The 112,811-nt window shown below is 51.6% G+C and carries 120 protein-coding genes, 2 tRNA genes, 1 other RNA gene and 1 riboswitch (1 of these 124 running past the window's edge); of the genes, 73 read left to right on the top strand and 50 right to left on the bottom strand.

Annotation, left to right across the window (positions count from 1 at the left end; genetic code table 11):
* The 3 genes in view from O4H49_RS12935 to O4H49_RS12925 are tightly spaced (at most 13 nt apart) and all read left to right on the top strand, a layout consistent with a single transcriptional unit that may run on beyond the window.
* On the top strand, positions 1–242 hold the final stretch of the coding sequence (locus O4H49_RS12935) for a phage tail tape measure protein (RefSeq protein WP_269423855.1). The gene continues 2,095 nt to the left of window position 1, outside the view; 242 of the gene's 2,337 nt are visible here — the last part of the coding sequence; its start codon lies beyond the left edge, outside the window; its stop codon occupies positions 240–242.
* Between the two features lie 13 nt (positions 243–255).
* Positions 256–672, top strand: a complete 417-nt coding sequence (locus tag O4H49_RS12930) for a phage tail protein (protein ID WP_269423854.1) — start codon at positions 256–258, stop codon at positions 670–672.
* Positions 669–1,646 carry a contractile injection system protein, VgrG/Pvc8 family gene (locus tag O4H49_RS12925; RefSeq protein WP_269423853.1) on the top strand — a complete coding sequence of 326 codons (978 nt, stop codon included), beginning with the start codon at positions 669–671 and terminating at the stop codon, positions 1,644–1,646. The genes O4H49_RS12930 and O4H49_RS12925 overlap by 4 nt, the downstream gene beginning before the upstream one ends.
* Positions 1,647–1,823: 177 nt before the next feature.
* Here O4H49_RS12925 and O4H49_RS12920 read toward each other — a convergent pair whose 3' ends face one another.
* Positions 1,824–2,102, bottom strand: coding sequence for a hypothetical protein (locus tag O4H49_RS12920; protein ID WP_269423852.1), 279 nt, complete (start codon positions 2,100–2,102; stop codon positions 1,824–1,826).
* On the bottom strand, positions 2,077–3,210 hold the full coding sequence (locus O4H49_RS12915; protein WP_269423851.1) for a helicase-related protein: 1,134 nt from the start codon (positions 3,208–3,210) through the stop codon (positions 2,077–2,079). The genes O4H49_RS12920 and O4H49_RS12915 overlap by 26 nt, the downstream gene beginning before the upstream one ends.
* 284 nt (positions 3,211–3,494) lie before the next feature.
* Here O4H49_RS12915 and O4H49_RS12910 point away from each other — a divergent pair, with 284 nt between their 5' ends.
* Positions 3,495–3,644 carry a hypothetical protein gene (locus O4H49_RS12910; RefSeq protein WP_269423850.1) on the top strand — a complete coding sequence of 50 codons (150 nt, stop codon included), beginning with the start codon at positions 3,495–3,497 and terminating at the stop codon, positions 3,642–3,644.
* A 19-nt stretch (positions 3,645–3,663) separates the two neighbouring features.
* On the opposite strand, the gene O4H49_RS12905 is transcribed toward O4H49_RS12910, so the two are convergent.
* From O4H49_RS12905 to O4H49_RS12890, 4 genes are all read right to left on the bottom strand, one after another.
* Positions 3,664–4,470 (bottom strand): DUF4875 domain-containing protein, encoded by an 807-nt coding sequence (locus tag O4H49_RS12905; protein ID WP_269423849.1) that lies wholly within the window; start codon positions 4,468–4,470, stop codon positions 3,664–3,666.
* Between the two features lie 70 nt (positions 4,471–4,540).
* Positions 4,541–5,122: an acyl-homoserine-lactone synthase gene (locus O4H49_RS12900; protein ID WP_269423848.1), complete on the bottom strand. Its 582-nt coding sequence runs from the start codon at positions 5,120–5,122 to the stop codon at positions 4,541–4,543.
* Between the two features lie 96 nt (positions 5,123–5,218).
* The gene (locus tag O4H49_RS12895; protein ID WP_269423847.1) at positions 5,219–5,923 is read right to left on the bottom strand and encodes a helix-turn-helix transcriptional regulator; all 705 of its coding nucleotides are present in this window, start codon (positions 5,921–5,923) and stop codon (positions 5,219–5,221) included.
* Positions 5,924–6,188: 265 nt separating this feature from the next.
* Entirely contained in the window at positions 6,189–6,659 is a 471-nt protein-coding gene (locus tag O4H49_RS12890; protein ID WP_269423846.1) for a helix-turn-helix domain-containing protein, read from the bottom strand.
* Positions 6,660–6,824: 165 nt separating this feature from the next.
* On the opposite strand from O4H49_RS12890, the gene O4H49_RS12885 reads away from it, so the two are divergent.
* Both O4H49_RS12885 and O4H49_RS20640 read left to right on the top strand, forming a co-directional pair.
* Complete coding sequence (locus O4H49_RS12885) at positions 6,825–7,091, top strand: helix-turn-helix domain-containing protein (RefSeq protein WP_269423845.1); 267 nt, start codon at positions 6,825–6,827, stop codon at positions 7,089–7,091.
* Positions 7,092–7,093: 2 nt separating this feature from the next.
* Entirely contained in the window at positions 7,094–7,396 is a 303-nt protein-coding gene (locus tag O4H49_RS20640; protein WP_419715227.1) for an ogr/Delta-like zinc finger family protein, read from the top strand.
* Between the two features lie 83 nt (positions 7,397–7,479).
* On the opposite strand, the gene O4H49_RS12880 is transcribed toward O4H49_RS20640, so the two are convergent.
* Positions 7,480–7,878 (bottom strand): type II toxin-antitoxin system HicB family antitoxin, encoded by a 399-nt coding sequence (locus O4H49_RS12880; protein ID WP_269423844.1) that lies wholly within the window; start codon positions 7,876–7,878, stop codon positions 7,480–7,482.
* Positions 7,879–7,923: 45 nt separating this feature from the next.
* The gene (locus tag O4H49_RS12875; RefSeq protein ID WP_269423843.1) at positions 7,924–8,112 is read right to left on the bottom strand and encodes a type II toxin-antitoxin system HicA family toxin; all 189 of its coding nucleotides are present in this window, start codon (positions 8,110–8,112) and stop codon (positions 7,924–7,926) included.
* 342 nt (positions 8,113–8,454) lie between these two features.
* On the opposite strand from O4H49_RS12875, the gene O4H49_RS12870 reads away from it, so the two are divergent.
* The 10 genes from O4H49_RS12870 to O4H49_RS12825 are packed head-to-tail and all read left to right on the top strand — an operon-like array spanning position 8,455 to position 14,929.
* Positions 8,455–8,772 (top strand): hypothetical protein, encoded by a 318-nt coding sequence (locus O4H49_RS12870; RefSeq protein ID WP_269423842.1) that lies wholly within the window; start codon positions 8,455–8,457, stop codon positions 8,770–8,772.
* A gap of 5 nt (positions 8,773–8,777) precedes the next feature.
* Positions 8,778–11,402 carry a toprim domain-containing protein gene (locus tag O4H49_RS12865; protein ID WP_269423841.1) on the top strand — a complete coding sequence of 875 codons (2,625 nt, stop codon included), beginning with the start codon at positions 8,778–8,780 and terminating at the stop codon, positions 11,400–11,402.
* Positions 11,399–11,662 carry a hypothetical protein gene (locus O4H49_RS12860; RefSeq protein WP_269423840.1) on the top strand — a complete coding sequence of 88 codons (264 nt, stop codon included), beginning with the start codon at positions 11,399–11,401 and terminating at the stop codon, positions 11,660–11,662. Before O4H49_RS12865 ends, O4H49_RS12860 begins: the two co-directional genes overlap by 4 nt.
* Positions 11,663–11,665: 3 nt before the next feature.
* Positions 11,666–11,797, top strand: a complete 132-nt coding sequence (locus O4H49_RS12855; RefSeq protein WP_269423839.1) for a hypothetical protein — start codon at positions 11,666–11,668, stop codon at positions 11,795–11,797.
* Positions 11,784–12,179 (top strand): hypothetical protein, encoded by a 396-nt coding sequence (locus O4H49_RS12850; protein WP_269423838.1) that lies wholly within the window; start codon positions 11,784–11,786, stop codon positions 12,177–12,179. The genes O4H49_RS12855 and O4H49_RS12850 overlap by 14 nt, the downstream gene beginning before the upstream one ends.
* On the top strand, positions 12,176–12,481 hold the full coding sequence (locus tag O4H49_RS12845) for a DUF4406 domain-containing protein (protein WP_269423837.1): 306 nt from the start codon (positions 12,176–12,178) through the stop codon (positions 12,479–12,481). Before O4H49_RS12850 ends, O4H49_RS12845 begins: the two co-directional genes overlap by 4 nt.
* The gene (locus O4H49_RS12840) at positions 12,474–12,995 is read left to right on the top strand and encodes a hypothetical protein (protein ID WP_269423836.1); all 522 of its coding nucleotides are present in this window, start codon (positions 12,474–12,476) and stop codon (positions 12,993–12,995) included. The genes O4H49_RS12845 and O4H49_RS12840 overlap by 8 nt, the downstream gene beginning before the upstream one ends.
* Positions 12,992–14,392: a DNA (cytosine-5-)-methyltransferase gene (dcm, locus tag O4H49_RS12835; protein WP_269423835.1), complete on the top strand. Its 1,401-nt coding sequence runs from the start codon at positions 12,992–12,994 to the stop codon at positions 14,390–14,392. Before O4H49_RS12840 ends, dcm begins: the two co-directional genes overlap by 4 nt.
* Complete coding sequence (locus O4H49_RS12830; RefSeq protein WP_269423834.1) at positions 14,389–14,661, top strand: hypothetical protein; 273 nt, start codon at positions 14,389–14,391, stop codon at positions 14,659–14,661. Before dcm ends, O4H49_RS12830 begins: the two co-directional genes overlap by 4 nt.
* Positions 14,654–14,929, top strand: a complete 276-nt coding sequence (locus O4H49_RS12825) for a hypothetical protein (protein ID WP_269423833.1) — start codon at positions 14,654–14,656, stop codon at positions 14,927–14,929. Before O4H49_RS12830 ends, O4H49_RS12825 begins: the two co-directional genes overlap by 8 nt.
* On the opposite strand, the gene O4H49_RS12820 is transcribed toward O4H49_RS12825, so the two are convergent.
* A complete protein-coding gene (locus O4H49_RS12820) occupies positions 14,901–15,884 on the bottom strand; it encodes a tyrosine-type recombinase/integrase (protein ID WP_269423832.1) in 984 nt (327 codons plus the stop codon). The two genes, O4H49_RS12825 and O4H49_RS12820, sit on opposite strands and share 29 nt — an antisense overlap.
* A 207-nt stretch (positions 15,885–16,091) precedes the next feature.
* Positions 16,092–16,176: transfer RNA gene (locus O4H49_RS12815), tRNA-Leu, on the bottom strand.
* Between the two features lie 454 nt (positions 16,177–16,630).
* On the opposite strand from O4H49_RS12815, the gene O4H49_RS12810 reads away from it, so the two are divergent.
* The 3 genes from O4H49_RS12810 (at position 16,631) to O4H49_RS12800 (ending at position 18,452) form a co-directional block, all read left to right on the top strand.
* Positions 16,631–17,134 (top strand): cold-shock protein, encoded by a 504-nt coding sequence (locus O4H49_RS12810; protein ID WP_269423831.1) that lies wholly within the window; start codon positions 16,631–16,633, stop codon positions 17,132–17,134.
* Between the two features lie 186 nt (positions 17,135–17,320).
* Positions 17,321–17,902, top strand: a complete 582-nt coding sequence (locus O4H49_RS12805) for a YqaA family protein (RefSeq protein WP_269423830.1) — start codon at positions 17,321–17,323, stop codon at positions 17,900–17,902.
* A 22-nt stretch (positions 17,903–17,924) separates the two neighbouring features.
* Positions 17,925–18,452 carry a disulfide bond formation protein B gene (locus tag O4H49_RS12800; RefSeq protein ID WP_269423829.1) on the top strand — a complete coding sequence of 176 codons (528 nt, stop codon included), beginning with the start codon at positions 17,925–17,927 and terminating at the stop codon, positions 18,450–18,452.
* Between the two features lie 49 nt (positions 18,453–18,501).
* Here O4H49_RS12800 and O4H49_RS12795 read toward each other — a convergent pair whose 3' ends face one another.
* From O4H49_RS12795 to O4H49_RS12785, 3 genes are all read right to left on the bottom strand, one after another.
* On the bottom strand, positions 18,502–19,083 hold the full coding sequence (locus tag O4H49_RS12795) for an HNH endonuclease (protein WP_269423828.1): 582 nt from the start codon (positions 19,081–19,083) through the stop codon (positions 18,502–18,504).
* Between the two features lie 405 nt (positions 19,084–19,488).
* Positions 19,489–20,160 carry an alpha/beta hydrolase gene (locus O4H49_RS12790; RefSeq protein ID WP_269423827.1) on the bottom strand — a complete coding sequence of 224 codons (672 nt, stop codon included), beginning with the start codon at positions 20,158–20,160 and terminating at the stop codon, positions 19,489–19,491.
* 112 nt (positions 20,161–20,272) lie between these two features.
* A complete protein-coding gene (locus O4H49_RS12785; RefSeq protein WP_269423826.1) occupies positions 20,273–20,902 on the bottom strand; it encodes a DNA-3-methyladenine glycosylase family protein in 630 nt (209 codons plus the stop codon).
* A 42-nt stretch (positions 20,903–20,944) separates the two neighbouring features.
* On the opposite strand from O4H49_RS12785, the gene gluQRS reads away from it, so the two are divergent.
* Positions 20,945–21,793 carry a tRNA glutamyl-Q(34) synthetase GluQRS gene (gluQRS, locus tag O4H49_RS12780; protein WP_269423825.1) on the top strand — a complete coding sequence of 283 codons (849 nt, stop codon included), beginning with the start codon at positions 20,945–20,947 and terminating at the stop codon, positions 21,791–21,793.
* Between the two features lie 32 nt (positions 21,794–21,825).
* On the opposite strand, the gene O4H49_RS12775 is transcribed toward gluQRS, so the two are convergent.
* Positions 21,826–23,484 carry an acyl-CoA dehydrogenase family protein gene (locus O4H49_RS12775; RefSeq protein ID WP_269423824.1) on the bottom strand — a complete coding sequence of 553 codons (1,659 nt, stop codon included), beginning with the start codon at positions 23,482–23,484 and terminating at the stop codon, positions 21,826–21,828.
* Positions 23,485–23,650: 166 nt separating this feature from the next.
* Positions 23,651–24,934 carry a crotonyl-CoA carboxylase/reductase gene (gene ccrA / locus O4H49_RS12770; RefSeq protein WP_269423823.1) on the bottom strand — a complete coding sequence of 428 codons (1,284 nt, stop codon included), beginning with the start codon at positions 24,932–24,934 and terminating at the stop codon, positions 23,651–23,653.
* 244 nt (positions 24,935–25,178) lie between these two features.
* Between ccrA and O4H49_RS12765 the strand changes: the two genes are divergently transcribed.
* The 9 genes from O4H49_RS12765 to O4H49_RS12725 all read left to right on the top strand — a co-directional run bounded on the left by O4H49_RS12765 (position 25,179) and on the right by O4H49_RS12725 (position 33,430).
* On the top strand, positions 25,179–27,179 hold the full coding sequence (locus O4H49_RS12765; RefSeq protein ID WP_269423822.1) for a protein meaA: 2,001 nt from the start codon (positions 25,179–25,181) through the stop codon (positions 27,177–27,179).
* Between the two features lie 138 nt (positions 27,180–27,317).
* Complete coding sequence (locus O4H49_RS12760; RefSeq protein WP_269423821.1) at positions 27,318–27,902, top strand: cytochrome b; 585 nt, start codon at positions 27,318–27,320, stop codon at positions 27,900–27,902.
* 28 nt (positions 27,903–27,930) lie between these two features.
* A complete protein-coding gene (locus O4H49_RS12755) occupies positions 27,931–28,515 on the top strand; it encodes a YceI family protein (protein WP_269423820.1) in 585 nt (194 codons plus the stop codon).
* 112 nt (positions 28,516–28,627) lie between these two features.
* Positions 28,628–29,476, top strand: coding sequence for an NUDIX hydrolase (locus O4H49_RS12750; protein WP_269424047.1), 849 nt, complete (start codon positions 28,628–28,630; stop codon positions 29,474–29,476).
* A 177-nt stretch (positions 29,477–29,653) separates the two neighbouring features.
* Positions 29,654–29,851, top strand: a complete 198-nt coding sequence (locus O4H49_RS12745) for a twin transmembrane helix small protein (protein WP_269423819.1) — start codon at positions 29,654–29,656, stop codon at positions 29,849–29,851.
* A gap of 140 nt (positions 29,852–29,991) precedes the next feature.
* The gene (locus O4H49_RS12740) at positions 29,992–30,567 is read left to right on the top strand and encodes a cob(I)yrinic acid a,c-diamide adenosyltransferase (protein WP_269423818.1); all 576 of its coding nucleotides are present in this window, start codon (positions 29,992–29,994) and stop codon (positions 30,565–30,567) included.
* Between the two features lie 160 nt (positions 30,568–30,727).
* Complete coding sequence (locus O4H49_RS12735; protein WP_269423817.1) at positions 30,728–31,477, top strand: electron transfer flavoprotein subunit beta/FixA family protein; 750 nt, start codon at positions 30,728–30,730, stop codon at positions 31,475–31,477.
* 2 nt (positions 31,478–31,479) lie between these two features.
* Positions 31,480–32,412, top strand: a complete 933-nt coding sequence (locus O4H49_RS12730; protein WP_269423816.1) for an FAD-binding protein — start codon at positions 31,480–31,482, stop codon at positions 32,410–32,412.
* 133 nt (positions 32,413–32,545) lie between these two features.
* The gene (locus O4H49_RS12725) at positions 32,546–33,430 is read left to right on the top strand and encodes a 3-hydroxybutyryl-CoA dehydrogenase (protein ID WP_269424046.1); all 885 of its coding nucleotides are present in this window, start codon (positions 32,546–32,548) and stop codon (positions 33,428–33,430) included.
* A 93-nt stretch (positions 33,431–33,523) separates the two neighbouring features.
* Here the strand turns inward: O4H49_RS12725 and O4H49_RS12720 are convergent, their stop codons facing one another.
* Positions 33,524–34,099: a TlpA disulfide reductase family protein gene (locus O4H49_RS12720; protein WP_269423815.1), complete on the bottom strand. Its 576-nt coding sequence runs from the start codon at positions 34,097–34,099 to the stop codon at positions 33,524–33,526.
* 48 nt (positions 34,100–34,147) lie between these two features.
* On the opposite strand from O4H49_RS12720, the gene argH reads away from it, so the two are divergent.
* The 4 genes from argH to O4H49_RS12700 all read left to right on the top strand — a co-directional run bounded on the left by argH (position 34,148) and on the right by O4H49_RS12700 (position 39,720).
* Positions 34,148–35,560 (top strand): argininosuccinate lyase, encoded by a 1,413-nt coding sequence (argH, locus tag O4H49_RS12715; protein ID WP_419715226.1) that lies wholly within the window; start codon positions 34,148–34,150, stop codon positions 35,558–35,560.
* Positions 35,557–35,823 carry a hypothetical protein gene (locus tag O4H49_RS12710; protein WP_269423814.1) on the top strand — a complete coding sequence of 89 codons (267 nt, stop codon included), beginning with the start codon at positions 35,557–35,559 and terminating at the stop codon, positions 35,821–35,823. The genes argH and O4H49_RS12710 overlap by 4 nt, the downstream gene beginning before the upstream one ends.
* A 1-nt stretch (position 35,824) precedes the next feature.
* Entirely contained in the window at positions 35,825–37,096 is a 1,272-nt protein-coding gene (gene lysA / locus O4H49_RS12705; protein ID WP_269423813.1) for a diaminopimelate decarboxylase, read from the top strand.
* A gap of 65 nt (positions 37,097–37,161) precedes the next feature.
* Complete coding sequence (locus O4H49_RS12700) at positions 37,162–39,720, top strand: DUF4175 domain-containing protein (RefSeq protein ID WP_269423812.1); 2,559 nt, start codon at positions 37,162–37,164, stop codon at positions 39,718–39,720.
* Between the two features lie 13 nt (positions 39,721–39,733).
* On the opposite strand, the gene O4H49_RS12695 is transcribed toward O4H49_RS12700, so the two are convergent.
* Both O4H49_RS12695 and O4H49_RS12690 read right to left on the bottom strand, forming a co-directional pair.
* The gene (locus tag O4H49_RS12695; RefSeq protein ID WP_269423811.1) at positions 39,734–40,114 is read right to left on the bottom strand and encodes a response regulator; all 381 of its coding nucleotides are present in this window, start codon (positions 40,112–40,114) and stop codon (positions 39,734–39,736) included.
* Between the two features lie 110 nt (positions 40,115–40,224).
* A complete protein-coding gene (locus tag O4H49_RS12690) occupies positions 40,225–41,031 on the bottom strand; it encodes a DUF3426 domain-containing protein (RefSeq protein ID WP_269423809.1) in 807 nt (268 codons plus the stop codon).
* Between the two features lie 197 nt (positions 41,032–41,228).
* Between O4H49_RS12690 and ftsE the strand changes: the two genes are divergently transcribed.
* Genes ftsE through O4H49_RS12665 form a run of 5 tightly spaced genes read left to right on the top strand, consistent with a single transcriptional unit; the run spans position 41,229 to position 44,451 of the window.
* Entirely contained in the window at positions 41,229–41,945 is a 717-nt protein-coding gene (gene ftsE, locus O4H49_RS12685) for a cell division ATP-binding protein FtsE (protein ID WP_269423808.1), read from the top strand.
* The gene (locus O4H49_RS12680) at positions 41,946–42,836 is read left to right on the top strand and encodes a cell division protein FtsX (RefSeq protein ID WP_269423807.1); all 891 of its coding nucleotides are present in this window, start codon (positions 41,946–41,948) and stop codon (positions 42,834–42,836) included.
* Positions 42,837–42,880: 44 nt separating this feature from the next.
* Entirely contained in the window at positions 42,881–43,510 is a 630-nt protein-coding gene (locus tag O4H49_RS12675) for a YdcF family protein (RefSeq protein ID WP_269423806.1), read from the top strand.
* A 4-nt stretch (positions 43,511–43,514) separates the two neighbouring features.
* A complete protein-coding gene (locus tag O4H49_RS12670; RefSeq protein WP_269423805.1) occupies positions 43,515–44,255 on the top strand; it encodes a lysophospholipid acyltransferase family protein in 741 nt (246 codons plus the stop codon).
* Positions 44,248–44,451 carry a hypothetical protein gene (locus O4H49_RS12665; RefSeq protein WP_269423804.1) on the top strand — a complete coding sequence of 68 codons (204 nt, stop codon included), beginning with the start codon at positions 44,248–44,250 and terminating at the stop codon, positions 44,449–44,451. Before O4H49_RS12670 ends, O4H49_RS12665 begins: the two co-directional genes overlap by 8 nt.
* Positions 44,452–44,463: 12 nt before the next feature.
* Here O4H49_RS12665 and O4H49_RS12660 read toward each other — a convergent pair whose 3' ends face one another.
* The gene (locus tag O4H49_RS12660; RefSeq protein WP_269423803.1) at positions 44,464–45,054 is read right to left on the bottom strand and encodes a gamma-glutamylcyclotransferase; all 591 of its coding nucleotides are present in this window, start codon (positions 45,052–45,054) and stop codon (positions 44,464–44,466) included.
* A 126-nt stretch (positions 45,055–45,180) separates the two neighbouring features.
* Here O4H49_RS12660 and O4H49_RS12655 point away from each other — a divergent pair, with 126 nt between their 5' ends.
* Positions 45,181–46,254 (top strand): DUF2125 domain-containing protein, encoded by a 1,074-nt coding sequence (locus tag O4H49_RS12655; protein WP_269423802.1) that lies wholly within the window; start codon positions 45,181–45,183, stop codon positions 46,252–46,254.
* 62 nt (positions 46,255–46,316) lie between these two features.
* Here O4H49_RS12655 and O4H49_RS12650 read toward each other — a convergent pair whose 3' ends face one another.
* The 3 genes from O4H49_RS12650 to O4H49_RS12640 are packed head-to-tail and all read right to left on the bottom strand — an operon-like array spanning position 46,317 to position 49,220.
* On the bottom strand, positions 46,317–47,258 hold the full coding sequence (locus tag O4H49_RS12650; protein WP_269423801.1) for a prephenate/arogenate dehydrogenase family protein: 942 nt from the start codon (positions 47,256–47,258) through the stop codon (positions 46,317–46,319).
* The gene (gene hisC, locus O4H49_RS12645; RefSeq protein ID WP_269423800.1) at positions 47,248–48,333 is read right to left on the bottom strand and encodes a histidinol-phosphate transaminase; all 1,086 of its coding nucleotides are present in this window, start codon (positions 48,331–48,333) and stop codon (positions 47,248–47,250) included. Before hisC ends, O4H49_RS12650 begins: the two co-directional genes overlap by 11 nt.
* 50 nt (positions 48,334–48,383) lie before the next feature.
* Positions 48,384–49,220 carry a chorismate mutase gene (locus O4H49_RS12640; RefSeq protein ID WP_269423799.1) on the bottom strand — a complete coding sequence of 279 codons (837 nt, stop codon included), beginning with the start codon at positions 49,218–49,220 and terminating at the stop codon, positions 48,384–48,386.
* A 313-nt stretch (positions 49,221–49,533) separates the two neighbouring features.
* Between O4H49_RS12640 and metX the strand changes: the two genes are divergently transcribed.
* Complete coding sequence (gene metX, locus O4H49_RS12635; protein ID WP_269423798.1) at positions 49,534–50,721, top strand: homoserine O-acetyltransferase MetX; 1,188 nt, start codon at positions 49,534–49,536, stop codon at positions 50,719–50,721.
* On the top strand, positions 50,718–51,326 hold the full coding sequence (metW, locus tag O4H49_RS12630) for a methionine biosynthesis protein MetW (protein ID WP_269423797.1): 609 nt from the start codon (positions 50,718–50,720) through the stop codon (positions 51,324–51,326). The genes metX and metW overlap by 4 nt, the downstream gene beginning before the upstream one ends.
* Positions 51,327–51,435: 109 nt before the next feature.
* On the opposite strand, the gene O4H49_RS12625 is transcribed toward metW, so the two are convergent.
* Positions 51,436–52,203: a class I SAM-dependent methyltransferase gene (locus O4H49_RS12625; protein ID WP_269423796.1), complete on the bottom strand. Its 768-nt coding sequence runs from the start codon at positions 52,201–52,203 to the stop codon at positions 51,436–51,438.
* 186 nt (positions 52,204–52,389) lie between these two features.
* Between O4H49_RS12625 and gloB the strand changes: the two genes are divergently transcribed.
* The 3 genes from gloB (at position 52,390) to O4H49_RS12610 (ending at position 54,343) form a co-directional block, all read left to right on the top strand.
* A complete protein-coding gene (gene gloB, locus O4H49_RS12620) occupies positions 52,390–53,157 on the top strand; it encodes a hydroxyacylglutathione hydrolase (RefSeq protein ID WP_269423795.1) in 768 nt (255 codons plus the stop codon).
* 71 nt (positions 53,158–53,228) lie between these two features.
* Positions 53,229–53,846, top strand: a complete 618-nt coding sequence (locus O4H49_RS12615) for a glutathione S-transferase N-terminal domain-containing protein (protein ID WP_269423794.1) — start codon at positions 53,229–53,231, stop codon at positions 53,844–53,846.
* Between the two features lie 74 nt (positions 53,847–53,920).
* Positions 53,921–54,343 (top strand): cupin domain-containing protein, encoded by a 423-nt coding sequence (locus tag O4H49_RS12610; protein ID WP_269423793.1) that lies wholly within the window; start codon positions 53,921–53,923, stop codon positions 54,341–54,343.
* Positions 54,344–54,385: 42 nt separating this feature from the next.
* Here the strand turns inward: O4H49_RS12610 and O4H49_RS12605 are convergent, their stop codons facing one another.
* From O4H49_RS12605 to O4H49_RS12585, 5 genes are all read right to left on the bottom strand, one after another.
* Complete coding sequence (locus tag O4H49_RS12605; protein ID WP_269423792.1) at positions 54,386–55,069, bottom strand: HAD family hydrolase; 684 nt, start codon at positions 55,067–55,069, stop codon at positions 54,386–54,388.
* Between the two features lie 182 nt (positions 55,070–55,251).
* A complete protein-coding gene (gene phbB, locus O4H49_RS12600) occupies positions 55,252–55,977 on the bottom strand; it encodes an acetoacetyl-CoA reductase (RefSeq protein ID WP_269423791.1) in 726 nt (241 codons plus the stop codon).
* Positions 55,978–56,171: 194 nt separating this feature from the next.
* Positions 56,172–57,347, bottom strand: coding sequence for an acetyl-CoA C-acetyltransferase (locus O4H49_RS12595; RefSeq protein WP_269423790.1), 1,176 nt, complete (start codon positions 57,345–57,347; stop codon positions 56,172–56,174).
* Positions 57,348–57,571: 224 nt separating this feature from the next.
* Positions 57,572–58,639, bottom strand: coding sequence for an alpha/beta fold hydrolase (locus O4H49_RS12590; RefSeq protein ID WP_269423789.1), 1,068 nt, complete (start codon positions 58,637–58,639; stop codon positions 57,572–57,574).
* 7 nt (positions 58,640–58,646) lie between these two features.
* On the bottom strand, positions 58,647–59,069 hold the full coding sequence (locus O4H49_RS12585; protein ID WP_269423788.1) for a hypothetical protein: 423 nt from the start codon (positions 59,067–59,069) through the stop codon (positions 58,647–58,649).
* A gap of 267 nt (positions 59,070–59,336) precedes the next feature.
* Between O4H49_RS12585 and phaR the strand changes: the two genes are divergently transcribed.
* Positions 59,337–59,939, top strand: a complete 603-nt coding sequence (gene phaR, locus O4H49_RS12580) for a polyhydroxyalkanoate synthesis repressor PhaR (protein WP_269423787.1) — start codon at positions 59,337–59,339, stop codon at positions 59,937–59,939.
* Positions 59,940–60,122: 183 nt separating this feature from the next.
* Here the strand turns inward: phaR and O4H49_RS12575 are convergent, their stop codons facing one another.
* The gene (locus tag O4H49_RS12575) at positions 60,123–61,865 is read right to left on the bottom strand and encodes a putative bifunctional diguanylate cyclase/phosphodiesterase (protein WP_269423786.1); all 1,743 of its coding nucleotides are present in this window, start codon (positions 61,863–61,865) and stop codon (positions 60,123–60,125) included.
* A 497-nt stretch (positions 61,866–62,362) separates the two neighbouring features.
* Here O4H49_RS12575 and O4H49_RS12570 point away from each other — a divergent pair, with 497 nt between their 5' ends.
* On the top strand, positions 62,363–62,761 hold the full coding sequence (locus O4H49_RS12570; protein ID WP_269423785.1) for a helix-turn-helix domain-containing protein: 399 nt from the start codon (positions 62,363–62,365) through the stop codon (positions 62,759–62,761).
* 45 nt (positions 62,762–62,806) lie between these two features.
* Here O4H49_RS12570 and rfbB read toward each other — a convergent pair whose 3' ends face one another.
* A complete protein-coding gene (rfbB, locus tag O4H49_RS12565; RefSeq protein WP_269423784.1) occupies positions 62,807–63,925 on the bottom strand; it encodes a dTDP-glucose 4,6-dehydratase in 1,119 nt (372 codons plus the stop codon).
* Between the two features lie 124 nt (positions 63,926–64,049).
* Complete coding sequence (locus O4H49_RS12560) at positions 64,050–64,496, bottom strand: response regulator (RefSeq protein ID WP_269423783.1); 447 nt, start codon at positions 64,494–64,496, stop codon at positions 64,050–64,052.
* A gap of 187 nt (positions 64,497–64,683) precedes the next feature.
* Positions 64,684–64,895: riboswitch (cobalamin riboswitch) on the top strand.
* Between the two features lie 175 nt (positions 64,896–65,070).
* Here O4H49_RS12560 and O4H49_RS12555 point away from each other — a divergent pair.
* Genes O4H49_RS12555 through O4H49_RS12545 form a run of 3 tightly spaced genes read left to right on the top strand, consistent with a single transcriptional unit; the run spans position 65,071 to position 67,882 of the window.
* Positions 65,071–65,874: an ABC transporter ATP-binding protein gene (locus O4H49_RS12555; protein WP_269423782.1), complete on the top strand. Its 804-nt coding sequence runs from the start codon at positions 65,071–65,073 to the stop codon at positions 65,872–65,874.
* The gene (locus tag O4H49_RS12550) at positions 65,861–66,823 is read left to right on the top strand and encodes an ABC transporter substrate-binding protein (RefSeq protein ID WP_269423781.1); all 963 of its coding nucleotides are present in this window, start codon (positions 65,861–65,863) and stop codon (positions 66,821–66,823) included. The genes O4H49_RS12555 and O4H49_RS12550 overlap by 14 nt, the downstream gene beginning before the upstream one ends.
* Positions 66,824–66,838: 15 nt before the next feature.
* A complete protein-coding gene (locus tag O4H49_RS12545) occupies positions 66,839–67,882 on the top strand; it encodes a FecCD family ABC transporter permease (protein ID WP_269423780.1) in 1,044 nt (347 codons plus the stop codon).
* A 229-nt stretch (positions 67,883–68,111) separates the two neighbouring features.
* On the opposite strand, the gene O4H49_RS12540 is transcribed toward O4H49_RS12545, so the two are convergent.
* Positions 68,112–68,188 (bottom strand) — tRNA-Arg (locus O4H49_RS12540).
* A gap of 290 nt (positions 68,189–68,478) precedes the next feature.
* Between O4H49_RS12540 and O4H49_RS12535 the strand changes: the two genes are divergently transcribed.
* On the top strand, positions 68,479–69,633 hold the full coding sequence (locus O4H49_RS12535) for a hypothetical protein (protein ID WP_269423779.1): 1,155 nt from the start codon (positions 68,479–68,481) through the stop codon (positions 69,631–69,633).
* Positions 69,634–69,709: 76 nt separating this feature from the next.
* Here the strand turns inward: O4H49_RS12535 and O4H49_RS12530 are convergent, their stop codons facing one another.
* On the bottom strand, positions 69,710–71,302 hold the full coding sequence (locus O4H49_RS12530; RefSeq protein ID WP_269423778.1) for a gamma-glutamyltransferase family protein: 1,593 nt from the start codon (positions 71,300–71,302) through the stop codon (positions 69,710–69,712).
* Positions 71,303–71,514: 212 nt separating this feature from the next.
* Between O4H49_RS12530 and O4H49_RS12525 the strand changes: the two genes are divergently transcribed.
* Positions 71,515–72,270, top strand: a complete 756-nt coding sequence (locus O4H49_RS12525; protein WP_269423777.1) for a TSUP family transporter — start codon at positions 71,515–71,517, stop codon at positions 72,268–72,270.
* Positions 72,271–72,391: 121 nt separating this feature from the next.
* Complete coding sequence (gene gpt, locus O4H49_RS12520) at positions 72,392–72,868, top strand: xanthine phosphoribosyltransferase (protein ID WP_269423776.1); 477 nt, start codon at positions 72,392–72,394, stop codon at positions 72,866–72,868.
* Positions 72,869–72,897: 29 nt separating this feature from the next.
* Here the strand turns inward: gpt and panC are convergent, their stop codons facing one another.
* Complete coding sequence (gene panC, locus O4H49_RS12515) at positions 72,898–73,755, bottom strand: pantoate--beta-alanine ligase (RefSeq protein ID WP_269423775.1); 858 nt, start codon at positions 73,753–73,755, stop codon at positions 72,898–72,900.
* 306 nt (positions 73,756–74,061) lie between these two features.
* Between panC and O4H49_RS12510 the strand changes: the two genes are divergently transcribed.
* Positions 74,062–75,267 carry a class I SAM-dependent rRNA methyltransferase gene (locus O4H49_RS12510; protein WP_269423774.1) on the top strand — a complete coding sequence of 402 codons (1,206 nt, stop codon included), beginning with the start codon at positions 74,062–74,064 and terminating at the stop codon, positions 75,265–75,267.
* Between the two features lie 103 nt (positions 75,268–75,370).
* On the top strand, positions 75,371–75,856 hold the full coding sequence (locus tag O4H49_RS12505; protein ID WP_269423773.1) for a GNAT family N-acetyltransferase: 486 nt from the start codon (positions 75,371–75,373) through the stop codon (positions 75,854–75,856).
* Here the strand turns inward: O4H49_RS12505 and O4H49_RS12500 are convergent.
* From O4H49_RS12500 to O4H49_RS12490, 3 genes are read right to left on the bottom strand one after another with little or no spacing between them, the layout of a single operon-like run.
* Positions 75,841–77,265, bottom strand: a complete 1,425-nt coding sequence (locus O4H49_RS12500) for a sensor histidine kinase (RefSeq protein ID WP_269423772.1) — start codon at positions 77,263–77,265, stop codon at positions 75,841–75,843. The two genes, O4H49_RS12505 and O4H49_RS12500, sit on opposite strands and share 16 nt — an antisense overlap.
* A gap of 33 nt (positions 77,266–77,298) precedes the next feature.
* Positions 77,299–78,714 (bottom strand): dihydrolipoyl dehydrogenase family protein, encoded by a 1,416-nt coding sequence (locus O4H49_RS12495; protein ID WP_269423771.1) that lies wholly within the window; start codon positions 78,712–78,714, stop codon positions 77,299–77,301.
* Positions 78,715–78,756: 42 nt separating this feature from the next.
* Complete coding sequence (locus tag O4H49_RS12490) at positions 78,757–79,491, bottom strand: TVP38/TMEM64 family protein (protein WP_269423770.1); 735 nt, start codon at positions 79,489–79,491, stop codon at positions 78,757–78,759.
* Between the two features lie 437 nt (positions 79,492–79,928).
* On the opposite strand from O4H49_RS12490, the gene rpmH reads away from it, so the two are divergent.
* The 6 genes from rpmH (at position 79,929) to argB (ending at position 84,473) form a co-directional block, all read left to right on the top strand.
* Entirely contained in the window at positions 79,929–80,063 is a 135-nt protein-coding gene (gene rpmH, locus O4H49_RS12485; RefSeq protein WP_083921781.1) for a 50S ribosomal protein L34, read from the top strand.
* A 4-nt stretch (positions 80,064–80,067) separates the two neighbouring features.
* Positions 80,068–80,478: a ribonuclease P protein component gene (gene rnpA, locus O4H49_RS12480; protein ID WP_269423769.1), complete on the top strand. Its 411-nt coding sequence runs from the start codon at positions 80,068–80,070 to the stop codon at positions 80,476–80,478.
* A 27-nt stretch (positions 80,479–80,505) separates the two neighbouring features.
* Positions 80,506–80,775 (top strand): membrane protein insertion efficiency factor YidD, encoded by a 270-nt coding sequence (yidD, locus tag O4H49_RS12475; RefSeq protein ID WP_269423768.1) that lies wholly within the window; start codon positions 80,506–80,508, stop codon positions 80,773–80,775.
* An 11-nt stretch (positions 80,776–80,786) separates the two neighbouring features.
* On the top strand, positions 80,787–82,577 hold the full coding sequence (yidC, locus tag O4H49_RS12470; protein ID WP_269423767.1) for a membrane protein insertase YidC: 1,791 nt from the start codon (positions 80,787–80,789) through the stop codon (positions 82,575–82,577).
* Positions 82,578–82,737: 160 nt separating this feature from the next.
* Positions 82,738–83,430, top strand: coding sequence for a ribosome biogenesis GTP-binding protein YihA/YsxC (yihA, locus tag O4H49_RS12465; RefSeq protein WP_269423766.1), 693 nt, complete (start codon positions 82,738–82,740; stop codon positions 83,428–83,430).
* A gap of 134 nt (positions 83,431–83,564) precedes the next feature.
* Entirely contained in the window at positions 83,565–84,473 is a 909-nt protein-coding gene (argB, locus tag O4H49_RS12460; protein ID WP_269423765.1) for an acetylglutamate kinase, read from the top strand.
* Between the two features lie 116 nt (positions 84,474–84,589).
* Here the strand turns inward: argB and O4H49_RS12455 are convergent, their stop codons facing one another.
* Both O4H49_RS12455 and O4H49_RS12450 read right to left on the bottom strand, forming a co-directional pair.
* Positions 84,590–85,834, bottom strand: a complete 1,245-nt coding sequence (locus tag O4H49_RS12455; RefSeq protein WP_269423764.1) for a DUF2336 domain-containing protein — start codon at positions 85,832–85,834, stop codon at positions 84,590–84,592.
* 35 nt (positions 85,835–85,869) lie between these two features.
* Positions 85,870–87,600, bottom strand: coding sequence for a sensor domain-containing diguanylate cyclase (locus O4H49_RS12450; RefSeq protein WP_269423763.1), 1,731 nt, complete (start codon positions 87,598–87,600; stop codon positions 85,870–85,872).
* A 403-nt stretch (positions 87,601–88,003) separates the two neighbouring features.
* Here O4H49_RS12450 and O4H49_RS12445 point away from each other — a divergent pair, with 403 nt between their 5' ends.
* The 4 genes from O4H49_RS12445 to O4H49_RS12430 all read left to right on the top strand — a co-directional run bounded on the left by O4H49_RS12445 (position 88,004) and on the right by O4H49_RS12430 (position 91,407).
* Positions 88,004–88,675 carry a pyrimidine 5'-nucleotidase gene (locus tag O4H49_RS12445; RefSeq protein ID WP_269423762.1) on the top strand — a complete coding sequence of 224 codons (672 nt, stop codon included), beginning with the start codon at positions 88,004–88,006 and terminating at the stop codon, positions 88,673–88,675.
* 137 nt (positions 88,676–88,812) lie between these two features.
* Entirely contained in the window at positions 88,813–89,655 is an 843-nt protein-coding gene (gene dapD, locus O4H49_RS12440; protein ID WP_269423761.1) for a 2,3,4,5-tetrahydropyridine-2,6-dicarboxylate N-succinyltransferase, read from the top strand.
* Between the two features lie 22 nt (positions 89,656–89,677).
* Positions 89,678–90,835 carry a succinyl-diaminopimelate desuccinylase gene (gene dapE / locus O4H49_RS12435; RefSeq protein ID WP_269423760.1) on the top strand — a complete coding sequence of 386 codons (1,158 nt, stop codon included), beginning with the start codon at positions 89,678–89,680 and terminating at the stop codon, positions 90,833–90,835.
* Positions 90,832–91,407: a hypothetical protein gene (locus tag O4H49_RS12430; RefSeq protein ID WP_269423759.1), complete on the top strand. Its 576-nt coding sequence runs from the start codon at positions 90,832–90,834 to the stop codon at positions 91,405–91,407. Before dapE ends, O4H49_RS12430 begins: the two co-directional genes overlap by 4 nt.
* An 18-nt stretch (positions 91,408–91,425) precedes the next feature.
* Here O4H49_RS12430 and truA read toward each other — a convergent pair whose 3' ends face one another.
* The 3 genes from truA to def all read right to left on the bottom strand — a co-directional run bounded on the left by truA (position 91,426) and on the right by def (position 93,801).
* Positions 91,426–92,223 carry a tRNA pseudouridine(38-40) synthase TruA gene (gene truA / locus O4H49_RS12425; protein ID WP_269423758.1) on the bottom strand — a complete coding sequence of 266 codons (798 nt, stop codon included), beginning with the start codon at positions 92,221–92,223 and terminating at the stop codon, positions 91,426–91,428.
* Positions 92,223–93,170, bottom strand: coding sequence for a methionyl-tRNA formyltransferase (fmt, locus tag O4H49_RS12420; RefSeq protein ID WP_269423757.1), 948 nt, complete (start codon positions 93,168–93,170; stop codon positions 92,223–92,225). Before fmt ends, truA begins: the two co-directional genes overlap by 1 nt.
* A 121-nt stretch (positions 93,171–93,291) precedes the next feature.
* Positions 93,292–93,801: a peptide deformylase gene (gene def / locus O4H49_RS12415; protein WP_269423756.1), complete on the bottom strand. Its 510-nt coding sequence runs from the start codon at positions 93,799–93,801 to the stop codon at positions 93,292–93,294.
* Positions 93,802–94,035: 234 nt separating this feature from the next.
* Between def and rmuC the strand changes: the two genes are divergently transcribed.
* Positions 94,036–95,553 carry a DNA recombination protein RmuC gene (gene rmuC / locus O4H49_RS12410; RefSeq protein WP_269423755.1) on the top strand — a complete coding sequence of 506 codons (1,518 nt, stop codon included), beginning with the start codon at positions 94,036–94,038 and terminating at the stop codon, positions 95,551–95,553.
* 84 nt (positions 95,554–95,637) lie between these two features.
* Here rmuC and O4H49_RS12405 read toward each other — a convergent pair whose 3' ends face one another.
* The 6 genes from O4H49_RS12405 to ffs all read right to left on the bottom strand — a co-directional run bounded on the left by O4H49_RS12405 (position 95,638) and on the right by ffs (position 100,945).
* The gene (locus O4H49_RS12405) at positions 95,638–97,083 is read right to left on the bottom strand and encodes a DUF4139 domain-containing protein (RefSeq protein WP_269423754.1); all 1,446 of its coding nucleotides are present in this window, start codon (positions 97,081–97,083) and stop codon (positions 95,638–95,640) included.
* 93 nt (positions 97,084–97,176) lie between these two features.
* Positions 97,177–97,635, bottom strand: a complete 459-nt coding sequence (locus tag O4H49_RS12400; protein ID WP_269423753.1) for a hypothetical protein — start codon at positions 97,633–97,635, stop codon at positions 97,177–97,179.
* 207 nt (positions 97,636–97,842) lie between these two features.
* A complete protein-coding gene (gene recR, locus O4H49_RS12395; RefSeq protein ID WP_269423752.1) occupies positions 97,843–98,439 on the bottom strand; it encodes a recombination mediator RecR in 597 nt (198 codons plus the stop codon).
* A 13-nt stretch (positions 98,440–98,452) separates the two neighbouring features.
* On the bottom strand, positions 98,453–98,776 hold the full coding sequence (locus O4H49_RS12390; protein ID WP_020590871.1) for a YbaB/EbfC family nucleoid-associated protein: 324 nt from the start codon (positions 98,774–98,776) through the stop codon (positions 98,453–98,455).
* A complete protein-coding gene (locus O4H49_RS12385) occupies positions 98,776–100,695 on the bottom strand; it encodes a DNA polymerase III subunit gamma/tau (protein ID WP_269423751.1) in 1,920 nt (639 codons plus the stop codon). The genes O4H49_RS12390 and O4H49_RS12385 overlap by 1 nt, the downstream gene beginning before the upstream one ends.
* Positions 100,696–100,847: 152 nt before the next feature.
* Positions 100,848–100,945, bottom strand: an RNA gene (gene ffs / locus O4H49_RS12380) — signal recognition particle sRNA small type.
* Positions 100,946–101,095: 150 nt separating this feature from the next.
* Here ffs and nudC point away from each other — a divergent pair.
* Positions 101,096–102,004 (top strand): NAD(+) diphosphatase, encoded by a 909-nt coding sequence (gene nudC, locus O4H49_RS12375; protein WP_269423750.1) that lies wholly within the window; start codon positions 101,096–101,098, stop codon positions 102,002–102,004.
* Between the two features lie 86 nt (positions 102,005–102,090).
* On the opposite strand, the gene O4H49_RS12370 is transcribed toward nudC, so the two are convergent.
* Both O4H49_RS12370 and O4H49_RS12365 read right to left on the bottom strand, forming a co-directional pair.
* A complete protein-coding gene (locus O4H49_RS12370; RefSeq protein WP_269423749.1) occupies positions 102,091–102,951 on the bottom strand; it encodes a prephenate dehydratase in 861 nt (286 codons plus the stop codon).
* Between the two features lie 105 nt (positions 102,952–103,056).
* Complete coding sequence (locus O4H49_RS12365) at positions 103,057–103,812, bottom strand: 3-deoxy-manno-octulosonate cytidylyltransferase (protein WP_269423748.1); 756 nt, start codon at positions 103,810–103,812, stop codon at positions 103,057–103,059.
* A 288-nt stretch (positions 103,813–104,100) separates the two neighbouring features.
* Here O4H49_RS12365 and O4H49_RS12360 point away from each other — a divergent pair, with 288 nt between their 5' ends.
* The 7 genes from O4H49_RS12360 (at position 104,101) to O4H49_RS12330 (ending at position 112,683) form a co-directional block, all read left to right on the top strand.
* Positions 104,101–104,643: a c-type cytochrome gene (locus O4H49_RS12360; RefSeq protein ID WP_269423747.1), complete on the top strand. Its 543-nt coding sequence runs from the start codon at positions 104,101–104,103 to the stop codon at positions 104,641–104,643.
* 110 nt (positions 104,644–104,753) lie between these two features.
* Complete coding sequence (hisN, locus tag O4H49_RS12355) at positions 104,754–105,551, top strand: histidinol-phosphatase (protein ID WP_269423746.1); 798 nt, start codon at positions 104,754–104,756, stop codon at positions 105,549–105,551.
* Between the two features lie 163 nt (positions 105,552–105,714).
* Positions 105,715–107,814, top strand: coding sequence for an extracellular solute-binding protein (locus O4H49_RS12350; RefSeq protein WP_269423745.1), 2,100 nt, complete (start codon positions 105,715–105,717; stop codon positions 107,812–107,814).
* 1 nt (position 107,815) lies between these two features.
* Positions 107,816–108,913, top strand: coding sequence for a microcin C ABC transporter permease YejB (locus O4H49_RS12345; protein ID WP_269423744.1), 1,098 nt, complete (start codon positions 107,816–107,818; stop codon positions 108,911–108,913).
* A gap of 2 nt (positions 108,914–108,915) precedes the next feature.
* Positions 108,916–109,983 (top strand): ABC transporter permease, encoded by a 1,068-nt coding sequence (locus O4H49_RS12340; RefSeq protein WP_269423743.1) that lies wholly within the window; start codon positions 108,916–108,918, stop codon positions 109,981–109,983.
* Positions 109,980–111,641: an ABC transporter ATP-binding protein gene (locus O4H49_RS12335; protein ID WP_269423742.1), complete on the top strand. Its 1,662-nt coding sequence runs from the start codon at positions 109,980–109,982 to the stop codon at positions 111,639–111,641. Before O4H49_RS12340 ends, O4H49_RS12335 begins: the two co-directional genes overlap by 4 nt.
* A 112-nt stretch (positions 111,642–111,753) precedes the next feature.
* Positions 111,754–112,683: a 2-hydroxyacid dehydrogenase gene (locus O4H49_RS12330; RefSeq protein ID WP_269423741.1), complete on the top strand. Its 930-nt coding sequence runs from the start codon at positions 111,754–111,756 to the stop codon at positions 112,681–112,683.
* The last annotated feature ends 128 nt before the right edge of the window (positions 112,684–112,811 follow it).

Raw genomic sequence — 112,811 nt, 5'->3', positions numbered from 1 at the left:
AAGAAGCCGGAGGAGGCAAGCCGCTGTCGACCAAAATCGCTGCGGCCACCATTGCCACCACAGCCGTGGCCACCCCGGCGATTGCAGGGCCGTCGCAGGTCCAGAACAATCAGAAGTATGAAATCGCGATCCACGCGCCCGCCGGGGCCGATAACCAGGCCATTGCCACCGCCGTCCGTCAGGAGATGGAGCGGATGAACGAGGAAGAAGCCGCCCGCCACAGGTCCAAGCTTCACGATTAAAGGAGCGATTTTTATGCTGATGTCCCTCGGCCTGTTTGTTTTCAGTCAGAATCAGGCGCCTTTGCAGAAAACCAGTCGCAGCAGCAAGGAAAACTGGAGTAAATCCGAGCGTTTTGGTGTCCGCCCGGCCACCCAGCACATCGGGCCCGGCGAAGATACCCTGCGCATTGACGGCATCATCGCCCCGGCCATCGCGGGCAGCCCGCGCAATCTCGATACCTTGCGGCGGATGATGGCGGAAGGCAAAGCCTGGATCCTGACTTCCGGTCGTGGCGATGTTCTCGGCATGTGGATTATTGAAGGGATCGACGAAACCCGAACCCATTTCACCAGTGATGGCCAACCCCGAAAGATCGAGTTCACGATCAGCCTGGAACGCTACGGCGAAGAGGATCCCGACCTCCTCGGTGAGCTGGAGGACAGTCTGTGAAACCGCTTTACCGCATTACCGCAGATCAACACGACATCACCGGCAAGATCAAAGACAACCTGGTCAACCTGACCCTGACCGACAAACGCAATCTCGAAGCCGATCAACTGGACATCAGCTTTACCGACCCGACAGGAAAATTCGCCCTGCCGCGCAAAGGTGTCAAGCTGCGCTGTTGGATCGGATTTCAACAGAGCGGTCTGGTGTACAAGGGCAGCTACACGGCAGATGAAATCAGCGAAACCGGGCCTCCGGATGTCATCACGATCCGCGCCCGGTCGGCCAACTTTACTGCCGGACTGAAACAGGAACGCGATCTGTCGTTTGATGGCCAGAGCCTGGGCCAGATTTTGGGCGCGATTGCCGGGGCCAACAATCTGGAACTGGCGATCGAGGACAAGCTTAAAAACACCGTGATCGATCATATTGACCAGACCGGGGAAAGCTGGGCCAACCTGATCACCCGGCTGGCGGGACAATACGATGCGCTGGCCACGATCAAGGATGACAAGCTGCTGTTTATTCCCGTTGGCCATAAAACCACGGTCGGCGGGATCACCCTGCCTGGCATCTCCCTGACCCGCGAAGGATCGGGCCGGCATTCATTCATGGACGCTGATCGCGAAAGCGAATTCACCGGGGTCAAAGCCCGCTGGCACGACCTGAACAGCGGGCAGAGCCGGGAGGAACTGGCCGGGGAAGAGGGATCAATCAAAACCCTGAAAAAGACCTTTCCGACACAGGCGGAAGCCGCAGCGGCGGCAAAGTCAAAATGGAATGAAATCGGGCGGGCCAAACGGACCATGCGCTTTTCCCGCAACCCCGGCTTGCCCGAACTGATCCCCAACCTGCCCGTGACCCTCTCCGGCTGGCGGGCTGAAATTAACGCGATCAAGTGGATCAGCGGCGACATCACCCACCGGATCGACAGCAGCGGATTGAGTACGGCGATTGATTTGGAAGAACGGGTCTGAGCCATATTCGCCCCAGACCGAATATGGTCCCTGGTTCGAGACAAAGTAAAAGCCCCGGCGGGCGAACCAACCGGGGCTATTGTCCCCACATCAGGTCGCGGCCTAATGCTTAACCTCTGCTGTGCCGAACACCTACAGAGGGGTTCCCTTTAATGTAGGGATGGAGACAATAAAAACTTAATCCTTGCTGTCATTTTTGCAAGGGTTATTTAATCGGTCGAGAAGGTTTTGCCGCAGCGTGTCGCTGTCCAGTTTCCCCTCGATCGCCATTTTCAATATCACAAACACAAGGATGCTTGGGCCGCTTGGCTCGAATTTACCCTTTTCCCACCGCATTATGGTCGTTCGGGCGTTGTCGGGCTTCAAGCCGATTATTGCGCCGAATTGCGACTGCGAAAGTCGAGGCAATCCAAGAAATTTGGCTGTTTCCTTACGCAGTTTTTCTACGTCTGTCATTAGAAAGAAACTCCCTCATGATAATTCTTTTTGCGCGTTTTCTCGCATTAAGAGTTCGCTCTTTATATTGTTCAAAATAATGGGCATCCGCCTCATCAAGCGGAGGAAGTATCCCATTTTTCTCGAGGGTAAGCAGGGTGTCAAATGAGTACTTATCCCAATCCACTCCGAATAATCCGCTGTCCCCGACATAAAATTCAGGAACCTCGTGCGGCAAATTATTGCACAAATAATCATAGGCCTCTTTGTGGCCGTTTTCGATCAACGGTTCAATTTTCCAAGAGATATCTTCTTCAAATTTTTCTTTTTGCAGTTTTTTTGTTTTTTTAACTTTACCAGCATAGACCTCAATACAATAAGTCAAACTATCGCTCTCATTATTGAACCCAGGTCGCCCCAGACGGCCTATTTTTTGAGCAAGTATCTCAGTTGTGTCCCACTGGTTTGCGATAATAAGAATATTTTGGGCCGGGAAGTTTAGCCCCTGGGCCAAAACATTTGTGCATTCAATCAGCGGAATTTCCCCGCGACTGAAAGCGATCTGGGCCTCAAGCCTCTGATCAATGGGTGTATCTGCCGTAACGGGATACCCTCCGTATTGTCCGCAGTTATCGGAGTATTTGTGAAATATGATCGACGGAACGCCCTGATCTTTTCTCTTCAAAAACTCACCAAATGAGATTTCTTTTTTCTGAAATGTCCGTATTGGCTTGATTTTCTCTATACTGAAACCGGGTAACTCCGTTTTGCGGAATGTCCGTGTCCCGGTGCATAAAAAAATATTGATTTCCGGGTTTTCATTGATTTTCTGATAAAGGCCAGGGCCTCTGTCTGGATCGGTCAGAAAATGACATTCATCAATAATGATTGAATCAACTTTCGGGGGTTGGCTCTCGAAAACGCCAAAAAAATTACCAGACTTTCGTCCCTTGATTTTTAACTCTCCGGTTGAAAGCGTATCCCCCGGTTGGGCATAGCGCATAAAGGTTTCATAAACCAACTGGCGGCAAGGGGCCAAATAGGCAAATGAGCCTTTTGATTTTGCTTTTTTCAGGGCTTGAAATGTTTTACCTGACCCGGTTGGGCCTTCATAAATGACTTTATCCATTTTACCATTCTCCCTTGGTAAGGTGAGGCCGTAGCCTCGTGTTGATAAATTAAATATGAGACTTTATGTCTCATTTGTCAATAGCGAACAGTGAAAAAATCACACTTGCCACAACCTTATTATGTTCTTATTTTGTTCTTATGTCATTCGCTCGATCATTGCCCAAAACCCCAGATAAGTATCCGATAAAAGTCATCCTGCATAATCCGGCTGGCCGGGCTGTGTTGTGTCAGTCGTTCCCGCATCATTCCGTTCCTGATTATGCTATTCACCAGGCATACAAGATGCTGGCTGATTATATCGCAGACGGTCACGAGGCCGGGTTGGTTACGGTCAGGGGCAGGGGTGCGATGCTGAATATTTATCAGAATTTCGGGGATCTGGAGCCGACGACCGAAGGGGCTTTTGATGGCCTGGGTTATACGGGGGATTGAGGGGGGGGATTGTGTCTCTTTAATCATTCTTGTATGGAAAATCTTCCGCGTGAATATAGGGCAAAGAGAAATCCTCTGGCGCGATGCCTCTTTTTTCTCCAAGGAAAGCCTTCAACGCCTCTTCATTCAACACCCCATCGGCATCAAGAAACTGGTTTCTGGCCCCAAACCAGTCAAGAATCAGGCTGCGTTCCTCGGCAGTGATTTCCTTGGGATAGGCTGCAACCTCCCAGACCGCAGTTTTGTCGGTACCGGAATAGGATGGGCCTTTTGGGGTGTAGTTCGCCCGGGCAACAACCCAGCCGTATCCTTTGGATACTTCGTCCAGCTCCAGAAATACCGATACCTGGTCACTCCCGGTTTGCTGTTGCAGATCCTTCGCCGCATGGATGACCGTTGCGGCGTATTCTTCAGCGGATCCGACCGGGGATGTGGCCACAATATAGGCCCGGTATCTTTTCATGGTCGCAATGCTGCTATCTGAAAGCTCCAGCACCTGGTAACTGGCGGCTTTGCCTTCGATCGATCGCGCAAGATCTGCCTGCTGCGATTTTCCAGAGGTATCAATCGAAAGAATCAGGACAACAAAGGAGAGAACAAACACCAGAACCGACAACAGACCCGGCCCCATGACCTTGCCCGGTATTTTATCATCATCGGCTTTGGTCAGCAGTCGGGATTTTATCCTGGCATAGACTGGCGGTAGCGGAATGATGCTAAGCAGGAAAAGAACAAATGCCGAAACAGGTATCCCGTTTGTCAACAAGGCAACAGCAACGAACCAGCACCAGATTGCAACCAGCCAGCCCAGAATTTTAATAAACATCTCAACTTCCCCCTTAAAAACTCAGCGGCGATCATGGTAGCTTTTGAATTTATAATTGCAATACTTTGAATTATGCAACCAAGTGCGATTGAAGGTAATCGACCGTCCGCGGGTCAACCAGAATATCAGCGGTCGCGGTTTTCTTCCCATCAATCAACCCCGCTTTTCCCTGGTGGATTTTCAGGCAAACCCCATTTCTAACCAGCACCCGGTTAAATATGGCCACTGGCATAAGGCCAAGATATTTTTCAATACCGTTTTCGAGCCCAAACTGTTGAATCGCGATGATCAGTTGGCACAGGGCACGGTTTCGGATGTCTGCTGCCAGGCTGTTATCAACGGCAATACGACTGGCCTCCCACACCTTTGGTTTTTTGGGCGGAGCGTAGGGCAGGAAATCAGGAAAAACCTCTTCGATCATATAGGGATGCACAGAGGAAATCAGACGACAACAGGCAAGGCATCGCCCTTGTTGTGAGATCAGAATATAGCTGGCGCGTGGGTTGTCGTACTGGTCCCACTCCAGACCGTCATGGTGCGGGACATCCCAGTTCTGCCGCCCAACGAAAGACTGGTAGCGGATGCGGTGATGCTGGAGCCACAGATCGCCGTTGAGGTGAATATTCTGCCAGTTCAGGATGTGAGAAATCATAAAAAAAACTCCGTTAATCAGATGACTAACGGAGAATATAGCTAACTTGGGGTAGAAAAAATTCAGGAAGGGTTGCTTTTCACGATACTGTCTGGCCTAGCCGATGGTCACGATGCCCTTTTGTACTGAACGGGAAATCAGTTCCGGGAGGTTTTTACAGCCCAGCTGCTGCCGGGCATCTTTAAGCATCCACTCTACACCAGAGGTGGATCTCCCAATAATGGTCCCGATCTCCGCATTACGTTTGCCCAGCATGGACAATTGAATTGCCTGGATCTGTTTGTCGGAAAAATTCACTGGTACATGGCGGATTTTCCGAACAGACAGATAGCAGCGGAAAAAATGACCTGCGGCAATTTCCAGAACATTGATCAGACTTTCCCCAATATCAAAGACTTCTGAAGACATGATCGAAAGAACATAACAACCGTCAAAGGTACGAAGGGGGATAGCTATCCCGTTCTTCAGCCCATAATGTTCCGCTTCAGCGAAAAAGTCCGGTTGATACTGACGGAGGTTATCCCATTTCAGGTAGCGTTGCACATAAGGCGTCGCCAGAATGACCGGATCAATGTCGAAATACTCCCGCTCGAAATAATGCTGGATCCATTTTTCTGGCAGGTTCATGGCAATCGCTGGCCCGTGGTCTTCCATCAGGGATTTTTTATCACCGTAAAGATTACCGAAGGCGTAGAGATTGAAGCCCAGCTTACCGAGAAAACTCTCGAGTGCCCGACACAAATCGTCTACATCATTGATCCGGTTACATTCTAACGTGAACTTTTCTAGATCGCTCCACATGATAACCCCAAGTTGCATTACTTTTATATTTCGCCTTGCTCACTATGGAAAACCATAGTAAACAGATTATCTCGCTTGCTCTTTATAACAGTTTTTCATGTTTTGGTGGTAAGAATGGACAATAAAAGAACCCTTCACAGCCTGGTCAAAGAGGCCTTTGCAAAAGACGAAACCGGACAAAGGAAAATTCCGGTCGACAATGTCTTCCTACAGGCGCTCCTGATCCTCTGTGTATTCTCTTTTTCAAGTCTGTCCCTCATCACCATTATCTTTCTCGCGCGGCCAGGCGGATGATATTGGCCATGGAATCAACATCCATGGTCCCTTCGCCATTTTGCTCCACCACATAATCGTGCAAAGCAATGACCAGTTCTGCAAAACGGTCCGGACTGACCATCTCGAGATCTTCTTCTCGCATAATCATGATCAATGACTTCAAGACCGACTGGACAACTGATCTGTCCAGGTTATCAGGCTGTTTGTCAAAATCGGCATAGATCACATTGTCTGATGATCTTTTCGCATCACCACAAAGCCAGCCCAACCCGACCCCTCCGAGATCCGCCAGAGCCGAAAGCCCTTCAACCGGAACCTTGACCGTCCCACGGCACCACTTGTTGAGCTGTTCAACCGTGACGCCTGCGGCAAGAGCAGCAGCAGATTTGCTGGGAAAGCGCTCGACAACTGTCTGAATGCGTTTGCCCAGTTCTGTCCGGTATTTTTCAGGATCCAGCATCAATAGTTCCCTGCGGGTGGCTTATTAAAGTTTCGATACCTTGAAACATTTTATAGGCCATGTCGAGTGGTAAATGTCGATTTTAATCGATATTTACCTTGCAATAGCGATTTTAATCGATATTAATTATTCAACACCTCGATTTTAATCGACATTGGATTGACAATGATTTTTGACTGGCCAGCCAATAAAATCCGCTCGGAACTGATGCTCCGGGGCATCAACCTGTCGGATATTGATCGGGAAAGCGGGATGGGTCCGGGGTCTGCCAGCAAGGCTTTGAAGACGCCTTGGGCCAGAATGCAGGACCATATTGCTGCCCGCCTTAATCTCGCCCCACAGGCCATCTGGCCCAGCCGCTATGACAGCAGGGGCGCGCCGATCGACAATCGGGGACGTGCAAAATCCGGACTGGCCAGAGTAGGAAGCTGAACATGCAGCTGCAGAGAGATTTTTTCTGTTCAGGCGGGAAAACACCGGAAGAACCATCCCAGCCAGATAGACAGTTCAAAAGTTATTATTTCGGGCACTACCCGAAAATGATGTGCCCGCACTGCAAGGGGGCCTGTCTGGGAATAAAGACCGAACAGCAGACAGACCTGGTTCGCGAAATCACCTATTTCTGCAGTACCAGGGAATGCGGTCACATCTTTGTCGCACAGCTCACCCCGATCCGGACGATCCACAGATCAAAGATCCCAGATCCGGAAATAAGACTGCCGAACTATTCCGATTAACATCCGGTCCATCCGGCAGCACCAGTCAACACTTAAACCAGGGGGAAATAATGCTCGCACAACAAATCCATCAGGAATGTCTGTTACCTGATCGTCTGGGACAAAAACGCTCTCGCCGCGTCGGTAAGAAACTTGCTGCGGTTACTCGACACCGCATCAATGGCTTCAAGCACCGCTTCATCGATCGTGACCTGCACCCGTTTCGCACGGCTGGGCAAAATAACCGAAACCAGCGTGACCATGTAGGATCCTTGCAGAGTGTCCCTGGAGAGGTCTTCAACCTGCGAAGCCCTGGGAACATCCGCTTTGGCCTTGACCAGCTCTTCGACCATAAGATCAGCAGCTTCATGGGCGTTAATCAGGACCTCTTCAATAGTCCTGCCCGATGCGTAGCAGCCATCCAGATCAGGAATGATGATGTTGTAATCGCTATCGACATCCTTGTGCATCACCGCGGGATACAGTCTTTTCTGTTCAATCATGTTCTTTCGTTCCATCTGTTGAGTGAGGGAGAGCTGAAGCCCCGCTTAGCGGAGCTTCAGACCTGTTTTTCTTTCCATATCCCTGAGCAATCCGGTTCCAAGTTTGCTTTTGGGATGGGGAAGAATGACGATACCTTTGCCGGGATGTTTGAAAATATGGTGACTTCCTTTTACCCGGCTGAGGGTCCAGCCATTCTGTTCAAGTACCCTTTTGACTTCTTTGCTTGTGGTCATGTCTCCCTCACCGCTTCAATACACATTATTATACATACTTATTCTCACCCCGCAATAGATAATATGTATAATGATACACACTTATATTTCTTGACGGCAGCAAAAAACACGCGTAATGTCGGAACTGTTCAAACGGGGTTAGCGTCTCATTTGATCAATATATCCAGTAGGCGTCCGCACGCCACGAGAGCGTGTTTTTTGTTGCCTCTTATGGCCGGACGTACGAGGGGATCTTCGGATCCGCTCCCTCCTACTGGGGAGTACGCTAACCTTGTCCGTCCGGTCACCAGCCTGTTAGCGTGGGCAGTGATCGGGTTAACCCGATCAGTAGGAGGCAGTAAAATGCCCTATGAAAAAGCACACCCTGAATCCCCCTATACGGTAAAAGAAAAGCAGCTCACCAGCCTCGAGAACGAGATACTGGAAATCGCCGTCTGCGGCGAAGCACTATACCTGGTTAAATCCTCTGTCTCAGACATGGTCGACAGCGGCAAGGTCGATATGGACAAATTGTCCGCGGCCTCGTTCTCCATGGGGATTTTCCAGAAGGTCATCACAAAATCAGTGCGCGAATGTAATCGCCAGATTGATGACTTCAGGGTCAACCCCAAGCCCGGCACCCCGAAAAAGACAATCGATAACAAATCCAAACAGGGATAAATCCCATGTCGATACCCAACGACGTGCGGCAGGACGTGATCAAACGTCTTGCCCGCGACTATAAATTCAAGGTAGTCGGCGACTGGTTCCGGGGCGGTGTCTGCCCCGGATGCGGCAAGAAGGAATTCTTTGCCCATGCCAAGGAACCCTGGACCGTAAAATGTGGCCGCGAGAATAACTGTGGCTGGTCATCGAACGTTAAGGAACTTTACCCTGACGCCTTCGCAAACTTTAACGAGCGGTACCAACCGACGGAAAAAGACCCCGACGCAACCGCCAACGCCTATATGCAGTTCTCCAGGGGCTTTCCTCTGGAGAAAACACGGGGCTGGTGGCGACAGGGAAAATACTGGAACCCGAACGCGATCGGAAAATACAAGGGAACTGCCACAGTAAAGTTCGACATCGATCGCGCCAACAGCATTTCGATGGAACGTTTTATCGAGGTTCTCAAGATCCGAGACCCTGAAGACGGGGTCGTCAAACCTCAAAAAGCGCATTTTTCCGGAAAATTCCGGGGAATGGCATGGATGCCACCCGGGGTCGAACTCGATAAGATCGGCGAGCTGTGGCTGGTCGAAGGCTGTATCGATGCCATTGCTCTAAACCTGAAAGGCATCCGGGCAGCAGCTATACTGGCCTGCACCAATTATCCCGAGGAATTTCTCAAATTGGTCCCTCTATCGGTCAAGCTGGTCTGGGCTCTGGATGGAGATAAGGCAGGAAAAAAATACATCCTTCGCCATGCAAAAAAAGCCACAGAAGCCGGCTACTGCTGTGAAGCCGCGATCATTCCTCCAAAAGGTAAGGAAAAGCTCGACTGGAATGATGCCTATCAGTTGGGTTGGCTTGATGAAAAGGGCCGGATAACCGGATTTAAATATCACGGCGAACTGCTTATGGCCAAAAGCCCCTTCGAAAAGGCCATGATTATCTGGGCCAGAATGGGCGTGAACCATTTTGCCGTTGATTTCGGGATGAAATATTACTGGTTTGCCCTGGACCTGGAGAAGTTCAACAAGGCCAGGGACACGATGGATGAAGAAGAAGCCGCCCGGCAATCCGGCTCTATCAGCCAGATCGCCAACTGTCACTTTGAATTCCTCTACTTCCTCAAAAGTCGTTTTACTGATGAAAGCTGGTACTACGCGAAGGTCCAGTTCCCGCATAAAAACACTGTCGTCAAAGACACCTTTTCTGGTGGGCAGGTCGCGGCATCGGCAGAGTTTAAAAAACGCCTTCTATCAATCGCAGCTGGAGCCCTGTTTACCGGAAAAGGCAACCAGTTGGACTGGATTATTAATCGACATCTCAGCAACATCAAAACTGTCGAGACGGTTGATTTCCTTGGCTACGCCAAAGAATACGGGGCCTATATCTTTGACCAGGTCGCGATAGCCGATGGCAAAGAGTACCCGATCAATGACGAAGATTTTTTTGAAATCGGCAAGCATTCGATCAAGACCATGAACAAGTCGGTCCATATCACGATCGGAAACAGGGAAGATTACAAACCAGAGTGGAAAGACAATCTCTGGAACGCCTTTGGACCAGAAGGTTTTGCCGCATTGACCTTCTTTTTCGGCAGTCTCTTTGCCGAACAGATCCGCGCAATTCAAAAATCCTATCCCTTTCTGGAGGTGGTTGGGGCAGCTGGCGCAGGTAAATCGACACTGATCGAGTTTCTATGGAAACTGCTGGGCCGCGACGACTTTGAAGGATTTGACCCAAATAAGGAAACCGTCGCGGCCCGGGCCCGTAAGTTCTCCCAGGGAGCAAACATTCCGGTCAGTCTGATTGAATCGGATCGCGAAGATAAATCCAAGGTCCGGCAGTTCGATTGGGATGAACTGAAAACCGCCTATAACGGACGATCGCACCGTGGACGCGGAGTCAAGAACTCCGGGAATGATACCGACGACCAACCCTTCAGGGGATCGATCGTTATAACCCAGAACAACGCAGTTAATGCATCAGAAGCGATCATGTCCCGCATTGTGCATTTTTACTTCACCACCGAGACCCAGACCAAAGACAGTTATCGAGCTGCCAAGGAACTTGAAAGTACAGAGGTCAAGCATGTGAATTACTTTATTCGTATGGCTTGCCTGGCAGAAAAAAGCATTCTGGCCACCGTGAAAGAGAAAGCCCCGGCCTATGAACAGCAGCTATCGACTATTAGCGAAATCAAATCGAACAGGATCGCAAAAAACCATTCCCAGATGATGGCCCTGGTCGATGCCTTGGCACCATTGATCGGCCTGACCGATGACCAACATGATGCAGTCATTTCCTGTTTTACCAATGCCGCGATCAAACGTCAGGCCGCACTGGCCGCAGATCACCCGATCGTCGCCGATTTCTGGGAAGTCGTTGAATATCTGCAGCAGGACGGAACAGATCTCAATCATTCCCGGAACGATAAAACCGAAATCGCCATCAACCTGAATGACTTTGTCCGCTGGGCCAATATCAAACAGCAGACCGTCCCGCCTATTCAGGACCTTAAAAAACATCTGAAACAGAGCCAGTCGCGCAAGTTCAAGGACGTCAAGGTCGTCAATTCAGGGCTTGAACAGAACAAATCGATCCGCTGCTGGATTTTTGAAACCGAGGGGAAACAATCATGAGCAACATAAAACTACCTCCCTATTCAGAAGCCGCTCACCACGGCGCACATGTAAAAAAATCCAGCATGGCCATGCTCATTACCTACAACGCCACCACTGGGCAGTTTGATTATAGCTGCTATGGCGCGAACGAGCGTTTCCGCTGCATTGCCGGTCTGCTGGCCGAAGCAAGCAGTAAAGCGGTGCGCAATCTGCCGCCGCCCGATGCTGAAGTGCTTTTCAAAACCCTTTCTTCTGAAATCGACCAGGGAGGTCTGTGAGCCATGAAGCCCTTATCACCGATTTTGTTATCCGCACTGGAAAGCGTGACCCTTCTTGAGAAACGCCTTTCCGAAACCACTCAAAAGCCAGCCCGCCACAAATCAACCCGGGAGGTCAACAATGCCAGCCTTTAATTTCCAGAAACGTTTCGCCACCCAGATCACTTCAGGAACAAAACTCAGCACCATCCGCGCTGAACGTAAGGACAAACGCAGCCCCGCAGCCGTGGGTGATGAAGTGACCCTTTATACAGGTATGAGGACCAAGAACTGCAACAAGCTTGCGAAGGCCCGTATATCGGCTGTCAGAACCTTTATGATCACCAACCGGCGCAACAACGACGGTTTTGATTTCACCGGATATCTGGACGGCATGCCTCTGTCCGAAACTTCCCTTCATCAACTAGCAATCGCCGATGGCTTTGAAAACGCCCAGGAGATGATCGAGTTTTTCGACAAAACCTACAGCATCCCATTCGCCGGCTGGCACATCTCCTGGGAGGGTCTGGACAAATGAGAGTTTATATCGCTGGTCCAATTACGGACATGCCCGACCAGAACCGCGATGCTTTTCTGCAGGAAGAATACCGCCAGACACAGCAAGGCCACGCGGTCATGAACCCCGCTCGCTTACCCGTCGGCTTTGAAGAAAGCCACTACATGGATATCTGCCTGGCCATGGTCCGTTCCTGCGAACGCATTGTCATGCTGCCTGGATGGGAAAATTCCGCCGGAGCTATCGTAGAATCTCTACTTGCCGGAAAACTGGGGCTCGAAGTAGTGCCAAGCGAATTATTTACGGAGAAGGGCCATGACTAGTCACCTCACCGACAAACGTCGTCGGCAGAATGCCTTTTTGCCTTTTATGCTTGAGCAGGTCATTTCCCTTATCCTGGTCGACAGCGAAGAAGGTTTGAAAAACCCTCTACACCAGGAGGAACTGAGCGAACTTAAAAGAGCGGTTCCCATGCTGAAATCAGCACTGGCGCAGGTCAAGGCTGAGCGAATGATCTGGGTTGAATGCCCCAGATTAAAGCGCAGTCTGCGCAACGACTATATGGAGCTGTTCCAGACGCCCCTGAGAAAACGCCTGACCGGCTATGGCTTCCTCGTCATCATCTATATCTGCCACCAGCTGGTGCAAGAAGGGGCAGACCTTTCCGACAACATCATCGACGCGGTCAACACCCTGACACCCTTGGCCGAAAATGGCAGTAACGCCAAGATGATTGATGGAATGAAGGATTCAGCCTGGCGTATGGCCAGAAAGCTGATCACCAACCTCCGCCGCCGAGACTACCTCTTCATCCAAAACGTAGGAGTAGCAGCATGATGCAGCTTTTCACATACGGCTCTGTCTGCTCAGGAATTGAGGCGGCATCGATCGCTTGGGAACCGCTTGGATGGAAACCGGCTTTCTTTTCCGAAATCGATAAATTCCCTCGCGCCGTTCTCAAGCATCACTGGCCAAAAGTGCCACTGCATGGCGACTTCACAACAATTCGAGGCGATGAATATGGACCAATTGACCTTCTTGTCGGGGGGACACCATGCCAGTCCTTCTCCATTGCGGGACTCAGAGGCGGAATGGACGATCAACGCGGCAACTTATCGCTTGAATTTCTTCGCCTTCTTGAACGAACAGGGGCCCGCTGGATGGTCTGGGAGAACGTCCCCGGCGTCTTGTCTTCCAAGGGCGGACGGGACTTTGGTTCCTTCCTCGGGGCGTTACGCGAACTCGGGTTTCAGTACGCATACAGGGTGCTTGACGCTCAGTACTTCGGAGTACCACAGCGCCGCCGCCGTGTGTTCGTTGTCGCGTATTCTGGAACAGACGCCCATCCAGCAGAAGTACTATTTGAGCGCCACAGCCTGTGCGGGCATCCTCCGCCGGGCAGAAAAGAGGGGCAAGAAATTGCCGGAACGCTTGAGGCAAGCCTTGGGCGCAGTCGCGGTGCAGGAACATCACCCGGATCAATAGTACAAGGAAACCACTGGGAAGACGGGCCACATCCAACCCTAAATCAGAGCAATAATGTCGGCGGTATCGGTATGAGCAACCAGGAACTATTCTCGCAGGGTGGTGCGGGGCTGGTTGAGGCATTCGGGGGGGGAAATTGTTCAGGTCCGATCGATGTGGCGGCAACCCTCACGGCAAAAGGGTGCAGGCAGGATTTTGAAGTAGAGACTTTTGTTGCTTGCCATTCATCAGGTCACGGGAAGTACAGCGAAGGCTTTGGCACTATCCGCGCAAGTGGCGGTGATTGCGGGTTAGGCAGTGAGAATTTACTGGCCTTCTCCTGCAAAGATGACGGCAGGGATGTTGTTGAGGGCATATCGCCAACGCTACGGTCGATGAATAGCGTAACCGGCCATCAAAACGGAGGTGGTCAGGTTGCTGTTGCTTTCGCCCAAAATTCACGCGATGAGCTCAGAGAAATGCCTTATTCTGGAGCGCTATCCGCTACGCCTGGAATGAAGCAGACAAGTTATGTCCGTGAAGGCATGACAGTCCGACGCCTTACCCCGCTTGAGTGCGAGAGGCTTCAAGGCATCCCAGATAATCACACGCGTATTCCATGGAGAAACAAGCCGGCTGAGGACTGCCCCGACGGTCCCAGATACAAGTCGATCGGCAATTCAATGGCTAGGCCTGTTATGCGGTGGATTGGTCAGAGAATTAAGGCGGTTGAGGCGAGGATTCTGTACAGCCGGGAGGCAGCAGAATGACAGAATGGTCGCTATCCGCCTCACAAGTTATCGACCAAGTTCATCAAACTTTACCAGATGATATCGATTACAAATCAAGGGTTAAAGCTGTCGATTCGGCTTATCCATTTGGAGAAAGAAAACACTGGCCTTACAAGGCTTGGCTGGCGGCAAGAAAACGCTATCTCCGTCCTTATAAGCCACCCAAGGAAGTCAAACACCTCTCGCCCCTTGAAAGGATGATTGAAAGGGCGCTGCAGAATAATGCCGGAGTTGATAACCATGAGTGAAGAAATTCTCATCGGCATTCTAGAAGAACTTAGGAAACAAAACCGGACTAGTCGGGAAATCTGGGATCTGGAGGATATAGCGGATTATCTGAAACTGGCTGTCAATTCCGTTGCGCGTCGTGTCGTTACTATCGAAGGATTTCCGATTCCTGTACAACTGCCCACCTCAGAAAAAGGTGGGCATAAACGGTGGTATGCGAATGAGGTGAAACAGTGGGTACGAAGGTTCAAAGGAACAATCAGCCAAGGCGCTGCGCGATCTCACTAGCCGTAGGATTATAATAAATCATCAGCGACCGGGGATCTTTATGGCCAACCATACGCGCCAAATCCAGCACATCAATTTTTCTAGCCAACCTGGTCAAAGCTTCATGTCTGGTGTCATGGAATTTCAAATCAAAAATTTTACATTTCTCATTGATTATCCGTCGAAACATTGTGGCCGCCGCAACCTGACTGCCTTTAAAAACTTTATTATCCTCGGTTGGCAAAAACAGCGTAAGCAGCTCAACAGCTGCCGTAGATAAAGGCACGTCTCTTTTAGTGCCGTTCTTTGTATCAGGAAGGTGAACGTATCTTCCCTCAAGAAAAACATTATCCCATGTTAATCCCCAGATCTCGCCTTGCCGCATCGCGGTTTCAATGGCTAACAAAAAGGCGATCGCCAGCCTCTGACGGGAGGTTTTAGGTTTTTCCCCTTCTTTATAATCTAGTGCTCGAAGGATTATTGCGATCTCCTGATCAGACAATCGCCGATCTCTTGGAGGTGGTTCTTTCGGGAGTTCTGCATCGCGACAGGGATTTTTCTCTATCCATTTCCAACGTTTTCTTGCGGCCTCCATTACAGAACCGATGAGATGGAATTCCCGATGGATGGAGCCAGCAGATAGTGTCTTTGCGGATTCCTTTATCCAGTCATTGATATCCTCGGTCGACAGTTGCAGGAGTGAAATATCGGCCAGACCAGATCTTTTTAGTTTTTGAAGACGTATATCTTCCCAACGAGCCCCTTTTTTGGTTGGAGAGATTTCTTTCGCATAACGATCGAATGCGTCGGAGGCTGTTTTTCCCTGGACCAGTCCTGTTTGTCGTCCAAAATCCTGCTCTTTTTCAACTGCCCAAGCTTGAGCCTCAAGTTTAGTCAAAAATGTCTTAGAAGCGTAGCGGCCTTTAATCCGAACCTCTGCCACCCATTTTTTTTCACGTTTTTTAAAAGTGGCCATACGGTTCCAACATCCAATTTAGTCGTAAATTAGTCGTAAATTTTGATCATGAATGCCATAAAACGCCATGTTTCGTCCAGATCAAAGCCTTAACCTCAGAAGAGATTAACACACTCAAAATTACATAAACCTCTTAGAACCATAAGGATTTCGGGCATAAAAAAAGAGGCCTGAGCAAAATGCATCGACCTCTTGTTTTATACGAGTTGGTGCCCCCGGCCTGACTCGAACAGGCACATCCGAAGATACGAGATTTTGAGTCACGCGCGTCTACCAATTCCGCCACGGGGGCTCTCGTGGATGCGCATATTACTTATGCCAGCGCCTTTGGCAAGCCTCCTTTACAAAAATAAATCCTGCCTGCTACTCCCGAAGACAAATCGCGCCGGAACCATGTCATTCGGACAACACAATAGCTTCATCCTTTTCTTCTCACCATATCAAACATTCCCCTGCCCCCACCATCAGAGAAGGCCGTATTTCACACGTCAAACCTGCATTTTTGCCTTATTTCGCAAATTTTAGTAAAGTGTCACTGGAACTTAACCCTTAATTAAGGGTATGATCTGTTCCAACGGCCAGGTTCTGGGGGGAAGCTTTTCAACGTTCTGGCCGATCAAAGAAGAACATCTCCCTCCAAGCTTGCGAGACATCCTCCCGGTGATTTTCCGGGAAGCCCTGCAGCAGACAGGGATGGATAGCTGGCAGGTTCAACAGAGAGGTCAGTCCGGGAGTAACCGTGCGCCATGTTGGAAACCAGTACACTCGACCAGGCAGAAAATGAACTGCCTGACATTCAGGCCCGCGTCAAATGGTTCAACGCCACCAAGGGCTTCGGCTTTGTCCAGGCGGGGGAAGACCTGCCTGATGCATTTCTCCACATTTCCGTTCTTGAGCGGGCAGGCCACAGATCTCTGCCAGAAGGGGCCGAGCTTGTGTGCGATCTGACCAACGGAGACAAAGGCCTGCAGGTCAAACATATTCACCGGGTCGAATCCCTGCCCGAACCGCCACCACCTCCGGGCAGTGAAAGTGGGTTGCCGACCATTGATGGTGTGGTCAAGTTTTTCAATGCTGACAAGGGCTATGGCTTTGTCGCCCCTGATGACGGCAGCCGGGATATTTTTATCTCCGCCCGTATTCTGGAAAGATCCGGCATCTTCCGCATCGCCCAGAATCAGCGAATCAGAATGGAAATTGAAGATGGAGACAAGGGGCCACTGGCGACACTGGCCCAGTTGATCGAATAATCCAGCTTATCCCCTCCTTGGGAATTATTGACCTTTTCTCTCCTGTCCTTAGCCCCTAAAGATCTGTGGTGGCCCGATTTTCTTGGCAAACTTTCTGACGTCTGACTGAAATCGCGTCAATCTGCCTTGACGGATCAGTCCTGCTCCTGTTTGCTTCGCCACCAGATCAACAAAAGGAAGCTCCCTGTGTTTCGCAGCCTCTATAACTGGACCATGGGGCTTGCAGCGCACCCTCATGCTCTGCTTGCCCTCGCCTTTATCGCCTTCATCGAAAGCTCGGTCTTCCCCATTCCCCCGGACATTCTGATCATCCCCATGGTACTTGCTGCCCGGGATCAGGCCTGGAAAATTGCGCTGGTCGCGACCATTGCCTCTGTTCTCGGCGGGATGCTGGGATATGGTATCGGCGCTTTTCTGTTTGATTCTGTCGGTCAGCCGATTATCGAATTTTACGGAAAGGCAGATTATATCGAGAGTTTCCGCACAAAATACCACGAGTGGGGTGCCTGGATTGTTTTCATCGCTGGCGTGACACCTTTCCCCTACAAGGTCATCACGATTGCCTCCGGTTTCTTCGAACTGAATTTCGGCGTCTTCTCTGTCGCTTCTTTCGGTGCCCGCGGTGCGCGTTTCTTCCTCGTCGCCGGACTGTTGTGGTATTTCGGTCAGCCGATCCGGATTTTTATCGAAAAGTACCTCAATATTCTCGCCACACTTTTTTGCATACTTCTGGTCGGGGGCTTCATTGCCCTCAAGTACCTGCTCTGACAGAAACCCTGGGGGAAAGACCATGTCAAAATTCACACAGCACCTGTTTGAGATCCGCAGTGGCTGGATGGCACTTGTAACCATCCTTTCCAGCGCGTCTATGCTTGCAGGTGCTTTGGCGTTTGAATATATCGGCGGTCTTTCTCCCTGTGTTCTTTGTATGTACCAGCGCTGGGTCTATGTCTGCGCGGCCGCGATGGGCTTGTTTGCCTGGCTGTTGCGTAAAAACCCCTTCCTCGCCCGCCTGTTTATCGGCCTTGCCAGCCTTTCTTTCTTTGTTGAATCAGCCGTTGCCGCCTTTCATACCGGGGTTGAGCAGCAATGGTGGGAAGGCAGCAGCGAATGTCAGGGCGATGCAATTGACCTTTCACTCTCGACTGAAGAATTGATGGCCCAGTTGCTCGACAAACCAGTTGCCCGCTGCGATCAGATCCCCTGGGATCTTTTTGGCATATCCATGGCGGGTTACAACGTGATGATTGCTTTTGCACTGGCCGTAATCTGTTTACTTGCCCTCAAAAGCCCCTCGAGTTCCCAACGACAAAACTGACATCAGAAGAGGCTTCGCCCTTCACGATCCAGAACGCAATGCTGCCTGCCTAATGAAGCAGTGACACACCACTTTCACCTTCCAGCTCGGTATCCCAGTAGAGAAAATCTCGCCAGCTCTGGTGCAGATAATTTGGGGGGAAAGCACGTCCCTTGATATTCAGTTCATGAACCGTGGGGCAACAGGGCCAGGACTGCAGGCTCATCCGTGCCTGTCCGGGAGAACGACCGCCCTTGGCCAGGTTACAACACTGGCAGGCTGTAACGATATTTTCCCAGGATGTGCCACCACCCTGACAACGCGGCACCACATGATCAAATGTCAACAATTCAGATGCCTGTTTCACGCCACAATACTGACAGGTAAAGGAATCCCGCAAAAAAACGTTAAAACGGGTAAAGGCTGGACGACGATCCAGCTGCACATAATCTTTCAGCGCGACGACAGAGGGCAAACGCATCTGAAAAGACGGCGAATGAACCTCGCTATCGTATTCTGAAACGATCTGGACCCGGTCAAGGAACACAGCCTTGATCGTATCCTGCCATGACAGCAAAGAAAGAGGAAAATAACTGAGCGGTCGAAAGTCTGCATTAAGGACTAACGCCGGATTGGCAGAAAAGGAAACCACGTCTTTCCTCCGCAGGATTACCAAACACACCTAGGGAATCATCAAAAACTTGGGCCTGTCGATGCCGCCTGCCAAATTGTCCAAACAAACCGTACTTGCGACAACCTGAAACCAGCATCTATTTAAAAATACTGCATATTTCGAATACATACAACATTTTGTATGCACGTAACAAAAGAAACACAAAATTCAGATTCCACTGTCACACCACGGTCATCGCTTCTTCATAAAGCCTGCCCCGGGAAAACCGGCCCCGCGTGATCAGCAAAAGCAGTCGCGTCCCCACAGCAGATTTTTTTTCAGAAGGAATGTAAAGAAAGGGCCGCAACAGAAAAAACCTGACCGCCCCTTGAGCGGGCAGGTCAGGGAATCAGCCTGACAGATCTGTCTGACAAATGTGCGCGTCTATTCCGGGGTGCTATAGCCCAGAACCTCAAGGGCAAAACCCACCCCCATGGAAATTCCGTTTTCGTCAATTCCATGCCCCAGTTCAGAGATCATCTGCTGATAAACGGGTACCTTGTGCTCCTGCAGCGCTTTCACCGCAGAAGGCAGGGCTTGAGACGGCACAACCTCGTCCTTGTCGCCATGGATCGCCAGAACAGGGCAAGGGCTTGTCATCTCTGTCTTGAGCAGATCAGACGAAACCAGCATCCCCGAATAGGCCATTATTCCGGCAAAAGCCTCTTTGCGGCGCAGCCCGACATGATAGGCCATCATCGCCCCCTGGGAAAAGCCCATCAGCAAAACCCGCTCAGCAGGGAGTTTGTAATGCGCCATTTGCTGGTCGATGAAAGCATCAACAATTGGTGCCGCAGCTTTTATTCCGATCAGGATCTGGTCGGGATCCCGGCTCATCAGACTAAACCACTGCCGCCCCATCGGGGCCATATCGCAGGTCTGATGGGCATCAGGAGAAACAATCGCTGCAGAAGGAAGAGCCTGGGCAAAAAAAGGCGCAAGACCAATCAGGTCCTGCCCGTTTGCTCCGAGACCATGTAGCATAATGATTAATTCTTTGGCCGGTCCGCCCGAGCTTGGCTCGTGCCTTGGGCCCGTTAAAACTACCTCTGACATTTCATGCCCCCCATGAATAACACTATACTTTTACACGAATTTTTGCCCGAGGTCACGAATTTAACAAAAATGGTTAATAAATATCTGTCAGCAGATATTTACACACTGCCTCTTAGGCAATTCCGGCATGGCGATAATAGTGCCAGAGGAACCTTGCCCCGGCACTGCGATAGGGACGCCAGAGCTCAGAAAGCTGGTACATTTCAGCAGGTCCTGGCCGTTGTCTCAGCCCCTTGAGATGTTTCATTGCCTCCTGCAAGGCGAGATCAGCTGCCGGCATGACATCGGGGCGGCGCAATGCAAAGAGCAAATAGATCTCGCAGGTCCAGCGCCCAATCCCCTTTACGGCAATAAGATGATCGATCACCGCCTCATCATCCATCCCCGGCAATAGATCCAGTTGAAGCTTTCCGCTGAGAACATCTTCGGCAAGTCCGCGGGCATAACGTTGCTTGGGCCGACTGAGGCCTGCGGCTTTCATTCCCTCGTCATCCAGTTTCAGAATCTCTTGTGGGGTGATCACGCCAACCTGTTCCAGCAAGCGCCCGAGAATGGCACGGGCAGACTGGACTGAAACCTGTTGCGAGATGATCATCCGGATTAACCCGTCAAAACCTGCTTCCTGGGAGCGCTCTGGTGGCAAACCATGTTCCGCGAAAGCTCGGGCAATATCCGGGTCGAGGCTGGAAAGAGCTTCCAACGCAGGGCGCAGGTTCTCGTCTGGAATTTTTCTATCACTCACAACTGGACTTCTTCCCCCTGGTCATTGCACATTTGTCAGACCATGATCCGATCTGAAACACCCACCTACCGCTTTGCCCCTTCCCCCACTGGTTATCTCCATCTGGGGCACGCCTACTCTGCGCTCTTCAGCTGGCAGAAAACGCTTACAGAGTCTGCCCGTTTCTTGCTCCGCATCGAAGATATCGACACCACGCGCTGTCGCAAGATTTTTGAGCAGGCGCTCTATGAAGACCTCTCCTGGTTGGGGCTGGAATGGGAGCAACCCGTGCGGCGTCAATCTGAACATTTGCCAGAGTATCAGAGCGCGCTGGACAAGCTGACACAAAGAGGACTGATCTACCCCTGTTTTTGCACCCGCAAGGATATCGCAGAGGAAATAGGACAGTCCGGCAACGCCCCTCATGGTCCGGACGGTGTTATCTATCCCGGGATTTGCAAACACCTGACCCGAAGCGAGCAGAAAGATCGACAGGACAGCGGGGCGTCCTATGCCCTGCGTCTGCATATGGATCGGGCTCTGGCACAATCCGGCACCTTATACTGGGAGGATCTCGCTGCGGGAGAGATTCGTGCCACTCCAGAAATTTTCGGGGATGTCGTCCTTGCCCGCAAGGATATTGCCACGAGCTATCACCTTTCGGTTACGCTGGATGATGCGCTACAGGGCATAACCTGTGTCACCCGCGGCATGGATCTTTTTCATGCAACCCATATTCACCGCCTGCTGCAAGCTTTATTCGATCTGCCTGTGCCCCGGTGGCACCATCACGAACTGGTCAGGGATGATCAGGGCATCCGGCTCGCCAAACGCCACAACGCCCTGGCAATCCGCAGCCTTCGCGAAGAAGGCAAGACCCCTGAAGATATTCTCAATATGATTGGCCTGTAAGACTAGCCCGAAACACTAGCCCCGAAAAAAGGTCAGTTGCGTCCGGATAACAATCCCCGGGCAATCACCTGGGCCTGGATTTCTGCAGCGCCCTCAAAGATATTGAGGATACGGGCATCACAAAGAACCCGACTGATCTTGTACTCCTGGGCATAGCCATTGCCACCGTGGATCTGCAAAGCGTTATCCGCATTGGACCAGGCGACTCTTGCCCCAAGCAGTTTTGCCATGCCAGCTTCGATATCGCAGCGGCGATCGGAATCTTTTTCCCGGGCTGCTGCATAGGTCAACTGACGGGCAATCATGGTTTCCACCGCCATCCAGACCAGCTTGCCGAACACCCGTGGAAAACTGTACAGCGGCTTACCGAACTGAATGCGCTCGCGGGCGTACTGCATGCCGAGTTCCATGGCACATTGCGCCACCCCCACCGCCCGTGCCGCGGTCTGGATCCTTGCTGATTCAAAGGTCGCCATCAGTTGCTTAAAGCCTTGCCCCTCTTCACCTCCCAGGAGATTATCACCGCGAACCTCGAAATTATCGAAACCAAGCTCGTATTCTTTCATACCGCGATACCCGAGAACCTTGATCTCTCCACCACTCATACCCGCTGCCGGAAAAGGGTTTTCCTCATTCCCCCGAGGTTTTTCGGCAATAAACATCGACAACCCCTTATACCCGGGTTCGTCCGGGTTCGTCCGGGCCAGCAAGGTCATAATGTCACTACGCGCTGCATGGGTAATCCAGGTCTTGTTGCCTGTGACGCGATAACAATCTCCTTCGCGTACGGCCCGGGTTTTAAGCGAGCCAAGATCAGACCCCGTGTTTGGCTCGGTAAAAACGGCTGTCGGCAAGATTTCGCCCGATGATATACGCGGCAACCAGGATTTTTTTTGCGCTTCGGTTCCACCCAGACGAATCAATTCAGCGGCAATTTCAGACCGCGTACCCAGTGATCCCAGACCGATATACCCGCGAGAAAGTTCTTCTGTTACAACACACATCGCCAGCTTGCCCATTCCAAGCCCGCCATATTCTTCAGGAACGGTGAGGCCAAAGATGCCAAGTTCTGCCAGTTGTTCAACCACCTCAATAGGTATCAGTTCATCCCTGAGGTGCCAGCCATGAGCCGCATCCTGATAATCATCAGCAATCTTGTGAAACTGCCCACGGATCATCTCCAGCGTCTCATCGCCCAGGCCTGAGGCCCCGAAATCACCCGTTTCAAGGCTGCCTGTCAGATATTCTGACAGCGCCTTGCGGTTTTCTGCAGTATTTCCCTCGGCAATCAGAACCCTGACCGCCTCACTCTCGAATACCGCTACCTGTTCGGCGGAAAGCCCCATATCAACCGGGCGTAGGATCTCCACCTGGCTGATGGCTATCCCTCCCCTGATCTGCGAGAGATACTCGCCAAAGGCGATTTTCAGCAACAGGGATTCAAGCTGACGAAATCCCCCATCCTCGTCCAGCTTCCGCGCCCAATCCAGCAATGTATCAAGCGCGGCAACATACGTCGCCATCCAGGCCAGTCCGTGAGCCGCAAACTGCTGTTCTTCCAGCAATTCCGTACTGATGCGCCCCTCCTGCTTGACCAGATGGGCAACAGACTGCTTTGCCTCTTCCAGCAAAACGGTGGCAGCAGCAACAGACTTCTCGCAGCGCGAGAACAGCAGCGGATCATGGGACATTGTGGTGGACCTTTAACACGCATCGTAAGGAAATTCAGGTACAGTGACAGCGTAGGTTCCGACAGGGAGCGTCCTTACAACAGCAGGTTACAAGTACGGCTTTGCGACTACCCGGGCGCTACATAACCACGGGCAGAAGCAATCCCTGTCGGCAACTGGAGAAGACCTAGCCTTCGACCACGTCTTCCAACGTACGCAAACCGGGGCGTTTTGATTGAACCAGCACGGCCATATTCCCGGGTTTATGTTGATTATTCAGCATTTTGGTATGCGCACGCGGAATATCATCCCAGGAGAATACCTCAGACATACAGGGGTCAAGACGCTGCTCGATTACCAGCTGGTTTGCCTGTGATGCCTGCTTCAGATTGGCGAAGTGGCTCCCCTGGATCCGCTTTTGTCGCATCCAGACAAAACGGGCGTCAAAAGTGAGGTTAAAGCCGGTTGTCCCGGCACAAAAAACCACCATGCCTCCCCGTTTGACAATGTTACAGCTGACCGGGAAGGTTTGTTCCCCTGGATGCTCAAAGACAAAATCAACATCATTGCCCTTGCCGGTGATATCCCAGATCGCCTTGCCGAACTTGCGGACTTCTTTCATGTAGTCCTTGTATCCCTCGACATCATTGACTTCAGGCAACCGCCCCCAACAGTCAAAATCACGACGATTGATCACGCCCTTGGCGCCAAGGGAAAGAACAAAATCACGTTTGGTCTCATCAGAGATCACCCCGATGGCGTTGGCACCTGCCGTGGCAATCAACTGAATTGCCATGGAGCCAAGACCACCTGAAGCCCCCCAGACCAGAACATTATGCCCCGGACGAAGGATATGCGGGCGATGACCAAAGAGCATGCGATAAGCTGTTGCCAGGGTCAGGGTGTAACAGGCGGATTCTTCCCAGGTCAGGTGACGGGGACGATGCATGAGCTGCTGGGACTGGACTCTTGTAAATTGGGCAAAAGAACCATCTGGCGTTTCATAACCCCATATACGCTGGGAGGGGGAAAACATGGGGTCACCGCCATTACACTCCTCATCGTCTCCGTCATCCTGATTACAGTGAACCACAACCTCATCACCCACTTTCCAGCGGGTAACCTTGGCACCAACCGCCCAGACAATCCCGGATGCGTCTGATCCGGCGATATGGTAGGGCTCTTTGTGAACATCAAATACGGAAATCGGCTTGCCCAACCCGGCCCAGACGCCGTTGTAATTAACGCCTGCCGCCATGACCAGAACCAGAACCTCGTTGGTTTCCAACGTGGGAACATCAACCACCTCGACCTGCATGGCCTTTTCCGGTTCGCCCTGACGTTCCCGCCGGATGGCCCAGGCATACATCTGTTTCGGCACATGCCCCATAGGTGGGATTTCACCCACTTCATAGAGATCTTTTTTTTCCTGATGGACAGTAAGGTCCACTACTTTTGCTGTATCAGTCATCTTTAGCCTCATCCCCGTTCCAGCCGCCTTGTGACGGTCTTTAGATTTCTTCGGATGGCGGTAGGTCTGTCGCCGCTTGAAAACAAGCTTAATCGCGACTTATTTTTTTTGCAATGCACAATTGTTATAATTTTGCTATAGATTAATAAATAAAGAAACTTTATGTCTACATATAGCATTAATGTAGTCTATAACGATAAATTCAGGAAAAAATCCTGATAAAGACAGAACAGGAAAAACGACAATGAACGCAAGTGCAGCAAAAACTGAATCCCGCGACAAACCCTGGCTTTTCCGTACCTATGCCGGGCATTCGACTGCTGCCGCCTCCAATGCGCTCTACAAGACAAATCTGGCCAAGGGGCAGACAGGATTGTCCGTCGCTTTTGACCTGCCAACCCAAACCGGATACGACTCCGACCACCCTCTTTCCAAGGGGGAAGTCGGCAAGGTCGGGGTACCAGTATCCCACCTCGGCGACATGGAAACGCTCTTTGCCCAGATCCCTCTGGATCAAATGAATACCTCCATGACCATCAACGCCACCGCACCCTGGTTACTGGCGCTTTATATTGCCTGTGCCGAAAAACAGGGACTGTCACGCGACAGCCTTTCCGGCACAACCCAGAACGACCTGATCAAGGAATACCTTTCACGCGGCACCTACATTTTCCCGCCGCGACAGTCCATGCGTCTGATCACTGACATAATTGCCTTTACCTACACCCAGATCCCCAAATGGAATCCGATGAATGTCTGCTCCTATCACCTCCAGGAAGCAGGTGCGACACCGGTACAGGAACTCGCCTATGCTCTGGCTACTGCAATAGCTGTCCTCGATTCGCTCAAGGAAGCCGGGCAGGTTCCCGACAGGGACTTCGCCCGGGTTGTCGGGCGCATCTCCTTTTTCGTGAATGCCGGCGTTCGCTTTGTTACCGAGCTCTGTAAGATGCGGGCGTTCACCCGTCTTTGGGACGAGATCTGCCGGGAACGCTATGGCGTTGAAGAGGAAAAATACCGCCGCTTCCGTTATGGCGTCCAGGTCAACTCACTAGGCCTGACCGAACAGCAACCGGAAAACAACGTTTACCGAATTCTTCTTGAAATGATGGCTGTTGTCCTCTCCAAAGATGCCCGGGCGCGTGCCGTACAGCTTCCTGCCTGGAACGAAGCCATGGGCCTGCCCCGGGCCTGGGACCAGCAGTGGTCTCTGCGGCTTCAGCAGATCGTCGCCTTCGAAACCGACCTGCTGGAATATGGCGATATCTTCAACGGCTCGGTCGTGATTGAAGCCAAGGTCGAAGAGCTGATGCAGGAAGCGCGCGAAGAACTTGCCCGAATCGAAGAAATGGGCGGTGCGGTTGCAGCAGTCGAAAGCTCGTACATGAAAGGCAAACTGGTAGAATCCGCAGCCAAAAGGTTTCGGGATATCGAAAGCGGTGACTTGACCGTTATCGGCGTCAACAAACATACAGAAACCGAACAATCCCCCCTCACCAGTGGCGGGGACGGCGGCTATATGAAAATTGACAGTCAGGCCGAGGCTGAACAAATCTCCCGCTTGAACGAATGGCGCGAAAAACGGAATCATGATCAGGTCACAAAAACCCTCCAGGATCTTCAGACCGCAGCCCGCGAGGGCAAAAACATCATGGAGTGCTCAATAGCCTGTGCCCATGCTGGCGTTACAACCGGTGAATGGGGCCAAGCGCTCAGAGAAATTTTTGGGGAATACCGGGCGCCCACGGGCGTTGGTCGAGCCAGCGCCACCAGTAATGACATCAACTCGCTCAAGGAAGTTCGCAAAAAGCTTGATCTGGTCTCAACGAAACTTGGTCGCCGCGCCAAGATCCTTGTTGGCAAACCTGGACTGGATGGTCATTCCAACGGCGCAGAGCAAATCGCTGTGCGCGCACGTGATGCTGGTTTTGAAGTCGTCTATGAAGGCATCCGCCTCACACCAGCCCAGATAGTCAATGCCGCACTGGAAGAAGATGTTCATATTGTCGGCCTTTCAATCCTGTCCGGATCTCACGGACCTCTGGTTACAGAAGTCATTTCCCGCCTCAAGGACGCCGGGTTATCGAACATCCCTGTTGTCGTGGGCGGCATCATCCCGCCTGAAGATGCGGCAACCCTTTTGAAAGCGGGCGTCGCAGCCGTCTATACGCCCAAAGACTTTGACCTGACATCAATCCTTGCTGATATCGTGAACATTCTCGACACAACATCTGCCCCCCCCTAACGCAGAAACCTGCCTTCTGATTATTTCCTCTCGGTAAACATTCTCATCACCCATTTGTGACTACTGATTGCCGAAAACATTTCCTATCTCTCAACTACAGAGCTATAGCGAGCAGTGTTTTTGCCAACAGGCCCGAGAATGGCCGAAACCAGCGGATTTGTTCAGATGCAGTACAAAAATAATGCAGAACGATATGGAGCCGTCGCCAAGTCACTGCATTGGTCCATGGCCTTTCTCATCATCGCCCTGATTATTCTCGGGGTCTGGATGGGGGGACTGCCACTCGGCCTTGACAAAGTCTGGTACTACAATTTGCACAAGTCGCTCGGATTGATCGTCATGGCCCTGGCTCTGATCAGATTGACCTGGCGGTTTTTGTCCCCCCCACCGCCTCCCTTGCCTGGACAACCCTACCTGGAGAAGGTTGCTGCCCATGCCGTACACCTTGCTCTTTACGCAGCCTTCATCCTTCAACCCCTGATCGGCATTGTCCATTCCGGGGCAAGCGGCTATCCCATTGTGTTTTTTAATTACTACAGCCTGCCAAATGTGGTCGAGGCCAACAAAGAACTTGCAGATCTTCTGGCCGCTTCCCATTTCTATGTCGGCTGGGGTATTGCAGCACTGGTTCTTCTTCATGCCGGCGCAGCGCTCAAGCATCATTTTCTAGACAAAGACACAATCCTGCTTCGCATGATGCCTTTTGGCAAACCGCGCAGTTGAACCCGACAATTTTTGAATCGAACCCGTTATGAGATTTCTATTTCGCGTTATTTTTTCAGTCGCTCTCCTGGTATTCGGCATCATGTTCCTGGGCCGCTCACACGCCGAGGCCGCCCCGCTTTGGTCTTTGAAGAATGATCAGAGCAAGGTTGGCTTTGTTGCAAAACAATCCGGCGCGGAGATCCCCGGTGTATTTGAACAGTATCAGGCAGAAATCGCCTTCCACCCCCAAGAGCTTTCGAACAGTCATATCCGTGTTGAAATCGCAACCGAATCGGTCAACACCCAGTCCGGAGATCGGGACAAACTTATTCGCTCGAATGCCTTTTTTGACACTGCGGCACACCCAAAAGCGATCTTTGAAGCCACGACTTTCGAACAGCTATCCCCCGATAGCTTTATTGCCCACGGCTCCCTGACCATGCGGGGTGTCACCAAAGAGATCGACCTGCCTTTTCAGGCCTCGGTTGAGGGCGATGAATTACGGGCTCAAGGCGAAGCAGAAGTCTCAAGACTGGATTATGGCATCGGCAACGGCCAATGGCTTGACACAGCGGTTATTGGCGAAATGGTCCGCATCACCTTTGTTATTGAGGGTGTCGCAACCAAATAAAGCCTGTACCAAATTCATGCCTGTACCAAAATTCATGATTGTGACAGACGCACTTCCAACGCACTATGGCTCCTGAATTGAATCAGCCTTCAGGGAGTTTCTTGTGGCCTTTATGGATCGTGTACGCAGTTGCCATACCTGGCAGCCGGAAAAATATCGCCCCTTCCTGATCGGCGCAGAAATCTTCGGCCATGTGACACACGAATTTGCCCAGGCACTCGCCGCCTTCCCCAAAGTGTTTGTCGTAACCGAACAGCAGGTCAGCCTTTGCTCCAGCTTGAAGAGCTTTGCAGAACGAAGCGAAAAAGTTGAAGAAGCTATTCAACAGTTGGTCGCGGATGGCACCATCTCCCGTTGGCGGGGTGAATACTATCCAGTAACCAATGATTGGGGGCAGTCCCCGATTATGAAAATGGACCGCGGCGCTGCTGGATATTTTGGCATCCGCGGATACGGCGTTCACGTCAACGGCCTAGTGCACACCGCTGAGGGATTAAAAATCTGGGTCGGGAAACGTTCGCTCGATAAACCCAACGCTCCCGGCAAGCTGGATCACATTGTCGCTGGAGGGCAGCCTTTCGGGCTTGGTGTTTACGAAAATCTTGTCAAAGAAGCCGCAGAGGAAGCAGATATTCCCGAGGCCCTCGTGCAAAAAGCGAAACCGGCGGGGATCGTCTCCTATCGCTGTGCCCGTGAAGACGGCTTGCGAAATGATATCCTCTTTGTTTATGACCTCTGCCTGCCTGAAGATTTCACCCCCCGAAACACCGATGGAGAAGTCGAAGAATTTTATCTCTGGCCGCTGGAACAGGTCATTGACCGCATCAAAAGCGGTGATGACTTCAAATTCAACGTCAGTCTAGTCCTTATCCACTTCCTTATTCGCCAGGGTTACATAACGCCGGATGATGATCCGGATTACTGTGCCCTGGTCAAGGGTATGCAGCGCCAAAGCTCCTGAACACCTCTTCCAGCACCCTCTGCTCTCAAAGGTGCAGGAAGAACAAAGCCCCCTTGCAGAAAAAATCCGGTTTTTGGGTTTTCTCAACCGCATCTTTGCGTAATGATGCAATGCACAATTTCTTAGAATGACATCATCACCACACAGAAACACCCAGCGCTGCGAGACAGTAAAAACATGGAAGTCTTTCTCAACATACTCATCGTTCTATCACTCGCAGCCGTCCTGATCATTCTCTTCACCGGCCTTTTCACGATGGCCAAAGGAGGGGATTTCAACAAAAACAATGCCAACCGCTTTATGCGCTACCGGGTGATTGCCCAGGGCATCGCTTTAGTGGTGCTCGTCCTCGCATTGTTAGCCAAAGGCAGTTGACCCAAGGAATATGGCGGATTTGTTCAATTCATCAAAAGCCAGTCGCAACGGTGATATCCTGAACAAAGATCTATAGGCTATGTTGTGATTTCATCTTGCAGAAGGCCTGAACCAGCCCTGCAGTACGGAGCCAGACCATAATGGTACAGTTGACACGAATATATACACGTGGCGGGGACAAGGGGAAAACGTCTCTTGGCTCCGGGAAGCGTGTCTTTAAACATGATCTGCGTGTCGAGGCCTATGGTACTGTGGACGAAACCAACGCGATTGTTGGTCTGGTACGCCTTCACACTGCAAACCCTGCTGATGCCCCGATTGATGCAATGCTTTCACGCATTCAGAATGACCTCTTTGATCTGGGCGCTGATCTCTGCTGCCCTGAAGAAAAAGATCCAGCCTACCCTCCTCTGCGGATTACCGCCGAACAGGTAACAAGGCTTGAACAGGAAATCGACCAGATCAACGCCGATCTGGCACCGCTAAAATCGTTTATCCTGCCTGGTGGTTCCGCTGCGGCAGCTTATCTGCATCAGGCGCGCACCGTGGCACGTCGTGCCGAGCGACTGGTATCCGCCCTGATACAGGAAGAAGAAATCAACCCCGAAGGCCTGAAGTATATCAATCGGCTTTCGGACCTGTTTTTCGTTCTGGCCCGCCATGTCAATGACAACGGTGCCAGAGATGTGCTCTGGGTACCCGGAGCGAACAGATGATCCGCCCCGAAAACTCTCCGGAAAAACTCGGTAGGCGGTCATTGACAGTGTATGCCGGCGGGCCTAAGGTTCCCGGCGACTGGCTGTAAGAGAGCAGAAATTTGATGGAAAAATCCACAGATCTGCTTAGGGAAAGCGTGATAATTAAGGATACTTCTCTATGAAAGTACTCGTCCCGATCAAACGTGTCATTGACGCGAACGTACAGGTTCGGGTTAAGTCGGACCAGACTGGCGTTGAACTTACTAACGTCAAGATGGCGATGAACCCGTTCTGCGAGATTGCGGTTGAACAGGCTGTGCGTCTGAAAGAAGCTGGTATTGCCAGCGAAGTTATTGTCGTTTCCGCCGGGCCTGCTCAGGCTCAGGAAACTCTCCGTACAGGTCTGGCCATGGGTGCAGACCGCGGCATTCACATCCAGAGTGACGAAGACCTGCAGCCCTTGGCTATTGCCAAGTTGCTCAAGGCTGTCGTTGCCAAGGAAGATCCTGGTCTTGTTATTCTTGGCAAGCAGGCAATTGATGGCGACAACAACCAGACTGGCCAGATGCTCTCTGCATTGCTGGGCTGGTCTCAGGGTGCTTTCATTTCTGCCATGGAAAAAGACGGCGATCTACTCAAAATCACCCGTGAGGTTGACGGCGGCCTTCAGAAGGTCAGTGTCAAGCTTCCATCCGTTCTGACTGTTGATCTTCGCCTGAATGAGCCCCGTTACGCTTCTCTGCCGAATATCATGAAAGCCAAGAAAAAGCCGATTGATGCAACAAGCCCTGCCGATCTCGGTGTAGAAGTTGCTCCACGTGTCAAAACGCTGAAAGTAACCGAACCGCCTGCGCGTGCTGCTGGTGTTATTGTTGGCTCCGTTGCCGAGCTGGTCGACAAACTGAAGAACGAAGCAAAGGTGATCTGACGATGTCTATTCTTGTTATCGCCGAACACGACAATACGACGATCAAATCTGCAACCCTGAACACCGTTACCGCTGCCTCACAGCTGGGCGGAGATGTTCATGTTCTGGTTGCTGGCTCCGGCTGCGCCGATGCAGGTGCTGCTGCTGCCAAGATCGCCGGTGTTTCCAAGGTTCTTGTTTCCGATGCCCCTGAATATGCCCAGGATGTCGCCGAAAACATCGCGCCGCTTATTGTAAAACTGGCTTCAGGTTACAGCCACATTCTTGCACCAGCGACAACCTACGGAAAAAACATTCTGCCGCGCGCATCAGCCTTGCTTGATGTCCAGCAGATCTCAGAAATTTCCGCCATTGAAAGCGCGGACACTTTTGTTCGCCCGATCTATGCAGGCAATGCACTTGCAACCGTCCAGTCCAGTGATGCAATCAAACTGATCACAGTTCGGGGTACCGCTTTCGAAGCTGCTGCAGAAGAAGGCGGTTCCGCTGCGGTTGAAGCAGTCGAAGCAACCGGTGACGCCGGACTTTCGACCTTCCTAGGCCAGGAGCTGACCAAATCCGAACGTCCTGAGCTTACCAGCGCAGGCGTAGTGATCTCTGGTGGCCGCGGCATGCAGAATGGTGAAAACTTTGCCATGCTGGAACGTGTTGCAGACAAGCTTGGTGCCGCCGTTGGCGCCTCTCGGGCAGCTGTCGATGCTGGGTATGTCCCCAACGATTATCAGGTCGGTCAGACCGGTAAGGTTGTGGCGCCTGATCTCTACATTGCAGTCGGGATTTCCGGAGCGATCCAGCATCTTGCCGGGATGAAGGACTCAAAAGTTATCGTGGCCATCAACAAGGATCAGGAAGCACCGATCTTCCAGGTAGCGGACTACGGTCTGGTTGCTGATCTTTTTGATGCCATCCCCGAGCTTGAAAAAGAACTCGGCTAGGGAGATTCCCGTCCGGATCCTCTAATCCGGACGGTTTCAATCGCTCTAAAGCAATATCCTGCGGCAAGACGGTATCATCTGTGATAGCGTCTTGTTTCGGGAAGCAGACGTGGCAGGAAGGCCCATGACGAGTATGACAATTCAGGAAATCAAAACAGTCGGCATCATCGGCGCAGGCCAGATGGGTAGCGGAATTGCGCATGTTTGCGCCCTTGCCGGCTATGATGTTCACATGGTCGATATCAGCCAGGAACAGCTGACCAGCGCCCTGAGTATCATCAAAAAGAATATGCAGCGTCAGGCCTCGAAAGGGAAAATCGCCAAAAGCGAGATGGAAGCCGCACTGCCCCGGATCCGGAATTCCGTTGAAATGGAAAGTCTGGCCCAGTGCGATGTCGTCATCGAAGCTGCCACTGAGAATGAAGAAATCAAAAAAGATATCTTCCGCAAGGTTTGCCCTTTGCTCAAACCAGAAGCCATTCTCTGTTCCAACACCTCTTCCATTTCCATTACCCGCCTGGCTGCGGTTACAAAACGCCCCGGCCAGTTTATGGGTATGCACTTTATGAATCCGGTGCCGGTGATGCAGCTGGTCGAACTTATTCGCGGTATCGCAACCGAAGAACCGACCTATCAGCTGATCAAGGACATGACAGCAAAACTTGGAAAAACCTCGGCATCTTCCGAAGATTTTCCGGCTTTTATCGTCAACAGAATCCTTCTGCCCATGATCAACGAAGCTGTTTATACGCTTTACGAGGGTGTCGGCACCGTTGATTCCATCGACACAGCAATGCGTCTGGGCGCCAACCATCCTATGGGCCCCCTGGAACTTGCCGATTTCATTGGTCTGGATACCTGTCTCGCCATTATGCACGTCCTCTACGACGGCCTGGCCGATACCAAGTATCGCCCCTGCCCGCTACTGGTCAAATATGTCGAAGCTGGCTGGGTTGGCAAAAAAGCCGGCCGGGGCTTCTATGATTATGGTGGCGAGGTTCCTGTCCCCACGCGGTAATCTGACAAACGACCAAACACTGTTAAAAAGCCCGATGATCTTCTCGATCTCGGGCTTTTTTATACAGCAGGAGCAGCTTGCTCCAGGCGGCAGCTATTTTGTATAAAAGGCGATAAGTTTTTTCACCTCCGGTGCAGACCACTCAAAGGGTCCAATCAAAGCTCCGACGATCAATCCCTCTTTATCAATCAGATAGGTTGATGGCAAGCCCCGCACCCCGAAAGCACGGGAAACCCGTCCCTTTACGTCCACATAGGGAGGCAGATTTTTCAGGTTGTTGTCATTCAAAAATGGGAGAACCTGTTTAAGCCCGCCTCGGTCTTCAGACAGCGTTACAACCCGGAAATCATCACTGCCAAGCTCTGCTTGCAGTTTATCAAGATCGGGCATCTCCTTGATGCAGGGAGGGCACCAGGTTGCCCAAAAATTCAAAAGTAAAACCTGCCCCTCAAAATCCTTCAGAGAACGAAGATTTCCTTCTTCATCCTCAAAGCTTTCGATCGGCACTGGCACAGGCGGATCGAACAGAGTAAAGTTCCCCTCGAGTCGCCCCTCAAGAGGGGGTTTGTCGGAATTTTCGGCGGTTGCTTCTGTTATCTGCAGAAAGAAAACAGCTAAAAAGAGCCCGATAGAAACAAAAAACACACGATAGGCATAAGCCAAAGTCATAATATAAAATCCATAAGTCGCACGCCCAAGAAGACGAAAGAGAACACCGTGTCAAATACCAAAACAGCCAGTGAAACCACAGCCAACGCCATGTGGGGCGGCCGCTTTACCGTAGGCCCCGCAGAAGTTATGGAAAAAATAAATGCTTCCATCGACTTTGACAAACGTATGGCCGCACAGGATATTGCGGGCTCTAAAGCTCACTGCGCCATGTTGGTTAAACAGGGCATTATTTCCCCTGAAGATGGCAAGGCAATCCTTGAAGGTCTAGACACAATTTTGCGAGAAATCCAGGAGGGACGTTTTACCTTCTCTGCTGCGCTCGAAGATATTCATATGAATGTCGAAAACAGATTGCGCGAACTGATCGGCGACGCCGCTGGCCGCCTGCACACTGCCAGATCCAGAAACGACCAGGTCGCAACGGATTTCAAACTCTGGGTTCGGGGAGCAATTGACGAACTGGACAAGCAAACCGGGTTGTTAATCTCAGCTCTGATCGATCAGGCCGAAAAAAATCATGACGTGATCATGCCCGGCTATACACATCTCCAGGCAGCACAACCCGTTACCTTCGGGCACCATATGCTCGCCTATGTCGAGATGTTTGGCCGCGATCGCAGTCGTCTGATTGATTGTCGCAAGCGTTTGAACGAATGCCCGCTTGGCGCCGCAGCACTGGCCGGAACCTCTTTCCCCATCGACCGCCATGCCACTGCTACAGCACTTGCCTTTGATCGGCCAACGGCAAATTCACTCGATTCTGTCTCTGATCGTGACTATGCCCTTGAGTTCATGTCTGCCGGGGCCATCATGGCCATCCACCTTTCCCGTTTTGCCGAGGAACTGGTGATCTGGTGTTCCCAGGGTTTTGGCTTCGTTACCCTCTCCGATGCCTTCACCACGGGCAGCTCGATCATGCCGCAAAAGAAAAATCCGGATGCAGCAGAACTGATCCGGGGCAAGGCAGGGCGTGTTATCGGCGCACTCAACACACTGCTTGTCGTGATGAAGGGTCTTCCACTGACCTATGGCAAGGATATGCAGGAAGATAAAGAACCCGTTTTTGACGCTGCTGATACCCTGATCCTCTGCGTAACGGCTATGACTGGTATGGTTGCCGATATGAAAGCCAACCGCGACAAACTGCATGCCGCCACTGCTGACGGTTTTCTGACAGCGACAGACCTGGCCGATTGGCTTGTGCGTGAACTTGGCCTCCCCTTCCGGGATGCCCATCACGTGACGGGTACGATTGTGAAGAAGGCAGAAGACAAAAAATGTGATATCAGTGAACTGGATCTTGCAGAAATGCAGTCCGTCGAGCCAAGGATCACACAAGAAATATTCCGTTTTCTTACTGTTGAACAGTCCGCACAGAGTCGCACAAGTTTTGGCGGCACGGCCCCAGAAAATGTTAAGGCAGCGGCCAAAGCCGCCCGGGAGCGCTTTATCCGATGATCTATACCTCAGCGGGAAAAATTGCCATTAAAACCGGTGTTCTCCTGGCCGGATTACTCTTGCTGGCCAGCTGTGGCAAGGTCGGCAAACTTGATCGGCCCGAAGGCGATTGGGACTATCCGGCACAGTACCCCTATCCCCCTTCAGTGACCCCTGCAACCCCCTCTACTCCGGCACAGAGCACAGAAGAGGAAAACCTTCTGCCTCAGGGTTTGAATATCCGCAAAAATTCCCGGACAAAGACCACGACTTACGGAAATTGATATGAGTTCTTTTGAATACCGCAACGGCAAGCTCCATGTAGAGGACCTGCCGCTGGAAGACATTGCCCGCGAAGTCGGAACACCGTTTTTCTGCTACTCCACCGCAGCAATGGTCAATGCATACAATGCCTTCGCTTCCGCTCTAAAGGATGCAGGTGTTAAGGGCACGATCTTTTATGCCCTGAAGGCCAACTCCAACCAGTCTGTCATCAGCACCCTGGCCGCCGCCGGTGCAGGTGCTGATGTTGTTTCAGAAGGAGAACTGCGCCGCGCTCTTGCTGCAGGCATAGACCCCAAGAAGATTGTCTTCGCCGGAGTTGGTAAAAAGCCGGAAGAAATGGCCCTAGGTCTAAAGGTCGGGATTCTCCAGTTCAATGTAGAATCATTACCTGAACTCGAGGCGCTTTCTGAGGTTGCCCAGAAAATGGGTGTTGTCGCCCCGATAGCCTTCCGGATAAACCCGGACGTCGATGCAAAAACACATGCCAAGATTTCGACAGGGAAAGCCGAGAATAAATTTGGCATTGATATTCCCCGGGTGCGCAAGTTCATAGAACGGGCCAACGACCTTCCAAACATCGCGATCGAAAGTCTGGCTGTACATATTGGTTCCCAGCTGACAGATGCCAGTCCCTTCAAAGATGCCTTCGAACGTCTGGCAGGACTGTACAGTGAACTCAAGCAGGCCGGCCTGCCGCTGAAACGTATTGATTTCGGTGGTGGTCTCGGCATCCAGTACAATGACGAAACCCCGCCTGACCTCAGCGTCTATGCAAAGACTGTCAGCGAAGTTGTGCAGGGGCTGGACGCAGAATGCATCTTTGAACCCGGACGCTTTCTTGTTGGTAACGCAGGTGTACTGGTTACAGAGACCATCTACGTCAAAGAGGGATCAAACCGGCGCTTCGTTATTATTGATGCGGCCATGAACGATCTGATCCGCCCGTCCCTCTATGATGCCTGGCATGACATAACTCCTTTACAAGAACCCGGAGCAGATACGGAAATTTCACCTTGTGACGTTGTCGGCCCGATCTGTGAATCAGGTGATACCTTTGCCCGACAGCGCCCTCTTCCACCTGTGAAAGCAGGGGATCTTCTGGCAATGGAATCCGCTGGTGCCTATGGCGCCGTAATGGCCTCCAGTTACAACAGCCGGCTGAATGCTCCTGAAGTACTGGTTAAAGGCGATAAATTTGCAGTGGTTCGCAAACGGATTGATTATGATACACTTATAGGGCAGGACCTCCTGCCTGAATGGCTATCCTCATAATCTTCTAGGAAATCTTGTTCGGGGCGGGATGTTCAAATGAATTTCTACAGGAATCATTTGTACTGATGCAGAAAGACAGCCCGCCCTCGACAGTCCCAATAACCAGAGGCGACAGACCAGAACCCGATCTGCCCCGCGATTTGCGGAAAGCTGTGCTTCTGACACGACTGGTGCTCTCGATTGATGCTCTCTGGGCAGCTTCCTGGCCCTTCTGCATCAGCTTTTCAGCAATTGTCCTCTGGATGCTTCTCGGACTGGGCAGTAGCTTTCCTGTATGGTTTCACCTGGTTTTTCTCACAGGTTCTGCTCTGCTGCTTCTGGGAACAGTTGTCTGGTTTTGTTTAAAACTCAAATTACCCGACCGCCACACGATCTATCGACGGCTCGAAAGACACAACTCTCTTCGCCACCGTCCCCTCAGCAGCCTGGGAGACCGCCCGGTTCAGGTCACAACAAGCGGCCTTCAGCTCTGGCAAGAAAACAGAACACGACTTGCCCGCGACCTGAAAGCTTTGCAAATCCCCAGAATTACCCCTCTGATGGTCAGCAAAGATCCTTACGGATTACGCAGTCTCCTTGCCGTCGGATTATTTATTGCCCTCTTTTCTATGGAGCTCTGGCCGGAACGCCTGAACAAAAACCTGAATATTAGCGGCCTGTTGGTCGCATCCCCCGGCACGGGCACCCGATATAGTATCTGGCTTACCCCTCCTGATTATACCGGGGCAGCTCCCCTGTTTTTTGATCAGGATTTCCTCATTCCTCCACAACTGAGCCTCCCGGAAAACAGTCGGGCTATTATTCAGGTTCATGGACCAGAGAGCCCCCCTGGTCTGACATTGGCGAACGATGACCTTTCTTTCGAACGGACAGGGGAAACCTCTTTTCAGAGTTCATTTCAACTGACAAAGAGCGGAACCTTTTCAGTCTCGTCAGGCTTTCAAAGTCTGGTTGAAACAGAATTTGACCTCAAGGAAGATCTGCCGCCCAGTGTCATCCTGCTCGAGAAACCTCTTGGAAACACCCAGGGACTCTTGAGGCTGGTTTTTGAAACCCGCGATGATTACGGCACGACAGAACTCGGGATCACCTTCTGGCAAAACGACCCCGACGCTGCAGAGAAGTACACTCTGCCTCTGCCTGCCAGTAACGAACAGCAATATCAGAGTTTACACTTCCTGGATCTGACGGACCATATCTGGGCCGGCGAAGAGGTCTGGTTGCAATTAAGTGTGAAGGACAAAATCGGACAGATCGGGCTGGAGGACCAGGTAAAGATAAGATTACCCGAAAGAACCTTCACCCATCCTCTGGCCAGGACTCTTGTCAGCCTGCGCAAAGACCTCGTCCAGCGCCGGAATAGCGTCAAGGTAATGCTCTCCCTCGACGCTTTGGTCAAACAACCACAAAATTACGATTACGACAGTCTGGTTTCCCTGGCACTATCCGTCGCTGGAAAAAATCTGTTGCACAGGCCGCACGAGGACAGTGTGACCGAAAGTCAGAACTTGTTGTGGAGAACAGCGCTCCATCTCGAAAACGGGCGGCTAAGCACAGCCCAAAGAGATTTAAGGCAGATACAAGAGCAACTCCGCGAAGCTCTGGCTGCAGATGCCAGTATGGAGGAAATCGCCCAGCTAATGGATCAACTACAGCAGGCTGTCGATTCATTACTGACCAGCATGCTCGAAGAATTCCTCAAAAATGAAAAAAACCAGCCTCCTTCTCCGATCCCCGATGATCAGATGACGGTTGATCAAAAAGACCTGCAAGAAATGATTGATCAGGCAAGGATGCTGGCAGAAAACGGACAGCTCGACGAAGCCCAGAAGTTGCTTTCAGATCTGCAGAACATGCTTGAGAATATGGCCTTCCAGCAAGGTCAACAACAGCAGAACCCGATGAGCGAGGCAGGCCGTCGGGCCTTTGAGGAGCTACAGGACCTGATCAAACGCCAGGAAGAACTGCTGGAAAACAGTTATAAACGACAGCAGGAGCTGGATCAAAATCAACAAGGCGGGCAGAAGAAAGAACCCGGCGAGCAGACGTCTTCACGAAACATTCCCGGGGACAGCCGCCCAGGTGACAAGGGGCAAGGCGAAGGAGGGAATGAAGGGGAACGCCAGGCGAGAGATGCCAAGAGCCAGGAACAGCTCCGTCAGGAGCTGGAGCAACTGATGCAACAGTTACAGGACATGCTTGGACAGATCCCTGAAGATCTTGAACAGGCCGAGCAATCGATGGGGATCGCCCGCGATGCGCTCCAAGGTCAGGATGGAGATGGGAATGAAACAGAGCAGGCGGTTCAGGCACAAACCCGAAGCTTGAGAAAATTGCAAAACGGGGCAGAGCAGGCTGCTGAAAAATTCCTGCAAATGCTCAGTCAGGCACCTGAAAGCGGTAGCGGATGGGTCAGAGGACAAAGTGGCAAAGGTCGCGATCCCTTTGGGCGTAATCTTGGTGAAAACGGACGCACCATGACAAAACAGGGCGTTCCTCTGCCCAAAGAAGCCGATTTCCTCGAAAGCAGGGGAATTTTACAGGAATTGCGGGAAAGGCGTAATGACCGGAACAGAAGCCAGGAAGAAAAGACCTATATTCAAAGATTGCTGGAGCGCTTCTAGTCTTTTGTTCTCTCTACTGCTCCAGCTGTAAAGCACGCCCCTCAAGCGCCGCTTCAGCAGCAGCACAGATCTGCTTGAGGCTGAAAGGTTTGGTCACAACCTGAAAAACCAGCTCTTCAAGATTATGGGCCCGTTGTTTTTCCGCAGAATATCCGGTCATCAAAAGCACAGGCATGTCTGGCGCATCTTTGGCAACCTTGAGCGCCAGACCTATTCCGTCCAGCCCTGGCATGACGATGTCTGTAATCAGAAGGTCGAAGGTTTCTTCTTGCAGGGCTTCCAGCGCCTGCATACCGTCACTTACGGTTTTCACTTCATGCTGCTTGTGCATCAGCGCACGGGCAACGAAGCTACGAACAGCTTTGTCATCTTCGGCTATCAAGATTTTCGCCATCGTATCCACTGCCACAACAAAAAGTTTGGTTAATATTATGTTACCAACAAGGCGTCACGATGGGAAGCAGGAAGTTATGGCGTACGCGGCCACAGGCGCCAGCCCGCGGCTTACTCTTCCACTGGTTCAAAATCAGGGATTTGCAAGGCTTCTTCATCAGAAATAAACCGCACATCCGACAGTACAGCCTTGGAAGAGTTCACCAGTTCTATGGAAAAACTGGTCGTCTCATCCGGGGCCAGAAAAGACACGTCGAGTTTGAGTGTTTTCCGGGACACAGCCCTCCCATCCTGATCGAGCAAAGCGCCGATCAGCTTGGGAACAATAATAACCTCATCTGTGACGTTCTTTACGTCTCCTGAAACGACGATAACTTTCTTGCCATCGTTCGTCGCCCGCTCGTTCTTCTGGTTTTCAATTTCCAGGCCTTTTCCTGCTGGAAATTCCACTTCAAGATGGAGCAGATCATATACTTTCATGGCTTCGGGAACAGTAGAGACGATCAAGATTCTTTCAAACCAGAAACCGTATCCCAGTCCACTCAGAACCAGCAGGAGCAACAACCAGCCCCACAGGCCTCCGCGTCCTTGCTTTTCCTGACGATCCGGAGCAAAGCCTCTCGGACGCTTGCTTTTGATTTTTTTCCCTGGCTCAACAAAATCATCGTCGAGTGGGGGCGGGCCGTTCAAGGCACCATCAGAGAGGTTATCCGTCTCTTGGTCAAAAGAAGTCCTGTCAGCACTGCTCTGATTGCTTTCGACTGCAGTACCAGAAACATCGACCTCGGTTGTTTCCTCCTCCGGCAGCTGCAACCAGACATGACGGCAACTGCTGCACCGGACTTTACGTCCGTCAGTACCCAGTGCTGCAGAATCAAGTCGAAACTTGCTGCTACATTCAGGACAAGAGAGAATCATTGGGCCCACCACCAGCGAAGAAGCATATTCGGGAGTAACGATATCATTACCACTTTAATTTATAGGGTGCGGGAAAAGCGAAGGCAAGACAAGCACATCCAGTTTTGTCCTCCACCCCGGGACTCTGAGAATATTAGCAGCACAAGCCTTTACGCTCCCAACTAAAATATGCCATTGTTTGATCCTCTTTCACTGCCATGGATTTCAAACCTTTGGTTCGTTTTCAGGATGTCCATTTGCGCTACGGAAACGGTCCGGATGTACTTCATCAGGTCAACCTGACACTGGAGCCCGGCTCGTTTCATTTCATGGTCGGCCCCAGCGGTGCGGGGAAATCCTCTTTATTGCGCCTTATGTATCTCGCTCACCGCCCCACCACAGGAAGGCTCAGCCTTTTCGGGCGCGATGTCTCACAGCTTGATCGCAAAGAAACCAGCATGCTGCGCCGGAGAATTGGCATCATATTCCAGGATTTCCGCCTGCTCGATCATCTCACTGCCCTGGAAAATGTCGCTCTTCCCCTGACCATCACCGGGATGCCGCTGGAAAAGGTACGCCGTAATGTTAGCGAACTGCTTTCCTGGGTCGGGCTTGCAGATAATCTTGATTCGAAACCACCAACTCTTTCTGGTGGTCAACAGCAACGCGTAGCGATTGCCAGGGCCGTTATTGGCCGCCCCAGTCTGCTTCTGGCTGATGAGCCGACCGGGAATCTCGACGACAAGATTGCCGAGCGGCTTCTGTTTCTTTTTGAAGAACTCAACAAACGTGGCACAACCATTGTTGTTGCTTCACATAATGAGGCACTTGTTAACCGGTTCAACCATCCTGTCTTCAAGATCATCAATGGAGAAGTCCGTCTGATTCGCTCGGCGCCAGTCATAGAGCAGAACACCGAGAGCGGAGCTGCCTGAATGTTTGGCTCTCGTAACGACGTGCCCCTGGACAAGGATGCCTCCAGCCGTTTTTTACCCTGGCTGATCGCCGTCATGGTTTATCTGGCGACCATGTCTCTTATTGTTGCCCTAACCATGAACAAACTGGCCAATCGCTGGGATCAGGGCTTGTCCAACAGCCTTACAATCCAGGTTCCTGCGGGGCAGTCCCCCGCAGAGCGTCTGGCCATCGAAAAAAAGACTGTATTGCTCTTGCAGGAATTTAAAAAAATTCCGGATGTCAAAAAAGCGGAAATGCTCACCGATGGCGAGTTGAACAAATTACTTGAACCCTGGTTGGGAAAAGATGTCGTGCTCCACGATCTCCCGATCCCTCTTCTCATTTCTATCGAGCTTTCACAATCTTCAGCCCGGACACTTGACGCGATCAACGCTTTGACGGCTCAAAACCTGCCGACGGCCAGTATTGATGATCACCAGCGCTGGCTTGGAAATCTGTTGGGACTCGCCAAAATTATCGGTACAGTTTCCCTGCTGGTCGTGCTTCTTGTCGGCGGGGCTGCAGCCCTGATGGTCATCCTGGTCACCCGGATGGGGCTCGCCATTCATCGTCAGGTCGTTGAGCTTTTTCATTTGATGGGGGCCCAGGATGCCTACATCGCCAACCGCTTTCAACTTCATGCCCTGAAGCTGAGCATGGCAGGTGGCTTTGCAGGCCTTCTGCTTGCCGGCTTGACCATTGCAGCCTTCAGTACTCTTCTCGGACAGGCGAACAGCGCTCTGCTTCCAAGCTTCACCCTCACCGCAACAGAATGGGGTCTCCTTCTGCTGATCCCGGTCGGGGCATCCCTTGTCGCCATGATCACCGCCCGTCTGACTGTGCTCCGCAGTCTCGCCTTAATGCCGTGATAAGGCAGGGATCAGTGATGTGAAAAACAGGAAAGATTTTCTTCGTGTTTCGTAGATCAGCAAAAGGCAGCTTTATTAGCCTGCGATTAAGCTCATTTATAATTGTTTCAAGCCTTCTCTTCTGGATCGGGGGCTTTTTCTGGTTTGCCGCGACCTTGCCGGAAGAGACAAGCAGCCACGTCGCCCCAGTGGATGCGATCGTCGTGCTCACTGGTGGCAGCGACAGAATCAACACCGGTCTCGAACTTCTTGCCAACGGTCAGGCAAAAAAGCTCTTTATCTCGGGTGTCTATCAGGGGGTTGAGGTCCGGGAGCTTCTTTCCCTTTCCCAACAGGCCCCGAACAATCTGGAATGTTGTGTGACGCTGGGCTATGAAGCTGATGATACCCGGGGCAATGCGCTTGAGACCAAAAGCTGGCTGGACGAACAGGGGTACAAATCCCTGCGCCTCGTCACAGCTTCTTATCATATGCCCCGCAGTTTACTCGAATTCCGTCATGCCATGCCCCAGGCAACCATCCAGCCTTACCCGGTGTTTCCCTCGAATGTAAGACACAAGGACTGGTGGATGTGGCCCGGCAGCATGACCTTGATTCTTTCTGAATATAATAAATTTCTTTTGGCCCAGATCCGCAACTGGGGTGAAGACCTGCGAGATAAACTGATCGGATAAACCAATGATTTTCTTTCGCTCCCTGACGTTCAACGTCTGCTATCTGATCTGGTGTCTAATCTATTTCACCCCTTGCCTTCTTCTGATGATTTTTCCGCAACGCTTTATGCTCGTCGCCGGGCGTTACTGGGCTGTCGTGGTCTTCTGGCTGCTCAAGACAATCTGTGGCACGACCTACGAAATACGGGGGGTCGAAAATCGACCAAAAGACCAAGGTTTTCTTATTGTGAGTAAACATCAGTCAGCCTGGGAAACCATTGCTCTGATGGCCTTCAATACCAATCCCTGCTTTATTCTGAAGAAAGAGCTTCTACGTATCCCGATGTTCGGCTGGTACCTCTGGAAAGGGGGAGTCGTCGCAATTGACCGCAAGGCAGGGACAAAAGCTCTCCGCCAGATGATCAAGGAATCGCAACAGCCTTTGTCTGATAAACGTCCCATCATCATTTTTCCCGAAGGGACCCGGGCGGCTCCCGATCAGGAGCCCAAATACCAGACCGGTATTGCAGCACTCTATACTGGACTTGGCGTGACAGTCAGTCCCGTCGCACTGAATTCCGGGTTATTCTGGGGGCGCGATGCTTTTGTCAAGAAACCAGGCAAGATTATCATGGAATATCTGCCACCAATTCCCCCCGGTCTCGACCGGAAGGTTTTTATGAAAAGAATGCAGGACACCATCGAAGAAGCCAGTAATCGTCTTATGGACGAGGCCCGTCAGGCAGAGGTAAAAGAAAATGGCTGAACCAAGAAAATGCCCCAAGTGTTCCACCGAGATCGGACGGGATGATGACATCTGCTATGCCTGTGGGGAACATGTCCCCATCAACCATCCCTGGTATACATTGCCGCTGGGCGGCGTAATCGTGATTGGCTTGTTTTGGTTTTTGACCGACGTAGATGCCCTGATTGCATATTTTAACAGTTTACTGCAGCAATAGGCGACCAGGGCTTCAGGGAAGCGTCTTCATGGCATCCTGAACCTGTGACAACAGCTCTTCAAGACCTGGATCGTTAATCTCGAGTGCCTTCAGATGCCCTACAGTATTTTCAAGATACTCGTAACAACGACCGCTGCTGCCTACTCCCTGCAGAACGTGTGCAATCAGCTCCTGCTTGCTCAGTTTGCCGGCATATTGTTCATGTTTCACATCAGCAACAAACGTAGCCGCCGGGATTGTCTCTCCGGACTTCAACTCGACCTCGACCCAGCGGGGATGATAAACGCCAGAAATCATTTCCCGTTCAAACAGGTAATCGAGAACCACATCCCGCTCGGCTGCCGGAACACGATACGCCATGCCGATACAGGACTCCCCCTGATCCAGCCCCAGCACCAGCCCGGGACATTCCGGTGTTCCTCTGTAAAAATAGGAATAAATACAAAAATGTCGATGGTATCCCTGTAGTATCGCAGGCTGAACCTCCACATGAGGAAAGCCGGGATTCCACATCAGGGAACCATATCCAAAGACCCAGAACTCCCGGCCTGGTTCAACGGGCAGGTGTTCATCATAAAAGGCCCTTAGTTCAGGGGTCGACATTGCTCCACTACTCCGAATCGTCTATGCGTATGAACGATCAAGTTTATCGACTGGCCTCCCGAACATAAAGGGATCGCCAGAAATAGCTATTCAAAACGCCCTTCAGTTACTCGCGAGACAGGCCCCATGTCAGTTATCCCTCCAGAAACATCATCCCCACTGCCACCACCACCGGGCAGCTTGGCAAAACGTATGTTTTTTGCAGGGATCATCCTGTGTGGTTTCATTTTGCTTCTCGCGGTTGCCTATTGGTTCTGGGCAGCAAAACAGATGGAAACCGGTCTGTCACACTGGGTTGAAAAGCAACAGGCGCGGGGGTTTGAAATCACCCACGGGACTCTTGCTCTTTCGGGCTTCCCCTTTGTTGTGAAAGCAAGCCTGGCAACACCCAAAATCCGCTCTCCTGAAGGTTGGTCCTGGCAGACAGAAAGACTGGTTGCTGAAGCAGCTCCCTGGTCCCCGCTTTCGATGACACTCGATCTTTCTCAGGAACATCTGATCAACGGCCTGCCTTATCAGGAACCTGCTATCCGCATACAAAGCAACCGGGCCACAGCGACAGCCAGAATCACCTTGAAAGGGGAACTTCTCCATGCCCGCCTGCAGGCCGATGATCTCTTTATTCTGCGTGAAGGGCATCATTCTCTGGAAATTGCAAGCCTGGACAGCACGCTGGGTCCCCTGCGCCCGGCTTCCGGAGGAGCAACTTTACAGGAATTCGATATCACCCTGAATGCACAGGACGTCAGCCACCCCGAGCTGGAAAAAACACCTCTGAAAGGCCCGATATCCCAACTCCAGCTGCAAGGCACTCTCTACGGGGATCTGCCAAAAGCCAAACTCGACAAGGCTCTTCATATCTGGCGGGATTCTGGTGGTTTTTTATCCCTGCATGACGCCAGCCTTCGCTGGGGTCCCTTGCTGGTGGATGCCCGTGGCAAGCTGGCACTCGACATTCGACTGCGTCCTGAGGGAAAACTCGACAGCCGGATTGAAGGGGCCGATGGGGTGGTCGAGCAAATGGAAAAATCCGGTCTTCTGAACAAAGGGCAAAGCTTTGGCATGAGGCTATCCCTCGCGGCTCTCGGCAAAAACAATAGTCGAGGCCGCCATGAAATCAACGTCCCGCTGTTGCTTCAGGATGGCTGGCTTTCCCTTGGTCCCATAGCCTTGCTTCCCTTGCCGCCACTGGTTCAATAAAAGGGATCACCTCAAAAACAAACAGGCTCCCAAACCGGGAGCCTGCTTCCTGAAAAATATGCCTATTGTTTTTTCGGATCCTCATCCGGCTCACGCGCATCAAAAGTTCCGGCCTGATGTGCATCAACAATACCCCGACGGACTTCCCGGGTCCGGCGAAAGAGATCTTCAAGAACATCTCCCTCCCCCCAGCGCACCGCCCGTTGCAGGACGGTCAGATCTTCCGTAAAACGCTGCAGCATCTCCAACACAGCTTCTCGGTTGTTGAGGAAAACATCCCGCCACATAATCGGATCAGACGCGGCAATTCGGGTGAAGTCCCTGAAGCCACCCGCAGAAAACTTGATGACATCATTCTGGTCCGTTTCTTCCAGATCTGTTGCTGTCCCAACAATGGTATAGGCAATGAGATGTGGCAGATGCGATGTAATCGCCAGAACCTTGTCGTGCCGGTGCGGAGTCATGATTTCAACCATGCTTCCCAGAGCAGTCCAGAAACCTGAAACCTTCGCGATCGCCTGTGCGTCTGTCCCGACAACCGGGGTCAGAATACACCAGCGACCTTCAAACAATTCAGCAAAACCTGCCTCTGGTCCGGAATGTTCGGTCCCTGCAATCGGGTGCCCGGGAACAAAATGAACCCCATCAGGCAAATGCTGCCCAACATCCCGAATAACAGACTCTTTGACAGAACCTACGTCACTGACAATGGCGCCCGCTTTCAAAGATGGTGCCATTGCAGCAGCCAGATCATCATAGGTACTTACAGGCGTACAGAGAATGATCAGATCCGCATCCCTGACCGCTTCTGCCGGGGTATCATAAACAGCATCGACCAGACCGAGCTTTTTAACTGTGTTGCGTGTCGCCTCGGAACGGGCGCAGGTTACAACCTCAGATGCCAGCCCCTTCTTCTTGATCGCCCGGGCCAGTGAAGAGCCAATCAGACCGATCCCGATCAAGGCTACCTTTTGAAACAGGGGTTTCCCCTTTTCATGATCCATTGACAAATACGGTCAGATTTTCAACCACCGCCCTCATTTCTTCGTCTGTTCCAATACTGATTCTCAAGAAGCCTGGCAAACCGTAGGCTCCCATACCTCGCACAAGGATTCCTCGCTGCTTGAGAAACTCCAGTGCAGCTGCAGCCTTCTCAGCTGCTTTGAAATCCAGCAGGACAAAATTTGCAACAGACATGCGGGTTTCCAGCCCCAATTCCGTCACTTGCTGACAGAACCAGCCCAGCAGCCGCGCATTTAGTTCTCTCGAACGTTCAATGTGTGCTTTGTCCTTGATCGCAGCAACTCCAGCAGCCTGGGCTGCAAGACTCACATTAAACGGCCCCCGGACACGGTTGAGAACATCAGCAACTTCCGGAGGACAGTAAGCCCAGCCCAGACGCAGGGATGCCAGACCGTGGATTTTGGAAAAAGTCCGGGTCATGACCACATTACCGAATTCCTCAACCATCTCAGCACCACTGATATAGTCCGGACTGTCCACGTATTCACAATAGGCAGCATCAATTACCAGCAAAACATCTTCGTTGAGATTTTCACGCAGATAACGCAGCTCTTTTTCCGTAATATAACTGCCGGTCGGATTATTCGGGTTGGCCAGGAACATGATTTTGGTCTTGTCAGTGACCGCGCCAAGCATGGCATCAACATCAATCCGCAGGTCCTTTTCTGCAGCTTTGACCGGAACGGCACCAGCTGTCTTTGCCCCAATCGGATACATCAGAAAGCCATGTTCGTTATAGACGATCTCGTCGCCGATACCGACATAGGATCTTATCAGCAGGGCGAGAAGTTCATCAGAACCGGCCCCACAAACTATCTGCTCGGCAACAAGACCTTCGGCTTCTGCAATCCCATTTCGAAGCAGATATGAACCACCATCCGGATATCGATGAAGATTGTCTACGATTCCCCGATAAGCCGTTTTCGCAGCATCCGAAGCCCCAAGCGGGTTTTCATTGGAAGCCAAGCGGCAGATCCGGTCGACACCTTCAACTTTAGATTCTCCACCAACATAAGGGGAAACATCCATAATTCCGGGTTGTGGTTTAAGAGCCATTCTCTGAACTTTCATATCTATCGGAAAAATAACGGCCTTGCAGCCGGTTGTTACGCCTCTGTCAGGGGAACAGCGTAACCACCAATCGTCCAGGCATGGGTAATGCGCTGGTCCGAAAGTTCCCCCAGATGCGCCAGACGTGAATCACCCGGCGCAACATAATCATCCACTTCGATCAACTGCAAACTATACGCAGGATCAGGGGCATGGATCTGGATATTAAGAGAAGGAAGACCTGCTTTATCAAGCAGGCTTTTCAAGGTAGAGCGGGAAAGGGGCTCCCCTGATTCAGCAACAACATAGCTTCTGTCAGCACCAGTTGGTTCCTGTGTATCCTGAGCTACGATAACCGCTTCAGCCAATTCTGTGCCACTTGCATTGTAAAACGGCAAACGGGCAATAATCCGTGTATTGGTCGCGGCTTCGCCTTGGGCAAGAGCCAGCCACCAGGGATTATCATCACCCGTGAAAGGCAGAGGCAAGACCCCGACTGTCGTCTGTCCATCAGTGACTTCCCGCAGGACAGACATCACGGTCTGACACCCCCGGATAGGGGTCATCATGCCAAAATGTTCCCGGGCAAGATCATAGAATTTCGTATCATTTTCCGGGGCGTGAACGGAAACGGCCATTTCACTGCCAAGCTGGGCACTACTGGCAAAAATCTCGCGCCAGATTCTAACAACAACGGCTTTTGGCAATATCCCCTGATGGCGGCTCACCAGACGCCGCAGGACCTGAGCCTCCCGGCCGGGGCGCAAACCAAGCTTTGCCTGCTCGTTTTGAGCAGAAATCACCTGAATAACACCCGCGCGTTTCATCAACAGATCATGAATCTGCGTGTCAATTTCATCGATCTGACCTCGAAGATCGGCAAGCTGTTCCATCTCAGATAAAATTCCCTGATACCTGTTCCTAAAACCGAGTCAAACAGATAGACACAGCCCGGTTGAAAAGCAAAGGAAAGATTCTTTAAAAACCTTTGCCAAACCATTCTTTCTTGCACGCCAGCACCCCCGGCGATAAAAGCGTTGCATAAGATCAACAGACGCCGTTTTGAACAGTTTTATGACCGGACAAGACTGAGTAAACAGTGACAAACTCTGGGAAGGCCTCTAGCCTGCTGAACAAGTAAATGCTTTTCCCGGCTCTTCGTACTTTCCAGAGTGTGTAAAACCAGAGTGAGACAGCCCTGTCGCGATGACTGATACCAACTGCCATAAGATCCGCATTCAGGACAAAACAGTCCAGCTCCCTGGTCAACGGGTTTTGTTTGAAGACCCGATGCCTTTGGACAGCGGCCTGTCGTTTGGGCCGATTGAGATCGCCTATCAGACCTATGGTACACTGAATGCGGACAAAACCAATGCCGTCCTGATCTGTCATGCCCTGACGGGTGACCAGTTCGTTTCAGAGACCCATCCCATCACAGAAAAGCCCGGCTGGTGGTCTTTGATGGTTGGACCAGGCAAGGCGATTGATACTGAAAAGTATTTTGTGATCTGCAGCAGTGTGATCGGTGGGTGCATGGGCTCAACCGGCCCCGTCTCGGTCAATCCGGAAACAGGCAATCCCTATGGTCTCAATTTTCCGGTCATTACAATCGGGGATATGGTGCGTGCGCAAAAACGCCTGATTGACCACATGGGCATAAAAAAGCTGTTCTGTGTCATCGGTGGTTCTATGGGGGGCATGCAGGTCCTGCAGTGGGCAGTCAGTTATCCCGAAATGGTTTTTGCTGCAATTCCCATTGCCACAGCACCGCGGCACACTGCACAGAACATTGCTTTCCACGAGGTCGGTCGCCAGGCAATCATGGCCGATCCTGACTGGTGTCACGGGGCCTATCTGGAAAAAAACAAAGTTCCAAGAGCCGGTTTGTCTGTTGCCCGGATGACGGCCCATGTCACCTACCTTTCTGAACCTGCACTTCATCGCAAATTCGGGCGCAGGCTTCAGGATCGTTCCAATCTCACCTATGGCTTTGACGCAGACTTTCAGGTCGAAAGTTATCTGCGCCACCAGGGCTATACCTTTGTCGAACGCTTCGACGCCAACTCCTATCTCTATATCACCCGGGCCATGGACTACTTTGACCTGGCAGCTGAGCACAAGGGGCGCCTGGCGAATGCTTTCAAGGACTCCCCGGTGCGTTTCTGTGTGGTCTCATTCACAAGCGACTGGTTGTTCCCGACCAAAGCCAACAGGGATATCGTTCACGCCCTCAACGCCGTTGCGGCCGATGTCTCCTTCGTCGAAGTGGAAAGCGATGCCGGCCACGATGCTTTCCTGCTTGATGAGCCCGAGTTTCACGAAACCATCGACGGTTTTGTAAAGGGCTGTGCCGAACGCTGGTTCAATGGACATGGCAAGGGGGCAATATCATGACGGCGAAAAACAACAGCTTAAGAAGCGACCTCCGGCTTATAGCAGACATGATTGAGCCCGATAGCCGGGTGCTTGATATTGGTTGTGATGATGGTGCGTTGCTGGACTTCCTTGTCCACAACCGGGCTGTTTCCGGGCGCGGGGTAGAACTCTCGCAAAAAGGTGTCAACCTCTGCGTGGCACGTGGCCTTTCGGTTATTCAGGGTAACGCCGATACCGATCTGCAGTATTATCCGGACGATGCTTTTGATTACGCTATTCTAAGCCAGACAATTCAGGCGACCAACAATCCCCGGCATGTCCTGGAAGAGCTGTTGCGTATCGGTCAGAAAGCCATCGTTTCATTCCCCAATTTTGGGCACTGGCGTGTGCGTTCCAGCCTTGCTTTTGCTGGCAGGATGCCTGTGACACAGTCACTTTCTTTCCAGTGGTACGAAACACCGAATATTCACTTCTGCACCGTCGATGATTTTTTTGCACTCTGTCAGGATATGAATATCCGCATAGCCAAAACGCTGTTCCTCGATGAACGTGGCCGCCAGAAAAAGTTACTGTTCCCCAACCTTACAGCGCAGCAGGCAATCTTTTTTCTTCATCGGAAGTAAGCTTCTAAACTGACCGGATAATCCCAGAAATTTCTCAAAAAGAAAGCAGGCTCGCCTCGGTCAGAAAACGGCTCCGCGGCGAAATAAGCTCAGACTGGCCGCATCTTTTTCAAGGTTTGTCTTTTTTCACAACCTGGCGAAAAGGACTGTTTTTCTGGAAGACACTCGGCACATTGGCCAAGCCGGGGCGCTTTATCCCCGCAGCCCGCTTGCGTGTGCTGGGAATATAGAGCTGCTTGCCTGCCTCAACGGTTAAAACACCGGCAAAGGTAGGGAAAAATCGCCGTCCGATTCTTTCCCAGGCAGGGGCAGCCTGGAGAATTGTTGCTCGTTGGCTCGGAGGAACATAGAGTGATCGCTTGGTGCTCATCGGGACAAAGAGCGTATCATCAAGAAGCTGGGAGATCTGTGAACGGCTGAAGGGATGCCCCCAGCCAAAAGGCGTTTTATCAATTCGCGCCCAGATCCCCCGACGATTCGGTGTAACGATCAGCAAGCGGCCGTCACTGGTCAAGACCCTCCAGATCTCCCGGAGCATATCCCTCAGGTATTCGCTACTTTCCAGACCGTGCACCAGCAGGACCCGATCGACAGAATAGTCTGGTAATGGCAACATCGTCTCATCAACCAGTGACGTTTTCCCTGGTCCGCCTTTCGGCCAGTGGCATACACCCTGCGACGCGGGCATGAAGGCCATAACCCGATCGGCCTCGTCTTCAAACTGCGTCAGATACGGGGTCGTATACCCAAGCCCAAGCACTGTTTTTCCACGTACATCGCGCCAGTGATCACGGATATTTCCACGGATGACATGGGCCGCCACCGCCCCCAGCCGCGTACCATAGAAATCCTGTAGATCAACTACGTCTGTCCACATGATGCTCTCTGAAAAGATAAGTTTGCCATTTTCAGAATCTTACCCGGAATTGGATCCGTAAAGAGCCCGTAAAGAGATAACGATATCCCGGAAAAGAATAAAACGGCAGTCGATCTTTAAAACATAGGGCGCTAAGATCGCATTAACAAATGAAAAGCCACCGCAACACAGCAGGAACCGCCCCCCATGCCATTAGAGGTCAGACAAATCCCCATTCTCAGTGATAATTACTGTTATCTCCTGCGAGACCCGGTTTCTGGCGCTGTTGCGGTCATTGATCCCGGAGAAGCCCAGCCAGTAATGCAGCAAGCCGGTTCTTGCGGCTGGAAAATCACCCATATTCTGCTGACCCATCACCATCACGACCACATCGGCGGCATTGCAGAGATCAAGGCCGCAACCGGGGCAACGGTTATCGGCCCGGCCAAAGAGCAGCAAAAAATCTCCCTGCTTGAGCAAACTCTCGATGGAGGCCAGCAACTGCTGTTCGGTTCTGAAACAGCCGAAATTTTTTCCGTTCCCGGGCACACCCTCGGACATATTGCCTTCTGGTTCAGGAATTCAGCCCTGCTCTTTTCCGGTGACAGTCTTTTTGCCCTCGGTTGTGGCCGTCTTTTCGAAGGCACAGGAGAAATGATGTGGCAGTCACTGAAGCAGTACCTCAGCCTGCCTCCGGAAACACTTGTCTATTGCGCCCACGAATACACCCTCTCCAACGCCCGTTTTGCCTTGAACGTCGACCCGGATAATTCAGATCTGATCCAACGGGTTGAAGAGATAGAAAGACTGAGACAACACAGCCAGCCGACGGTGCCAAGCCGCCTTGGTGATGAATTTGCCACCAATCCCTTTCTCCGGCCGGGAGACCCTAAAATCAGAAAGAGACTCGCGATGAGCCAGGCATCCGACGAAGAGGTCTTTACAGAACTGCGTCACCGGAAAGATAATTTTTAACCATCCTTTTCTTGTTTCAACATGAAACAACTCTAATTTAAAACCTCTCGTCCTAAGTTGTGGAGCCTCCAATGCAACTCTATTATTCCCCGACCTCCCCCTACGTGCGCAAAGTCCTGATGGTTGCAATTGAAAAAGGGCTGGATCAGGAAATTGAAACTGTTCCCGCCCCGACCTTCACCGCAGACTCACCTATTTGGCAAACCAATCCCTTGGGAAAGGTTCCTGCCCTGACAACAAGGGAGGGCAGTGTCCTCTGTAATTCTCCTTTGATCTGCGAATATCTGGACAGCCTCTCCGAAAACACCTCCCTGATCCCTCGCAGCGGTGAAACAAGATGGCGCACTCAGAATGCGCATGCCTTGGCTGATGGCATTATGGATGCAAGTATTCTCCGCACCATGGAACGAAGACTCCGTCCTGAAAAACTGCAGTGGTCAGGTCTTCATGATCAGCAGCGCATGAAGATCGACAAGGCCCTGGATTTTTTTGAGCAGGCTCTGTCTTCCGGGAACTTTGGCACCAGCTTTGCGATGGGCGAGATTGCTCTTGCCTGTGCCTTGGCTTATCTGGATTTCAGATATGGTGATGAGAACTGGCGCTCTGGGCACCCGGGACTGGCACAATGGCTTGAAACCGTATCCACTCGGCCATCCTTTGTAAAAACCTCGCCACCCAAAAACCTCTAGCCTCTCCCCCGGCACAACATGCCTGGGGCTCATTCATCTGATCCCCGGGCATTACACCAATTCAGGATTTCTCAATGAACCAGCATGCCCGCGACCTGATCAAGCAGCTTCAACTCCAGCCGCATCCCGAGGGCGGATGGTATCGGGAAACCTATCGCCATACCGCTGCAGATGGCAGTCGCGGTGACCAGACAGCCATTTTTTTCCTCCTGGAAAAGGGACAGTCCTCTCACTGGCACCGCATTGACGCTGTCGAAATGTGGCACTGGTATGCCGGAAGCCCGCTTAAGCTGAAAAGTCATGACGGCACAAGCGGTTCAGAAGTTATTCTTGGTCCAGATATACTTGCCGGACAAACCCCGCAGTATGTTATACCAAAGCAACACTGGCAGTCAGCCAAGGCTGAGGAAGGCTGGTGTCTGGTTGGCTGTACCGTCGCCCCGGCCTTCAGCTTTGAAGGATTTGAGCTGGCCCCGCCGGAATGGTCGCCAGCGTAACATCTGTCGCAAAAAATGCATCGAAACAGACAGGCGAACAGGCTATCCGGCAGTATAATCTTTCAACATGCTTTGCAGTTGCCGCATATCTTCAAATACAGCGTAAGCTCCTGCATCAAGCAAAGTTTCTTTCTGGTGCGCCGGATCCGCGATATGTGAGGCTCCGATATACCCCAACACCGGGATGCCAGCCGCAACCGCTGCAGTTACCCCTGTAGGGGTATCTTCGATCACAAGGGCCTGCTCTGGCAACACCCCCATTTTTTGACAGGCCAGCAGATGTAACTCCGGGGCTGGCTTGGGGTTTTTAACAAGGGAGGAGCTGAAACGGCATTCTGCTGCGAAAAAACGATCAAGCCCGGTTGCCGCCAGCGCCAGATCCAGCCGTTTCGTCCGGCTGTTCGACGCCACACAAAAAAGAACATTCAGATTGGCAAGAGTTTCTCTGACAAAGGGAAGAGATTTCAGCTCGTTTGGGAAACAGGATATTGTTGCCTCTTCGACAATCGAAGCAAAATTTTCAGGAATTTCAGGGCAGGACTCAGCTGCAAAAAAATGGCCAATAGCTTCATCTGTATAGCCGGAAAACCTGGTTGCAGTTTCATCCGGGGTAATCCGAATTCCATAGTGACCAAGAGTTTCGGACACCACTCGAGAGGAAAGCACCTCGCTATCAACCAGAACGCCATCACAATCAAATATAATCAGTTCCGGGTAAGATAACATGGTCTTTGGCACTCCACAGATAATCAACAAGCAGGATCAGCCAAGGCTTAACCAGCCGATCAGCTGGGGACAATAAAAAAAACGTTCGCTGCTCATTAGAGGGATGAGCCAGCGAACGTTCTATGCATGACCAGAAACAACAGGCAAGAATTTCTTCGCGTAAAAACTCTGCCTCGCCTGACCTAGTCCATATACTGGCCACCATTGGCCGTAAGGGTTGAGCCTGTCATGAAACCGGCTTTATCAGAGGCAAGAAAGAGAACGCATTCCGCTATCTCCTCTGGCTCGCCCAGGCGACCAACCGGAATCTGGGGAATAATCTTGCTGTTGAGCACCTCTGCAGGAACGGCCCGCACCATTTCGGTTCCGATATAGCCCGGCGCCACGACATTCGCCGTGATCCCCTTACTGGCATTTTCAAGTGCTATTGACTTGGTAAAGCCGATAACGCCTGCTTTTGCTGCCGCATAGTTGGCCTGGCCAAATTGCCCTTTTTGTCCATTGATCGAGGAAATGCTGATGATCCGGCCAAAACCCCGCTCCCGCATTCCCTCAATGACATTGCGCGTCATATTGAACAGGGAATCAAGATTCGTGCTGATGACATCCCGCCACTGATCCAACGCCATTTTGTGCAAGGTCCCATCCCGGGTTATGCCAGCATTGTTCACAAGAACATCAATTGGGCCCACCTGCTGCTCTACAGTTTCAATACCGGCACGACAGGCATCAAAATCACCGACATCCCATTTGAAAACGGCAATATTATTTGCCTCGGAAAAAGCCTTAGCAGCTTCATCATTGCCTGCATAACTCGCGGCAACCTTATACCCAGCATTTTTCAGAGCTAAAGAAATAGCCGCACCGATACCTCTGGTTCCACCTGTAACAAGCGCTACTCGAGACATTATATTTTCCTTTCTTTATTTTGTCTCACAGGGCCTGACCCCTATTGGTTCTGTATCTGAATCCGAATATCAGGGACGAAGTCTCCGATTCAGATACAAAAAAGGCTGCCTTCTATTGAAGGCAGCCCATTTCAGAAGAGTCCAGGTCGATGATGTTTTTGCTTTTCTCATTCATCGCCCGGTTTCCCATTTGTTCAGCCTCGCTCGACACAAAGCGCTATTCCCTGTCCACCACCAATACAGAGTGTGGCCAAGCCCTTCTTCGCGTCACGCTTTACCATCTCATGTAAAAGAGTAACCAGCACACGTGCTCCCGATGCACCAATCGGATGGCCCAGGGCAATTGCGCCGCCATTTACATTCACGATATCACTGTTCCAGCCCAGCTCCCGGTTTACCGCCAGCGCCTGAGCCGCAAAAGCTTCGTTCGCCTCTACAAGATCAAGATCCTTGATATCCCATCCCGCCTTTTCTAGGGCTTTCCGACTGGCCGGAATAGGGCCAGTTCCCATAATAGCCGGATCCACCCCTGCCGTAGCCCAGGAGACAATCCGCGCCAGCGGCTTCACGCCACGGGTGCGCGCTGCCTCTTCTGACATCAGCACAACAGCTGCAGCACCATCATTGATCCCAGAAGCATTACCTGCGGTTACCGAACCTTCCCGGTCAAAAGCCGGGCGCAACTTGGCAAGCCCTTCAGCCGTTGCATCGCGTTTCGGGTACTCGTCAGTATCGACAACCGTGTCCCCGCGGCGAGACTTCACCGTAACCGGTACAATTTCGTCCTTGAAACGGCCTGCTTCCATCGCCGCAACAGCTTTCTGCTGTGAAGCCAGGGCAAAAGCATCCTGGTCTTCGCGTGAGACATCAAACTTGCGCGCAATATTTTCCGCCGTTGTGCCCATGTGATAGCCGTTCATAGCACACCAGAGACCATCTTTGATCATGGTATCAACGAAGCTGACATCGCCCATTTTTGTACCGTTCCGCAAATGTGCAACATGCGGCGCCAGGCTCATGTTTTCCTGGCCGCCAGCAACGACAATATCAGCATCGCCCAAAGCAATGGACTGATATCCCAATGCAACAGTGCGCAAACCAGAGCCACAGATCTGGTTAATCAGATAAGCTGTCTTTTCGGCTGGTATCCCTGCGGCAAGAGCCGCTTGGCGTGCCGGATTCTGACCTTCTCCTGCGGAGAGAATTTGGCCCAGGATAACCTCGTCAACATCCGCAGGCGACACGCCTGCTCGTTCCAGAGCTTCCTTGATCACCAAGGTTCCCAACTCGGTAGCCGAAACAGATGAGAGGGCGCCCCCAAAAGAACCGATTGGGGTTCGGACAGCCCCGGCAATAACTACTCCAGACATCACAGCTACCTTTCAGATAAGACAAACATTTTACATTATAACACTCGGCGAACTGGGAGATCTTGTAACAAAAAAGATACTCTTGCCTCTCCTGCACACCAGGGCATTATGCTGCATCGCAAAATAACTTTATGAACCATAACTAGCTTGCTGAACGAAAATCAAGCCAATATTAAAGATTTTTGACATAATAATTACTAAATTGACGTAATATTGCAATATTATTACTGATTTTTCAGTTTAGAACAAAGCCAATCAGAAATGGGTTTCCAGATTTTTGATTGTGCAGCGCCGCTAACTGTCATTCCGATATGCCCCAAAGAGGTTTGAAGAATTTCTGAATGGGGAAGGCATTGCGCCAAAGCCATCGATGATGCTGCTGGAACAATCCTGTCTTTCAAAGACACAATCGAAAGTGCAGGAACTTCCAGTTCCCCAGGCCGGATTTCTTGCCCCTGGATTGTCCAGTTACCCCTCCCCGTTACATTTTGCCCATACCAGTCCCGTAAACATTCCTCGGCAACTTTTTCTGTTAAAGGAACACCATCATTCAGCCAGTCCTCAAGTGCGACAAAGTTTGCCGCTGCCCCGCTGGACATATCCATCCGGTTAAAGGCGCTGAATTTCCGAAGAGAAAGAGTCTGGTCCAGAGAAGCAAACAAGCTTTGCAGAATTTCACTGGGCAGCCGTTTTTGCACTTTAACCAGGGGAAGCAGTCCAACCAGTGCTTCCGCCCGCATTCTCGCGGCTCCCCCCTCGGCCTGTCCCTCATGAAAATCCCAGGGACTGGCCATAAAAACGGCAGTGGATATTTTGTCCTGATGCAGTTGAGAAAGAGCGACAGCCAGTGTTCCCCCCATGCAATAACCGATAACTCCAGGAAAAGCGCCCGTGATTTTGATCACGGCTTCCAGGGCATCGCTCAGATAGCTTCCGACATAATCATCCAGGCCAAAATCCTTTTCGGCAGATCCCGGTTCCCCCCAATCCATTACAAAGGGGCGAAATCCCTGTCGTGCCAGCCAGCGCAGAAAACTGTTATCTTCTTTGAGGTCCAAAATATAGTACCGGTTTACCAAAGAAGGGATCACCAGAAGCGGACAGGCGCTTTCTGTCGTCCCATAATCAAGCAATCGCGCGGCACCTTTCGACCAGACGGCAGGCTTGGGTTCAAGAGACCGTTGATAGCCTGAAGCCTGATATAACTTTACACCCTGCAGAAAATCCTGATAGCGGGCAAGGATTGCCCGCTCCAAAGCCGCAGAGAAAGCAGCAGCATCTGTCCCTGACAAATACCTCTTAATTTCCTTTTCCAGATCCTTTGGCATCTGGGGAATGTTCAAGGCTGGCGATTTGTTTTGCGAGATCATCAAGCCGACCCTTGAGCTCTGCAAACTCATCAGCGCCGACATTACATGCAGAGGCAGAGGTACCGGCATATTCTGGCGCTCTTTCCTCTGCTTCATTTTTATCTGCACCTTTTTTGAAAAAACCGGAACTCAGGATATCAGGATATTGAAAAGCAAAACCGACTGGATTATCCGTCGGATCATTCTTGATTACGGCATGATAAAATTCACGCCACTGCCTGTACAGTTCCATGAATTCGGGGCTGTTACCAGACAGTGTCTCCAGATACCCTTCACTTTGGGCAGAAAGGCTGCCTATCCACCAATCAAGAAACTGTTCTGCCACATCATCAACATCTTGTTTCTCAGTCACCGCATATCCCTGTTGCTTTGCCCCTGCATCTGACGCCCGGCACTCTCAAATGTTTCCTTAGCAGTCGCAGTGTGGCACAGTTAGGATGATTTTCGCAGGGGCAATGAAGAAGAATAGCAAACAAAACACAATTTTTTTGAAGCTTTTACACGCTCTTCATTGACAGACCCCATCGCAGCGCAGCAATATTTGGTAGCAGTGCACAATCACCGTCGCACCTGCTGAACTATTCGGCAGGTGGAAGAAAAAGCATTGGAGGTGAGGAACTTGGCGACCTCAAAAACTGAAAAAACCGACGACCCGATCGTTATAAAAAAATATGCGAACAGAAGGCTCTACAACACCGCAACCAGCAGCTATGTCACCCTTGATCATCTGTGTCAGATGGTGAAAGAAGATGTAGATTTTATCGTGTACGATGCCAAATCTGGGAACGACATTACCCGTTCGGTTCTCACACAGATAATTGTTGAAGAAGAAGCCAAGGGACAAAATTTACTCCCCATTACCTTCCTTCGTCAGTTGATCAGCCTGTACGGCGATTCCATGCAGTGGGTGGTGCCCCGTTATCTTGAACACATGATGGACGGGTTTTCTGAAAATCAGGACAAGATGCGCCAATCAATGCAGGAAACCTTCGGTGGTATCTTTCCTTTTGGCAATCTCGACGACATGAATAAACAGAACATGGCACTATTTGAAAATGCCATGCGCATGTTCTCGCCAATTGCATCCGCTGCAGCGACAAAAACTGATCCGGCTTCTGATGCGACAAAGAAGACCGAGGGGAACGGTCTGAATGATCTGAAAACCCAGATGGAGCAATTGCAAAGGCAGCTTGATGCCCTGAGTAAAAATCAGAACAAATAATACTTTGAAATTTAAGCATGAAATTCAGAAGGCCTTCTCGCAAACCTTTGTGACGAAGGTCTTTCTGCTTTTCTCCAGCGGCATCTCTGATCGGAAACAGGTTTTCAGAAAGGTCCCAGCTTGAATGAACCCAAATAAATTGCGCCTGAATATCATCAGATAAAATTATTAACCGTACCCGGATCAGGCCGGAATTGCTGCCTTACCTTGAGCCGCTACCCGTTTATCTGCAGCCTGCTTGTTTTTGCTCCCGAGCCACTCCGGTGAGATTTCCGGTTTCCCGAAGTGATATCCCTGCAAGAGGTCTACCCCTTCCCGGGCGAGGAACTCGGCTTCTTCAGCCGTTTCGACAAACTCTGCAATGGTCGTATGATTGAGCGCTTTGGCCAGGCTCAACAGGTTGCGTACAAAAATCTGGTTTTCCTCATTCTCGAGGATGCCCGAAATAAACGAGCCATCAATCTTGATAATATCAACTGTCAGTGTTTTGAGGTGACGGAAAGTTGTGTAGCCAGCCCCAAAGTCGTCAATTGCGACCTTACAACCCAACTGACGTACAGATGAAACAAACCGCGCGGATTCCTCCAGATCGTGCAGAGCTGCCGTCTCTGTGATTTCCACGATCAGCCGTTCAGCCAGATCGGGTCTGGCTTTTACTTTGGAAGAAAGGGCGCGCAACCAGCCACGATCTGATGCCGTTAAACCAGAGATATTCAAGGCCATGGTAATATCAGGATTAGCGGCCAGATCCTGAAGGGCCAGCTCAAGAACCCGTCGATCAATTACCCGCATCATCCCAAGTTGCTCGACGACAGGGATAAACACCCCTGCAGGAACAATATCCCCGTTGCGGTCATACATTCGCAACAAGGCCTCGACCAAAACCATTTCATGTGTATCAGCAGCAACAATCGGCTGGTATGCCAAGGCGAGCCGATCCTCTTTCAGGGCCAACTTCACCTCTTCGCCAATGACCATACTTGTGCGGTAATTTTCGCACTGTTCAATGGTTAACTTATAAGGCTTCACACAGTCCCGACCGTTGGATTTCGCCCCCAGCAAAGCGCTTTCTGCCTTGGCAAAAGCATCGAAACTGGTTTTTGTCTGCTCCGGAAAGAAAACCTGTCCGATGGAAACCGTGACATATATCCGCTGCCCGTTCACCTCAAACGGCGTTTCCCGTACCGTCTGCAAAATACGATCTGCAATTGCATCGGCTTCATCGTTGGATGCCACACTCATGATCACACCAAAACGATCACCGCCAAGTCGACCAACGATATCAGCGCCGCGAATACATTTGTCCAGTCGCTCACCAAGCTCGACAAGGATGCTGTCTCCGGCTTCGAACCCGTAAGCGGTATTAATCATTCCCAGATGATCAACCCCGACAGCAAGGAAGGCGCCTTCGTATTTGTAGCGGATAGATTGTTCCAGCGAGAAATCCAGCGACTCACGCAGTCGCAACTTGTTAAAATGGCCCGAGAGCTCGTCATAACTCGCCAGATATTCAAGCCGGGCCTCGGCCTGCTTGCGGATGGTAACCGGACGCAAAACCCCGGTCAGGCGGGTTGGAGCCCCTGTTGTCGAAACTTCGACTGCGCCACGATCATGCACCCACTGGAAATTGCCGCTGCCATCGCGCACCCTATATTCGCAATCGTAATAGGCCTCTCCGGCGAAGTGGTCCGTGAGGTTGCGCATACGCGAAGGCAGATCTTCAGGATTAATCCGGTTGTGATATGCCTCTCCCGAGACCGGAACAACCTTGTCATCCAGACCAAAAAGCGATGAAGAACGACCAAGCCAAACTAAACTATCAGTTGCCAAGTCCCATTCGTACATGACATCACCAGAAGCGTCCAATGCAGCAGCCATCTGGTCGAGTTGAGCTAGAGCGTTATCTTTGTGAGGGGACCGTTGCACGGTCTTTCTTACTCCTACCTGAAGCGAAAAACCAGAAATGACAAAGCATTTCCACCTTAGATTTCAATGCCAAGAATAGGCCTCAATCCCTTAACGAAACCTGAATCTTGTCAAATTAAATGGCTGAACTACCCTCTATTGGCGACAAAGCCAGCTAGCAGCTCTCCACAACCGAAACGATATAAAAACGATTACTTATATAAATTCAAACTCAGAACAGCACAAGTCGCAAACAGTAAATAAATCAATAATGTAAAATAACCGAAAAGGCGAAATTGATCCAAAGACTTTGTCTTGTAACGCGATGAATGATGAAGAAAAAAAGGTTCGTTAATATTGGTAAACAAAAAATTAATGGCTTTTATTTCAAAACAACGAAAATATTCGGGTAATTTTTTTTAAACTTCTATTGAAATAGCGGACAAAACCCTTTATTTCACACAAAAAAAGAATGAAACTTACAGCTGAAATTCATTACCCAGGAAGGGTTAGTGTGATTGGTGAAAAATGTGAACAGAGATTCTTCGAAGACACATCATATCGAACGCCATGTAGGACAACGGATACGAGAACGCAGAACCATGTTAGGTCTGACACAGCAACAGCTGGCCGATCTTATCGGCGTCACCTATCAGCAGGCTCACAAATACGAAAGAGGGATTAATCGCGTATCAGCGGGTCGTCTCTTTGAAATTGCACAGGTTCTGGGAGTTGAAATAAATTTCTTCTATGAAGAACTTGATACGTCAGGTGAAATTATGAATGAAAGACAACGTATGTGTCTGGATCTTGCTCGTAACTTCACCCGGATCAAAAACGAGAAGCATCAAGATGCGATCAGCACACTTTGTCGTGTTTTATCCGAACAGGAAAAAACAGAAGTTGGGGTTGCTTAACGCTATCATCTGAAACACCCAAAACACTTGTTATGAAAAGTGTTATCAGGAACCGGGCAACTCCCGTCCATCCTTAAACGCGGAGCCCCTCACTCCAAGGCGGGCTCCAGCATATCCTCTCTTTTCCAGGCCTTGCCACCACTTTTGTTGCTCCAGATACCATTTCACAGTGGCGAGTAACCCATCCTCAAAAGACACTTTCGGTCTCCAGGAAGTTTCGCGTCTGATCTTTTTTGCGTCCAAGGCATAGCGTTTATCATGCCCTGGACGGTCAACGACATGTGTTATCAAACGGTCATGCGGCCCCTGTTCCGGACAGAATCGATCCATAAGTTCGCAGATCTTCTCAACAACGCTCCGGTTTTCCAGTTCATCCCCGCTACCAATCAGATAGGTATCGCCAATCTGGCCCTTCTCCAGCACAGCCAGCAGGCCACGTACATGATCTGAGACGTGAATCCATTCACGAATCTGTTTACCCGAGCCGTAAAGAGGCAATGCCTCTCCCTTCAGGGACTTTAAGATCATCAGGGGAATGAGTTTCTCGGGAAACTGCCAGTAGCCATAGTTGTTACCGCAGTTCGTCAACAAAACAGGCATTTCATAGGTGTGATGCCAGGCCCGCACCAGGTGATCAGATGCAGCTTTGGTTGCCGCATAGGGAGATCGAGGATCATAAGGGCTTTGCTCTGAAAACACTCCTTCTTCACCAAGAGAGCCGTAAACTTCATCCGTTGAAATGTGTAAAAGCCTGAAAGAGGGGTCTTTTCCCTTACCCTCCCAGAATTGCAGCGCGGCTTGAAGCAGGTTAAACGTACCGACAACATTGCTTTCCAGAAAGCTCGACGGCCCCTCAATAGACCGGTCTACATGGCTTTCTGCAGCAGAGTGTAAAATATAGTCAGGGTTGGCGCGCTCCAGAACCTTCTGAACGGCCACGGCATCCTCAAGCGCTACCTGTTCGACAGAGATACGTGGTGGCAACTCTATTTGCCCAAAGCCGCTAATCCGCTGCAGGTCTGCGGCATAGGTCATCTTGTCCAGAATAGTAATCCGGATATCCGGAACGGCCTGCAACTGCCTGACAATTTCAGATCCGATAAACCCGGCTCCGCCTGTAACCAGAACATTTTTACCCTGCCAGAACTTTTTATTTAGCGCCATCCCACCACTCTGCCTGATCAGTATTCCCAGGAAATAATCTGCAAGAAAATGTGACAATCAATGTCCGGCAATATCAGGATCGGGTCAACAGATTGCTCATAAGTGCACCCATCAGGCACCTCACTCAGCCGATATCCACATATTCATCATCATTGTCGTCATCTGACGCAGACACTGCAGAAATATCAACAATACGACAAAGTCGACGATACAGAATTTCAATAGAAACGGGCTTGGCCAACACATCACTCACACCGGATTGTATGGCCTCCATCACCCGTTCATATTCGGTGTGCCCGGTCAGAAGGATGATTGGCACCCGGCTATAATAGCCCCCTTTACTCCGCAGCTGGCGGGTAAATTCCAGACCGTTAACCGGCTTCATTTCCCAGTCGGTGATAATAATATCAGGCTGTGCCCTGCGCAGTTCTGCATAGGCATCTTTAGCGTTACTCAAATAGCGGACCCGCGTAATAGCCATCGCATGAAAAATGGTCTTAACGATCCGCAACATATGTACGTTATCGTCAATCACCATAACATTCAGGGCAGAGAGATCGTAACCAGACACTCTTATTTACACTTTCCGCAGTACAAAAGAACAACACACAACTTACGAGCTATTTCCCGTCTTGGGTAGCCTGGTATAGACCAGCAGGGGCGAAACACAAATGAACAAAAGCAACTTATCGCTTTTTGTCGCACCTGTATCTCTCCAAAATTCTTACTGACGACAGTCTTGCGTAATCAATCCGGAACATATTATGTTGTGGGATGGTTCTCGCGTCGTGAAACACGATGGAGATTAAAAGGGAACACAGAGGAGTTTACCCATTAGGGGATTCTAACTGTGGCTGCCCCCGCAACTGTAAGCAGTTAGTCCATGCCTTTTGCCACTGGTTTTCCGGGAAGGCGGCATGTGATGAATAAGCTGCAAGCCAGGAGACCTGCCATGTCATATGCAACCAACAATCAGGGCGGGGCGCCCGAAAGGTGACGAACATGGCCACAATACAACTGATTTAGCTTTCTCCATCTTTTACTCGTAAGCCCGTTTTGCCTTCGCAAGATGGTTGTTTTTGCCTGATCAGAAAAAGATATGTTATATCATAACGTATCTTCGTTATTATGACAGAATCGATCCGATGGAACTCCGCATAGAAAATCTCGACCTCTTCCAGAACAAGAAGCAGATTCTAAAAAACATGAACCTGACGGCAAAAGCTGGCCAGGTCACCGGCATTATCGGCCCCAACGGCTGTGGCAAATCCAGTTTGCTGCGCTGTATATATGGCGCGGTTTCACCCGGTCACGGACGTATTTTGCTCAACGGGCAGGAAAGTCACAGCTTCACACGCCGAAACCTCGCCAGAAACCTCGCGGTTGTCCTCCAAAGCCAGACCAGTGACCTTGGCCTGACAGTTCTGGAGACAGTATTGCTCGGGCGCATCCCTCACAAACCGGCTTTTGGGGGCAACAGAAAAGAAGATCTCGCTCTGGCCCGGGAAAGTCTTGAACGCACTGGAATAATTCACCTGGAAGACAGAGCTTTCTCCACCCTCTCCGGCGGAGAAAAACAACGAGCCCTGATTGCCCGTTCTCTTTCTCAGGCCCCCAGAATCCTGTTGATGGATGAGCCAACAAATCATCTGGATATCCTTCAGCAATACGAGATTCTAGAGCTGGTAAAGTCTTTGGGAATCACCGTATTGCTGGTGCTGCATGACCTGAATCTGGCCGCGACATTCTGCGAAAAAATCTACGCCATGCAAAAGGGACACCTCATCGCCCAGGGGACACCTGAAACACTTCTGACCAACAAGCTGATACAGGCCCTCTACGGCATAGACAGCCTTGTAGACCAGCACCCGGCCAGAGGCCACCCACGCATCACTTTCAATCATCCGCGCTTCAACCACACGGAAAGAACAGCTTATGAAGTACATTAGTCTCGCCACGATTGCTGCAGCCACTTTCGGTTGCGTCTCTCTCGCCTATGCCTCGGGTTTTCCGGTAACTGTCGAAAGCTGTGGCCGACAGATCACCTTTGATCAGGCACCATCACGGGCTGTGAGCCACGACATGAATATCAGCGAAATCATGTTCAGCCTCGGTCTTCAGGAAAAGATGGTCGGTGTAACCGGCATCAGTGGCTGGTACAAATCCACAGCAGAATTTGACAAGCAACGCGGTGATCTTCCCGAACTCGCACCCAAAAATCCGAATCTGGAAACGCTGCTCGGGGTCGACCCTGATTTCTTTTTTGCGGGTTGGTACTATGGCATGAACCCCGGTGGAGACATCACCCCTGAAACTCTGGCAGAATATGACATCCCGGTTTATGAACTGACGGAATCCTGCATCCACATCGACAAGAGCCGCCCCAGAGCCAGCCTTGATGTTCTCTATCAGGATACACTGAGCATCGGGAAAATCTTTGGTGTTGAAGAAAAAGCCCAGGCTCTCGTCAAGCAATACAAAACAGATGTGGACAGCATCACCCGGAATCTCTCCTCAGTTGCACCTGTGACAGTATTTTTGTTCGACAGTGGTGAAGAAAAGCCCTTTACCGCCGGAAAGTTCGGCATGCCCACAGCCCTGATCGAAGCTGCTGGCGGGAAGAATATTATGGATGATGTCGATACAAGCTGGGGCAGCGTTGGCTGGGAAAGTATCGTCGAACGAAACCCCGAGTTCATTATTCTGGTCGGTTATGCAGATAACTCCTGGGAAAAAAGCCGGGATTTCCTGAAAAGCTTCCCCCCCTTGAAAGATGTTAAAGCCATCACAAACGACAGATTTCTTGTCTTGAATTATACAGAAATCACCCCGGGGCCGAACAACATTCCTGCTATCAGAAAATTAGCCAAAGCCCTCCATCCGGAACTGATCAACTAAACAATCGAGCTACCCATGTCCGACAGACCTGATAAAAAACTGCGACACCAATCACTCGGGATCATTCTTGTCCCCCTGAGCATCTTTCTCTTGCTGAGCATGACTGTGGCTGTGGCTGTCGGACCGGTTTCCGTGCCTCTTGAAAAAGTCTGGCAGATTGCTTTCCAGCAGATCTTCCCTGATCTGCTGGAAACAAACTGGAGCAAAGGTCAGGCCAATATTATCTGGGACATAAGGTTTCCCCGAGTTCTGCTGGGTGTAATCGTCGGAGCCGGTCTGGCAACCGTCGGCGCTGTATTACAGGCAACCACCCGCAATCCCCTTGCCGACCCTTACCTGTTTGGGGTTTCTTCCGGCGCTGCGCTCGGCGCAGTCACTGTTATTGTCCATCTCGGGTCTTTTGCTGGTCTCTATAGCTTGCCCATAGCTGCTTTTATCGGTGCCCTCTGCTCTCTCTTGCTTGTCGCTCTGCTCAGCAGCCGCGACAGCCAACTTACGTCTGATCGACTGATTCTTGCCGGCATATCCGTTTCCTTTATCCTTATGTCCCTGACCAACTTTATGATTTTCCAGGGCGACCAACGCGCGGCGCATTCTGTCGTGTTCTGGATGCTGGGTGGTCTCGGGATGGCGCGCTGGAGCCAACTCTGGATTCCCGCCCTGCTTTTCATCGGCGGTTTTTCCTATCTCCTGCTGCAGGCCCGCGTACTCAATGCCCTTATGACCGGGGAAGAATCAGCCCTCACTTTGGGAATAGATGTGAAACGGCATCGGCTTTATCTTTTTACCTGCTGTGCCGTGATAACCGGGATCATCGTGGCCTTGAGTGGTGCAATCGGTTTTGTCGGCTTGATGATTCCCCATATCGTTCGCCAGATCTTTGGCTCAGACAACCGCCGTGTCCTGCCTCTCTGTGCAGGAATCGGTGCCATCTTTCTTGTCTGGGTCGATGTTCTCGCCCGCATGCTGCTGTCCCCGCAAGAACTGCCCATTGGCATTATCACCGCAGCCTTTGGCGGGGTGTTTTTTGTCGGCCTCCTGCTCAAGCGCCCCGATTGATCTGGAATTGACCCAATAAAAGCAGTTCTTGGAAATGCCCAGCTCAGTATAAAATCTGGGATCATCTGGGATCAGAGGAAATTCGAACCCCGAACACATCCAGAATCAGCGAATCCCCGCTAACCGCTTCGGCGGGCGCACTGCTGGAGGAAAAACAGGGAAAAAATCCAAAAAAAAGCTGGAAGTCAGAAATGCAAAAAGCCCGGCTTTAGGCCAGGCTTTTTGAGAGTGGTGCACCCGTCAGGACTCGAACCTGAAACCTCTTGATTCGTAGTCAAGTGCTCTATCCAATTGAGCTACGGGTGCATCAAGTTGTCTTCAAGGTTTCAATCCCCTGAAAACGAGGCGGAACTTACTCCGGCTTACGGGGGGACGCAAGCACTAAATCATCCTGAATCGATTTTTTTTTACTCCTTCTTCCCCCCGCTATTCCTTAGAGTGGAAAAGATGGGAAAACCCTTGTCCCTCCGACTCCCTTCAAGTAGTATCTGCCCTTAGTATTTTGGGGGGTTGGTCTTCTTTTCTACCTTTTTGTCTTATTTTCGGCTATTCCCGGGGTATTGAGACTGACCACGATCAACAGTGCGGACTTTTCAATGGGATCCATGAAATCCTCTGTTTTGCGTAATACCGTATCCGTTCTGGCTACGGTTGTATTTTTAAGCGGATGCTCCTTCACCGAAGAAGCCCTGTGGCCATCGGTCGTGGGCGAAGGTACTCCTGAAGACGGCGTGACGGCAGGTGCTCCTGTTGTTCCTGATACGGTTAGCCCTGGGGTTTCCGGCTTGCCGCTGCTTGGCTCGACGGTTTTTGAAGCCCCCGGCGTTACACCGGGTCAGCCAACCGGAACACATGTCGGCAAAAAAGTGGAAGAGTTGCGCAGCGACCTTTCTCGCCTGCAGGCCCGTCTGATCCATCACAACACAACCCTGCAGACACAGCGGAATAACGCCCGGAGCAGTGCTGGAACATATCATTCCATTATCGCGGCGATGAACACCCGCCTCCAGATTGGCACCACACCGGGCAACCCCCAGATGGTGAACAGCTGGAACCAGGCACAGCAGGAACTTGAACACGTTGGCACCAGCATCACCAGCCTGAACAGTCTGGCGAACGAAGCCGGATCGACTTCTGCACTGGCCGCCTTTGTTCTGGATTCGGCACGCGCGACCTATGAGTTGCGCGGCGCACTCGATGAAGATCACCTTCAGCTGGCCGTTCTCGAAGACGAAGCCAATCAGACTGTGGTTATTCTCGACCGCCTGATGAACGAACTTACAGAAGATGTCGCCCGGACACAGAACTACTTCTCTGCCGAGCGTTCAAATCTGACTGCCCTGCAGGTTGCCGTTGATAACGGAGAGTTCATCGGCAGCAGCCTGAGCAGCCGTACTTTCGGCGTTCCCGTGCCACCTCCTCCAAGTGGAACAGCCGGACTTGTCGGCCGACAGCCACCGTTGGCAATCATTCGCTTTGATCAGCCAAACGTAAATTACGAACAGGCACTCTTTACTGCTGTAAGCCAGACTCTGGAACGTCGCTCTAATGCGGCGTTCGATCTGGTCACTGTTGCTCCGGCTCGCGGAAACTCCGCCGAGATCGCTTTGGCAACAAGCAAGTCACGTAAATACGGCGAAGACGTATTGCGTTCCTTGACCAAACTCGGATTGCCAGCGTCACATGTCACTCTATCCTCCACCAGCAACCCTGGTGCTCAGGTTCCGGAAGTGCACGTTTACGTAAGATAATTACGAGAACAAACAAAAAAAGCGGTCCAGATTTTCTGAACCGCTTTTTTTGTTTCAAGAAACCCACAATAGAATCTCAATACCCCGCGACGGCCCCATCGCTACGGGGATCCGTTGCCCCTTCCATTCGCCCGTCAGGATGAAGGACAATTGCTCCGGCATGCCCCATTTCGGAAGAAAACGCTTCCAGTATATCCAGTTGATGTCCGGCATTACGCATCTGTTCAAGCACCTCTGTCGAGAAACGTCCCTCCAGTCTCAATTCAGCAAAATCCGCCTTTTCACTCCGACCGACAAACCATCGTGGTGCCGTTACCGCAGCCTGCAGTCCCTGCCCGAAAAGAGCATAGCGGCTGAAGATGGCGGCCTGTGTCTGGGGCTGCCCATCCCCGCCCATACAGCCATAGGTCATGACTCTGCCATCGTTGAGGACGGCCATGGCAGGATTCAAGGTATGAAACGGCAAACGCCCCGGCGCAATACAGCGGGGACTGTCTTCCTCCAGAACAAAACTGCTGCCTCTGTTCTGCTGGATGATCCCGGTCTCTGGCAAGACCACACCTGACCCAAATGCCTTGTAGGTACTCTGGATCATGCTGACAGCCCGGCCCTGGTTATCAATAACCCCAAGCCAGATTGTATCGCCTGACTGGGCATCAACGGGCCAGGGCAGTGCCTTTTCCCGGTCAATCGCAGACAAGTTTTTCTGCAAGGCACTCTCACTGAGATAGCTCTCGGCCTTGCGTGCCATCTGCGCCGGATCAGCCAGTTCACGGTCCCGAACAAGATGCGCCTGCTTGGTGGCTTCGACCATGCCATGCAGATATTCAAATCCCTCGGCGTCATTAACGCCCATCCGATCAAACAGAGAAAGAATCATCAAAGATGTCAGCCCCTGTGTCGGTGGAGGAAGGTTATAGATCGTACCACAGGAAAGCTGAGTGCTAAGCGGGGAGACACGGCGCGCCTGATAACTTTTGTAATCATCCAGCTCGACAGGAGAATCCAGTTGGGCAAGGTCCCCGCAAATCCTTTTTGCAATCTCTCCCCTGTAATAATCATCCAGCCCGGCATCTCTCAGGCGCCGCAGTGTCCCAGCCAGAGCCGGTTGCTTCTGGCGGGCACCAACTTCGGGAATCGCACCACCAGCCTTAAGGTATCCCGCAGCAAACCCTGGTTGATCGGCCAGTAACGGCTTTCGTTTGTGCAGAGCTGCGACATGCCCCGATGTCAGGGCAAATCCCTCCTCAGCATAGTAGATGGCTTCTTCTAGCAAGCGCCCCAGAGACTGCTTCCCCCCCCACTGCTCTGAAACAGCCAGCGCCGCCTGCCACCCACCAATTGTTCCCGCAACAGTGTTGGCCGAAAAGGGACCGACCTGCGGCATTGTCTGGTGACCTCGTGCGCGAAAGAAATCCGGCTCCGCCTTGCGACCGGCCCGACCACAGGCCTCCAGCGCAAAAGGCGTCTGGCCTGGCTCATGTATCAGCCAGAAAGCATCCCCGCCAATCCCTGTCATGTGGGGGTAGATCACAGCGATAGTGGCTGCCACCGCAACCGCGGCTTCAATCGCGTTCCCGCCGTCGCGAAGTACCGCGAGCCCCGTTTGCGAAGCGAGATGATGCGGCGAGGTAACCATCCCCCGGTAAGACTGAGGTGCGTTGAGCATGAGCCTCTCCTGATTGAAAGTACAACCTGAGCACCCCACAGGGGAAGCAAGTCAGGTACAACAGAATATTCTTTGATTTTCGGGAACCACATGAGTTCCCGGGCCGGTGAAGGTCTGCAGTATACACAGATCTGCCTCACCCAATCTAGGCTTGACCACCAGGAAACCGCGAGTGATGTATAGCGCCTGTTTGACTTGACCGGATTGACACTGTGCCGCCAGAGCTACTCCCTGCCATTGCCCTGATTCTCTTTATTGCCAGCCTGATTCAAGGTGCTGTCGGCTTTGCTTTTGGCCTTTTTGCCCTAACCTTTCTGACGCTACTCGGGCTGGAGCTGACAACCAGTGTACCGCTGCTTCTCACATCCGGTCTTGCCCAGTTACTGGTTGGCGTTATCAAACTGCGTGAACATATCCAGTATCCTCCCCTGATAAAGGGAACGGCGATTCGCTATATAACCCTTCCCCTGGGAATTTTTGCACTGGGATACCTCACCTCAACAATCGAAAAATCCCAGATTGAGCAACTCGTTGGTGTCCTGATTTTCTTGATCGTTCTGACCCAGATCATCATCCGCCCAGCCCCCCAGAAGAACCTCCATAGCTTCTGGACCTGGCTCGCCTTTTCCGCCAGCGGCTTTATCGCCGGCATGATCGCCGTTGGCGGGCCTCCAATTGTTCTCTGGGTTATGGCGCATGAATGGACCAACAAACAGATCAGAAGCTTTCTCTTTGCCAGCTTCCTGACAACAGTACCGATCAATGCTCTTGTTCTATACCTCGTCCTGGGAGATGAAATCCTGACGCCCATGTTTTATGGACTGGCCTTCTCTCCCTTGATCGCTTTGGGATCACATCTCGGGGTCAAGATCGGCCATGCTTTTTCAACTGAACGCCTGAGATCTATCGCCTTTGGCATCCTGGCGATAAGTTCAGTTTCATCTATTGCCGGGCCCCTGCTACACTGATCCCGCCATATCGAACTGACATAAGGAATTTCCTTTTCTCGGCGGCTTTGAGTTCTAGAGGTTGAGAATTCCCGTCAGTTCTGCTTTATTCCCGCATCATCCAAAACCGGAGTCGTGAACTGTGTCTGAAGAGCCAAAAACATTTCCTGTATCCTGGGAGCAGCTGCACCGCGACGCCAAGGCCCTCGCATGGCGCCTGATGGAAAAGGGGCCTTTCAAGGGCGTCCTCGCCATCACCCGTGGAGGCCTGGTACCTGCAGCGATCATTGCCCGTGAACTTGATATCCGCCTTATCGATACCGTCTGTATCGTAAGCTATACCGAAGACAACAAGCGGGGAGAGCTTCAGGTCCTGAAAGCGCCACCAAAGGATAGCCAAGGTTGGCTGATCATTGATGATCTTGTCGACACAGGCAAAACTGCCCGGGCAGTACGCGAACTGATGCCTCATGCACACTTTGCGACAATCTACGCCAAGCCGGAAGGCCGCCCGATTGTTGACAGCTTCATCACAGAAGTCAGTCAGGATACCTGGATCTATTTCCCATGGGATCTCGGCTTGCAAACAGTTCCGCCACTCATTCGCAGCCGGGGCTAATCCAGCCCTCTGGGACTATTCGTTCTGCCTTACCGGCTGATTGAGAGATTATCAATCAGCCGCGTAGTGCCGAGCCAGGCTGCCACAAAAATCCGGCTGGTCAGTACAGCCTCGCGGCTCGCCGTTTCGGTTATCAGAGCAAGATTGTCCTCTGAACGCAGTTCAAGATAATCAATCCTGTCGAATCCGGCGTCGAGAATAACTTTCTCCCCCCATTCCAATACATGATCGATAGTCTCTCCCTGTAGAACCAGGTCACGAATCGTGCTTTGGACCTGATATAGCGTCGGCGCAATTTTTCGTTGGGCTGCATCCAGTCGACGATTGCGTGAAGACATGGCCAGACGGTCTTCTTCGCGATAAGTCGGCACGCCGATAATATCCACAGGAAGATCAAGATCGCGGACAACCCGCTGGATCAGAAGATACTGCTGGAAATCCTTCTGACCAAAATAGGCCCGGTCTGGTGAAATCTGGATCAGAAGCTTCGTCACGACAGTCGTTACACCGTCCATATGCCCTGGACGTGCCGCACCACAAAGACAATCCTGCATCGAGGCAACAGAAACCGTTGTACTATACCCATCTGGGTACATTTCTCCGGCCTGAGGCAGATAGACGGCATCGACACCGGCCACTTTCAGTTTTTTCAAATCTTCTTCGGTATCAACAGGATAACTGGCCAGATCATTTTTGTTATCGAACTGCCTTGGATTTACAAAGATCGTCGCAACAACCTTGTCATTATCCTTTCCAGCAGCTTCAACCAGCCCCAGGTGCCCCGCATGCAGAGCCCCCATGGTCATAACCACGCCAAGCTCCTCACCCGCTGTTTTCCAGCTGACAAGAAGCCGCTTCAATTCTTTTCTGGTCTTGACGATCTGCATTTCCTGTCCCTCTGGACTTCGATTCCACTATCCCACCATTAAGCCCGATCATGCGACCCAGTACGGAGACCCGGTTAGGCGGCTGGTCTTATAAACAACGCACCCTTGATAGACAATCCTGGATCTACACGGATCTTTCCCAAGGTCTGGGGTGAGCCTAGCAAAGCCGATTTTGCACTGCAACAAAGACAGGATCATCATACGCTGAAACTTTTAAAGCTGTACGAAACAAGGTGAGGCTTGCAGCAGGCCCTGATATGACTAGACTGCGCCACATCCATACAGACAGCAGTTAAAGGTACTGTGATGAGTTCTGCCACCGATCTAAAACTCCGCCCGACAATCCGCCTGAAGCCCAAATCACAACGGCGTTTGCTCAACGGCTACCCCTGGGTATTTTCCAACGAGATTGAGGTCACCCCCGGCACAAAAGAACTCCCCGCCGGGACAGTGGTCCGCATTGAGGCCCACGACGGTCAATCCCTTGGCACTGCCATCTACAATCGCCTGCCGCTGATTTCTGCCCGGCTGCTGTCGAACAATGCCAAAGCGATCATCGACGAAGATTTTTTTGCCGCGATTCTGTCTCAGGCCCTGTCATTGCGTGAAAAGCTGTTTGATCGCCCTTACTACCGCCTGATTCATGCGGAAGCAGACGGCATTCCCGGCACTATTATTGACCGCTACGGTGACACGCTGGTTCTCCAGGTCAACACCGCAGGCATTGAAAATCTTCTCCCCGCTTTACTCGGCGCGCTGGACCGGGTTCTTGCCCCGACAAACGTCCTGCTGCGCAACGACACCCCCTCTCGCTTGCAGGAGGGGCTGGAGTGTTATGACAAGGTGGTCAAAGGTCAGCTCTCTGGGCCGATCAAAGTCATCGAACACAATGCAACCTTCTTTGCCGAACTGCAGGACGGACAGAAAACCGGATGGTTCTTTGACCAGCGGGACAACCGGGTTCTTGCTGCCCAATTCGCCCGCGATGCCGATGTGCTCGATTGTTACTCCTTTGCGGGAGGTTTTACAGTTCAGGCCGCGCTTGCTGGTGCAAAATCCGTTACGACAGTCGATCGCAGCCAGTCTGCGCTGGACCTCGCAACGATGGCGGCAACGGAAAACGGCGTCCTTGATCGCTGCAATTTTATCAAGGCAGAGGTCTTCAGCCAGTTGGCAAAGTTTGCCCAGGAACAAAAAACTTTTGATCTCGTCATTGTCGATCCACCAGCCTTTGTCAAAAACCGCAAAGACCTGCAACAAGGTGCCAAGGGCTATCGCAAGCTTGCCCGCCTGGCCGCCCAGCTGGTGAACCCCGGCGGATACCTCGTGATCGCCTCCTGCTCGCATCACATGGATATCGAAAACTTTGCCGAACAGGTGCGCAAAGGCCTGCTTGATGCCACGCGGCAGTCCCGCCTGCTCTACACCCGCGGTGCCGGACCAGATCACCCGGTTCATCCGTTTCTGCCAGAATCAGAATATCTGAAATTGCAACTTTATAGTCTGGATTAAGTACGAACACCGACCGCAAGATCTGATTGCCAGATCCGGGTGCAAGATAGAGTAAGGCACAGTTCTAATTCGGAATTTCAGGAATGACGCAAAGGCTGGTTCAATGGAAATAACAATTGATCTTCTGCGGAACCAGCCCCGCTTCATAGAGACCTGCGCCCGCTGGAACCATGAAAGCTGGGGAGCGGCACGTGGTATAGCAGCAACAGACATTCTTGATGCCTACAGGGAACTTGCGGACCCGGAAAATCCGGAACAGGCCTTTGTTGCCTTTTCCGGGGATACAGCTCTTGGCACAACCTTGCTGATTGAATGTGATCACCCTGAATACGCCCATTATCGCCCCTGGCTGGCTGCGCTTTATGTCCAGCCAGAATACCGGCGTCAGGGGATTGCACGGGCCCTGATCGATGCCAGTATGACTTTTGCCAGAGAACGCGGCGACCAACGGCTGTTTCTCTACAGCGCTTCACCTGAAATTTACGCTGCTATGGGCTGGCAAGTCGTCAGTCGTTTTATAGAAGATAAAACCCACTATTTCCTTATGAATATCGAGCTTCAGACAAACTCTGATCAACCGAACAGCTGATCTGATCGCGCCGTTACACTGTCCCCAAGCGGTAATTCAAGACAGAAACAGGCTCCCCCCAGTTCAGAGACATCAAGCCAGATGTCTCCACCATGGGCCCGCATCAGGTCCCGGGTAATAGCCAGCCCCAAACCCGACCCGTTTTGCCGGGTCGATCCCTTGAAAGGTTTGAACAGGTTGTTCTGGATCTCTGCAGGGATACCGGGGCCGTTGTCTGCAACAGTAACAATCAGACAGTCCGGCTCCTGTTGCATTCGAATCTCGACAACAGAAGCCCCGGCCTGTTCCGCATTTCGGGCAAGGTTTTCAAAAACCCTATACAGCTGCTCCCAATCTCCCGAAACCTCCATGCCCGGCGGTATATGATTCTGCACCAGCAGACAGACACTTTCCGCCGCGCCAATCGTGTCGACAACTTCGCTGGCAAGGTCGTGCAGATCAAAGTTTGTGATGTCGAGTCGTGGCGTTCCTTCTTTGGTGAAATTCAACATCTGCCCACAGATATGTACCGCCCGATCAATCGCCGCCAGCAAGACCGGAGCAACCTCCCGGACTTCCGGATCGTCACTGCGTTTCAGCCGATCAGAAATCAGACGTGCCGTTGCAAGACCATTGCGCAGGTCATGATTGATTTTGGCCGCGGCAGTGCCCAGTGCCGCAAGCCGGTTCTTTTGCCCAAGTGACGCCTGAAGCGATTGCTGCATGGACGCCAGTTCCTGTTCAGCAACCCCCACCTCATCCGTCCGGCGCGAAGGAATGATGATCCTCCCTGCATCCTCGGGGGCCTCCCGGAAGACAATCATACTATAGGTAATCCGCCGCATCGGCTGAACCAGTAAACGGTGCAGGCTGACAAAAACAAGCGCAGCAGTCATCAGGGCAATACCGAGAGAAAGGGCGAGAATACGCCAGGAGTAATCGAACATCTCCATGCGAAGCCTGGTTTCACTCATCACCACCTCAACCAGAACCTCTGGATCTTTCGGCGACAGACCGATAATGCGCAATACCCGATGACGATCCTGCCCCAGCGTAACAAAAGCATCCTTGATCAGACCAAAGAAGCTCTCCTCGCGCAGATCATAGGTCGCATCGACCACAACATCGGCCCCGTCCATAAGCATCAACTTGCCCTGTCCGGGACGAGTCAGGCCGACAGCCAGAGCATTCACATGGCTGAGGAGTTCCTTCTCCAGATCCTCACTCACCATCATGTCATCTGTGGCATCAAGGGCCAGGATCGCCAGATGGGCATCGGCGAGTTGCTCCTGAAGCGAGACAAATCTGAAACGCCCGATTGAAGGAGCGAAAATCAGAATCTCGGCCAGCAGCACAAACATTGCCGTCAGAACCAGAAGTTTGGCGGAGAGACTGGTAATAAAGGGAGGCAGATGCAGTTTTGGGGTCATGAGAAAATCATACCACAGCCCGATCAGGCCATATCATCCGAATTTTGCCAGAAAACGAACGATCATTTTGACCCGGTCACTGAACAGGGTCTCGGTAAAATAGCTTCCGGCCACGCGTTTGCTTACTTCTGACAAGCTTGGGTAAGGTGCAATGACACTCGCCATGTCTCCGATCTTGAGCCCCTTTGAAATTGCGAGTCCCCAGGGCAGAACAAGCTCGCCAGCGTGAAGTCCGACAATTGATGCCCCCAGTATTTTACCCTTGGGGTTTGTCATCACTTTGATTAGGCCTTCTGTCCGACGTTCTGCCCTGGCCCGGTCATTATCCGCAAAGGACCAGCGCAATACACGGTGTTGATCACCGTTATTCCGCAACTCGACTTCGGTGAGCCCAACCTGAGCCAGTTCAGGGTCAGTATAGGTCACCCAGGGAACAGCGGAATGCTCCACCTTGGCAGGGAGCCGGAACAACGCATTGCGAACGATAATTCCCGCATCATAGGCCGCCATATGGGTGAACTGATACCCACCTGTCACGTCACCCGCCGCATAAATTTTCCGATTGCTGGTTTTCAACCCCCTGTTGACGACAATACCGCCACGCTCATAGGCGACACCGGCAGCTTCCAGATTGAGTTGATCCAGATTTGGAATGCGTCCTGCAGCCAGGAGCAGATGACTGCCAGTGATGTCCTTTTTCTGCCCCTCCTGCTCGACTTCCAGCACGACACTATCGTCGCTGCACCGGGCGGCAATAACCTTTGTTTTTTCCCGGATATTCACACCGTCAGCGAGTAACCGGGATCGAACGATCTCAACAAGATCCGGATCGTCCTTGGGCATGATTGTTGCCATTTCGACGATTGTAACTTCGCTGCCCAGATTCCGAAAAGCCTGGCCAAGTTCACATCCGATAGGTCCCCCCCCTACTATAATCAGTTTTTGGGGCAAATCCGTGAGATCAAAAACGCTTTCATTTGTTAGAAAGGGAACCGAATTCAATCCTCCTATCGGCGGGGTCATCGCTCGGGATCCTGTTGCGATAACAAAACGCCGAGCTTCTATCACCTGACTCCCCACCAGAAGCTGCTTCGGATTTAGAAAGCTTCCATGGCCTTGCACAACCTGCACACCAAGCTTTTCAAAGCGTTCGACAGAATCATGGGGCTCTATCCCGGCAATAACGTCCTTCACATGATCATGTACAGTCCGGAAATTGACTTTGGGGTCGGAATAATCAATGCCAAAATCCTTTGCTTCCCTGCCTGCTCTGGCTGCCCTGCCCGCAACAAGCAGTGCTTTTGAAGGAACACAGCCATAATTCAGACAGTCTCCGCCCATTTTCCCGGATTCGACCAGAACGGTATCAGCTCCCATCTGGGCCGCACCTGCAGCAACAGAAAGTCCTGCTGAACCGCCACCGATAACGCAGAGATCCGTTTTAATCATGCTATTCCCCGATGAAGAAACTTGCGAATACCAGGCGGATATTTAGGCCTGTTTTTCCTTGCAGTATTTTTTATAGAGAACTGGCACAAGGGACAACAAAGCCAATCCCATTATAGGCAGCAGGATTTCCGGGCGCAGGATAATACCCAGGTCCGGCGTCTCACCGCTTCGAAACAACGCATCCAGACCGTTACCGACACTGGCATAGACAAATGTTCCCGGAATGATCCCGAAAAAAGTCCCTATGACATAATTGCGTAGCGACATACCAACGAAAGCCGGAACGAGATTGACCAGCCAGAAAGGGAACAGCGGCACCAGACGCAAAACCAGCAAATAACTCAACTCATTTTCCTTGAACCCGGATTCCATCTTCTGAAGATATCCGCTGGCTTTCTGCCGCAGAATTCCTCCGAAGGCCGTTTTTGCAGCGAGAAATACAAGTGTCGAGCCCACTGTTGCGGCCATCACGGCATAAAGCCCTCCCAGCCAGGTTCCAAACATAAATCCGCCCGCAATCGTCAGGAATGATCCCCCAGGTATCGAGAAGGCAACGGCAAGGGCGTAGAGTGCCAGAAAAGCCAAAGCCGCAATCACTTTCTGGCCCTGGACGAATCCAATCAGGTTTTCACGATTTTCCTGTAAAATCCCGAAACTGAGATAACGATGCCAGCCCATGGCATAAACGGCAGCCAGACCAAGCAATAAAATCAGCAAGGGAAGCAGGCGCTTCAACCGGGAGCCCTTCGCCAGAGGTGTGTTGTTCTTTGCACTCATAGTGTCATCTGCAGTTATCATGAAGATATAGTTTTGTGGGTAACCGCGAAAAATCAAGTCAATCAATCGCTTCACACAAGGTTGTGATCGTCCGAGAGCAATTGAAAAGACCAATCTCCCCAGGTTTCTCGTCAATTACGAAGCAATCGGCCAGCAACCTTTTTTGCCCTTGCAGGATTTCCTCCTGTCCTTTGGGGAGAAAGCTTGATAAGAACAGCCCAACGATGGTTTTGCCCTGGAAAACCTTGAGACTGATACCTCATAATTTTCCATTTGCATCAAAGACTCCCGCAGAGTTTCTGGCCATTTCCGGAAAATCCTCAAGGAATCCATGAGGGAATCCAATGAATCTGGTGAAGAGGCGTTGACAGACGCCTGGTGCCCGCTTATACACCCACCACTATTTTCGACAACCTCCCGATTAACGGAGAAATACTGTGAAGCGCACTTTTCAGCCGAGCGTACTGGTTCGCAAACGCCGCCATGGCTTTCGCGCCCGTAAAGCTACCGTAGGCGGTCGCCGCGTCCTAGCTAACCGTCGCGCAAGAGGCCGTAAGCGTCTATCTGCTTAAGGTCATGATGCCCGTTATCGGAAAGCTCAAAAAGCGATCCGAATTTCTTCGGGTAGCAGCGACGCAAAACAAATGGGTCACCCCAGGTCTGATTCTTCAGGCCATGCGGCGCCAGCCTGAAAGTTCTTCCAACCCGGAAGAACTTTGTGGGTCTGGCGCTATTCGCATTGGCTTTACTGTTACCAAAAAAGTTGGCAACGCTGTAATCAGAAACCGGGTAAAGCGCAGATTGCGTGCTGTTGCAGCAGAACTGCTTTCCGATCATGGAAAGGCAGAGCACGACTATGTCCTGATTGGGCGCAAAACAACCCTGTTTCGCACCTACGATGACCTGAAGAAAGATCTGTCATCCGCTCTGCAAAGAGTAAAAACAGACCGTTCCAGAGCCTCAGGCCAGACAAGACACCAGAACTGAGAAACCAGGAAAAGAGAGGCCACAAGATTGAAAATATTACGTGTACTTCTTCTTGGCCTCATAAAGCTGTACCAGTACGGTATCTCTCCCTATACTCCCGCGGGCTGCCGTTACCACCCTACCTGTTCACAATATGCCAGCGACGCACTTGTTGCGCATGGCGTGGTGAAGGGTGGATGGATGGCTCTTAAACGTCTGGGCCGTTGCCACCCCTGGGGTGGTCATGGTTATGACCCCGTACCCGAATCACCTGACTGCAGTCAGCACGTTGACTGTCATGTCCCAAACAACCGTTGAGCCGATCACTGATGCAAAACGAAGATCAACGTAACATTCTTCTCGCTGTTGTCCTTTCAGCAGTCATACTTTTTGGCTGGACATTCGCGCAGGAATATTTCTTTCCGCCAACTCCGGAACAGATTGCAGCCCGGCAAGCGGCTCAGCAACAACAGTCCCAGACACAGGCAGCCTCGACCGGAGAAACCAGTATCCCTGAACTTCCCGGTAGCCCGGATGCTCTGCCCAGCTTAAGTGCTGGTCTCCCGCGCGAACAGGTCCTTGCGACGCAGGAACGCGTTGTTATCGACACCCCCACCCTGCGCGGAAGTGTCTCGCTCACCGGTGGGCGGATTGACGACCTGACACTGAAAAATTATCAGGAATCCATTGATGACGGCAGTCCGAATGTCACCTTGCTGTCACCTGCAGGAACCGCCAAGCCATATTACGCCGACTTTGGCTGGATCTCCTCAGATCGGGCATTGCCAGTTCCAGGAAACAATACTGTCTGGCAGGCAAGCAGTAACCGCCTGACCCCCGAAACCCCTGTAACCCTGACCTGGAACAACGGACAGGGTCTGACCTTTGAGCGGACGTTGCGCATCGACAAAGGGTATATGATCAACATCTCTCAACGCGTTTCCAACGCGACCAACCGTGCCGTTGACCTTGCCCCTTACAGCCTGATTTCCCGGACAGGCACACCAGAGACCCTTGGATATTACATCTTGCATGAAGGTCCTATTGGTGTCCTTGGTGGCAAACTGCAGGAAGTCGATTACTCCGACCTCCAGGAAGACAAGCGTGTAGATGGCTCGACAACAGGCGGCTGGCTCGGCATTACCGACAAATACTGGCTCACAGCCCTTATCCCCGATCAACAACAAGCTGTGACAACCCGCTTTCTTTACAACGGCAAGAACGGCGTTGACCGTTACCAGACAGACTTCTTCTATGCAGTCCAGTCTGTGACCCCCGGTCAGAATATCGAATTCAACAGCAACTTCTTTGCAGGTGCCAAGGAAGTTCCGCTGATCGACAAATACGATACGGAACTCGGGATTCAGGATCTAGATCTCGCCGTTGATTTTGGCTGGTTCTATTACATCACCAAGCCTTTCTTCTATGCCCTGCACTGGTTGACAGGCATTGTCGGCAACGTTGGTCTTTCCATCATGGCGCTGACTGTAGTGATCAAGCTGATCCTCTTCCCCTTGGCGAACAAGTCATACGTTTCCATGGCGAAGATGCGCAAACTTCAGCCGAAACTGGTTGCCCTGAGAGAACGATTTGGCGAAGACAAACAGAAGCTTAATCAGGAGATGATGACCCTGTACAAGCAGGAGAAGGTCAATCCGATGGCTGGCTGTCTGCCAATTGTCGTGCAGATTCCGATTTTCTTCTCGCTCTACAAGGTTCTTTTTGTCACCCTGGAAATGCATCAGGCACCTTTTTATGGCTGGGTCCACGACCTTTCCGTTCCTGATCCGACTTCACTGGTCAACTTCTTTGGTCTGCTGCCATGGGGTGTTCCAGAAGCAGGAAGTATCATTGCATTCCTGAATATCGGTATCTGGCCGGTCCTGATGGGTATCACCATGTTCCTGCAACAGCGTCTGAACCCGCAACCAACAGACCCGGTTCAGGCCAAGGTCTTCCTGTTCATGCCTCTGTTTTTCACCTTCCTGCTTGGCAGTTTCCCTGCCGGATTGGTGATTTACTGGACCTGGAACAACCTTCTTTCCATCATCCAGCAGGCTGTGATTATGAAAAAGGCCGGCGTTCCTCTTGGGCGAACACCGGAACCAAGCAAAAGCTGATCCCCTAGGGGTTATTTTAAAACAGGAAAGGCCTGGATGGAAAATCCAGGCCTTTCCTGTTTTTTCCTTCTGAAACCTACATTTTTCCGGTGCAGCTTATTCTTTCTTGCCGTTCAGACCGACAGGGATTAATCATGGGCCAGCACAAAAGGAGACGCACGTGACTGACGAAACCCCGGTTTCAATACCCCAATCCGGTATCAAGCTGGAAAATCCTGGCGACGACCCACGGCTGGTCGAAGCAGGACGATTACTCTTTACCCAGTCTTGCGAGTTCATTCTTGGCGCGACAAAAGACGAACACATCGGGCGCTACAACCTCCCGGAAGTCGCTTTTGCCGGTCGGTCAAATGTCGGAAAATCCAGTCTGGTTAATGCTTTGACCGGACGGAAAACGCTGGCCCGGACCTCAAACACCCCGGGGCGGACACGTCAGTTGAATTTCTTTGATCTTGGCAAGCAGCTCATGCTTGTTGATCTCCCCGGCTATGGGTACGCCCAGGCTTCAAAATCTGATATCGCTTACTGGACCAACCTCACACGGAACTATCTGCGCGGACGAGCCGAGCTGAAACGTATTCTGCTGCTGATTGATGCACGGCATGGCACCAAAGACAGTGACCGCGAGATCATGGACGAACTGGATACCTGTGCAGTCTCGTACCAGATCATCATGACCAAGGTCGACAAGACCAAAGCCTCCGAGCTTGCCGCTGAAGAAAGCAAATTGGCCAAAGAGCTGTCAAAACGCCCCGCAGCCCACCCCTATATTGTCAAAACGTCCTCAATGAAGGGCCAGGGTGTTTCAGAGCTTCGTGCTATTCTCGCTTCCCTGGTCGAACAAGGAATTTAAAGGCCCCCCTGTTTCCTTGACCTTGCGATTCCGTTATAAAGATATAATTACCTCTCGCGGGGCCGGGCCCGTCTAGCCAGACCTTAAAGCAAGAAAGCCCCGCGTTGTCCTGATCATTACAGAGGCTGTCCAAGATGTTGACAAACCACGCTAAAGATCCACGGAAATGGCTGCGTACTGCAGGGACTATTTCAGAAGCCTTGCCCTTTATGCGACGCTATTCCGGCAAAACCATCGTGATCAAATATGGTGGCCATGCGATGGGAAATAGCGAGTTGGCCGATATCTTCGCCCGGGATATTGTTTTGCTTAAACAGGTCGGGATCAACCCCATCGTTGTTCACGGTGGTGGTCCACAGATCGGGGATATGCTCAAGCGGATGGCTGTTAACAGCGAATTTGTTGACGGGCTGCGGGTTACAGATGAAGCAACTGTCGAAATTGTCGAGATGGTTCTCTCTGGTAGAATTAACAAAAGCATCACCGCGGCAATCAACAAGGCTGGAGGTACTGCAATTGGTATCTCCGGTAAAGACGGCAGCCTGATCAAGGCCCGAAAGCTGCAACGGACAGTCAGAGATCCGGATTCCAACATTGAAAAGGTTCTGGATCTCGGTTTTGTCGGAGAGCCAGACGAAATCAACCCTGAATTTCTTCAGAAACTGGAAACATCCGGGATGATCCCTGTCATCGCACCAATCGGCTTTGGGGCAGATGGTGAAACCTATAATATCAATGCAGATACGGCTGCCGGGGCGATTGCCGCAGCGGTTGGCGCTTCTCGCCTCCTGATGATGACAGATGTTGCAGGTGTCCTTGACAAGGAAGGTGTGTTGATTCCCGAAATCACCTTCCAGACAGCGGACGAACTTCGCCGCAATGGCACAATCAGTGGCGGCATGATTCCCAAGATTGAAACCTGCATCAGTACGGTCGAAGGCGGCGTGAACGCAGCGGTTATTCTGGACGGACGGGTCCCGCACGGTATGCTGCTGGAAATTTTCACCGATTGCGGGATCGGCACGTTGATCAAGAAGGATTGATACAGCCTTCTGCTCATTCCCGGATGCCTTTGTTTCCGCGTCCTGAAAAGTACACAGCAAAAATGCCGGCCTCGGAATCAAGGCCGGCATTTTTGCTCAAGGTTTTTCGACAAGGCTTATTCAGGATTATCCAGATAGAGCGTGACCTGCCAGTCCAGTTCTTTTTCCGATATAGGAACCTGCCCCTCTGCATCGGCCTTGATCGACTGTTGAGGAGGAATTCCAGCCAGACGCAACTGCACCAGACTGGCCAGTTCCATGGTAAACCCGGCTTTCCAGACCAGCGCCACAACCGTCTTTGCCGCCCGGGACAAGATCATCCGGCGCGCCACTTTGGGGGGCAGGGCAGCTTTAAGCGCCAGCGCATGAATAGCGAACTCGCGGTCCCCACAATGCAGGCGCGTCGTAATCCTGTCTTCGGTCAGCTTACCGGCACGGTCCAGCTTTTCCACTTCAGCAACCAGTGCCTTTTCTTCCTGTTCACTTGTTCCCTTGTCATCCAGGACTTCTTCTTCACCCAGACGTTGGCGCACCACCAAGCCAATTGCCGTTGCTGTTTCCGGATCCATTCCCGGACGATCAAGCAAGGCTTCCAGTAAATTCTCGGTTACAAACGTGGCAAGGCGTTTGATCGACAAGGAAGAAAGCTTTGGCCGCGTGACAAGCGGCTTGTGCCAGATCTGCACAGCCGGAGCCCTGTCAACCAGCATATCAAGTGTCTCTTCGCGAATCTGGGCGCTATGGTTATCCAGCAGAGCGGCAATTGCATCACCATCCTCTGTCTCGATAATCGCATCGGTTACCTGCTCGCCCAGATTGGATCGACGGGAAATTGCTTTTAATCTCGCCCCGCGGACACCATCCCAGATGAGTTTAAGCAGATCATCATCGGTCAGGATCGGAGAAAATTGCAAAACCGGCACAGCAACACTGTCTTCAGAATCAGCTGCAAGCTTTCGAACCAGTGCAACAGGCACGGTATCAAGGTCTTTCACCGCAACAGATAGAATTTGCCGTACTTTCTCCTGCTGGTCCTCGACCAGGATCTGAAGCGTTTTTACAACAAATTCATGCGCACGGCGCTGATTTTTCGAATCCAGCTCTGGAGCCAGCTTGGCAATTTTTTCAGCCAGCTGCTCGCGCACAAGTGTATCTTTATCTCTGGCCAGCAACAGATCTGCCTGAGAAGGTGTTTTTGCATTGGACGCCACGGCTTTTCTTATTTCAGGGCTTTCGTCCTCGGCTAGGTAATACAGAAATTCTGGTCGTGTATCATTGCGCTTGGCCAGTGTCAGGCGAACTTCCGGATCCTTACTTTCCGCCATTTCCTTGGCAGTCTCATATACAAGGGCTGTCTGCATCCGCTTTTTATCCTTTGAGGAGCTTTCTGAATCTTTCAAGATCCTGCCCCTTCTAACTGTTCTTTAACGACATAAATACCATTCTTGCCGGATCTCTTAACCCGGTACATCGCTTCGTCTGCATGGAGGAAAAGATCCGATATATTGGTTCCGTCCCGGGCCGTAAACAGATACCCCCCGATAGAAGCCCCCAAACGCCACTCCGGATCTTCTTCGCGGGCCAAAGCTGGCTCAAGCGCCATCAAAATGGCCCTTGCTTTTGATGAGGCTTCCTCCTCAGGTACATTTGGCAGAAATATAGCGAACTCATCCCCACCAAGACGCGCCAACCAGTCATGCCTGCGGGTTTCCTGTTTCAGCACTTCTGCAAAATCACGCAGGGCCTTGTCACCTTCCTGATGACCATAGGCGTCATTGACGTACTTGAAATTATCCATATCAAGATAAAGTAACAGATGCGTATGCCCATCACCGTTATGGTCTTCGAGAAACCCTGAAAGAAGATGCTCAAATCGCCTCCGGTTCAACAATCCGGTCAAGGGATCTGTGCTTGAAAGCGTTTGTAGATCCCGATGATGTCCATACTGTTGCAGCGAAATACCAATCTGGACCTGGATACGCTCCAGTAACTCCCCCTCACCAGCGGACCAGACAACATTTGCACCTCTTCGCCATAAACAGATCGCGCCATTCGCCTGCCCCCGGAACTTGGTACTAACAGCGACAAGTACGCCATCTGGGCCACTTTCCTGATAAACTGTTTCTCCCATTTTCAAGGCAGCCTGGACCCGTGCGATTGCATCAAGAGGCAGAGCGGATCCCTGTTCAGCGACAGCATGCCAGATCTCGCCATCAAAATGGCTGATCATGACAGCATCAACCGGCAGTGCCGGAATAAGACAGCTGGCTGCAGAGCCCAGCATCTTTACAGGCACCATTTCACTGCGGGCAATCTCGAGAATCCGGTTGTAGACCCTCTCGCGATGAATCTCCTCAGCCCGTTGCATCTCGACTTTACGCTGATCTGTGATATCGCGACAGAACCCCCGGTTCCCATGCCAGATTTCCTGATCACTCCACAGAGGCATTGAGGTAATCAGAAGACATCTTTCATCGCCATAACTGTCTTTGACCCAGACCTCTTCCTCATCACAGGGCGCCTTGCAGGAAAAAGGGTTCGTTACCAGTGTATGTACATCGACCAGCAACCCGTCAGCCTGCATTCCAGAAATCTCGGCTGCCGTATATCCCAGTCCCCCATCAGGGGTTACAAAAGAAAAATAGCCTTTTGCATTGGTCTCCCAGGCAAAATCACAGGAGGCTTCAAGCAGGTCACGATAGCGTTGACGGGATTCAATTAAAGCCGCACGAAGGTTGCGCTCAAGGGTTATATTCCGCCCAAGCAACAAAGCGGCCTGTCCACCGTCCCATGGCAACAGTGCCAGATCAAAGGCGGCAAGAACACGGCTTCGCTCATCGCGCTCGGCTCGAATCAACAAAGGATTCACCTGAGCCGCCTTGCCACTGAAGGCTGACTTCAACGCTTCAAGATATTCTTCGGAACCTCCCCTGCGTATAAATTTACAAAGCAACTCGGCCTGATCATTTGCACAGGAAACGGTGCCGTCACGAACCACCAGTACAACAGCACCAGGAAATTCAGAAAAAGGACCACCAGGGACAACCAGTTCCCAGTGATCCTTGTCGATAATATCGGGCAATGGACCACTCTTATTGTTTTTTTTCTGCTTTGATGAAGTCTTCATAGGCACCCCTGATAACTCATCGCCCCAAGTCTAACCGAGTCCAGTTAACACCCACTTAAATATTTGAAGACGATCAACCAGTTCGACTGGTTCCAATAAGCTTACTGGACGCATTCACCCGCAGCAGGCCACATGCCCCCCCTGGTTCATAAGATCTTGGTCAATAATTTCTGCCTACAAATCTCTCAGGGGAAAACAAAAATCTCCTGCTGAAAATTGACTTTCCTTCAAAGGGGATAATAAACAAGCGATGTTTCCAACACTTGATTGGGGGATCGGGGGAAATGAGCAGCAAACTTCAAATCCACCCTGTAGATGACTTCCTTCTTGGAAAATCTCCAAAATCTGCTACCCCTTGGCAGGTAAAAATAATTTTTTGATAAGATTAGAGAGAACAAGAACGATGGCTCTGTTAGGTGGAAAAGATGTCTGGCTCTTTGATCTGGATAACACGCTCTATCCCGCCTCGTCCCGGCTGTTTGACCAGATTGAACAGCGCATGGGTTCCTTCATCGAACAATATCTCGGCCTTGATCCTGTTGCCGCCAAAACCGTTCAGAAAGACTATTTCAAACGCTATGGAACAACGCTGAAAGGCCTGATGGTCAACCACGGGCTCGCACCGAACGAATATCTGGACTATGTTCATGATATTGACTTCAGCGTCATCCGCCAGAATCAGGATTTGAGCAACGCTCTGGAGCGGCTTCCCGGACGAAAACTGATCTTTACCAACGCCTCGAACATCCATGCTACAAATGTGATGAACCAGCTTGGTGTGCTCCATCTCTTTGAAGAGATATATGATATTGCGGATGCTGATTACATCCCCAAACCTGCACAGTTCCCCTATGACGACCTGATCAAAAAACATGGGATTGATCCGAAACAATCTGTATTTTTCGAAGACTCAGCTAAAAACCTTGAGCCCGCAGCGGCCATGGGAATGACAACCGTCTGGGTCAGAACAGATACCGAGTGGGCGGCACATGGAGCCACGTCTGAAAATGGCGAACGTTCATCCTTTATCCACCATGAAACGGACGATCTCATCACCTGGCTTAACAATCTCTGAAATCACGGGAAAAGCCGGAATCGTATAACATCGCCCCTTCGGCCATGGACTCGTTGACAAGCGTCGCCGCCCTGCCGCATTGTCCACGAAACCACGATAAACGATGTTGAAAAACACGAACTACGGGATAGATCACCATGAACAGCGATATCCAGAATGTCATTGAGAATGCCTGGGAAAACCGGGACCAGATCACTGCCGCAACCAAAGGCGAAGTTCGCGAAGCCGTTGAAAATGCGTTGATGCTGATGGACTCTGGCAAACGCAGGGTTGCCGAAAAAGGCCCCGATGGCTGGGTGGTTAATCAGTGGCTTAAAAAGGCTGTGTTACTCTCTTTCCGCCTCAATGACATGTCTGTCATTGCCGGTGGTCCCGGCGAGAGCACCAACTGGTGGGATAAAGTCCCCTCCAAGTTCGAAGGCTGGGGCAGTAAAGAATTCACAGCAGCAGGATTTCGTGCCGTTCCCGGCAGCATCGTGCGACGCTCTGCTTTTATTGCCCCTGGCGCGGTTCTGATGCCCAGCTTTGTGAACTTGGGTGCCTATGTCGACAGCGGCACCATGGTTGACACCTGGGCGACCGTTGGTTCCTGTGCCCAAATCGGCAAGAATGTACATCTGTCCGGCGGAACAGGCATTGGCGGTGTGCTTGAACCTCTCCAGGCTGGCCCGGTCATTATTGAAGACAACTGCTTTATCGGCGCGCGAGCAGAGGTAGCCGAAGGGGTTATTGTTGAAGAGGGCTCTGTTCTCTCCATGGGCGTCTACATTGGTGCCTCGACCAAAATCATTGACCGCGAAACCGGTGAAATTTTCATGGGCCGTGTTCCAGCCTATTCCGTTGTGGTGTCCGGAACGCTTCCAGGCAAACCCCTTCCCGATGGCACACCTGGCCCCAACCTTTACTGTGCCGTGATTGTTAAAAGAGTGGACGAGCGCACCCGTTCCAAAACCTCTATCAACGAATTGCTGCGCGCCTAAAGTATCACGGAAAGAACTGACCATGAATGTCGAGAACCCGTCTTCTGCCCTGGAAGTCACCCAGGCCCTGATTCGATGTCCCTCGATCACACCGGAAGAAGGCGGTGCTCTCGACCTCATGGAATCTTTACTCAAACCGCTGGGTTTTAACTGTCATCGATTACTTTTCAGTTGCAGCGATACCTACGATGTCGACAATCTCTACGCCCGTCTCGGGACAGCAGGACCCGTTTTTGGGTATGGTGGGCATACGGATGTTGTCCCTATTGGCGATGCTGATGCCTGGACGGTTAACCCCTTTGCCGGAGCTGTTGTCGATGGCAAGCTGATTGGACGCGGCGCCGTTGACATGAAAGGCTCTATCGGGGCCTTTGTCGCGGCTCTGACCCGTTTCATCAACTCCCGCTCATCCTTTGATGGCTCGATCAGTCTGATCATTACAGGAGATGAGGAAGGCATTGGCATCAATGGCACCACCAAGGTTCTCGACTGGATGACCGACAAGGGAGAACGCATGGATGTCTGCCTTGTTGGGGAACCGACCAGCAACGATAAACTCGGCGACATGATCAAGATCGGACGCAGGGGAAGTGTTAACTTCAATCTCAGGGTTCGGGGCATTCAGGGACATACAGCCTACCCTCAACTTGCCCGTAACCCTGTCCATCCCCTGGTGGCCATGCTGCATAATCTGCTCGCGGAACCTCTCGACAGCGGTACAGAACACTTCCCCCCTTCTTCCCTTCAGGTGACCACCGTCGACGTCGGCAACGCCGCAACCAACGTCATCCCGGCACAGGCACAGGCGAATTTTAACGTCCGCTTTAATGATCTCTATTCTTCTGAACAGGTTGAGGCCTGGGTTCGAGAGCGCCTGAGCCGTGCAGGCTTTGATTACAATCTTACGGTTCGGGTATCTGGCGAATCCTTTATCTGCCCACCGGGTCCTTTCAGCGATCTCATCAGTTCATCCGTCAAGACCGTGACCGGACTTGAAGCGGTACTGGGGACAACAGGCGGCACCTCTGACGCCCGTTTTATCAAAGACTATGCCACTGTTGCCGAATTCGGCCTGCTGAACGATACTGCACATAAGGTGGATGAATACTGTACGCTACAGGAACTTGACGACCTGTCACGCATCTATCAGTCCATGCTTGAAGGATACTTTAAGGTTTGATCCCTTCTTTGACAGAGATGAAACACCATCTGGGAGCCACTTTCGGCTTCCTGCGTCTTGATCTGTCAGGTCTGGAACACATCGACACCAGCAGCCGGAGCTTCTGGAACTCCTTCTTCGCAGCCTGGCTCTGCTTGCCGGGGTATATCTATCTCAGCACTCTCTACCCGACAGATAATGACGTCCTTTATGACAGCTTTGCCGTTCTGTTGATTGAAGCCCTCATCTATATGATCAGCTGGCTGGCCTACCCGGTTGCCATCCATGCCATTCTTGTCCTGCACAACAAGGTCGAGAACTTCAGACAACTTGTCATTGCTATAAACTGGCTTCAGCTCTGGGTCATTCTGGTTCAGGTATTCCTTCACACCTTGCTTAAATCCGGCCTATTTCCAGAAATAATGGTTTCCCTGACAGGTCTTTTGACCCTCTTCTATCTGCTCTGGGTCAAGGCCAACGTCATAAAGCAGGTCATTCCCTGCAGTTGGTTTATCGCTGTCGGGCTGGTCTTTCTGGATATTGTTCTGTCGCTCAGCCTCAGTAATCTCGAAAACGTTCTGCTTGAGGGGTAAGAACCCGTATAAAGACGTTTACTGACGCGCTGGTTCAGGTCCCACAGAAGGATCATGCCCAACGTCCTGTTTCGTTTCATCAAAACTGACCGAAACAAAATACAATCCCCATGCCGGAGCCATTTCCCCGGCAACACTGCGATCCCGAGCAGCAAGAACCCGTTTGAGATCTTCCCCTGTCCATTTTCCTATTCCGACTTTTTTCAGCGAACCCGCAATGTTACGAACCTGATGGTAAAGAAAGGAACGGGCAGAAAGTTCGATCCTGATCTCCTCGCCAATCTGGCTGACAGCAATCCGGTTCATGGTTTTCACCGGTGATTGCGCCTGACATTCCTTGGCCCTGAACGAAGTAAAATCATGCGTACCGACCAGAACCTGCGCAGCTTCATGCATTGCGGTTACATCAAGCTTCTGCGGTACAAACCACGCACGATGATGATCCAGGACCAGATGAGCCCGGCGGTTGATGATCCGATACAGATAACTGCGTTCCGTCGCGGAAAAGCGGGCGTGAAATTCTTCATCAACAATTTCCGACGACAGGACCGCAACCCGTGCCGGACGCAGATGAAAGTTGATGGCATCCCGGACCTTGTCTGCAGGAAACGCGCGTTCCAGATCCATCGATGCAACCTGCCCCAGAGCATGAACGCCACTATCCGTGCGCCCCGATGCAAATACGGCCACCCGTTCACCACTGAATTTGAAAACGGCCTCTTCGATGACTTCCTGGACAGAAATCTGGTCTTTTTGACGTTGCCAGCCAAAAAAATCGCTGCCGTCATATTCAATGGTCAACTTGTAACGTGGCATCAGGTCAACTCACGATCGACCAGATGTGTACCTTTCGGCAGGGGATAACCATTGAGGAAAGCAGTGGCTTCCATCCCGCCTTTACCAGGTCGTTGCAAACGCTCAATCTGTAAAGCGCCCGCGCCACAGGCAACCGTCAGCTGGTCATCAAGTAATGTCCCAGCCCGGGAATGAGTGCTATCCAGATTCGAAAGCCGTGCTTTCAGAATCTTGATTTTTTCGCCCTGAAAAGTGAAGTGAACTCCCGGCCAAGGCGTCAGGGCACGAATTTTACGCTCAAGCTCTTCAGCTGGCTGGCTCCAGTCCAGTGCACTTTCCTCACGGGAAAGTTTCTGGGCATAGGTTACCCCTTCAAGAGGTTGTGGCTGCGGCTTTATCTCCCCCTTCGCCATCCCTTCCAGCGCCCTGATAATCAGATCAGCCCCCAAAGACGATAGCTCATCATGCAGACTGGAGGCTGTTGTCTCACTATTTAACGGCACCCTGCTCTCAAGAATGACATCTCCGGCATCCAGCTCTTCAGCCATCTGCATGATCGCAACACCACTTTCTGCATCTCCTGCCTCGATCGCCCTTTGGATCGGCGCGGCCCCCCTCCAGCGTGGTAAAAGAGAGGCATGGATGTTTACACAACCCATTGGCGGTATATCCAGTGCTGCTTGGGGAAGAATCAGACCATATGCAATCACCACGGCAACATCGACACCCAGGCTGGCAAACTCCTCCAGCACCTCAGGCCGACGAAAGCTCTTGGGAGTGTATACTGGCCACCCCTGGCTCTCGGCATAGGCATGAACCGGAGAAAGCTTTTCCTTATGTCCGCGTCCTGCCGGACGTGGGGGCTGGCTGTAGACGGCAGCAATTTCATGTCCGGCATCTGCCAGCGCCTTCAAACAGGGAACGGAAAAATCCGGGGTTCCCATAAAGGCAATCCGAAGTTTTTTCATCTCAGCTCTGTTCCATTCCCGTTATCATCTTTATCAGGCATCTCTACGTTTTGGCGCTTTGGTGTTCTTGAAACAAGCAGAAACCTCCTCGGCTACCAACAGCTTAGAGGCCCGGAAACTGCTATTGATTTGCGGTCAGTTTCTTGAGTTTTTTCATGATCATACCGCGTTTTAATTTCGAGATATGGTCGATAAAAAGTACCCCGTTCAGGTGATCGATTTCGTGCTGGATACAGGTTGCAAGCAAATCGGTTGCTTCCAGCTCCTGCCTTTTACCCTCTCGATCCAGGTAAGAGATCCGGACAGCAGCCGGACGCTCGACTTCTGCATACTGCTCCGGCAAGGAAAGACAGCCCTCCTGGTAGGCAGAATACTCTTCAGATTCCCAGATGATTTCAGGGTTTGCCATACAGTAGGGGCGCTTTTCTTCCTTGTCATCGCTGACATCCACAACGATCACCCGCTTGGTTACCCCGATCTGACAGGCTGCCAGTCCAATTCCCGGCGCCTTGTACATGGTCTCCAGCATATCATCCATAAGAGTGCGAATGCCGTCATCCACCGCATCAACGGGGTCACAGACCTTCTTCAACACAGGATCAGGTGCGATGACGATCTCACGAATAGTCATGATTACTCACTGTATAAATAAAATTAAACCGCAGGCTTCACTGGCTCTCGAACAGGGATCGAGCAGCAGCATCAACAACCATTGCTCTTTAGGTATTGCCTTGGCGCAAGAAGGTCAAGGCAAAGCCATTCTTTAGAACAAAGCGTGATCGTGTTACTGACGACAGATCATCTTACATGCTAGAGTACAAAGCGACTCGCAGTCCCGCTATCATTTTACCATCCAGGGCACCCAATGGATCTCACGACTCTTCTGCTCGGCGGCCTTGTTGGCCTGACCATTACAGCTTTAATCAGCCTCGTTTTTATTCTGAAAAACCGCTCGACCATTTCCGAGCTCCAGACAGAAAACCGCTCCCTGACCAAACGCCAGGATGAACTCTTGCTGGAACGGATACAGCAAGCCGAACTCTTCACAAAACTTGCCGATGACCGGGAGGAACTCCGCGAAACCCTGACAGATGTGGCCTCTCGTGCCGCAGCAGAGGAACAGAAAGCCACCAGAATCCCCGAACTTCTGGAAAAACAGCAGCAGCTTGAAACAGAACTGGCGAACAAGCGGGAAATCATTGCCCGGCTGGAAAATCGGGATGCCGAGTCTCGAACAACCCTGCAAAAAGAGCGGGAAGCCCAGACAGAGAAACTGCAGATACTTGATGAAGCCCGGCAAAAACTGACCGAACAGTTTGAAAATCTTGCCAACCGTATCCTGGAGGAGAAATCCCGCAAGTTTACCGAGCAAAACAAGCAGGGTCTCGAAGTCCTGCTCAATCCGCTGAAGGAAAACATTGTCAGTTTTCAAAAGAAGGTCGAGGAAACCTACGACAAGGAATCAAAGGAACGTTTTTCTCTCCACCGGGAGGTCGAACGTCTCGCCCAACTCAACAAACAGGTCAGCGAGGACACGCATAATCTCACCCGCGCCCTGAAAGGCCAAAGCCAGACACAAGGGGCCTGGGGTGAGATGATCCTGGAAATGGTTCTGGAAAAATCCGGCCTGACAAAAGGACGGGAATACTCCGTCCAGCAATCCATGCATAATGAAGAAGGCAAGCGCTATCGACCCGATGTGGTCGTCCATATGCCAAATGGCAAGGATATCGTCATTGATTCCAAAGTGTCCCTGACAGCCTATGAACGTTTACACTCTGCGGATGACGATACCCAGTCCACAACATATCTTGCGGAACACATCGTCTCGATTCAGAACCATGTCCGGGATCTTTCAAGAAAATCCTATCACGAGCTCGATGGTATACGTTCGCTGGATTACGTTTTGCTCTTCATGCCAATAGAAGGAGCCTTCAGTATCGCCGTGCAACAACAACCGGATCTGGTCGGGCAGGCTCTGGAAAAGAATGTGGTCATTGTTACTCCTTCGACCTTGCTCCTGGCCTTGCGCACGGTTGAAAACATCTGGCGTTACGAAGATCAGAACCAGAATGCCCAGAAAATCGCCAACAGTGCAGGCAAACTCTATGACAAATTCGTCGGCTTTGCAGAAGACCTGAACAAAGTTGGTGATTTTATCGGCAAGGCCCAGAAAAGTCATGGCGACGCACTGAACAAGCTTAAAGACGGTACAGGGAACATCCTTCGACGCGTAGACCAATTACAAAAAATGGGTGCTAAAACCAGTAAATCTCTACCTGCAAACCTGACAGAGTTTTTAGAAGGTGATACCGACGAAACAGATGATATCGCAGACAGTAACAAGGATCATTTGAGTCTTCTATCGCACGAGGACACCTGAGCCTTATTTTTCACCAAGAACACAAAAGCCCCTTTCCGGTGATATCAGAAAGGGGCTTTGATTTTAACCGCAGCAGCTTTTCTGCTATTCGTGCGAAACTCTCAATTTGTAGTCAAATTTGCTTTTTCCTTCAGCCGGAACCTCAATCGACCAAACCACCTTTCGGGCGCTCTCGGTCTTATGCTTGGCACTTTCTTCCAGAATTTTCCAATTCCCCGGCAGTTGTCCGATCACATCGACCACAACAGCTTCTTTACCACTGTTGCTCAGGCTGATCTCCTGACTGAGTTGGTAGCTGTTACGGGAAAGCTGCTCATAGGAGGTTTGCTTGGCCTGGCCGCTTACCTGGTTTGCAGAACCGATCAGCAGTTCGAAATCCTCACCTACCGGCACGGCTGGCAGGAGATCCTCCCCCATAAAAATGGCAGCAGCCTTGTCAGTGCCTTTCTGATAAACCCGTAAGGTTCCTGCAGGCAGTGCCTGTCCCAAACCTTTGTCCTTGGCATTCTTGGTTTTCAGGACAATCTCGGCTTGCTGTCTCCCACTGTCATCCTGACCATTATAGGGCATGATCAACCCCTGGAAACGGAAACGTCGCTCGACCTCTACCGAAGAATTTTCCAGCAGACTGATCTGTTTGCTTTCATTGCCACCGATATCAATTTTACCCGGAACCGAATAGACATCACGGTCGGCAACAGACTGGCGTTCGGGCATAGCAACATCAGATTCCATCGCCATGGACGCCATGGGCATCCCCCCCTTTTGCATCATGTCATAACGGGGGGCACTGACTCTGTTCACATCACCGGCAACCAGCCGGACATCAGCCTGTTTAAAGTCGACTCCCGTCTGGTTTGTCAGAGTGGCCATAGCCGTAAGCTGAAGACGATCTCCTGCTGGCGCCAGCTCTGCGACATAGGTAACTCCCCATTCCAGTCCTGTGGTCAGATAGGTTAGAGACAGATCCTGATCCCCGGCCTTGTTGCTTTCGACAACAGCGAGTAAAGCAGGTTCCGAGCGCAATCCTTCAGGAATGGCATCATAAACCAGACGTCCGGGAACCGTGGTTTCAATGCGATCCCCTATCTTCAGAACCAACCCTTCCCTCACGGCAAGAACCTGCGCTAATTCACTGGTTTCTTCGCCTGTTTCCGGGTTGGTCTTAACAACAGTAACCGTTTTCCCCAAAGACGCTTCAAGAAGACGCTGGGGGGAAAGAACTTCCCGATCCAGCCTTTGTTCCCGTACCCGGATGTCCTGGCCGCCCAGAAACAGGCTATCGAGCAGTAAATATGGGCTGACATCTGCCAAAGCTAGGGTGGAAGGTCCCTTTTCCAGTGTCCCCCGACGGATCTGACTGACTTGACCAAGGTTACCGCTATAGAAAACCAGTTCTGTCTGTTGACTGTTTTCAGCCGAAATCGATATTTCCGCTGCTGCAACCATTGAAACACTGCTCAAACCAAGCATCAGAGCTGTCGCCGAGACAAGGCATCTTTTGCTGAAGCCTTTTGAAAGTTCACTCATATTCATTCCCCGTGTTTCAACATTTCTTTGCGCAGGATCCTGACAGGAAAATTGGTTCAAAAGATGACCTGAATGCGCCACAAGCTTGCCTGCCTATTTCACGCGATAGTTCTGTGCGAACTGCAACAGCTCTTCTCTATTTTTTCGAGTGGCACCGCACTCATAACCAGAAAAGAGCCCACGGGAATCTCCCTGTAAAAACAGCCAACAGTCTTCTCCCTCATCGTTTTTCACATCTACAAAGAGGAATTTCCCATATTTATTCTCAATTTCTTCGACTTCGTCTTCTTTGATTGCTATGGCAGATGTTTCAAACATTCTCCAGTCTGACATCACCTCGCCAAATTCCCGAGGTCCCGGAACTTCACGGTAATAATAGCCGTGTCCTGCCTTTGCCAGGAAAATTCCTCCTGTTGGCCATGACCACTGTTCCTGATAAGAGCCGTTATAGGAAATCTTGCGGGCAAGAAGATCAGAGTGCGCTGGGGCATCCCATTGCAACAGGGCTTCGTGATAGGGAATGCCTTCCCAATCGCTCCAGCTATCACTCATCGTTTTACAAGCTGTGAGAAAAGCCAGGGATAAAAGTAAAACAGAAGATGCGATTTTAGACATAACCCCTCACAAACACAGAACGACAAGAAGACGGTCTCTAACACTCATAGGAAGAATAATTTCCTCATGCAATCTAAATCAGGTGTCATTCAAATCAGAAACAATGGTAAGGGAAAACCGCCTTTATGGATAAAACAATAGGGGTTAACGGGTAGAGCGTCGCGACTTCAGGGCTGCTGTCAGTGTGCCGTCATCCAGATAATCCAGACTGCCCCCGACAGGGACACCATGAGCCAGCTTGGAAATTTCCACCTCATGCCCTGCAAGGCATTCACTCAGATAATGCACCGTGGTCTGGCCGTCTACTGTCGCACTGAGAGCCAGAATGATTTCCTGAACCTGCTCAGAAGAAGCACGATCCAGCAGGCTATTAATATTCAATTGGGCCGGACCACGTCCATCCAGCGCCGAAAGAGTCCCGCCCAAGACATGATAGCGTCCCTTGAAAGCACCGCTGCGTTCCAGCGCCCAGAGGTCTCCCACATCTTCGACAACACATATCTTGCTGTCATCCCGGTTGGGATGCTGACAAATGCCGCAAGGATTTTCAGAATCGAGATTTCCGCAAATCGTACAGTTCGTGATGCTTGACGCGGCCTCCATCATGGCCTTGGCCAAAGGCAGCATCAAACTTTCCCGCTTTTTCATCAGATGCAGAACCACCCGCCTCGCCGAGCGCGGACCGAGCCCGGGAAGGCGGGAAAGCAGTTGTGCCAGGCGATCTATCTCGCTCTTTGCCATGAAGCAATCAGACCTAGAAAGGCAGCTTCATACCGGCAGGAAGATTAAGTCCCCCGGTGACATCCTGCATTCTTTCCTGGGTTGTTGTCTCTACCTTGGTCTTGGCGTCGTTTACCGCAGCCATGATCAGGTCTTCCAGGACTTCGACATCATCCGGGTTGATCAGGGAAGGATCAATCTTTACCGAACGGAGTTCATGTTTGCCACTCATAACCACCTTGACCATGCCGGCTCCAGAAGAGCCTTCAATTTCCAAAGCAGTAAGGGCTTCCTGCATTTCAGCCATTTTGCTCTGCATCTGCTGAGCCTGTTTCATCAATCCGGCAAGGTTTTTCATCAGATATTATCTCCACTATTAAGTCGACGGACCAACTCGCTATCATCGAGATCGGGATCTCCCATATCCGGGTCAGCCATTGGATCCATCAGTATCTGTTCTTCTATGCCTTCTACTACAAAGTTGTCTGGCATCAAGCCTTTTCGGCTAATTAATTTACTCCCCGGGAAAAGCCGAAGAGCCGCCTTAACCAGCGCGTCCTCCATCGCCTTTTCATCCAGCTCCTGATTGATCTGCTTTTCCTGGACCCGGATGGTTTCGACGCCTTCGCGCGAAGATTCGGTGACCTTCCAGTCCTTGCCAGTCCACTCTTTCAAATGCCGCTGGATTTGGGCAGAAAGATCACGTGGCGCATGATCCGTAGGCTTGTAGTTGATTTCACCCGGAGCAAAGCGGATGAGATGCACATCATTTGCCAGATAGGCAGACAGAATACGTTGTCCCTGATCTCGCGCCAGCTCAATCACTTCGCGGAAGGTCTGGGGAGCGGCAAACGGTTCATCCTGCTCCATTCCTGCAGATCTCAGCGCCGTATTATCGACCACCAGAGCAGGGCGAGAGGATTGTACCTGCTCACCTGAAAGATCTTCGGTCTGCGCCAAGGCAACAGCCGTTACACCACCAGATCGGGACACACCTTGTCCCACCCCGGAAGTCATATTTCGATATGTTGTATCGCCTGAAACATTTCGGACGTCACCAGCAGGGGCGTTACCCGCTGGCGCGTCCTGGAGCTTTTTTATCAGGTCCCCCGGGGTTGGCAATGTACTGGCATAGGCCAGACGGATCAGAACCATCTCGGCAGCCTGCAGGGGATGCGGTGCGGTCTGGATCTCTCCCAGTCCCTTCAGCAACATTTGCCACACACGGGCCAGCAACGGCATGGTCAGCCTGCTGCACATTTCCCCGCCACGGACCCGTTCCGCTTCGGGTGTTCCAGGAGATTCCAGTGTTTTTGGCACCAGCTTGGCCCGGGTCAGAAGATGGCAGAGCTCCAGCAGATCTTTCATGACCACGACCGGCTCTGTCCCGCCATGGTACAGATCACTCAGAATTTCCAGTGCCGCGGCACTGTCTCCGCGCAGCAGAACGTCGAGAAGATCAAAAATCCGGGTACGATCCGCAAGTCCAAGCATATGGCGTACAGGTTCGGTCTCGATTGCGCGACCGCCGCCAAGGGCGATGGCCTGGTCAAGCAGAGACAAACCATCTCTTGCCGAGCCGTCAGCAGCCCGCGCCAACAGCCCCAGAGCCTCTTCCTCAAAAGTAATCTCTTCGCTCTTCATCACCTTGGAAAAAAGTGCAATCAGTTCTTCGTGCTCCAGACGGCGCAGATCAAATCTCTGGCAGCGCGAAAGGACTGTCACAGGCACCTTGCGGATTTCTGTCGTGGCAAAAATGAAGACAACATGCTCGGGAGGTTCTTCCAGAGTCTTTAACAACGCGTTGAAAGCGCTGTTGGACAACATGTGCACCTCATCGATGATATAAACTTTTTTGCGCGCTGAAACCGGGCGGTACCGAACACTCTCGATCAGTTCTCGTATATCCCCCACACCGGTACGGCTGGCGGCATCCATTTCCATGACATCAACATGACGGTCCTGGGCAATCGAGACACAGCTTTCGCAGACACCGCAGGGATCTGCTGTCGGTTCTCCCTTGCCGTCTGCTCCGATACAGTTAAGTGCCTTGGCAATAATCCGGGCAGAGGTCGTCTTTCCGACCCCCCGCACACCGGTCAAGACAAAGGCATGGGCCAGTCGCCCACTTTCGAGGGCGTTCGTAATGGTCTGGACCAGTGCCACCTGCCCAAAAAGATCACGAAAAGATGTAGGACGATACTTACGCGCCAGCACCTGATAGGCAGTAGCGGATTCGCCCTTTTGAATTGGCTTGTTTGTGGAATTATCGGTCATGCAGTTGCTGATTTTCTCCTGTTTCGTCTCACTTTACCCCATTGCGGCAACAAGGCAAACGCTGTGAAAAGAGAAGCAGGAAAGAGAAATTTTGGCATAAAAAAACGAGCCATAAGCCCGTTACTTCAATTCATTAGGTAGTCATCGATATAAGTGAGAGGCTGAACTACGACCCGCAGCTAACTCGTTACGGCTGCTTCCTTCCGGACCTGACCGGGTTGGCGAGCGCCACGCCCGTAGCCAACCTCTCGCCCCTTATATCGGACTTCTCTGGCCAGAAGGCAACCCCTTTTACTGCATTTATTCACCAGATTATTCAGCAAAAATCTGCCAGGTTATATTCTCAAAATATTTTCAGGTGGATATTTACAGAACCTCCTCTCTGGGTCACCCTCTGGCCATGAGCGGAAAATTACATATCTACACCACTGAAAAACTGGATCGGGCAGCCCACCTGCGCGTGCTCCCCGAACAGCTACAGGGATATCGTAGCGCCCCGAACAGTCTGGTCACGACGGTCTGGGGGCATCGCGGACTTTTTGTATCTGAAACGGCACCTGTCCCCCTGTTTCTTTCTGCCCTGGATGCCAGCGAGATATTTGAAATCGCTGAGGAGATCATCTTTCTTGGCCTGAAGGATGAACAACCGATTCTTGGCGCCATCCTGCCTCAATCAGAAAGCCCTCCCCCCCTCAGGAAGGGGGTCTTCCTTGATATACGCGACCACTGGAGTTTTCTCGACCCGGACGATGCTGCCATCATGTCCTATGCCAGAGGACTCGCCCATTGGCACCGCCAACACCGTTTTTGCGGCTCTTGTGGCAATCCAACCAGATCCGTCGAAGCCGGGCATGTTCGTCATTGTACAGGCGAAAGCTGCGGGCGTATGCACTTTCCCCGAACGGATCCCGCGGTCATCATGCGTGTGACAGATGGCGACTGGTGCCTGCTTGCCCGCAACGCTGGCTGGCGTCCCGGGGGGCATTCGGTTTTGGCAGGCTTTCTCGAGATCGGCGAAAGCCTTGAACAAACGGTAATCCGGGAAGTCAGGGAAGAGGTTGGCATTCACGTCCGCAACGTCAAATACCACTCTTCACAACCCTGGCCTTTTCCCGCATCCCTGATGGTCGGCTTTACCGCTGAAGGCAACCGCCACGACCCGCTCGTGCTCGACCCGAAAGAGATTGAATCCGCCCGCTGGTTCCACCGGGATGAACTCAAGGCATCCCCTGAAAACGACAGCTTTAACCTGCCCCGCAAGGATTCGATCTCACGGGTGTTGGTTGAAGACTGGCTCGCCGAAAAATAACTCCTGTAAGATCCCGCAAGAAGGACACAAAAAAAGCCGAATCCTTTTGGGATCGGCTTTTTTTGTTCAGCAATAAGCAGGAAAACTTATTCCGCGGCCATTCCGCGATCACGGAAAGAGTTTGCGGGATAGACACCAAGGATTTTGACTTCCTTGGAAAAGAAACTCAACTCTTCCAAAGCCAAACGCACCAGACGTGCATTGGGATGCCCCTCGATGTCGGCATAAAATTGCGCAACGGAGAAACTGCCATCCGTAATATAGCTCTCGAGTTTGGTAATGTTCACACCATTGGTCGCGAAGCCCCCAAGAGCTTTGTATAGAGCAGCAGGAACAGACCGCACCCTGAATACAAAGGTGGTCATGACCTTTGTTTTTGCAGGATCAGGATCAATTGGATCTTTGGACATGATCAGGAACCGCGTGGTGTTGTCCTCGGCATCACTGATTTCGCTGTTCAGCGTATCCAAGCCATAAATCTTGCCTGCAAGGGACGTAGCAATCGCCCCGATTTCAGGATCATTCCATTTGGCGACCTGTTGCGCAGCACCCGCCGTATCCGCAGCGACAACAGGCTCGATATTGTGGGCGCGCAAAAATTTTCGACACTGCGCCAGTGCATGCACATGACTGTGGACCTGCTTCAATCCCGCAAGGGACGCCCCCTTTGGCGCCAACAGCCGATGCTCGATCTTCTCGTAATGCTCACCGATGATATGCAGCCCGGATTCAGGCATCAGGTGATGATTGTCAGCCACCCGTCCCGCACTGGAATTCTCAATCGGAATCATCGCCAGACGCGCCTTGCCTTCATGTACCGCTGCAAAGGTATCTTCAAAAGAGTAACAGGGCAGTGATTCCATCTCGGGAAACACGGCATGACATGCGAGGTCAGAGTTTGCTCCTTTGGCACCTTGAAAGGCGATAATATGATCGACGTCTGTCATGGGAGTCAGGCCTTATCCTAGTAAATTATTACAGATCATTTAGGGTCAAAAATTGTGTTGATACTCATTTGAGCGAACCGCAGAGTCCCCTTGTATCGCAGTGGATTATACTGAAAGAAGCTGACGGGCCCGCTCAAGATCCGCAGGAGTATCAACGCCCAGCGGGACAGTGTCAACGAGAGCAATATCAATCCGCATACCTGCTTCCAGTGCCCGCAATTGTTCCAACTTTTCCCGTTTTTCAAGAGGGGATGCTGGCATCGCTACAAAATGCTCCAGCGCCTGTCGCCGATAGGCATAAAGCCCGATGTGGTGGTAGAGCGGCTTGGTAACATCCCCGTCATCCCAGGGGGCAGTACTGCGGCTGAAATAGAGGGCCCGGGCAACCTTCTGCCCCGCTTCAAAACCAGCGACAGCTTTCACAACATTCGGATTGTGCCGTTCTTCCTCGTCCCGGATCTCGACTGCAAGGGTGGCAATATCCACCTCCGGATTGTTAAGAACTTCAAAGGCAGTCCGGATCAGGTGTGGCTCAACCGTCGGCAGGTCGCCCTGAACATTGACCACTGCATCGTGGTTACCCTTGGGATCAAACAGCTGCAATGCCTCGTGGATCCGGTCAGACCCTGATGGATGTGCCGGGTCGGTCAGAACTGCCTTGCCTCCGAATTTCTCCACGGCTTCGGCAATCTCCTGCTCCGCACAGGCCACGACAACCGGGCCAAGTCCGGCTTCAACAGCGCGCTTGTAACACTGCACAATCATCGGCAAGCCACAGATATCCGCCAAAGGCTTGTTGGGTAAACGCGAAGAAGCCATCCGCGCTGGGATCAGAACTACAGGATTAAGCGGCAAGGACATCGGAAGCCTCAAATTTTGACTGCATTATGATATACCTCCCCCGGATATACGTTCCTGACAATTCAAACAGAGCTGATGTCAGGATATTGCCTGGAGGGTGACTGGCATCAGGCCATAGCACATTTGACCATTTTTCAACAACCAAAGTGATTTCCGGATGATTTCTGCAAGAAAAAACGTAAAGATACCGGGTAAACTTGCCAAAAATCAATTCCAGCTATTGAACGCAAGGCCTGAGAGCGGTATTGTCGGGCCGAAATTTACAATAAGCCCAAAGGGTCAGGAAGAATGTCTCTTGAGAACAACAAGATCTTTGCCTCAGTCCTAACTGCCGGCATTCTCTTAATGGCTTCTGGTTTCGCAGCCAAATCTCTCTACCACCCGAAGGACCTGGAAGAGAACGCCTTTAAGATTGAAGTTTCTGACAGTGGTGTCGAAGTCGCCTCTGCTGGAGCCGAGGAACCTTCTATCGAGCCTATCAGCGCCCTTTTGGCGACTGCAGACGTCGCGGCGGGTGAATCAGGTTTCAAGAAATGTGCTTCCTGTCATACCATTGAAAGTGGTGGATCCAACAAGGTTGGGCCAGCTCTCTGGGACATCGTGGGTCGTGGACGTGCTGCGGTTGACGGTTTCAGTTACTCCGATGCTCTACAGGGCATGAGCAGTGAAGCCTGGGATTATGAAGCGCTGAACGAGTTTCTTGCCAAGCCAAAAGATTATGCACCAGGCACAAAAATGGGCTTTGCTGGTCTCAAGAAAGTCGAAGACCGGGCAAACCTTATTGCCTATATGCGGATGCAGAGCGACAGCCCCGCAGCCTTGCCGCAATAATCTCCTCGATTCTGCCTTGGACATAAGATTGGGAAAAGGCGACCTCCGGGTCGCCTTTTCTACGTCAGAAGCCTTTTACAATTGCCTCCTCCTGAAACGGAATCCAGACGATGGTCACAGATTTTAATTGCCCTGCGGAATATACCGAACTGGGCGAACAGCTTTGCGATGCAGCACGATCCATCATTCTGGAGTACTTCCGCAGCCCGTTGACCGTCGAAGGTAAAAGCGACGCTTCGCCTGTAACCATCGCCGACCGATCAGCCGAAACCGCAATGCGCGAAATGATCAACAAACATTATCCTGATCACGGGATCATTGGCGAAGAACACGGAAGCGAAAAGCAGGACGCGGAATTTGTCTGGGTTCTCGACCCCATTGACGGCACCAAAAGTTTTATTTCAGGCCACGCTATCTTTGGCACCCTCGTTGCTCTGTTGCGGAACAATCAACCTGTAATGGGTATCCTCTCCATGCCAGTGATCAATGAACGCTGGATCGGGGCTGCGGGGCAAGCCACACTGTTTCGTGATCACCGGGGTACCAATGAAGTTCGCGTGCGGGAATGTTCGGGTTTGGCCCAGGCGACACTTGCGACAACCTCTCCCTTACTGTTCAAACAGGACCAGTTTCCCAAATATGATGCCGCGCGAGCCAGGGCAAAAATGAACCTGTTTGGCGGCGACTGTTATAACTATGGCCTGGTCGCCAGCGGCTCCATTGATCTGACCATCGAAGCAGGTATGGGCGTCTACGACTATCTGGCCCAGGTTCCCATACTTACAGGTGCAGGTGGCATCATGAGTGACTGGGAAGGAAAACCTCTGGGCATGCATTCCGACGGCAAGGTCATTACCTCGGGGGATCACAGATTACACCAGGAAGTCCTCGAACTATTTAACGGCTGATCCGGTTTTATTAACCATTTTTCATCACAAGACTGCGAGACTGACCTTTCTGCTGACCAGAGAGGAATCCAGCTCTTGCCCGTCTTGGCAAAAGCCCTCAAACTGGTTCTGCTGGGGATCTATTCCTTGCCACTTTCAAGACTCCGGGGGTTTTGTCGAGAAGATGCGTAGTTTCATTCTGGTCAGCTTTGTCCTTGGCGCATTTCTGCCGCTGTCTGTTTTGGCCGAAACAACTCAAAAATCTCATGGAATAGCCATTCATGGAGAGCCCGGTTACCCGGCGGACTTCACTCATTTTAACTACGTCAATCCCGCTGCCCCCAAAGGCGGAGAACTGCGTCTTGCCAGCGAGGGAACATTCGACAGTTTCAACCCCTATATAATCAAAGGGGTTGCCGGACCCGGTTTCCAGCCTGAAGCACTTTTAACTGCCAGTGCAGATGAAGCGGCCAGTGAATACGGCCTGATTGCAGAATCACTTGAATGGCCGGAAAACCGGGCATGGGTGACCTTCACGCTCCGACCCGAGGCCCGTTGGCACGACGGAAAACCGATAACTGCCGAGGATGTGATCTTCTCGCTGGAAACAATCTCCACCAAAGCAGATCCTTATGTCCAGAATGCTTTTGCTATTATCAAAAGCGTCGAAAAAATTGGCCCCCGCCAGGTCAAGTTCTACTCGGCAGAGATCGGCAACAGAGAGTTCCCTATTACAGCCGGTTCCCTGCCGATACTCGCCAAACATTACTGGGAAGGCCGGGACTTTGCCAAGAGTACTCTTGAGCCTCCGTTGCAAAGCGGCCCCTACCGGATCAAGGATTTCGAAGCAGGGCGTTACGTCGTACAGGAACGGGTAAAAGACTACTGGGGCAAGGACCTGCCAGTGAACAAAGGCCAGGATAATTTCGATATTATCCGGACAACCTATTATCAGGATGACGACGTCATCAAGCTGGCGATCAAGTCTGGAGAGATTGATTACAGAAACGAACGTTCCTCCAGTGCCTGGGCCCAGGATTACGATGTCCCTGCAATCACCAAGGGCTGGTTGAAAAAAGAATCCATTCCACACAAAAGACCACAGGGGATTCAGGGATTTTTTCTCAACACCCGCCGGGAAATATTCAAAGACCCCAAGGTGCGTGAAGCCTTGGGCTATGTTTATGACTTCGAATGGAGCAACAAAGCGCTTTCCTTTGGACTCTTGACCCGTTCAACTAACTTTTTTGGCAATTCTGAACTCGCCTCGACAGGTCTCCCCGAAGGCAGGGAACTGGAGATACTTGAACAGCATAGAGACCGTCTTCCCGAGCGTCTTTTTATCGAACCATTTACAATCCCCAAAACTGACGGCATGGGCTGGCCACGAGACAACTTCCGCAAAGCCTTTACCCTGCTGGAAGAAGCCGGTTGGGTCGTCCAGGATCTCAAACTGGTCAATGCCCAGACCGGGGAACAGATGACTTTTGAAATGCTGCTGGCCTCAAAAGGGATGGAACGTACAGTTCTCCCTTTCGTCAACAATCTGCGGCAGCTCGGGATTGACGTTCGCACACGGCTGGTCGACCAGTCACAATACTATAACCGTATTAGCGATTTCGATTTTGATATTGTTATTATAAAACTCTCTGCCAGTATTTCACCCGGAACAGAACAACGGGGTTTCTGGACCAGTGAAACCGCAGATCGTAAAGGCAGTGGCAATTTTGCCGGCATTAATGACCCTGTCATAGATGATCTTGTCGAACGTGTCGTCAATGCCAAAGATCGGGAAGACCTGGTCGCCAGTGTCAGAGCACTGGATCGCGCTTTACTTTGGGGTTTTTATGTCATTCCCCAGTTTCATACTGAAGATGACCGCGTTCTCTATTGGAACAAGTTCTCCCGCCCCGAAGTTACGCCCTGGCGCGGGACCAGCACATCCTACTGGTGGTTCGATCAGGAAAAAGCAGAGACCCTTGCCGCAAACATCGCCAGGAACCGCCTTTCAGAAGAAAATAAAGGCGAGACCGAAACCACTGTGCCAGAGACCAGCAACGAACCATTCTTTAACCCGGCTATTGTTGATGCTTTCCTCGCCGGCCTGGAAAAGCTCGGACTCCCGCCAGAAAAAACGCGGCGTTTTTTCACCTTTCAGCTTTTCACCGACCCCGAAGCCTTTTTTCAAAAAGACAACTGGCGTCCCTATACCTTAACAGCAACTCTGCTGCTCTTGCTCCTGTTGGTGCGCCGCAGACGGCGCAACAAAGTAGAGGAGAACTAGAATGCTGGCCTATATCATTCGCCGTCTGCTCCTGATGATCCCTACGCTGTTTGGCATCATGATCATCAATTTTGCCATTATCCAGCTCGCCCCTGGTGGTCCGGTGGAACAGGTCCTGTCTAAGCTCAGCGGTCAGGGCTCGGAGATTTCCGAAAGAATCACCCAAAACAGAGACGACCTTGGAAGCTCAGTCGGAAGCCAGGTATCAACCAACAGTCGCTATAAGGGCGCACAGGGGCTGGACCCAGATCTCATAAAAGAACTCGAAGCACAGTTTGGCCTCGACAAACCGCTTCATGAACAGTTTCTGCTCATGATGGGAAACTATCTTACCTTTGATTTTGGCGAGAGTTTTTTCAGAGACAGAAAGGTGGTTGACCTTGTTCTGGACAAGATGCCCGTTTCAATCTCGCTGGGGCTCTGGACCACCCTGCTGGTGTATCTGATTTCGATCCCGCTTGGTATCCGCAAAGCGGTTCGTGACGGCTCGTCTTTTGATGTCTGGACCAGCAGCATTGTTATCGTCGGCTATGCCATTCCCGGGTTTATTTTTGCAGTGTTGCTGCTTGTTCTTTTTGCTGGCGGCAGTTATCTCACCATTCTTCCCCTCAGCGGTCTGACATCAGAAAACTGGAACGATCTTCCCCCTCTGGAAAAGGTACTGGATTACCTTGAGCACATCATTTTGCCCGTTACAGCAATGGTTATTGGCGGTTTTGCCAGTCTGACCATGCTGACAAAAAATTCGTTTCTCGACCAGATCGGACAACAGTACGTCGTGACGGCCAGATCCAAGGGACTGACAGAGAAACGTATCCTTTACGGCCATGTTTTTCGCAACGCCATGCTGATTGTGATCGCGGCCTTTCCTGCCAGCTTTATCGGCGTTCTCTTTACCGGATCAGTGCTGATCGAAGTGATTTTCTCACTTGATGGCTTGGGCAAACTTGGCTTCGAGGCTGTCTTTAACCGAGACTATCCCATTATGTTCGGAACACTTTACTTTTTCACTCTTGTGGGACTGTTGATGAACATCATTGGCGATGTCACTTACATGCTGGTTGATCCCCGGATCGATTTCGAAAGCCGGGAGGTCTGAAGATGATATCCGATCACACAACCTTCCTCGGTATGGAAACCGGCCCGATGGGCAAAAAAAGGCTGAAGAATTTCACCAAAAACCGCCGTGGTTACTGGTCTTTCTGGATTTTCATTCTCCTGTTCGGTCTGAGCCTCTGCGCTGAAATTCTTGCCAACGACAAGCCGCTTCTCATTATTTATGATGGCAAGCCCTATTTCCCTATTGTTCAGGCCCTGCCGGAAACCACTTTTGGCGGCGAGTTTGAAACTGAAGCCAACTACCGTGACCCTTTCGTTGACAAACTGATAACTGACAAAGGCTGGATGATCTGGCCGCCCATTCGCTACAATTACCAGACCGTTGCCTATGACCTGTCTGCCCCTGCCCCAACGCCCCCAGACTTCGATCACTGGCTCGGAACAGATGACCAGGCAAGAGATGTGGTCGCACGGTTGATCTATGGGATGCGGGTTTCGATTATTTTTGGTTTACTCCTGACAGCAATCAGTGCCGTTGTTGGTGTTACCGCCGGAGCAATTCAAGGCTATTTTGGGGGCAAACTGGATCTGATTGCCCAACGGTTCATTGAAATCTGGGGTGGATTACCGACGCTGTATATCCTGATCATTGTCAGCTCTGTGCTTGTCCCCAGTTTTTGGACTCTTCTTGGTATTCTAATGCTCTTCAGCTGGATCGGTTTTGTTGGTGTGGTGCGCGCCGAATTTCTCAAGGTACGCAATTTCGATTATATTCGCTCTGCCAAAGCGCTTGGCGTCAGTGATTTTGTGATCATGTATCGCCATGTCCTGCCGAATGCCATGGTCGCAACCCTGACCTTTCTGCCTTTCACCCTCACCGCCTCCATTACGGCCTTGACCTCACTCGATTTTCTCGGGCTCGGCCTTCCCGTTGGCTCAGCTTCCCTCGGTGAATTGCTCGCCCAGGGAAAAGCAAACCTTCAGGCACCCTGGCTTGGGGCAACGGCCTTTATTTCTTTGGCGGTAATGCTCAGCCTGCTGGTCTTTATTGGTGAAGCCGTCCGCGATGCCTTTGATCCCCGAAAACTTTTTAATGGAGGTCGATCATGACAGTCTTGGTCGATCACTCGGCACAGGAAGAAACACCGCTGCTGGATATCACCAGCCTTTCCACCCAGTTTCGTGGTGAAGGTGGAACCGTCGACGCGGTCGCTGGCATTACCTACAAGATCAGGGAAGGAGAAACTGTCGCCCTGGTCGGCGAATCCGGTTCTGGAAAATCCGTCAGCGCGCTTTCCATTCTCCAGCTCTTGCCTTATCCCCTAGCGCACCATCCCCAGGGGAGCTCTGTCAAGTTTCGCGGAACCGAGTTGATCGGCGCCGATGAGAAGGTCTTGCGTGATATCCGTGGCAACAAGATCTCGATCATCTTCCAGGAGCCCATGACATCGCTCAACCCTCTGCATACGGTTGAGAAACAGATCAACGAAGTCCTGCTGGTTCACAAAGGACTGGATGCCAAAGCAGCCCGAAAACGAACTCTGGAATTATTGACTCTTGTCGGGATCAAAGAGCCAGAGAAACGCCTCAGGTCCTACCCCCACGAACTCTCCGGCGGACAACGCCAGCGGGTGATGATTGCCATGGCTCTGGCAAACGAACCGGACCTTCTGATCGCAGATGAACCGACAACAGCCCTCGACGTTACCATTCAGGCCCAGATTCTGGACCTGCTGAAAGATCTTCAGAAAAAACTGGGTATGTCGATCCTCCTGATCACTCACGATCTGGGCATTGTCCGCAAAATGGCAGATTACGTTTGTGTCATGACCAAGGGACAGATTGTCGAGAAGGGCACGCCCGAAACCATCTTCACCCAGGCCCAGCATCCCTATACCAAACACCTGCTTGCTGCAGAGCCCAAAGGCAACCCTTCTTCAGCAGATCCAGATGCGCCAGAGATTATGGCCTGCGATAATATCCGGGTCTATTTCCCCGTCAAACGCGGTGTACTTCGTCGAACCGTAGATCATATCAAAGCGGTCGATGGTATCTCGTTAAAAATCAGACAGGGGCATACCATCGGCATCGTCGGGGAGTCCGGTTCGGGAAAGACAACACTCGGCCTCGCCCTGCTGCGGCTGATTTCCAGCCGGGGAGACATTCGCTTCAACGGCAAGGTCATCAACAATATCAGCGGCCGCAAACTGCGCACTTTACGCCAGGAAATGCAGATTGTCTTTCAGGATCCCTATGGCTCGCTCAGCCCCCGACTCTCGATTGGACAGATTATCGAAGAAGGGCTTAAGGTTCACGGGCTGGGAGGCAGCAAAAGCAATCGGGAAGTGATGATTATTGAGGCACTGCGAGAGGTCGGCCTTGACCCCGAAAGTCGTCATCGCTACCCCCATGAATTTTCAGGTGGTCAACGGCAACGTATCGCCATTGCCCGCGCCATGGTGCTCAAGCCCAGTTTCCTGGTGCTGGACGAACCTACATCCGCACTGGATATGTCGGTTCAGGCCCAGATCGTAGATCTGCTTCGTGCTTTACAGAAAACGCACAACCTGACTTATCTGTTTATCAGTCACGATCTCAAGGTCGTGCGAACCCTGGCCGATGATGTCATTGTCATGCGGGATGGACAGGCCGTCGAAATCGGTACTGCACAGCAGATCTTTGATAATCCGCAAACACCCTATACCCAGGCGCTGATCAAGGCTGCCTTTGATCTGAAAACCGTTCACCTTGAAGCCGTAAACAGTTGATTTTTCCCGATGCAACGAAAGTTCATCCCCAAAATAAACCCGTGTTACAGTTGCATGGTCTCTGTCTGATCCCCTAAACTGATTTGGTCTTCTTCCTGTTCAGGCTGAACTAATGGCATTGCTTTTCATTTCCGATCTGGATCGTATTACCTCTTGGCGCGAGCATCTCGAACGCGAGATACCCGATCTTGATCTGCGACTATTGCCCGACATCGGCAACCCGGAAGATATCGAATATGCGCTGGTCTGGCAGCCGCCAGCAGGCTTGCTCAAGACTCTGCCTAATCTCAAGGTCATCTTCTCTATCGGCGCCGGGATAGATCACCTCGCATCTGACCCTGAACTCCCCCTTCAGATCCCGGTCATACGTATGGTTGATCCGGCCCTGACCTCGGGCATGACCGAGTATGTGGTGATGAACGTGCTCAATCACCACAAGGGCATGCGGGTCTATCAGCAGCAGCAGGGCAAGAAAGAATGGATCCCCCATATTCCTCCCGCCGCCTGGGATCGTCGGGTTGGTATTATGGGTATGGGCGTACTCGGATCAGACGCTGCTGAAAAACTGAGCTATCTGGGGTTTGATGTTTCCGGCTGGAGCCGAAGCAAGCGGGAGCGTCCGGGGATCAAGACATTCGCCGGGAAAGATCAGCTTCCTGCCTTTCTTAAAAACACGGAAATTCTCGTCTGCCTTCTGCCTCTGACCGAAGAAACGGCCGATATCCTCAATCGAGATCTGTTCAATCAGCTTCCCAAAGGGGCCAGTGTCATCAATGCGGCGCGGGGTCGGCATATGGTCGAGGAAGACCTGGTCGCGGCTCTCGACAGTGGACAATTGTCCGAGGCGACCCTCGATGTCTATCGCCACGAGCCACTGGATCAGGATCATATCTTCTGGAATCATCCAAAAATAACCGTCACGCCTCATGCAGCCAGTTTCACCCAGCCAGTCTCCGGATCGCGTATTATTGCCGAAGGGATCAAAAGGCATAAAAAGGGCGAGAAACTGCTAAACAGTGTGGATATGAAACGCGGTTATTGAGGCTCTTCCGCCAATCGGATCATCAAATCTCGACAGCGTAGCGTCCGGATCTAAAGCCTTTTGCTTTTAATCTGAGACATATCCAGCAGCCTTGAAGAAATTCCAGCATTCGGAAGGATCGTAGAGAT

It is taken from the genome of Kiloniella laminariae, assembly GCF_027214005.1.
Taxonomy (GTDB): domain Bacteria; phylum Pseudomonadota; class Alphaproteobacteria; order Kiloniellales; family Kiloniellaceae; genus Kiloniella; species Kiloniella laminariae_A.
This window is presented reverse-complemented; position numbering and strand designations above follow the sequence as displayed.

Excerpts from the sequence above, each read along its gene's own strand:
- argB (WP_269423765.1), top strand. The coding sequence starts at position 83,565 with ATGTTGACAAACCACGCTAAAGATCCACGGAAATGGCTGCGTACTGCA.
- O4H49_RS12875 (WP_269423843.1), bottom strand. The coding sequence starts at position 8,112 with ATGACCACAAGCAAAGAAGTCAAAAGGGTACTTGAACAGAATGGCTGG.
- O4H49_RS12720 (WP_269423815.1), bottom strand. The coding sequence starts at position 34,099 with ATGACTTTGGCTTATGCCTATCGTGTGTTTTTTGTTTCTATCGGGCTC.
- O4H49_RS12390 (WP_020590871.1), bottom strand. The coding sequence starts at position 98,776 with ATGAAAAACCTTGCCGGATTGATGAAACAGGCTCAGCAGATGCAGAGC.
- O4H49_RS20640 (WP_419715227.1), top strand. The coding sequence starts at position 7,094 with ATGCAGCTGCAGAGAGATTTTTTCTGTTCAGGCGGGAAAACACCGGAA.
- O4H49_RS12405 (WP_269423754.1), bottom strand. The coding sequence starts at position 97,083 with ATGAGTGAACTTTCAAAAGGCTTCAGCAAAAGATGCCTTGTCTCGGCG.
- O4H49_RS12840 (WP_269423836.1), top strand. The coding sequence starts at position 12,474 with ATGACTAGTCACCTCACCGACAAACGTCGTCGGCAGAATGCCTTTTTG.
- O4H49_RS12820 (WP_269423832.1), bottom strand. The coding sequence starts at position 15,884 with ATGGCCACTTTTAAAAAACGTGAAAAAAAATGGGTGGCAGAGGTTCGG.
- O4H49_RS12335 (WP_269423742.1), top strand. The coding sequence starts at position 109,980 with ATGACAGTCTTGGTCGATCACTCGGCACAGGAAGAAACACCGCTGCTG.
- O4H49_RS12595 (WP_269423790.1), bottom strand. The coding sequence starts at position 57,347 with ATGTCTGGAGTAGTTATTGCCGGGGCTGTCCGAACCCCAATCGGTTCT.
- def (WP_269423756.1), bottom strand. The coding sequence starts at position 93,801 with ATGACTATTCGTGAGATCGTCATCGCACCTGATCCTGTGTTGAAGAAG.
- O4H49_RS12370 (WP_269423749.1), bottom strand. The coding sequence starts at position 102,951 with ATGACAGACGTCGATCATATTATCGCCTTTCAAGGTGCCAAAGGAGCA.
- rnpA (WP_269423769.1), top strand. The coding sequence starts at position 80,068 with ATGATGCCCGTTATCGGAAAGCTCAAAAAGCGATCCGAATTTCTTCGG.
- O4H49_RS12350 (WP_269423745.1), top strand. The coding sequence starts at position 105,715 with ATGCGTAGTTTCATTCTGGTCAGCTTTGTCCTTGGCGCATTTCTGCCG.
- gloB (WP_269423795.1), top strand. The coding sequence starts at position 52,390 with ATGCCATTAGAGGTCAGACAAATCCCCATTCTCAGTGATAATTACTGT.
- gluQRS (WP_269423825.1), top strand. The coding sequence starts at position 20,945 with ATGATCCGATCTGAAACACCCACCTACCGCTTTGCCCCTTCCCCCACT.
- O4H49_RS12400 (WP_269423753.1), bottom strand. The coding sequence starts at position 97,635 with ATGAGTGATAGCTGGAGCGATTGGGAAGGCATTCCCTATCACGAAGCC.
- O4H49_RS12790 (WP_269423827.1), bottom strand. The coding sequence starts at position 20,160 with ATGTCAGAGGTAGTTTTAACGGGCCCAAGGCACGAGCCAAGCTCGGGC.
- dapD (WP_269423761.1), top strand. The coding sequence starts at position 88,813 with ATGAACAGCGATATCCAGAATGTCATTGAGAATGCCTGGGAAAACCGG.
- rfbB (WP_269423784.1), bottom strand. The coding sequence starts at position 63,925 with ATGGCGCTAAATAAAAAGTTCTGGCAGGGTAAAAATGTTCTGGTTACA.
- O4H49_RS12845 (WP_269423837.1), top strand. The coding sequence starts at position 12,176 with ATGAGAGTTTATATCGCTGGTCCAATTACGGACATGCCCGACCAGAAC.
- O4H49_RS12385 (WP_269423751.1), bottom strand. The coding sequence starts at position 100,695 with ATGACCGATAATTCCACAAACAAGCCAATTCAAAAGGGCGAATCCGCT.
- ccrA (WP_269423823.1), bottom strand. The coding sequence starts at position 24,934 with ATGACTGATACAGCAAAAGTAGTGGACCTTACTGTCCATCAGGAAAAA.
- O4H49_RS12740 (WP_269423818.1), top strand. The coding sequence starts at position 29,992 with ATGGTACAGTTGACACGAATATATACACGTGGCGGGGACAAGGGGAAA.
- O4H49_RS12850 (WP_269423838.1), top strand. The coding sequence starts at position 11,784 with ATGCCAGCCTTTAATTTCCAGAAACGTTTCGCCACCCAGATCACTTCA.
- O4H49_RS12445 (WP_269423762.1), top strand. The coding sequence starts at position 88,004 with ATGGCTCTGTTAGGTGGAAAAGATGTCTGGCTCTTTGATCTGGATAAC.
- O4H49_RS12345 (WP_269423744.1), top strand. The coding sequence starts at position 107,816 with ATGCTGGCCTATATCATTCGCCGTCTGCTCCTGATGATCCCTACGCTG.
- O4H49_RS12920 (WP_269423852.1), bottom strand. The coding sequence starts at position 2,102 with ATGACAGACGTAGAAAAACTGCGTAAGGAAACAGCCAAATTTCTTGGA.
- O4H49_RS12865 (WP_269423841.1), top strand. The coding sequence starts at position 8,778 with ATGTCGATACCCAACGACGTGCGGCAGGACGTGATCAAACGTCTTGCC.
- O4H49_RS12365 (WP_269423748.1), bottom strand. The coding sequence starts at position 103,812 with ATGTCCTTGCCGCTTAATCCTGTAGTTCTGATCCCAGCGCGGATGGCT.
- rmuC (WP_269423755.1), top strand. The coding sequence starts at position 94,036 with ATGGATCTCACGACTCTTCTGCTCGGCGGCCTTGTTGGCCTGACCATT.
- recR (WP_269423752.1), bottom strand. The coding sequence starts at position 98,439 with ATGGCAAAGAGCGAGATAGATCGCCTGGCACAACTGCTTTCCCGCCTT.
- O4H49_RS12510 (WP_269423774.1), top strand. The coding sequence starts at position 74,062 with ATGAGTTCTGCCACCGATCTAAAACTCCGCCCGACAATCCGCCTGAAG.
- yidC (WP_269423767.1), top strand. The coding sequence starts at position 80,787 with ATGCAAAACGAAGATCAACGTAACATTCTTCTCGCTGTTGTCCTTTCA.
- O4H49_RS12695 (WP_269423811.1), bottom strand. The coding sequence starts at position 40,114 with ATGGCGAAAATCTTGATAGCCGAAGATGACAAAGCTGTTCGTAGCTTC.
- O4H49_RS12800 (WP_269423829.1), top strand. The coding sequence starts at position 17,925 with ATGTCAAAATTCACACAGCACCTGTTTGAGATCCGCAGTGGCTGGATG.
- O4H49_RS12870 (WP_269423842.1), top strand. The coding sequence starts at position 8,455 with ATGCCCTATGAAAAAGCACACCCTGAATCCCCCTATACGGTAAAAGAA.
- O4H49_RS12555 (WP_269423782.1), top strand. The coding sequence starts at position 65,071 with ATGGAACTCCGCATAGAAAATCTCGACCTCTTCCAGAACAAGAAGCAG.
- O4H49_RS12605 (WP_269423792.1), bottom strand. The coding sequence starts at position 55,069 with ATGTTATCTTACCCGGAACTGATTATATTTGATTGTGATGGCGTTCTG.
- dapE (WP_269423760.1), top strand. The coding sequence starts at position 89,678 with ATGAATGTCGAGAACCCGTCTTCTGCCCTGGAAGTCACCCAGGCCCTG.
- truA (WP_269423758.1), bottom strand. The coding sequence starts at position 92,223 with ATGCCACGTTACAAGTTGACCATTGAATATGACGGCAGCGATTTTTTT.
- O4H49_RS12680 (WP_269423807.1), top strand. The coding sequence starts at position 41,946 with ATGTTTGGCTCTCGTAACGACGTGCCCCTGGACAAGGATGCCTCCAGC.
- O4H49_RS12610 (WP_269423793.1), top strand. The coding sequence starts at position 53,921 with ATGAACCAGCATGCCCGCGACCTGATCAAGCAGCTTCAACTCCAGCCG.
- O4H49_RS12530 (WP_269423778.1), bottom strand. The coding sequence starts at position 71,302 with ATGCTCAACGCACCTCAGTCTTACCGGGGGATGGTTACCTCGCCGCAT.
- lysA (WP_269423813.1), top strand. The coding sequence starts at position 35,825 with ATGAGTTCTTTTGAATACCGCAACGGCAAGCTCCATGTAGAGGACCTG.
- O4H49_RS12910 (WP_269423850.1), top strand. The coding sequence starts at position 3,495 with ATGCTGGCTGATTATATCGCAGACGGTCACGAGGCCGGGTTGGTTACG.
- O4H49_RS12700 (WP_269423812.1), top strand. The coding sequence starts at position 37,162 with ATGCAGAAAGACAGCCCGCCCTCGACAGTCCCAATAACCAGAGGCGAC.
- O4H49_RS12775 (WP_269423824.1), bottom strand. The coding sequence starts at position 23,484 with ATGTCCCATGATCCGCTGCTGTTCTCGCGCTGCGAGAAGTCTGTTGCT.
- metW (WP_269423797.1), top strand. The coding sequence starts at position 50,718 with ATGACGGCGAAAAACAACAGCTTAAGAAGCGACCTCCGGCTTATAGCA.
- O4H49_RS12930 (WP_269423854.1), top strand. The coding sequence starts at position 256 with ATGCTGATGTCCCTCGGCCTGTTTGTTTTCAGTCAGAATCAGGCGCCT.
- O4H49_RS12735 (WP_269423817.1), top strand. The coding sequence starts at position 30,728 with ATGAAAGTACTCGTCCCGATCAAACGTGTCATTGACGCGAACGTACAG.
- phbB (WP_269423791.1), bottom strand. The coding sequence starts at position 55,977 with ATGTCTCGAGTAGCGCTTGTTACAGGTGGAACCAGAGGTATCGGTGCG.
- fmt (WP_269423757.1), bottom strand. The coding sequence starts at position 93,170 with ATGAAAAAACTTCGGATTGCCTTTATGGGAACCCCGGATTTTTCCGTT.
- O4H49_RS12890 (WP_269423846.1), bottom strand. The coding sequence starts at position 6,659 with ATGCTGGATCCTGAAAAATACCGGACAGAACTGGGCAAACGCATTCAG.
- O4H49_RS12655 (WP_269423802.1), top strand. The coding sequence starts at position 45,181 with ATGTCAGTTATCCCTCCAGAAACATCATCCCCACTGCCACCACCACCG.
- dcm (WP_269423835.1), top strand. The coding sequence starts at position 12,992 with ATGATGCAGCTTTTCACATACGGCTCTGTCTGCTCAGGAATTGAGGCG.
- metX (WP_269423798.1), top strand. The coding sequence starts at position 49,534 with ATGACTGATACCAACTGCCATAAGATCCGCATTCAGGACAAAACAGTC.
- O4H49_RS12755 (WP_269423820.1), top strand. The coding sequence starts at position 27,931 with ATGAGATTTCTATTTCGCGTTATTTTTTCAGTCGCTCTCCTGGTATTC.
- O4H49_RS12505 (WP_269423773.1), top strand. The coding sequence starts at position 75,371 with ATGGAAATAACAATTGATCTTCTGCGGAACCAGCCCCGCTTCATAGAG.
- O4H49_RS12860 (WP_269423840.1), top strand. The coding sequence starts at position 11,399 with ATGAGCAACATAAAACTACCTCCCTATTCAGAAGCCGCTCACCACGGC.
- O4H49_RS12625 (WP_269423796.1), bottom strand. The coding sequence starts at position 52,203 with ATGTGGACAGACGTAGTTGATCTACAGGATTTCTATGGTACGCGGCTG.
- O4H49_RS12885 (WP_269423845.1), top strand. The coding sequence starts at position 6,825 with ATGATTTTTGACTGGCCAGCCAATAAAATCCGCTCGGAACTGATGCTC.
- O4H49_RS12810 (WP_269423831.1), top strand. The coding sequence starts at position 16,631 with ATGTTGGAAACCAGTACACTCGACCAGGCAGAAAATGAACTGCCTGAC.
- O4H49_RS12550 (WP_269423781.1), top strand. The coding sequence starts at position 65,861 with ATGAAGTACATTAGTCTCGCCACGATTGCTGCAGCCACTTTCGGTTGC.
- O4H49_RS12455 (WP_269423764.1), bottom strand. The coding sequence starts at position 85,834 with ATGCAGACAGCCCTTGTATATGAGACTGCCAAGGAAATGGCGGAAAGT.
- O4H49_RS12650 (WP_269423801.1), bottom strand. The coding sequence starts at position 47,258 with ATGGATCATGAAAAGGGGAAACCCCTGTTTCAAAAGGTAGCCTTGATC.
- O4H49_RS12670 (WP_269423805.1), top strand. The coding sequence starts at position 43,515 with ATGATTTTCTTTCGCTCCCTGACGTTCAACGTCTGCTATCTGATCTGG.
- nudC (WP_269423750.1), top strand. The coding sequence starts at position 101,096 with ATGAGCGGAAAATTACATATCTACACCACTGAAAAACTGGATCGGGCA.
- O4H49_RS12830 (WP_269423834.1), top strand. The coding sequence starts at position 14,389 with ATGACAGAATGGTCGCTATCCGCCTCACAAGTTATCGACCAAGTTCAT.
- O4H49_RS12710 (WP_269423814.1), top strand. The coding sequence starts at position 35,557 with ATGATCTATACCTCAGCGGGAAAAATTGCCATTAAAACCGGTGTTCTC.
- O4H49_RS12360 (WP_269423747.1), top strand. The coding sequence starts at position 104,101 with ATGTCTCTTGAGAACAACAAGATCTTTGCCTCAGTCCTAACTGCCGGC.
- O4H49_RS12825 (WP_269423833.1), top strand. The coding sequence starts at position 14,654 with ATGAGTGAAGAAATTCTCATCGGCATTCTAGAAGAACTTAGGAAACAA.
- O4H49_RS12450 (WP_269423763.1), bottom strand. The coding sequence starts at position 87,600 with ATGAAGACTTCATCAAAGCAGAAAAAAAACAATAAGAGTGGTCCATTG.
- O4H49_RS12615 (WP_269423794.1), top strand. The coding sequence starts at position 53,229 with ATGCAACTCTATTATTCCCCGACCTCCCCCTACGTGCGCAAAGTCCTG.
- O4H49_RS12665 (WP_269423804.1), top strand. The coding sequence starts at position 44,248 with ATGGCTGAACCAAGAAAATGCCCCAAGTGTTCCACCGAGATCGGACGG.
- hisN (WP_269423746.1), top strand. The coding sequence starts at position 104,754 with ATGGTCACAGATTTTAATTGCCCTGCGGAATATACCGAACTGGGCGAA.
- O4H49_RS12855 (WP_269423839.1), top strand. The coding sequence starts at position 11,666 with ATGAAGCCCTTATCACCGATTTTGTTATCCGCACTGGAAAGCGTGACC.
- O4H49_RS12760 (WP_269423821.1), top strand. The coding sequence starts at position 27,318 with ATGGCCGAAACCAGCGGATTTGTTCAGATGCAGTACAAAAATAATGCA.
- O4H49_RS12640 (WP_269423799.1), bottom strand. The coding sequence starts at position 49,220 with ATGGAACAGCTTGCCGATCTTCGAGGTCAGATCGATGAAATTGACACG.
- O4H49_RS12330 (WP_269423741.1), top strand. The coding sequence starts at position 111,754 with ATGGCATTGCTTTTCATTTCCGATCTGGATCGTATTACCTCTTGGCGC.
- panC (WP_269423775.1), bottom strand. The coding sequence starts at position 73,755 with ATGCAGATCGTCAAGACCAGAAAAGAATTGAAGCGGCTTCTTGTCAGC.
- O4H49_RS12765 (WP_269423822.1), top strand. The coding sequence starts at position 25,179 with ATGAACGCAAGTGCAGCAAAAACTGAATCCCGCGACAAACCCTGGCTT.
- O4H49_RS12690 (WP_269423809.1), bottom strand. The coding sequence starts at position 41,031 with ATGATTCTCTCTTGTCCTGAATGTAGCAGCAAGTTTCGACTTGATTCT.
- O4H49_RS12500 (WP_269423772.1), bottom strand. The coding sequence starts at position 77,265 with ATGACCCCAAAACTGCATCTGCCTCCCTTTATTACCAGTCTCTCCGCC.
- O4H49_RS12495 (WP_269423771.1), bottom strand. The coding sequence starts at position 78,714 with ATGATTAAAACGGATCTCTGCGTTATCGGTGGCGGTTCAGCAGGACTT.
- O4H49_RS12905 (WP_269423849.1), bottom strand. The coding sequence starts at position 4,470 with ATGTTTATTAAAATTCTGGGCTGGCTGGTTGCAATCTGGTGCTGGTTC.
- O4H49_RS12730 (WP_269423816.1), top strand. The coding sequence starts at position 31,480 with ATGTCTATTCTTGTTATCGCCGAACACGACAATACGACGATCAAATCT.
- O4H49_RS12725 (WP_269424046.1), top strand. The coding sequence starts at position 32,546 with ATGACAATTCAGGAAATCAAAACAGTCGGCATCATCGGCGCAGGCCAG.
- ftsE (WP_269423808.1), top strand. The coding sequence starts at position 41,229 with ATGGATTTCAAACCTTTGGTTCGTTTTCAGGATGTCCATTTGCGCTAC.
- O4H49_RS12895 (WP_269423847.1), bottom strand. The coding sequence starts at position 5,923 with ATGTGGAGCGATCTAGAAAAGTTCACGTTAGAATGTAACCGGATCAAT.
- O4H49_RS12490 (WP_269423770.1), bottom strand. The coding sequence starts at position 79,491 with ATGAGTGCAAAGAACAACACACCTCTGGCGAAGGGCTCCCGGTTGAAG.
- O4H49_RS12535 (WP_269423779.1), top strand. The coding sequence starts at position 68,479 with ATGGGATCCATGAAATCCTCTGTTTTGCGTAATACCGTATCCGTTCTG.
- O4H49_RS12745 (WP_269423819.1), top strand. The coding sequence starts at position 29,654 with ATGGAAGTCTTTCTCAACATACTCATCGTTCTATCACTCGCAGCCGTC.
- O4H49_RS12545 (WP_269423780.1), top strand. The coding sequence starts at position 66,839 with ATGTCCGACAGACCTGATAAAAAACTGCGACACCAATCACTCGGGATC.
- O4H49_RS12340 (WP_269423743.1), top strand. The coding sequence starts at position 108,916 with ATGATATCCGATCACACAACCTTCCTCGGTATGGAAACCGGCCCGATG.
- O4H49_RS12900 (WP_269423848.1), bottom strand. The coding sequence starts at position 5,122 with ATGATTTCTCACATCCTGAACTGGCAGAATATTCACCTCAACGGCGAT.
- O4H49_RS12915 (WP_269423851.1), bottom strand. The coding sequence starts at position 3,210 with ATGGATAAAGTCATTTATGAAGGCCCAACCGGGTCAGGTAAAACATTT.
- O4H49_RS12750 (WP_269424047.1), top strand. The coding sequence starts at position 28,628 with ATGGATCGTGTACGCAGTTGCCATACCTGGCAGCCGGAAAAATATCGC.
- O4H49_RS12660 (WP_269423803.1), bottom strand. The coding sequence starts at position 45,054 with ATGTCGACCCCTGAACTAAGGGCCTTTTATGATGAACACCTGCCCGTT.
- O4H49_RS12880 (WP_269423844.1), bottom strand. The coding sequence starts at position 7,878 with ATGATTGAACAGAAAAGACTGTATCCCGCGGTGATGCACAAGGATGTC.
- hisC (WP_269423800.1), bottom strand. The coding sequence starts at position 48,333 with ATGGCTCTTAAACCACAACCCGGAATTATGGATGTTTCCCCTTATGTT.